Origin of the sequence: Pseudomonas sp. BN102, assembly GCF_029871245.1 — a bacterium.
In the GTDB taxonomy this organism is placed as follows: Bacteria; Pseudomonadota; Gammaproteobacteria; order Pseudomonadales; family Pseudomonadaceae; genus Metapseudomonas.
The window spans coordinates 1-111,727 of sequence record NZ_SSON01000039.1; the positions used below are offsets into that span (position 1 = coordinate 1).

106 protein-coding genes, 1 pseudogene and 4 riboswitches (1 of these 111 cut by a window edge) are annotated in these 111,727 nt (G+C 66.5%); of the genes and pseudogenes, 52 read left to right on the forward strand and 55 right to left on the reverse strand.

Annotation, left to right across the window (positions count from 1 at the left end):
- Positions 1–1,257 (forward strand): aldehyde dehydrogenase family protein (locus E8F12_RS06950; protein ID WP_280324543.1); only part of this gene is annotated, 1,257 nt, incomplete at its 5' end.
- 194 nt (positions 1,258–1,451) lie between these two features.
- Here the strand turns inward: E8F12_RS06950 and E8F12_RS06955 are convergent.
- Positions 1,452–2,501, reverse strand: coding sequence for an AraC family transcriptional regulator (locus tag E8F12_RS06955; protein WP_280324544.1), 1,050 nt, complete (start codon positions 2,499–2,501; stop codon positions 1,452–1,454).
- Between the two features lie 298 nt (positions 2,502–2,799).
- Between E8F12_RS06955 and eat the strand changes: the two genes are divergently transcribed.
- From eat to E8F12_RS06975, 4 genes are all read left to right on the forward strand, one after another.
- A complete protein-coding gene (eat, locus tag E8F12_RS06960) occupies positions 2,800–4,167 on the forward strand; it encodes an ethanolamine permease (protein WP_280324545.1) in 1,368 nt (455 codons plus the stop codon).
- Positions 4,168–4,222: 55 nt separating this feature from the next.
- A complete protein-coding gene (locus E8F12_RS06965; RefSeq protein ID WP_280324546.1) occupies positions 4,223–5,617 on the forward strand; it encodes an ethanolamine ammonia-lyase subunit EutB in 1,395 nt (464 codons plus the stop codon).
- 17 nt (positions 5,618–5,634) lie between these two features.
- Positions 5,635–6,468 carry an ethanolamine ammonia-lyase subunit EutC gene (gene eutC, locus E8F12_RS06970; protein ID WP_280324547.1) on the forward strand — a complete coding sequence of 278 codons (834 nt, stop codon included), beginning with the start codon at positions 5,635–5,637 and terminating at the stop codon, positions 6,466–6,468.
- 213 nt (positions 6,469–6,681) lie between these two features.
- Positions 6,682–7,938 (forward strand): OprD family porin, encoded by a 1,257-nt coding sequence (locus E8F12_RS06975; protein ID WP_280324548.1) that lies wholly within the window; start codon positions 6,682–6,684, stop codon positions 7,936–7,938.
- A 19-nt stretch (positions 7,939–7,957) separates the two neighbouring features.
- Here E8F12_RS06975 and E8F12_RS06980 read toward each other — a convergent pair whose 3' ends face one another.
- A complete protein-coding gene (locus tag E8F12_RS06980; RefSeq protein ID WP_280324549.1) occupies positions 7,958–10,081 on the reverse strand; it encodes an acetyl-CoA hydrolase/transferase C-terminal domain-containing protein in 2,124 nt (707 codons plus the stop codon).
- A 205-nt stretch (positions 10,082–10,286) separates the two neighbouring features.
- Between E8F12_RS06980 and E8F12_RS06985 the strand changes: the two genes are divergently transcribed.
- A complete protein-coding gene (locus tag E8F12_RS06985) occupies positions 10,287–10,742 on the forward strand; it encodes a GNAT family N-acetyltransferase (protein WP_280288343.1) in 456 nt (151 codons plus the stop codon).
- A gap of 43 nt (positions 10,743–10,785) precedes the next feature.
- Here the strand turns inward: E8F12_RS06985 and E8F12_RS06990 are convergent, their stop codons facing one another.
- Positions 10,786–12,372: a protein kinase gene (locus E8F12_RS06990; protein WP_280324550.1), complete on the reverse strand. Its 1,587-nt coding sequence runs from the start codon at positions 12,370–12,372 to the stop codon at positions 10,786–10,788.
- 152 nt (positions 12,373–12,524) lie between these two features.
- Here E8F12_RS06990 and E8F12_RS06995 point away from each other — a divergent pair, with 152 nt between their 5' ends.
- The 3 genes from E8F12_RS06995 to ppa all read left to right on the forward strand — a co-directional run bounded on the left by E8F12_RS06995 (position 12,525) and on the right by ppa (position 14,619).
- Positions 12,525–13,184 carry a DedA family protein gene (locus tag E8F12_RS06995; RefSeq protein WP_280324551.1) on the forward strand — a complete coding sequence of 220 codons (660 nt, stop codon included), beginning with the start codon at positions 12,525–12,527 and terminating at the stop codon, positions 13,182–13,184.
- 10 nt (positions 13,185–13,194) lie between these two features.
- Positions 13,195–14,013, forward strand: a complete 819-nt coding sequence (locus E8F12_RS07000; protein ID WP_280324552.1) for a zinc-dependent peptidase — start codon at positions 13,195–13,197, stop codon at positions 14,011–14,013.
- Positions 14,014–14,091: 78 nt separating this feature from the next.
- A complete protein-coding gene (gene ppa, locus E8F12_RS07005) occupies positions 14,092–14,619 on the forward strand; it encodes an inorganic diphosphatase (protein WP_280288339.1) in 528 nt (175 codons plus the stop codon).
- Between the two features lie 467 nt (positions 14,620–15,086).
- Here ppa and E8F12_RS07010 read toward each other — a convergent pair whose 3' ends face one another.
- From E8F12_RS07010 to E8F12_RS07030, 5 genes are all read right to left on the reverse strand, one after another.
- Positions 15,087–15,299: a GDCCVxC domain-containing (seleno)protein gene (locus E8F12_RS07010; RefSeq protein WP_280324553.1), complete on the reverse strand. Its 213-nt coding sequence runs from the start codon at positions 15,297–15,299 to the stop codon at positions 15,087–15,089.
- Positions 15,300–15,306: 7 nt separating this feature from the next.
- Positions 15,307–15,492: a cation transporter gene (locus E8F12_RS07015; RefSeq protein ID WP_348532409.1), complete on the reverse strand. Its 186-nt coding sequence runs from the start codon at positions 15,490–15,492 to the stop codon at positions 15,307–15,309.
- Positions 15,493–15,674: 182 nt separating this feature from the next.
- Positions 15,675–16,418 carry a cytochrome c biogenesis protein CcdA gene (locus E8F12_RS07020; RefSeq protein WP_280324554.1) on the reverse strand — a complete coding sequence of 248 codons (744 nt, stop codon included), beginning with the start codon at positions 16,416–16,418 and terminating at the stop codon, positions 15,675–15,677.
- A gap of 6 nt (positions 16,419–16,424) precedes the next feature.
- On the reverse strand, positions 16,425–17,039 hold the full coding sequence (locus E8F12_RS07025; RefSeq protein WP_280324555.1) for a TlpA disulfide reductase family protein: 615 nt from the start codon (positions 17,037–17,039) through the stop codon (positions 16,425–16,427).
- A 143-nt stretch (positions 17,040–17,182) separates the two neighbouring features.
- The gene (locus E8F12_RS07030; protein WP_280288332.1) at positions 17,183–17,974 is read right to left on the reverse strand and encodes a helix-turn-helix transcriptional regulator; all 792 of its coding nucleotides are present in this window, start codon (positions 17,972–17,974) and stop codon (positions 17,183–17,185) included.
- Between the two features lie 83 nt (positions 17,975–18,057).
- Here E8F12_RS07030 and E8F12_RS07035 point away from each other — a divergent pair, with 83 nt between their 5' ends.
- From E8F12_RS07035 to E8F12_RS07135, 21 genes are all read left to right on the forward strand, one after another.
- The gene (locus E8F12_RS07035; protein WP_280324556.1) at positions 18,058–19,053 is read left to right on the forward strand and encodes a bile acid:sodium symporter family protein; all 996 of its coding nucleotides are present in this window, start codon (positions 18,058–18,060) and stop codon (positions 19,051–19,053) included.
- A gap of 429 nt (positions 19,054–19,482) precedes the next feature.
- Positions 19,483–20,421, forward strand: coding sequence for a class I SAM-dependent methyltransferase (locus E8F12_RS07040; protein ID WP_280324557.1), 939 nt, complete (start codon positions 19,483–19,485; stop codon positions 20,419–20,421).
- A gap of 212 nt (positions 20,422–20,633) precedes the next feature.
- Complete coding sequence (locus E8F12_RS07045) at positions 20,634–21,068, forward strand: 3-isopropylmalate dehydratase (RefSeq protein WP_280324558.1); 435 nt, start codon at positions 20,634–20,636, stop codon at positions 21,066–21,068.
- 309 nt (positions 21,069–21,377) lie between these two features.
- Entirely contained in the window at positions 21,378–22,136 is a 759-nt protein-coding gene (locus E8F12_RS07050; protein ID WP_280324559.1) for a sulfite exporter TauE/SafE family protein, read from the forward strand.
- 274 nt (positions 22,137–22,410) lie between these two features.
- Positions 22,411–22,653: an exodeoxyribonuclease VII small subunit gene (locus tag E8F12_RS07055; protein WP_280324560.1), complete on the forward strand. Its 243-nt coding sequence runs from the start codon at positions 22,411–22,413 to the stop codon at positions 22,651–22,653.
- A complete protein-coding gene (ispA, locus tag E8F12_RS07060; RefSeq protein WP_280324561.1) occupies positions 22,650–23,537 on the forward strand; it encodes a (2E,6E)-farnesyl diphosphate synthase in 888 nt (295 codons plus the stop codon). Before E8F12_RS07055 ends, ispA begins: the two co-directional genes overlap by 4 nt.
- 115 nt (positions 23,538–23,652) lie before the next feature.
- Positions 23,653–24,597, forward strand: a complete 945-nt coding sequence (locus tag E8F12_RS07065; protein ID WP_280324562.1) for a 4-hydroxyproline epimerase — start codon at positions 23,653–23,655, stop codon at positions 24,595–24,597.
- Positions 24,594–25,712 (forward strand): FAD-binding oxidoreductase, encoded by a 1,119-nt coding sequence (locus E8F12_RS07070; protein WP_280324563.1) that lies wholly within the window; start codon positions 24,594–24,596, stop codon positions 25,710–25,712. The genes E8F12_RS07065 and E8F12_RS07070 overlap by 4 nt, the downstream gene beginning before the upstream one ends.
- Positions 25,709–25,945 (forward strand): (2Fe-2S)-binding protein, encoded by a 237-nt coding sequence (locus E8F12_RS07075; protein ID WP_280324564.1) that lies wholly within the window; start codon positions 25,709–25,711, stop codon positions 25,943–25,945. Before E8F12_RS07070 ends, E8F12_RS07075 begins: the two co-directional genes overlap by 4 nt.
- On the forward strand, positions 25,942–27,180 hold the full coding sequence (locus E8F12_RS07080) for an FAD/NAD(P)-binding oxidoreductase (RefSeq protein WP_280324565.1): 1,239 nt from the start codon (positions 25,942–25,944) through the stop codon (positions 27,178–27,180). The genes E8F12_RS07075 and E8F12_RS07080 overlap by 4 nt, the downstream gene beginning before the upstream one ends.
- A 135-nt stretch (positions 27,181–27,315) precedes the next feature.
- A complete protein-coding gene (locus E8F12_RS07085) occupies positions 27,316–28,062 on the forward strand; it encodes an AraC family transcriptional regulator (RefSeq protein ID WP_280324566.1) in 747 nt (248 codons plus the stop codon).
- A gap of 360 nt (positions 28,063–28,422) precedes the next feature.
- Complete coding sequence (locus E8F12_RS07090; protein WP_280324567.1) at positions 28,423–29,238, forward strand: transporter substrate-binding domain-containing protein; 816 nt, start codon at positions 28,423–28,425, stop codon at positions 29,236–29,238.
- A gap of 21 nt (positions 29,239–29,259) precedes the next feature.
- Entirely contained in the window at positions 29,260–31,026 is a 1,767-nt protein-coding gene (locus E8F12_RS07095) for an aconitase family protein (protein ID WP_280324568.1), read from the forward strand.
- Between the two features lies 1 nt (position 31,027).
- Positions 31,028–31,693: an amino acid ABC transporter permease gene (locus E8F12_RS07100; RefSeq protein WP_280288837.1), complete on the forward strand. Its 666-nt coding sequence runs from the start codon at positions 31,028–31,030 to the stop codon at positions 31,691–31,693.
- A 12-nt stretch (positions 31,694–31,705) separates the two neighbouring features.
- Entirely contained in the window at positions 31,706–32,356 is a 651-nt protein-coding gene (locus E8F12_RS07105; protein WP_280288838.1) for an amino acid ABC transporter permease, read from the forward strand.
- Positions 32,349–33,071, forward strand: a complete 723-nt coding sequence (locus E8F12_RS07110; protein WP_280324569.1) for an amino acid ABC transporter ATP-binding protein — start codon at positions 32,349–32,351, stop codon at positions 33,069–33,071. Before E8F12_RS07105 ends, E8F12_RS07110 begins: the two co-directional genes overlap by 8 nt.
- Positions 33,072–33,152: 81 nt before the next feature.
- Positions 33,153–34,202: a proline racemase family protein gene (locus tag E8F12_RS07115; protein WP_280324570.1), complete on the forward strand. Its 1,050-nt coding sequence runs from the start codon at positions 33,153–33,155 to the stop codon at positions 34,200–34,202.
- Positions 34,203–34,335: 133 nt separating this feature from the next.
- Complete coding sequence (locus tag E8F12_RS07120) at positions 34,336–35,253, forward strand: dihydrodipicolinate synthase family protein (RefSeq protein ID WP_280324571.1); 918 nt, start codon at positions 34,336–34,338, stop codon at positions 35,251–35,253.
- 289 nt (positions 35,254–35,542) lie between these two features.
- Complete coding sequence (gene abaF / locus E8F12_RS07125; RefSeq protein WP_280324635.1) at positions 35,543–36,841, forward strand: fosfomycin efflux MFS transporter AbaF; 1,299 nt, start codon at positions 35,543–35,545, stop codon at positions 36,839–36,841.
- Complete coding sequence (locus tag E8F12_RS07130) at positions 36,838–38,424, forward strand: aldehyde dehydrogenase (NADP(+)) (RefSeq protein WP_280324572.1); 1,587 nt, start codon at positions 36,838–36,840, stop codon at positions 38,422–38,424. Before abaF ends, E8F12_RS07130 begins: the two co-directional genes overlap by 4 nt.
- 236 nt (positions 38,425–38,660) lie before the next feature.
- Positions 38,661–39,317: a DUF3313 domain-containing protein gene (locus E8F12_RS07135; protein ID WP_280324573.1), complete on the forward strand. Its 657-nt coding sequence runs from the start codon at positions 38,661–38,663 to the stop codon at positions 39,315–39,317.
- 62 nt (positions 39,318–39,379) lie between these two features.
- Here E8F12_RS07135 and E8F12_RS07140 read toward each other — a convergent pair whose 3' ends face one another.
- A complete protein-coding gene (locus E8F12_RS07140; protein ID WP_280324574.1) occupies positions 39,380–40,387 on the reverse strand; it encodes an Ldh family oxidoreductase in 1,008 nt (335 codons plus the stop codon).
- A gap of 103 nt (positions 40,388–40,490) precedes the next feature.
- Positions 40,491–41,390: a phosphatase PAP2 family protein gene (locus E8F12_RS07145; RefSeq protein ID WP_280324575.1), complete on the reverse strand. Its 900-nt coding sequence runs from the start codon at positions 41,388–41,390 to the stop codon at positions 40,491–40,493.
- A 192-nt stretch (positions 41,391–41,582) separates the two neighbouring features.
- On the opposite strand from E8F12_RS07145, the gene E8F12_RS07150 reads away from it, so the two are divergent.
- Complete coding sequence (locus E8F12_RS07150; protein WP_280324576.1) at positions 41,583–44,852, forward strand: carboxyl transferase domain-containing protein; 3,270 nt, start codon at positions 41,583–41,585, stop codon at positions 44,850–44,852.
- Positions 44,853–44,950: 98 nt separating this feature from the next.
- Positions 44,951–46,846, forward strand: a complete 1,896-nt coding sequence (dxs, locus tag E8F12_RS07155) for a 1-deoxy-D-xylulose-5-phosphate synthase (RefSeq protein ID WP_280324577.1) — start codon at positions 44,951–44,953, stop codon at positions 46,844–46,846.
- A gap of 98 nt (positions 46,847–46,944) precedes the next feature.
- Here the strand turns inward: dxs and E8F12_RS07160 are convergent, their stop codons facing one another.
- The 12 genes from E8F12_RS07160 to nrdR all read right to left on the reverse strand — a co-directional run bounded on the left by E8F12_RS07160 (position 46,945) and on the right by nrdR (position 55,900).
- Positions 46,945–47,742 (reverse strand): cobalamin-binding protein, encoded by a 798-nt coding sequence (locus tag E8F12_RS07160; RefSeq protein WP_280324578.1) that lies wholly within the window; start codon positions 47,740–47,742, stop codon positions 46,945–46,947.
- Entirely contained in the window at positions 47,742–48,161 is a 420-nt protein-coding gene (locus tag E8F12_RS07165; RefSeq protein ID WP_280324579.1) for an MFS transporter, read from the reverse strand. The genes E8F12_RS07160 and E8F12_RS07165 overlap by 1 nt, the downstream gene beginning before the upstream one ends.
- On the reverse strand, positions 48,158–48,772 hold the full coding sequence (ribA, locus tag E8F12_RS07170; protein ID WP_280324580.1) for a GTP cyclohydrolase II: 615 nt from the start codon (positions 48,770–48,772) through the stop codon (positions 48,158–48,160). The genes E8F12_RS07165 and ribA overlap by 4 nt, the downstream gene beginning before the upstream one ends.
- Positions 48,773–48,879: 107 nt before the next feature.
- Positions 48,880–49,533, reverse strand: coding sequence for a TIGR02281 family clan AA aspartic protease (locus E8F12_RS07175; protein WP_280324581.1), 654 nt, complete (start codon positions 49,531–49,533; stop codon positions 48,880–48,882).
- 84 nt (positions 49,534–49,617) lie between these two features.
- A complete protein-coding gene (locus E8F12_RS07180) occupies positions 49,618–50,118 on the reverse strand; it encodes a phosphatidylglycerophosphatase A (RefSeq protein ID WP_280324582.1) in 501 nt (166 codons plus the stop codon).
- Complete coding sequence (gene thiL, locus E8F12_RS07185; RefSeq protein ID WP_280324636.1) at positions 50,111–51,079, reverse strand: thiamine-phosphate kinase; 969 nt, start codon at positions 51,077–51,079, stop codon at positions 50,111–50,113. The genes E8F12_RS07180 and thiL overlap by 8 nt, the downstream gene beginning before the upstream one ends.
- 13 nt (positions 51,080–51,092) lie before the next feature.
- Positions 51,093–51,566: a transcription antitermination factor NusB gene (gene nusB / locus E8F12_RS07190; protein WP_280324583.1), complete on the reverse strand. Its 474-nt coding sequence runs from the start codon at positions 51,564–51,566 to the stop codon at positions 51,093–51,095.
- A complete protein-coding gene (ribE, locus tag E8F12_RS07195; protein ID WP_016490611.1) occupies positions 51,563–52,039 on the reverse strand; it encodes a 6,7-dimethyl-8-ribityllumazine synthase in 477 nt (158 codons plus the stop codon). Before ribE ends, nusB begins: the two co-directional genes overlap by 4 nt.
- 61 nt (positions 52,040–52,100) lie before the next feature.
- Positions 52,101–53,195, reverse strand: coding sequence for a bifunctional 3,4-dihydroxy-2-butanone-4-phosphate synthase/GTP cyclohydrolase II (gene ribBA / locus E8F12_RS07200; RefSeq protein ID WP_280324584.1), 1,095 nt, complete (start codon positions 53,193–53,195; stop codon positions 52,101–52,103).
- A 17-nt stretch (positions 53,196–53,212) separates the two neighbouring features.
- Positions 53,213–53,875, reverse strand: coding sequence for a riboflavin synthase (locus tag E8F12_RS07205; protein WP_280324585.1), 663 nt, complete (start codon positions 53,873–53,875; stop codon positions 53,213–53,215).
- Between the two features lie 219 nt (positions 53,876–54,094).
- Positions 54,095–54,241, reverse strand: a riboswitch (FMN riboswitch).
- A gap of 91 nt (positions 54,242–54,332) precedes the next feature.
- On the reverse strand, positions 54,333–55,436 hold the full coding sequence (ribD, locus tag E8F12_RS07210; RefSeq protein ID WP_280324586.1) for a bifunctional diaminohydroxyphosphoribosylaminopyrimidine deaminase/5-amino-6-(5-phosphoribosylamino)uracil reductase RibD: 1,104 nt from the start codon (positions 55,434–55,436) through the stop codon (positions 54,333–54,335).
- Entirely contained in the window at positions 55,436–55,900 is a 465-nt protein-coding gene (gene nrdR, locus E8F12_RS07215) for a transcriptional regulator NrdR (RefSeq protein ID WP_280291946.1), read from the reverse strand. Before nrdR ends, ribD begins: the two co-directional genes overlap by 1 nt.
- Before the next feature lie 113 nt (positions 55,901–56,013).
- Here nrdR and E8F12_RS07220 point away from each other — a divergent pair, with 113 nt between their 5' ends.
- The 3 genes from E8F12_RS07220 (at position 56,014) to trxA (ending at position 58,196) form a co-directional block, all read left to right on the forward strand.
- The gene (locus E8F12_RS07220; RefSeq protein WP_280324587.1) at positions 56,014–56,439 is read left to right on the forward strand and encodes a YbaY family lipoprotein; all 426 of its coding nucleotides are present in this window, start codon (positions 56,014–56,016) and stop codon (positions 56,437–56,439) included.
- Positions 56,436–57,089: a 50S ribosomal protein L11 methyltransferase gene (locus tag E8F12_RS07225; protein WP_280324588.1), complete on the forward strand. Its 654-nt coding sequence runs from the start codon at positions 56,436–56,438 to the stop codon at positions 57,087–57,089. Before E8F12_RS07220 ends, E8F12_RS07225 begins: the two co-directional genes overlap by 4 nt.
- 237 nt (positions 57,090–57,326) lie before the next feature.
- A complete protein-coding gene (gene trxA, locus E8F12_RS07230) occupies positions 57,327–58,196 on the forward strand; it encodes a thioredoxin (RefSeq protein ID WP_280324589.1) in 870 nt (289 codons plus the stop codon).
- Between the two features lie 107 nt (positions 58,197–58,303).
- Here the strand turns inward: trxA and E8F12_RS07235 are convergent, their stop codons facing one another.
- Positions 58,304–58,651 carry a hypothetical protein gene (locus E8F12_RS07235; protein WP_280324590.1) on the reverse strand — a complete coding sequence of 116 codons (348 nt, stop codon included), beginning with the start codon at positions 58,649–58,651 and terminating at the stop codon, positions 58,304–58,306.
- A 104-nt stretch (positions 58,652–58,755) separates the two neighbouring features.
- Here E8F12_RS07235 and E8F12_RS07240 point away from each other — a divergent pair, with 104 nt between their 5' ends.
- The 5 genes from E8F12_RS07240 (at position 58,756) to E8F12_RS07260 (ending at position 62,698) form a co-directional block, all read left to right on the forward strand.
- Entirely contained in the window at positions 58,756–59,322 is a 567-nt protein-coding gene (locus E8F12_RS07240; protein ID WP_280324591.1) for a DUF2796 domain-containing protein, read from the forward strand.
- A gap of 40 nt (positions 59,323–59,362) precedes the next feature.
- Complete coding sequence (locus E8F12_RS07245) at positions 59,363–60,070, forward strand: ABC transporter ATP-binding protein (protein ID WP_280324592.1); 708 nt, start codon at positions 59,363–59,365, stop codon at positions 60,068–60,070.
- 1 nt (position 60,071) lies between these two features.
- Positions 60,072–61,334, forward strand: a complete 1,263-nt coding sequence (locus E8F12_RS07250) for an ABC transporter permease (protein WP_280324593.1) — start codon at positions 60,072–60,074, stop codon at positions 61,332–61,334.
- Positions 61,335–61,341: 7 nt separating this feature from the next.
- Positions 61,342–61,860 carry a DUF3299 domain-containing protein gene (locus tag E8F12_RS07255; RefSeq protein WP_280324594.1) on the forward strand — a complete coding sequence of 173 codons (519 nt, stop codon included), beginning with the start codon at positions 61,342–61,344 and terminating at the stop codon, positions 61,858–61,860.
- A gap of 166 nt (positions 61,861–62,026) precedes the next feature.
- Positions 62,027–62,698 (forward strand): OmpW family outer membrane protein, encoded by a 672-nt coding sequence (locus tag E8F12_RS07260; RefSeq protein WP_280324595.1) that lies wholly within the window; start codon positions 62,027–62,029, stop codon positions 62,696–62,698.
- 194 nt (positions 62,699–62,892) lie between these two features.
- On the opposite strand, the gene E8F12_RS07265 is transcribed toward E8F12_RS07260, so the two are convergent.
- From E8F12_RS07265 to E8F12_RS07290, 6 genes are all read right to left on the reverse strand, one after another.
- Positions 62,893–63,822, reverse strand: a complete 930-nt coding sequence (locus E8F12_RS07265) for an NAD-dependent epimerase/dehydratase family protein (RefSeq protein ID WP_280324596.1) — start codon at positions 63,820–63,822, stop codon at positions 62,893–62,895.
- Positions 63,815–64,699 (reverse strand): sugar nucleotide-binding protein, encoded by an 885-nt coding sequence (locus E8F12_RS07270; RefSeq protein WP_280324597.1) that lies wholly within the window; start codon positions 64,697–64,699, stop codon positions 63,815–63,817. Before E8F12_RS07270 ends, E8F12_RS07265 begins: the two co-directional genes overlap by 8 nt.
- Positions 64,700–64,796: 97 nt before the next feature.
- Positions 64,797–65,567: a precorrin-4 C(11)-methyltransferase gene (gene cobM, locus E8F12_RS07275; protein WP_280324598.1), complete on the reverse strand. Its 771-nt coding sequence runs from the start codon at positions 65,565–65,567 to the stop codon at positions 64,797–64,799.
- Positions 65,564–65,980 (reverse strand): cobalamin biosynthesis protein, encoded by a 417-nt coding sequence (locus E8F12_RS07280; protein WP_348532408.1) that lies wholly within the window; start codon positions 65,978–65,980, stop codon positions 65,564–65,566. The genes cobM and E8F12_RS07280 overlap by 4 nt, the downstream gene beginning before the upstream one ends.
- Entirely contained in the window at positions 65,977–66,687 is a 711-nt protein-coding gene (locus E8F12_RS07285) for a CbtA family protein (protein WP_280324599.1), read from the reverse strand. The genes E8F12_RS07280 and E8F12_RS07285 overlap by 4 nt, the downstream gene beginning before the upstream one ends.
- Before the next feature lie 10 nt (positions 66,688–66,697).
- A complete protein-coding gene (locus tag E8F12_RS07290; RefSeq protein WP_271410474.1) occupies positions 66,698–66,883 on the reverse strand; it encodes a CbtB domain-containing protein in 186 nt (61 codons plus the stop codon).
- Positions 66,884–66,985: 102 nt separating this feature from the next.
- Positions 66,986–67,201, reverse strand: a riboswitch (cobalamin riboswitch).
- 58 nt (positions 67,202–67,259) lie between these two features.
- Positions 67,260–67,453: riboswitch (cobalamin riboswitch) on the forward strand.
- A 103-nt stretch (positions 67,454–67,556) separates the two neighbouring features.
- Between E8F12_RS07290 and cobW the strand changes: the two genes are divergently transcribed.
- On the forward strand, positions 67,557–68,609 hold the full coding sequence (gene cobW / locus E8F12_RS07295; protein ID WP_280324600.1) for a cobalamin biosynthesis protein CobW: 1,053 nt from the start codon (positions 67,557–67,559) through the stop codon (positions 68,607–68,609).
- A 164-nt stretch (positions 68,610–68,773) separates the two neighbouring features.
- Positions 68,774–72,508 (forward strand): cobaltochelatase subunit CobN, encoded by a 3,735-nt coding sequence (cobN, locus tag E8F12_RS07300; protein ID WP_280324601.1) that lies wholly within the window; start codon positions 68,774–68,776, stop codon positions 72,506–72,508.
- 124 nt (positions 72,509–72,632) lie between these two features.
- On the opposite strand, the gene E8F12_RS07305 is transcribed toward cobN, so the two are convergent.
- Positions 72,633–73,724 carry a 3-deoxy-7-phosphoheptulonate synthase gene (locus E8F12_RS07305; protein ID WP_280324602.1) on the reverse strand — a complete coding sequence of 364 codons (1,092 nt, stop codon included), beginning with the start codon at positions 73,722–73,724 and terminating at the stop codon, positions 72,633–72,635.
- 522 nt (positions 73,725–74,246) lie between these two features.
- Here E8F12_RS07305 and E8F12_RS07310 point away from each other — a divergent pair.
- Positions 74,247–75,248: an AAA family ATPase gene (locus E8F12_RS07310; RefSeq protein WP_280324603.1), complete on the forward strand. Its 1,002-nt coding sequence runs from the start codon at positions 74,247–74,249 to the stop codon at positions 75,246–75,248.
- Entirely contained in the window at positions 75,173–75,937 is a 765-nt protein-coding gene (locus E8F12_RS07315) for a VWA domain-containing protein (protein ID WP_280324604.1), read from the forward strand. Before E8F12_RS07310 ends, E8F12_RS07315 begins: the two co-directional genes overlap by 76 nt.
- 127 nt (positions 75,938–76,064) lie before the next feature.
- Here the strand turns inward: E8F12_RS07315 and E8F12_RS07320 are convergent, their stop codons facing one another.
- The 4 genes from E8F12_RS07320 to cbiE all read right to left on the reverse strand — a co-directional run bounded on the left by E8F12_RS07320 (position 76,065) and on the right by cbiE (position 79,947).
- Complete coding sequence (locus tag E8F12_RS07320; protein ID WP_280324605.1) at positions 76,065–76,772, reverse strand: (2Fe-2S) ferredoxin domain-containing protein; 708 nt, start codon at positions 76,770–76,772, stop codon at positions 76,065–76,067.
- The gene (locus E8F12_RS07325; protein ID WP_280324606.1) at positions 76,769–77,500 is read right to left on the reverse strand and encodes a cobalt-precorrin-6A reductase; all 732 of its coding nucleotides are present in this window, start codon (positions 77,498–77,500) and stop codon (positions 76,769–76,771) included. The genes E8F12_RS07320 and E8F12_RS07325 overlap by 4 nt, the downstream gene beginning before the upstream one ends.
- Complete coding sequence (locus tag E8F12_RS07330; protein WP_280324607.1) at positions 77,497–78,594, reverse strand: cobalt-precorrin-5B (C(1))-methyltransferase; 1,098 nt, start codon at positions 78,592–78,594, stop codon at positions 77,497–77,499. The genes E8F12_RS07325 and E8F12_RS07330 overlap by 4 nt, the downstream gene beginning before the upstream one ends.
- A gap of 150 nt (positions 78,595–78,744) precedes the next feature.
- Positions 78,745–79,947: a precorrin-6y C5,15-methyltransferase (decarboxylating) subunit CbiE gene (gene cbiE / locus E8F12_RS07335; protein ID WP_280324608.1), complete on the reverse strand. Its 1,203-nt coding sequence runs from the start codon at positions 79,945–79,947 to the stop codon at positions 78,745–78,747.
- 81 nt (positions 79,948–80,028) lie between these two features.
- Positions 80,029–80,220, forward strand: a riboswitch (cobalamin riboswitch).
- A gap of 86 nt (positions 80,221–80,306) precedes the next feature.
- On the opposite strand from cbiE, the gene cobG reads away from it, so the two are divergent.
- The 7 genes from cobG to E8F12_RS07370 all read left to right on the forward strand — a co-directional run bounded on the left by cobG (position 80,307) and on the right by E8F12_RS07370 (position 89,071).
- Positions 80,307–81,623 carry a precorrin-3B synthase gene (gene cobG, locus E8F12_RS07340; RefSeq protein ID WP_280324609.1) on the forward strand — a complete coding sequence of 439 codons (1,317 nt, stop codon included), beginning with the start codon at positions 80,307–80,309 and terminating at the stop codon, positions 81,621–81,623.
- Positions 81,620–82,246, forward strand: a complete 627-nt coding sequence (locus tag E8F12_RS07345; protein WP_280324610.1) for a precorrin-8X methylmutase — start codon at positions 81,620–81,622, stop codon at positions 82,244–82,246. Before cobG ends, E8F12_RS07345 begins: the two co-directional genes overlap by 4 nt.
- Positions 82,243–82,995 carry a precorrin-2 C(20)-methyltransferase gene (locus E8F12_RS07350; protein ID WP_280324612.1) on the forward strand — a complete coding sequence of 251 codons (753 nt, stop codon included), beginning with the start codon at positions 82,243–82,245 and terminating at the stop codon, positions 82,993–82,995. Before E8F12_RS07345 ends, E8F12_RS07350 begins: the two co-directional genes overlap by 4 nt.
- Positions 82,996–83,085: 90 nt before the next feature.
- On the forward strand, positions 83,086–84,735 hold the full coding sequence (cobJ, locus tag E8F12_RS07355) for a precorrin-3B C(17)-methyltransferase (RefSeq protein ID WP_280324613.1): 1,650 nt from the start codon (positions 83,086–83,088) through the stop codon (positions 84,733–84,735).
- A gap of 222 nt (positions 84,736–84,957) precedes the next feature.
- Complete coding sequence (locus E8F12_RS07360) at positions 84,958–85,458, forward strand: sigma-70 family RNA polymerase sigma factor (protein ID WP_280324614.1); 501 nt, start codon at positions 84,958–84,960, stop codon at positions 85,456–85,458.
- Complete coding sequence (locus E8F12_RS07365; RefSeq protein ID WP_280324615.1) at positions 85,455–86,420, forward strand: FecR family protein; 966 nt, start codon at positions 85,455–85,457, stop codon at positions 86,418–86,420. The genes E8F12_RS07360 and E8F12_RS07365 overlap by 4 nt, the downstream gene beginning before the upstream one ends.
- 236 nt (positions 86,421–86,656) lie before the next feature.
- Positions 86,657–89,071 (forward strand): TonB-dependent siderophore receptor, encoded by a 2,415-nt coding sequence (locus tag E8F12_RS07370; protein WP_280324616.1) that lies wholly within the window; start codon positions 86,657–86,659, stop codon positions 89,069–89,071.
- 234 nt (positions 89,072–89,305) lie between these two features.
- Here E8F12_RS07370 and E8F12_RS07375 read toward each other — a convergent pair whose 3' ends face one another.
- The 10 genes and pseudogenes from E8F12_RS07375 to E8F12_RS07420 all read right to left on the reverse strand — a co-directional run bounded on the left by E8F12_RS07375 (position 89,306) and on the right by E8F12_RS07420 (position 101,848).
- Positions 89,306–90,244 (reverse strand): 2-hydroxyacid dehydrogenase, encoded by a 939-nt coding sequence (locus E8F12_RS07375; RefSeq protein ID WP_280324617.1) that lies wholly within the window; start codon positions 90,242–90,244, stop codon positions 89,306–89,308.
- Between the two features lie 28 nt (positions 90,245–90,272).
- Complete coding sequence (gene garD, locus E8F12_RS07380) at positions 90,273–91,829, reverse strand: galactarate dehydratase (RefSeq protein ID WP_280324618.1); 1,557 nt, start codon at positions 91,827–91,829, stop codon at positions 90,273–90,275.
- Between the two features lie 157 nt (positions 91,830–91,986).
- Complete coding sequence (gudD, locus tag E8F12_RS07385) at positions 91,987–93,330, reverse strand: glucarate dehydratase (RefSeq protein ID WP_280324619.1); 1,344 nt, start codon at positions 93,328–93,330, stop codon at positions 91,987–91,989.
- 19 nt (positions 93,331–93,349) lie between these two features.
- Positions 93,350–94,726 (reverse strand): annotated as a pseudogene (locus E8F12_RS07390) (MFS transporter); the annotation flags it as partial.
- 86 nt (positions 94,727–94,812) lie between these two features.
- Positions 94,813–96,084, reverse strand: coding sequence for a glucarate dehydratase family protein (locus E8F12_RS07395; protein WP_280324621.1), 1,272 nt, complete (start codon positions 96,082–96,084; stop codon positions 94,813–94,815).
- A 78-nt stretch (positions 96,085–96,162) separates the two neighbouring features.
- Positions 96,163–97,608: an aldehyde dehydrogenase family protein gene (locus E8F12_RS07400; protein WP_280324622.1), complete on the reverse strand. Its 1,446-nt coding sequence runs from the start codon at positions 97,606–97,608 to the stop codon at positions 96,163–96,165.
- A gap of 20 nt (positions 97,609–97,628) precedes the next feature.
- Positions 97,629–98,540, reverse strand: a complete 912-nt coding sequence (gene kdgD, locus E8F12_RS07405; RefSeq protein ID WP_280324623.1) for a 5-dehydro-4-deoxyglucarate dehydratase — start codon at positions 98,538–98,540, stop codon at positions 97,629–97,631.
- Between the two features lie 475 nt (positions 98,541–99,015).
- Positions 99,016–99,765: a FadR/GntR family transcriptional regulator gene (locus E8F12_RS07410; protein ID WP_280324624.1), complete on the reverse strand. Its 750-nt coding sequence runs from the start codon at positions 99,763–99,765 to the stop codon at positions 99,016–99,018.
- Between the two features lie 190 nt (positions 99,766–99,955).
- A complete protein-coding gene (locus tag E8F12_RS07415) occupies positions 99,956–100,444 on the reverse strand; it encodes a single-stranded DNA-binding protein (RefSeq protein WP_280324625.1) in 489 nt (162 codons plus the stop codon).
- Between the two features lie 9 nt (positions 100,445–100,453).
- A complete protein-coding gene (locus E8F12_RS07420; RefSeq protein ID WP_280324626.1) occupies positions 100,454–101,848 on the reverse strand; it encodes an MFS transporter in 1,395 nt (464 codons plus the stop codon).
- Positions 101,849–102,056: 208 nt separating this feature from the next.
- Between E8F12_RS07420 and uvrA the strand changes: the two genes are divergently transcribed.
- Positions 102,057–104,891 carry an excinuclease ABC subunit UvrA gene (uvrA, locus tag E8F12_RS07425; protein WP_280324627.1) on the forward strand — a complete coding sequence of 945 codons (2,835 nt, stop codon included), beginning with the start codon at positions 102,057–102,059 and terminating at the stop codon, positions 104,889–104,891.
- A 119-nt stretch (positions 104,892–105,010) separates the two neighbouring features.
- Here uvrA and E8F12_RS07430 read toward each other — a convergent pair whose 3' ends face one another.
- The 11 genes from E8F12_RS07430 to rpsE all read right to left on the reverse strand — a co-directional run.
- A complete protein-coding gene (locus E8F12_RS07430; RefSeq protein ID WP_280324628.1) occupies positions 105,011–106,456 on the reverse strand; it encodes a catalase in 1,446 nt (481 codons plus the stop codon).
- Between the two features lie 168 nt (positions 106,457–106,624).
- Complete coding sequence (rplQ, locus tag E8F12_RS07435; RefSeq protein ID WP_016490551.1) at positions 106,625–107,014, reverse strand: 50S ribosomal protein L17; 390 nt, start codon at positions 107,012–107,014, stop codon at positions 106,625–106,627.
- A gap of 42 nt (positions 107,015–107,056) precedes the next feature.
- On the reverse strand, positions 107,057–108,058 hold the full coding sequence (rpoA, locus tag E8F12_RS07440) for a DNA-directed RNA polymerase subunit alpha (protein ID WP_280287718.1): 1,002 nt from the start codon (positions 108,056–108,058) through the stop codon (positions 107,057–107,059).
- A gap of 22 nt (positions 108,059–108,080) precedes the next feature.
- On the reverse strand, positions 108,081–108,701 hold the full coding sequence (gene rpsD / locus E8F12_RS07445) for a 30S ribosomal protein S4 (RefSeq protein ID WP_280287719.1): 621 nt from the start codon (positions 108,699–108,701) through the stop codon (positions 108,081–108,083).
- 16 nt (positions 108,702–108,717) lie between these two features.
- Positions 108,718–109,107, reverse strand: a complete 390-nt coding sequence (gene rpsK / locus E8F12_RS07450) for a 30S ribosomal protein S11 (RefSeq protein ID WP_003093689.1) — start codon at positions 109,105–109,107, stop codon at positions 108,718–108,720.
- Positions 109,108–109,137: 30 nt separating this feature from the next.
- Complete coding sequence (rpsM, locus tag E8F12_RS07455; protein ID WP_028629276.1) at positions 109,138–109,494, reverse strand: 30S ribosomal protein S13; 357 nt, start codon at positions 109,492–109,494, stop codon at positions 109,138–109,140.
- Positions 109,495–109,626: 132 nt separating this feature from the next.
- Positions 109,627–109,743, reverse strand: a complete 117-nt coding sequence (gene rpmJ / locus E8F12_RS07460) for a 50S ribosomal protein L36 (protein WP_002555468.1) — start codon at positions 109,741–109,743, stop codon at positions 109,627–109,629.
- A gap of 30 nt (positions 109,744–109,773) precedes the next feature.
- Complete coding sequence (secY, locus tag E8F12_RS07465) at positions 109,774–111,102, reverse strand: preprotein translocase subunit SecY (protein ID WP_280324629.1); 1,329 nt, start codon at positions 111,100–111,102, stop codon at positions 109,774–109,776.
- Complete coding sequence (rplO, locus tag E8F12_RS07470; protein WP_016490546.1) at positions 111,103–111,537, reverse strand: 50S ribosomal protein L15; 435 nt, start codon at positions 111,535–111,537, stop codon at positions 111,103–111,105.
- 3 nt (positions 111,538–111,540) lie between these two features.
- Positions 111,541–111,717 carry a 50S ribosomal protein L30 gene (rpmD, locus tag E8F12_RS07475; RefSeq protein WP_021219605.1) on the reverse strand — a complete coding sequence of 59 codons (177 nt, stop codon included), beginning with the start codon at positions 111,715–111,717 and terminating at the stop codon, positions 111,541–111,543.
- A gap of 2 nt (positions 111,718–111,719) precedes the next feature.
- Positions 111,720–111,727, reverse strand: partial view of a 30S ribosomal protein S5 gene (gene rpsE / locus E8F12_RS07480; RefSeq protein WP_003448746.1) — the 3' portion only. 493 nt of this gene lie beyond the right edge of the window; only the last 8 of its 501 coding nucleotides appear in the window; the start codon falls outside the window, past its right edge — the gene reads right to left on this strand; the stop codon is at positions 111,720–111,722.

The following is a 111,727-nucleotide window of genomic DNA, read 5'->3' on the forward strand; positions in this document are numbered from 1 at the left end:
GACCGCATCGAACAGAACCTGGAAGTCCTCGCCGTCACCGAGACCTGGGACAACGGCAAGGCCGTACGCGAGACCCTGAACGCCGACATCCCGCTGGCCGTCGACCACTTCCGCTACTTTGCTGGCTGCATCCGCGCCCAGGAAGGCGGCGCCGCCGAGATCAACGAGAACACCGTCGCCTACCACATCCACGAGCCGCTGGGCGTGGTCGGCCAGATCATCCCCTGGAACTTCCCGCTGCTGATGGCCGCCTGGAAGCTGGCCCCGGCGCTCGCCGCCGGCAACTGCGTGGTGCTCAAGCCGGCCGAGCAGACCCCGCTGTCGATCATGGTATTGGCGGAAATCATCGGCGACCTGCTGCCGCCGGGCGTGCTCAACATCGTCCAGGGCTTCGGCAAGGAAGCGGGCCAGGCCCTGGCCACCAGCAAGCGTATCGCCAAGATCGCCTTCACCGGCTCGACTCCGGTGGGCGCGCACATCATGCATTGCGCGGCGGAGAACATCATTCCCTCCACCGTCGAACTGGGCGGCAAGAGCCCGAACATCTTCTTCGAAGACATCATGCAGGCCGAGCCGGCTTTCATCGAGAAGGCCGCCGAGGGCCTGGTGCTGGCCTTCTTCAACCAGGGTGAGGTCTGCACCTGCCCGTCCCGCGCCCTGGTGCAGGAGTCGATCTTCGAACCCTTCATGGTCGAGGTGATGAAGAAGATCAAGGCGATCAAGCGCGGCGACCCGCTGGACACCGAGACCATGGTCGGCGCCCAGGCCTCCCAGCAGCAGTACGAGAAGATCCTCTCCTACCTCGACATCGCCCAGCAGGAGGGCGCCGAACTGCTCGCCGGCGGCAGCTCCGAGCGCCTGGGTGGCGACCTTTCCAGCGGCTACTACATCCAGCCGACCTTGCTCAAGGGCCACAACAAGATGCGCGTGTTTCAGGAAGAGATCTTCGGCCCGGTGGTGGGCGTGACCACCTTCAAGGATGAGGCCGAGGCCCTGGCGATTGCCAACGACACCGAGTTCGGCCTCGGCGCCGGCCTCTGGACCCGCGACATCAACCGCGCCTACCGCATGGGCCGTGGCATCAAGGCCGGCCGCGTGTGGACCAACTGCTACCACCTGTACCCGGCCCACGCTGCCTTCGGCGGCTACAAGAAGTCCGGCGTCGGCCGCGAAACCCACAAGATGATGCTCGACCACTACCAGCAGACCAAAAACCTGCTGGTGAGCTACGACGTCAATCCGCTGGGCTTCTTCTGATACCTGGCAGCTGAAAGAAAAAACGCGGCTTCGGCCGCGTTTTTTATTGTCCGGGTGAGTACTGCTTGTAGGGGCGAATTCATTCGCCAAGCAGGCCAAAGGTCTGCCTCTGGGCCTTGCAGGGGGCTGCTGCGCAGCCCTTGGCGATTGAAATCGCCCTTACAGGAAACGCAGCTCCGTCGTTTGGGTCTGCCTCAGCGCTCGTCGCCCCGCCACTGCCGCGGACTCACCCCGAACCAGCGGCGGAAGGCACGGGAGAAGGCGCTGGTCTCGGAGTAGCCGAGCAGCGCCGCCAGCTCGGAAATCGGCCGGCGTTGACGCAAGTAGTGCAGCGCCAGCTCGCGGCGGGTCTGCTCGACCAATTGGCTGAAACTGAGGCCCTCCTCGCGCAGGCGCCGCTGCAATCCGGCCGCCGTCAGTTCCAGGCGCTCGGCGATCAGCTCCAGCGATGGTTCGCCCTCGGCCAGGGCCAGACGGATCTGAGTGCCGGCCTCCTCCACCAGGCTCGGCCGGACGCTTTGTTCACCCAGGCGGCGGATCACGTCCTGGACCAGGAACAGCAGCGTCGGGTCGCGCTCGGGCATCAATTGCCCCTGCAGGTCGCGCTTGGGCACCAGCAGCGAGTTGCAGGTCCTCTCGAATTGCACCTGGGCACCGAACGCCTTGACGTGTTCCTGCCAGCCCTCCGGACGCGCATGCTCGAAGGTTACCGCGCGCGGCGCCCAGTCGCGGCCGAGTACGTGCCGCAACAGGTTGAGCGCCATGCCCATGGTCAGCTCGGCATCCTGGCGGCGATCGAGGATCGCGCCGTGGCGCACCAGATAGTCGAAGCGATAGCACTCACCGCAATCCACCAGGCGGATCAAGGTGCTGTGCTGGTGATAGGGGAAGGCCGCGGCGAAATTCTTCAGGGCCTCTTCCAGGGTCTCGGAACACAGCCCGACATAGCCCAGCAGGCCGAGGGCCTGCGGTTGGAATTGCTGGCCATAGCGCAGGCCGAAATTGTCGCAGCCCGATTGCCGGGCCGCCTCTTCGAGTACCTGGCAGTAGTTGGTCAGGGCCAGGCTGAGCGCGGGGTGGCGCAGCTGTTCGGGGTCGATCCCGGCGCGGCCGAAGATGCGGTCGAGATCGCCACCCTGGCCAGTGATGAAACTGTCCAGGCCGCTGGCGGCAGCCGACAGCACGCCGACATTACTCATCAGCGGAGCGGTGAGGCTGGCACTCGGGAACAGGAGCTGGCTCATTGCAGGCTACCGGATCTTTTTTTGAACGAGCATTCAAGCAAAACCCGTGCCTCGCCCGGACACGGCGGAATGCGGCCGCGCCGGGCGCTCTACGCAGGGCCGCGAGCCATTGCCGGGCATTCTCGTCGGCCATGCCCCGGATCGGGGCAACCGGCATATTGGGGCGATGGGTAACAGGTGAGGCACGACTTGACCGCAGGTGCGCGGATGCGAGCCCGACGGTCAAGTCCTGGGGGTCGGTTGGCCGATAAGCTCGGAGCCAGGTAACCCGTCCACGCCTGCGGGCAGAGGAGTCGCAATGAGCGCATCACAACTAAAACCAACACTGGGCACCTTGCATCTCTGGGGCATCGCCGTGGGCCTGGTGATCTCCGGCGAATACTTCGGCTGGAGCTATGGCTGGGGCGCCGCCGGCACCCTCGGCTTCCTGGTCACCGCGCTGCTGGTGGCGACCATGTACACCTGCTTCATCTTCAGCTTCACCGAACTGACCACCGCCATTCCCCATGCCGGCGGCCCCTTCGCTTACAGCCGCCGCGCCTTCGGCGAGAAGGGCGGGCTGATCGCCGGGATCGCCACCCTGATCGAGTTCGTCTTCGCCCCGCCGGCCATCGCCATGGCCATCGGCGCCTACCTCAACGTGCAGTATCCGGAGCTGGACCCGAGGCACGCCGCCGTGGGTGCCTACTTCGTGTTCATGACCCTGAACATCCTCGGCGTCAGCATCGCCGCCGCCTTCGAGCTGGTGGTGACCATCCTGGCAGTTGCCGAGCTGCTGGTGTTCATGGGCGTGGTCGCGCCGGGCTTCAGCTTCAGCAACTTCGTGGTCAATGGCTGGGCCGGCTCCAATGAGTTCGGCGGTCATGCCATTTCCGGCATCTTCGCCGCCATCCCCTTCGCCATCTGGTTCTTCCTCGCCATCGAGGGCGCGGCCATGGCGGCGGAAGAAGCCAAGGACCCGAAACGCACCATCCCGCGCGCCTACATCGCCGGCATCCTGACCCTGGTGTTCCTCGCCATCGGCGTGATGATCATGGCCGGCGGCGTGGGCGACTGGCGCCAGCTTTCGGGAATCAACGACCCGCTGCCCCAGGCGATGAAAGCCGTGGTCGGCAACGACTCCACCTGGATGCACATGCTGGTGTGGATCGGCCTGTTCGGCCTGGTGGCCAGCTTCCACGGCATCATCCTCGGCTACTCGCGGCAGTTCTTCGCCCTGGCCCGCGCCGGCTACCTGCCGCGCGGCCTGGCCAAGCTGTCGCGCTTCCAGACCCCGCACCGCGCCATCATCGCCGGCGGCGTGATCGGCATCGCCGCCATCTACAGCGACGGCCTGGTGAACCTGCAGGGCATGAGCCTGACCGCGGCGATGATCACCATGAGCGTGTTCGGCGCCATCGTCATGTACATCATCAGCATGCTCAGCCTGTTCAAGCTGCGCGTCAGCGAGCCGAACCTGGAGCGCAGTTTCCGCGCGCCGGGCTACCCGGTGGTGCCGGCCATTGCGCTGATCCTCGCGGTGGTCTGCCTGCTGGCCATGGCCTGGTTCAACACCTTGATCGGCATGATTTTCCTTGGCTTCATGGTTGCCGGTTACATCTACTTCCAGTTCACGGCCCACCATCGCGCCAGCGCACCGGCCGATGCCCTGCTGAACCGCGCCTGACGCAAACCGCGCCCCGCCACGGCAAGGCGGGGCGGCTTATCTAGGAGAGCTTCGAGTGAGCAGTTTTTCCCACATGGTCGGCGGCGAGACCTGGCGCTTCGACAGCCTCAAGGAAGTCATGGCCAAGGCCAGTCCGGCGCGCTCCGGCGACTACCTGGCCGGCGTCGCCGCGGCCAGCGATGGCGAGCGCGTCGCCGCGCAGATGGCCCTGGCGGACATCCCCCTCAAGCACTTCCTCGACGAGGCGCTGATCCCCTACGAAGAAGATGAAGTCACCCGCCTGATCATCGACAGCCACGACCGCGCCGCCTTCGCCCCGGTCAGCCACCTGACGGTGGGTGGACTGCGCGACTGGCTGCTCAGCGAGCACGCCGACGAAGCCAGCCTGCGTGCCCTCGCCCCCGGCCTGACGCCGGAAATGGCCGCAGCCGTGTCGAAGATCATGCGCGTGCAGGACTTGGTGCTGGTGGCGCAGAAGATCCGCGTGGTCACGCGCTTTCGCAACACCATGGGGCTGCGCGGCCGGCTCTCCACCCGGCTACAGCCCAACCACCCCACGGACGACCCCGCCGGCATCGCCGCGAGCATCCTCGACGGCCTGCTCTACGGTAATGGCGACGCCATGCTCGGGATCAACCCGGCCACCGACAGCATCTCCTCCATCTGCGCCATGCTGGAGATGCTCGACGCCATCATCCAGCGCTACGAAATCCCCACCCAGGCCTGCGTGCTGACCCACGTCACCACCTCCATCGCCGCCATCGAGCGCGGCGTGCCGCTGGACCTGGTGTTCCAGTCCATCGCCGGCACCGAGGCGGCCAACGCCAGCTTTGGTATCAGCCTCAAGATTCTCCAGGAAGGTTACGAGGCCGGCCTGTCGCAGAAGCGCGGCACTCTGGGCAACAACCTGATGTACTTCGAGACCGGCCAGGGCAGCGCGCTGTCCGCCAACGCCCACCACGGCGTAGACCAGCAAACCTGCGAAACCCGCGCCTATGCCGTGGCCCGGCACTTCAACCCCTTCCTGGTCAACACGGTGGTGGGTTTCATCGGCCCCGAATACCTCTACAACGGCAAGCAGATCATCCGCGCCGGGCTGGAGGACCACTTCTGCGCCAAGCTGCTGGGCGTGCCCATGGGCTGCGACATCTGCTACACCAACCACGCCGAGGCCGACCAGGACGACATGGACATGCTGCTGACCCTACTCGGGGTGGCCGGCATCAACTTCATCATGGGCATTCCCGGTTCCGACGACGTGATGCTCAACTACCAGACCACCTCCTTCCACGATGCCCTCTACGCCCGCCAGAGCCTGGGCCTGAAGCCCGCACCCGAATTCGCAGCCTGGCTGGAGCGCATGGGCATCCTGGTGCAAGCAGACGGTCGGGTGCTGCTCGGCGATCGACTGCCGCCGGCCTTCCGCCAGGCCATTGCACGACTCGCCTGAATTCCGAGGAGAGACGGATGAAGACCCCACGCCAGTTCACCGGCCACACCGCCAATCCCTGGGAAGAGCTGCGTCGCCTGACGCCCGCACGCATCGCCCTGGGCCGTGCCGGAACCAGCCTGCCCACTGCCGCGCAGCTGAACTTCCAGTACGCCCATGCCCAAGCGCGGGATGCGGTGCACTTGCCTTTCGACCATGCCGGCCTGACCGCGAAGCTGACCGAACGCGGCCGCGATACCCTGCTGCTGCACAGCGCCGCCGCGGACCGCGACACCTACCTGCAGCGCCCGGACCTGGGCCGACGCCTGGATGCCGCATCCAGGGAAAAGCTGCTCCAGCATGCCCAGGCCAACCCCGCTGGTTACGACCTGGCGGTAGTGGTGGCCGACGGCCTCTCCGCCCTCGCGGTGCAGCGCCACAGCCTGCCCTTCCTCGAGCGCATGGAAGAGCAGGCCCTGGCCGAGGGCTGGTCGCTCTCGCCCGTGGTTCTGGTGCAGCAGGGCCGCGTCGCGGTGGCGGATGAAGTGGCGGAACTGCTGGGCGCGAAGATGGTGGTGATCCTGATCGGCGAGCGCCCGGGCCTCAGCTCGCCCGACAGCCTCGGCCTCTACTTCACCTATGCACCACGCGTGGGCCTGACCGACGCCTACCGCAACTGCATCTCCAACGTGCGTCTCGAAGGCCTGAGCTACGGCATGGCTGCCCATCGCCTGCTTTACCTGATGCGCGAGGCCTGCCGGCGCCAACTGTCCGGGGTCAACCTGAAGGACGAGGCCGAGGTGCCCTCGCTGTCCGGTGAACCCGACCGCGCCTTGGCGGGCAATTTCCTGCTGGCCAGCGACCATCATTGAGGCGCCAATGGCGCATTTTCGGAGGATCGAGCAAGGACTTCGGAGTTCTGGGCTGGAACAGTGCGGCCGGATCGGGGGAAAATCGCTCGCGCCATGCGCGCGACCGCTCTAGACCGACTGTCATACGGCGCGCGCGACAACGGAACGTTGGCTGGAAAAAGTCAATTCCGCCCAGGAAGGCGAATGCCTCGAACACCATCAGGAGCACCCGTGATGCAACTCAACCCTCTTAGCGCACTGGCGCTGGCGGTTTCCGCCGCCGTCAGCCTTCCCGTCATGGCCAGCGAGCAGTCCGAATCCAAGGGCCTGATCGAGGACGCCAACGCCACCCTGCTGCTGCGCAACGCCTACTTCAACCGCGACTTCAAGGACCACACCAACGACGCCAAGGTCTGGGGCCAGGGCTTCATCGGCACCTTCGAGTCGGGCTTCACCCAGGGCACCCTCGGCTTCGGCTTCGACGCCTATGGCCTGCTGGGCGTGAAGCTGGACAGCGGCCGCGGCCGCAACTACACCGCCTTCTTCGACACCGACAGCGACGGCCATCCGGTGGATGACCTCTCCGAAGCCGGCGGCGTGCTCAAGCTGCGCGTTTCCAATACCGTGCTCAAGTACGGCAACCAGTTCCCTTCCCTGCCCGTGCTGGCCCATGACGACAGCCGTCTGCTGCCCCAGGCCTTTACCGGCACCCTGGTGACCAGCAAGGAAATCGAAGGCCTGGAACTGAACGCTGGCCACTTCACCGGCGACAGCCCGATGGGCGACCCGGCACGCGACCCCAACCATCTGAAAAGCATCGACGTGGTGGGCGGCAGTTACACCGTCACCGACGACTTCAGCGTGGCGCTCTACCACTCGGACGTGGAGGACATGTACAAGAAGTACTACGCCAACCTGAACTACAACATTCCGTTCAACGACGAGCAGGCGCTGAACTTCGACTTCAACATCTACCGCACCAAGTACGACGACGGCTCGGCCGCGGCCCTGGCCTTCGGTGGCGACGGCCAGGACGACAAGAACACCCTGTGGAGCCTCGCGGCCAAGTACAGCATCGGCGCCCACGCGTTCATCATTGCCCACCAGCGCAACACCGGCGATGCCGGCTACGCCTACGACTTCGGCGATGGCGGCAGCACCATCTACGTGGCCAACTCCTACTACTCGGACTTCAACCTGGAAGACGAGCGCTCCTGGCAGGCCAGCTACGAGCTGGACTTCAGCACCTACGGCGTGCCGGGCCTGAGCTACAAGTTCGCCTACGTGCGCGGCACCGACATAGTCGCCGGCGGCGAGACCGATGGCACCGAGCGGGAGATCTTCAACCAGTTCAAGTACGTGGTTCAGGACGGCCCGGCCAAGGACCTGTCGTTCAAGCTGCGCAACTCCATCTACCGCGCCGACAACCAGGTGGGCCCGGACCTCAACGAAGTCCGCGCCTTCATCGAGTACCCCCTCAGCATCCTCTGATGCCCTTCCCGCCTCAGGGTCACCTGCTCGCCGCGGTGGCCTTGAGGCCGGCCAATACCAGTTTCTGGTAAAGCTGCTCGCGCAGGCCTGCCGGCGCGAGCAGCCCCATCCGCTCCAGGTGCTCGGCGTAGGCCGCCGGGTCCGGCAGGTCGAACAGCGCCGCCATGCCCAGGTCGAGGATCTCGCCGAGCTTCAGCTTGCTTTTCAGCCAGCGCAGGGCCCGCAACAGATCCTGCTCCACCGGGGTGAAGTCGCAGCCCAGCGGGTACTCGACGAACAGCTGCGGATACTCGCCGCGCAATGCCACCAGCCGCCACGGCGTGTTCTGCCGCCAGACCGGGTCCAGCACGAAGTCCTCGGGCAACTTGCCGGCCAACTGCGCCTCGGCGATCAGCCCATCCTGGAAGCGCGAATCGGCGATGCGCAGCATGGCCTCGATCACCTCGGCGTCATTCTTGCCGCGCAGGTCGGCGATGCCGTACTCGGTCACCACAATGTCGCGCAGGTGCCGGGGAATGGTGGTGTGGCCGTAGTCCCAGACAATATTGGAACTGGCCTCGCCGCCCGACTCGCGCCAGCTGCGCAGCATCAGGATCGAACGTGCGCCTTCCAGCTCGTGGGCCTGGGCGACGAAGTCGTATTGGCCGCCGACGCCGCTGAGCACACGGCCATCCTCCAACTGGTCGGCGACGCCGGCACCCAGCAGGGTGACCGTGAAGCAACTGTTGACGAAACGGGCGTCGCGCCGTTGCAGACGCTTGAGTGCTTCGTTGCCGTGGAGGCGGTTGACGAAGCTGATGGCGGTCATCGAAATGCGCCGGCGCTGCTCCTCGCGCAGGGTGCGCAAGCGCTCGTAGAAGGCTTGCGGCCCGAGGAAAAAACCGCTGTGCACCAACACGCCCGCCTCGGCCCTGCCCCAGTACGGCTGCAGTGCCGGGTGGCGGATATCGCAGGCGATGCTGTGGCAATCCGGCAGGCGCAGCCGCCCTTCCTCGAAACGAATGCACTCGTCCAACAGGCCCCGGCGCTGCAGCCAGGCCAGGCCTTCGGCATCCAGGCCCCGCGGCAGCTGCTCGGCCAGGGCGTCCAGGCTGGCGACGGCGCCGTCGCCATCCAGCACCCCGGCATCGGCCAGGCGCTGCAGATCGATGTCGTCATGCACCGGGCGCCGCACGATTCCCACCTCCAGCAGCACCAGCAGGCCGAGCATGAACATCTCGCTGTTGGCATAGAGCCCCCTGGCGAAGGGTGCCATGCCGCCTTCCCGGTCGATCAGCCCACCCCAGCGCTGCGGCACCCCCATGGCCTCCAGCAGCGCCCGGTAGCTGGCGTTGTCGGCCTGGCGGGCGAGTAGCGCGGCGGTCAGGCCATCGGCCATGGCACCTATGCCCACCTGCAGGGTGCCGTCGTCGCGTACCAGGGTGCTGACGTGCAGGCCTATGGCGTGATCCTGCAGGCTCACCGGCATATTCGGGGTAGAGAACAGGCGGCTGCGCTCCACCTTCTCCAGCACCAGGTCGAAGGTGTCGGCCTCCACCTCGGCTGGCCCCGGCATGTAGGGCAGGTCGGCATGTACCTGGGCCACCAGCAGGATGCTCTCCCCTGCGGCCCGCCGCTGGCGCAGGCCCGGCAGCAGGTCGAGGGTGATGTCCGGATTGCAGCTCAGGCTGAACAGCCCCGGGCTTTCCGCGCGGCTGGCTACCAGCTGGGCCACCAGGTTAATACCCTTGCGCTGCAGGTCGCGGGCCACCTGGCTGTAGTTGAGGCTGACGTAGTGCTGCTGGGCCAGCGGGTTGTCCAGCTGGCTGGCCGGCTGCAGGTAGAACTCCTCCACCTGCACGTTCGCCGGCAGCTCGCCGCAGCGCAGGTCGCTCAGGTAGTCCAGCTCCAGGTAGTCGCCATAGATCCGCCGCAGGAAGGGGCCGCTGAAGCGCTGTTCAAGTTCGCTGCCGGGCTGGGGTTTGGCCAGGGACAGGCCGGTGTAGATCGTCAGCTGCCGCTCGGGCAACGCCTTGATGCGCCGGTAGAGCGCGTTGACGAAGCGGTTCGGCTTGCCGAGGCCGAGCGGGATGCCGAGGCGAATGGGCCCGTCGATGCGCTCCAGCACCTGGTCGACGGCCTGTTCAAGCGGGCAGCGAATCACGGTGCATCCCTCCGTGGCGGGCGTTGATGAAGGTTGGACCGGTCCGACCGGCGTTTTGCTCAGCACCTGCGGTTCTTCAGCATCAACCATTCAAACGCTTGCTTGGATTGCGCTTTCCATAAATTGTGGTGCAGGATCGACCCCGTTGGCTGGCACACCATCTGCATTGCCAATCAAGCCCCATCCACAGATACCGAGGCCCATCATGCGCATCGTCCAAGCCACCCTGGAGCACCTGGACCTGCTTACGCCGCTGTTCGTGAAGTACCGTGAGTTCTATGGTGAACTGCCGTTTCCGGAGTCCTCGAGAAAGTTCCTGGAGAAGCGTCTGAGCCGCCAGGAATCGGTGATCTACCTCGCCCTAGCGGATGAGGACGACCGTCTGCTGGGCTTCTGCCAGCTCTACCCGAGCTTCTCGTCCCTGGCCCTGAAGCGCGTCTGGATCCTCAACGACATCTACGTCGCCGAGGACGCCCGCCGCCAGCTGGTGGCCGACCGCCTGCTACAGACGGCGAAGAAGATGGCCCGGGAAACCAATGCCGTGCGCATGCGCGTGTCCACCAGCGTGAGCAACGAGGTGGCGCACAAAGTGTACGAGTCCATCGGCTTCCACGAAGACACCGAATTCAAGAACTACATCCTGCCGATCAACAGCGACTGAAGCCTGTCCCCAAGCCCGGACCTAGGGGTCCGGGCTCTCCCTCCTAGCCCAACCCCAGCCAGAGCCCCAACAGCAGTGGCAAGCCCAGCAACACCAGCAGGGCGACGTGCAACGACCTGCCGCGCCTGACCGCCGGTTTTTGCCTGCGCGCCTGTTCCAGGAGCCGCTCCAGCGCCAGCTGGAATTCCGACAGGGCCTCGAAGCGCGCCCGAGGTTGCGGCGCCAGGGCCTTGGCCAGCACCCCGTCCCAACCTTCCGGCATCCCTGGGACGATACCCGCCAGGGGTACGTAGCGACTGGCCTGGCCGCCCTCCGGGCGCGCCACTTCCGGCCACTGGCCGCTGAGCAGCCAGTAGGCCAGCGCGGCCAGGGCGAACTGGTCGGCGCCACCGTCCAGCGCGCGGCCATGTCGCAGTTCCGGCGCCAGCGGCACCGCCTGGGAAGGCGCGACCTGACGGGCCACGCCTGGCAGGATCGCGGCGAACTCCGGCAACAGCAGCAGGCGGCCGCGCTCGTCCAGCACTATCTGCCGGGGGTTCAACCAAAGCCCCTGCATCCCGCGCCGTTGCAGTGACCGAATGGCCTCGATCAGTTGCACCAGCAAGCCCATGGTGTCTTCGGCGGATAGCGGCCTGCGGCCCTCCATCCTCCTCGCCAGGCTCTCTACCCCGGCAGGCGGCAGGGCGAACAACAGAAAGGCATGCCGGCGGCATTGGCGCGGCGAAAGCACCTGGGGCAATGTCGTCACCGGGCTGCGCCGCAGCACCCACTCGCGCTGCCAGAAGGCTTCGTCGGCATCGCCCTCGGCCAACCAGAGCAAGGCCTCGCGGCCATCCTCCCGGGCCCGGAACAGCCGGCCGGGAGGTCCGTAGTCACAGGCTTCGAGCAGGGTCCAGCCATCGACCTGGGTACCCGGCGCGGCGCCTTCCAGCCTCGGCCAATGGCCAGCGGGAGCGGAAGGTGGCAGGAAATGGGGCTCCCCCGGCAACACCAGGGCGGCGGCGCCGGGCGCGCTCAGTAGAGGCTCCAGAAGGCCTCCCAACTGGCCAGGCTGCAGGTTGGCGCAGGCTTCACGCAGGCCCAACAGGTCGGCCACTTCCAGCAATGGCTGGGGCGCCAGCAGCAGGGGCTGGTTGGGTGTCAGCGGCAGGCTGTGCTGGATCAGCGCCAGCTCAGCCTGGCCGCCCAGGGGATTGTCGCGACCCACCAAGGCGTGCGACGCCTCGCCCTGGAAGCGCACCAGGCCGACCGCACCGGCCTGGAAGAACTGCGCCTCGCCGTCCTGCACCAGCAGCAGGCCGGCGCTCAGGTCGGGAACGCTCTCACCGGCCTGGCGGCGGCGAAACAGCTGCAGGTTGAGCGCCGCCAGCACCTGCCGCGCTGCCTGGGCCTCGCTCCAACCCTCGGGGGTGCAGGCATAGTCGGCGAAGAGCGCGTCCAAATAATGCCCCAGCATTGGCACCACGTTGGTGCAAGAGCGCCCCCAGAGCAGGGCCACCAGCAGCAACGGCGGGCGGCCCTGGCGTCCCGCCACCCAGGTCGCACGAGCCCGGGCCGCCTGGCTGGGCAGGTCCAGGCCGTGCCCCTGGGCCAGGCTCAGGGCGGGGTGTTCCAGTAGCTGCAAGGGCATGGGCGAGCATCCAGATCAGGGAAATCAATGGAAACAGTTGCAGCCTTCATGCCGTTCACCATTCGCCCAACTACTCGCCGTGGCCCTGGGACTTGCCCCTATAATGCGTCCATCACGGCCTCCGCCCGCCTCCGCACTTCACAAGGCGTCTCATGGATTTCAACCCGATCGACCTCATTCTCCACCTGGACCAATACCTCAACCTGCTGGTCTCCAACTACGGAACCTGGATCTACGCCATCCTTTTCCTGGTCATCTTCTGCGAGACCGGCCTGGTGGTGACGCCCTTCCTCCCTGGCGACTCCCTGCTGTTCATCGCCGGTGCGGTCTCCGCCGGCGGCGCCATGGACCCCTGGCTGCTCGGCGGCCTGCTGATGGTCGCGGCCATCAGCGGCGACAGCCTCAACTACGTGATCGGGCGGACGGCGGGCGAACGCCTGTTCAGCAATCCCCAGTCGAAGATCTTCCGCCGCGACTACCTGCAGCGCACCCACGAGTTCTACGACCGCCACGGCGGCAAGACCGTGACATTGGCCCGCTTCCTGCCCATCGTGCGGACCTTCGCCCCCTTCGTAGCGGGCGTGGGGCGGATGCCCTACCCGCGCTTCCTCGCCTTCAGCGTGCTGGGCACCATCCTCTGGGTGGGCGGCCTGGTGACCCTGGGCTACTTCTTCGGCAACGTGCCCTTCATCAAGCAGAACCTGTCATTGATGGTGATCGCCATCATCGGCCTGTCCCTGCTGCCGATGATGATCAGTGTGGTGCGCCGCCACTTTCGGCAAGCCGGCAAAGGCGCCGAACAATCGAGCTGACCGTCGGCCCATGTGGTCCTATCGCAGCTGGCGCCGCCGGCGCATCCTCGCCCGCAACCCGGTCGACCCGCAGCAGTGGGAGGCCGTGCGCCGGCGCCTGCCGATACTCGACGGCCTGGACGAGGCCGAGGACCAGCGCCTGCGCGAGCGCAGCGTGCTCTTCCTGAACGATAAGCACCTCACCGCCCTGCGCGGCGTCCAGCTCTCCGGCGAAGACCGCCTGCTGCTCGCCGCCCAGGCGCAGCTCCCTCTGCTGCACCTGCCGGACCTCAACTGGTACCAGGGCTTCCACGAGCTGATCCTCTACCCGGACGACTTCGTCAGCCCTCAGCGCCACCGCGACGCCAGCGGCGTGGAGCACGAATTCGACGACGAGCGCAGCGGCGAGTCCTGGCAGTTCGGCCCGGTCATCCTCGCCTGGCCCGGCGTGCAGTCCAGCGGCGGCTGGGACGGCTACAACCTGGTGATCCACGAGCTGGCGCACAAGCTCGACATGCTCAGCGGCAGCCCCAACGGCCTGCCGCCCTTGCACCGCGACATGCGCCAGTCCGACTGGGCCCTGGCCATGCAGACTGCCTTCGATGAGCTGAATGCCCAGCTCGACCGCGACCCCGACGCCGAAACGCCCATCGACCCCTACGCCGCCGAAGACCCGGCGGAGTTCTTCGCCGTCACCAGCGAATACTTCTTCACCGCCCCGGACCTGCTGGACCAGGCCTTCCCCGCCGTCTACCGCCAGCTCCAGGCCTTCTATCGCCAGGATCCGCTGAGCCGGCTGAAGCGCCTGCAGGAAATCCATCCGGCCTATCGGGACGCGACTAATGGATGAACAGAACGGCGTGGCATCGGTGCGGGAATGTGCCTATAATCGCGCCCACTTTTTTGGCCCAACCCTTGGGAGTCGACCATGAGCTACAGCAAGATCCCGGCTGGCAAAGACCTGCCGAACGACATCTACGTCGCGATCGAGATTCCGGCCAACCATGCGCCGATCAAGTACGAAATCGACAAGGACAGCGACTGCCTGTTCGTCGACCGCTTCATGGCCACCCCGATGTTCTACCCGGCCAACTACGGTTACATCCCCAACACCCTGGCTGACGACGGCGATCCCCTGGACGTGCTGGTCGTCACCCCCTACCCGGTCGCTCCGGGTGCCGTGATCCGCGCCCGTCCGGTCGGCGTTCTGCACATGACCGACGAAGCCGGCGGCGACGCCAAGCTGGTGGCCGTGCCCCACGACAAGCTGTCCGTCCTCTACAAGGATGTGAAGGAATACACCGACCTGCCGGCCCTGCTCCTGGAGCAGATCAAGCACTTCTTCGAGAACTACAAGGACCTCGAAAAAGGCAAGTGGGTAAAAGTAGAAGGCTGGGGCAACGCTGACGAAGCCCGCGCTGAAATCACTAAGGCGGTTGCGGCTTACCAAAAATAAGCCCTGACCTCTCAAGGAAAGCCGGCCACAAGCCGGCTTTTTTATTGCCAAACTTCTTGAAGATACTGGCTTCCCCGCTGCCAGCAACCTCCAGCGCATACACCAGCCCATACATTCCCGGTTGATTGGAGAAGCAAGCTGACAGCGCGCGCTTCAGATCGTCTCGTTCGTCACGTCCTTGGCGACGGGATTTGGTAACGAGATAGGAGTTGGGGCGCGCTGAGGGAAGTGCGTGAGAGGCGCCCCCCTAAGTCGTGGAGTATTTCCGCTGATTACAAATGTCGCTTCATCGACCAAAGTTGCAATTGCGGCGCACTGTGCATGGTATGCGCCTGCTTTGTGAAAGGCCCGTTCGTGAAGGTAAGTCTGATAGGGGCGCTTAGCGAATTTCCCGGCGAGGCTTCGGTGCTGCTGGTTTTGACCATCGCTGCCCGGTGGGCCGCTCGGAAGCTCTTCTTGTCACAAGGCTAATTGCAGCGCCCACGCTGCTGTTGGACTGGCGGGCACTTCACCGATCCGAACGAGCAGAACACGCAGCAATCACCTGGATTAGGACGCAATAGCGCCTTGCAATTGGTGCACTCATAGTAGTACTGGCAGGTTTCCGTGGGCATGATTTCCTGCTTAGAGAAACCGCATTGCGGGCAGGTCAGCACTGACTCAAGAATGATGGAATTCATTGCCGCCTCATTTCTTTACGGTGGAAGGGTAACCGGCGGCTGTGGTCGCCTTGGTCAGGGTATCCGGTTGTGCCATGTCAGGGTCATAAGTGACGGTGGCCGTTTTCGTTTCGAAGTCGACTTCGACAACACTCACGCCAGACACCTGTTCCAGCGACTTTTTGACCGTGATCGGACATAACCCTCAGGTCATGTTTCGCACATCGAGCGTGGCGGATTTCGGTTCAGCAGCCAGTGCCACAAGGGGCAGCACGGCGAGCACGGCAGTCAGCAGTTTGCGCATGAGACTTCCTTTCAATAGAACCATGGGGCGAGCCACGGCACGGCCAGCAGGCCGAGCAACAGGACGACATTGAAGGGGACATCCGTGGATGACTAACCGATCCTGCCCAGAACCGGAAACACCTCCAGCAGCCACCAGGCAAAGTCGGTCAGTTGCCCGCTTACCATGGCCACCCCCATGAGAATCAGGATCACGCCCGCCCCGATATGGATGGTCCGGCTCCAGCGACGAAGACGCTTCATGTGCGCTAGAAACAGGTTTGTGAACCAGGCTGTCAGCAGAAACGGCAAGCCCAAACCGAGCGAGTAGATGGACAGCAGCACAACACCATTGGCGCCGGTACTGCCGGTGGAGGCGCTCAGCGTGAGGATACTGCCCAAGATCGGACCGATACAGGGTGTCCAGCCGAAAGCGAACGCCACACCCAATACATACGCAGCCAGCGGTCCTCCACTGGACTTGAGCTGGTGGACGAAACGCACGTCCATATTCAGCCAGCGTGGGTGGATCAGACCGGTGATGAACAGGCCAAAGGCAATCACGATCACGCCGCCCACCAGATTGGCTTCCTGCCGGTAAGCCAGCAGCAACCGGCTAATGGCGGTGGCGCTGGCTCCCAGCGCGATGAAGACCGTGGCGAAGCCGAGCACGAAAGTCAGGCTCATGCCAAGCACGGCCAGCCGCTCGCGCCGGCCCTCCAGCTGCTGCAGCTCGTCGACTGAGCGACCGGCGACATAGGACAGGTAACCAGGTACCAGCGGCAATACACAGGGGGACAGGAAGGAGATCATGCCCGCCGCGAACGCGCTGAGGATACCGATGCCACCCAGGCTCATGGCCGCCTATTGCCTCCCGCTCAACGCAATCACTCCCCGCAGGTACGCGACGGCCTCCGGGCTGTCCCAGGTGGCTTCGCCGAGCTTGCGCCCCAGTTCCCGGCCCTCGCGGTCCAGCAGCAGGGTAGCCGGTAGGCCGAACGCGCCGAGTTGTGAAATCGCCGATGCATTCTCATCGATAAAAATGCCCAGGTGCCGGATGCCGACCTCGCGATAGAAGTCGCGCACGACCCGCACCCCATCCAGGTCGATGGACAGCGCCAGGACCTGAAAATCGGAACCGCCAAGCTGCGCCTGCAGGCGATCCAGGGTCGGCATTTCCTGGCGGCAGGGGGCGCACCAGGTAGCCCAGAGGTTGAGCAGCACGACCTTGCCCTTGAAGTCGGCCAAGGTATGCGGTTTGCCCGCGCCGTCGACGAACTGGACCTCTGCCACTGGCCTCGGTTCGGGCCAGATCGTCAAGCCGGCGCGGGGTTCGCTCTCGGCGGCCTGGCTGATGGCCGGCGGCGCTACGGAGAGGAACCCCGCGAGCATCAATCCCCAAGTCCAGACCAAGGCAGTGCCCTTCGACCCGCCAATGGGCGTTGTCCGCCGGGATGGACTGATGCCGTTTGGTTCCATGGAGTTAACCTCCGTCAAACCCAGGTCCCAAGGCAGATCGGGCCCCTCGGGGCCTTGTAGTAATCGTAGTCCACGGTATTCAAGGACCACCGCAGCATCGGCAGGCACCAGTATGGGACAGCAGACGCCTGGAGCGCCTCAGGCTACGGCTGAAAGAAGTCCCCCGGCGTCACGCCGAAGTGCTGCCGGAACGCGGCGATGAAGGCCGAAGTGGAGTCGTAGCCACAACCGAGGGCGACGTCCGTCACGCGTTGACCCCGCTCCAGAGCGTCCAGCGATCCGAGCAGACGCAGGCGTTGGCGCCAGGCGCGGAAGGTCAGGCCGGTTTCGCGCAGGAACAGCCGCCTCAGGGTTTTCTCCGAGGCGCCGAGGTCCTCGCTCCACTGCAGGAGGGTACGGGAATCATCGGGGGCTTCCTGCAGGCCCCGGCACAACCGGAGGAGTCGCGGGTCACTGGGAAGGGGCAAAGACAGGCTGACCTCACGGGCCACCAGCAACTGATCGAGCAGCACCTGGGCCAGGCGACCGTCCGGGCCCTTCTCGTCATATTCCACCGGCAGCTCGCAGAAGCGCCGGATCAGCTCCCGCGTGAGGGTGTCGATCTCGATGACCCGGCAACCGCTCAGCCCGCTGCCCGTGGCAACGTCATCCAGGTAAAGACTGCGCATCTCGGTATGGGGGGAACTGAACACCTCGTGTTCCGTCCCCGCCGGTATCCAGACCGCGCGCTGCGGGGGCGCCACGAAACTGCCTTCTGCGGTGTGCACATGCAGCACGCCGCGAATGGCGTAGGAAAGCTGCACCCAGGCATGGGTGTGGCGCGGCGTTCCCACAGCATTCACCAGCGATTCATTGCGGGCAAACAGCGGACGGGGCAGTTGTTGCAGTTGGGGTACCTGACGCTCGCGCCACCGGCCCTGTCCGTTTGCAGGCATTTCTTGCCCCTATCGCGTTAGTCGGCATGTTTGGCCAAGGCTAGAGTAGCCCGTGCCTCAATGACAACAACTGGATTCACGCCATGGCCCGCTCGCGCTTGCTGCCAGACAACTTCACGCTGACGCTGATCACCGTTGTCGCTACCGCCACCCTGCTGCCCGCGCAGGGCCAGGTGGCCGTCGCCTTCAGCTGGATCACCAACATTGCCATCGGCCTGCTCTTCTTTCTGCATGGCGCCAAACTGTCCCGCGACGCCGTGATCGCCGGCGCCGGCCATTGGCGCCTGCACCTGCTGGTATTCATCTGCACCTTCGGCCTGTTCCCGCTGCTCGGGCTCGCCCTGAAACCGGTGCTGATGCCGATGGTAGGGCCTGATCTCTATGCCGGCTTCCTCTACGTCTGCGCCCTGCCCGCCACCGTGCAATCGGCCATCGCCTTCACCTCACTGGCCCGGGGCAATATCCCGGCGGCGATCTGCAGTGCCGCGGCGTCCAGCCTGCTGGGCATCTTCATCACGCCGGTGCTGGTCGCCCTGCTGATGGGCGTTCACGGCGACGGCGGTTCGACGGTCGAGGCCATCCGCAAGATCAGCGTCCAACTGCTGCTGCCCTTCATCGCCGGCCAGATCGCCCGCCGCTGGATCGGTGACTGGGTGAACCGTAACAAGGGTTGGCTGAAGAACGTCGACCAGGGAAGTATCCTGCTGGTGGTCTACACCGCGTTCAGCGCCGCCGTGATCGGCGGACTCTGGCAGCAGGTCCCAACCCTGAAACTGCTGGGCGTCGTGGCCGGCTGCTGTCTGCTGCTGGCCCTGGCGCTGCTGGCCGCCCATCTGCTGGGCAAATGGCTGGGCTTCGACCTGGAAGACCGCATCACCATCCTTTTCTGCGGCTCGAAGAAAAGCCTGGCCACCGGCGTCCCCATGGCGCAGGTGCTGTTTGCCGGCAGCAGCATCGGCCTGCTCATTCTTCCGCTGATGCTGTTTCATCAGATCCAGCTCATGGTCTGCGCCGTCCTGGCACAGCGCTATGCAGAAAGACCGGAGTTAACACCCCTCATTTCCCCGAGTGAAGCATGAGCCAGGCCTCGAGTATGGTCTGAGCCAGCCCTGATTCCTTGCCCCGGCCGAGTCAAGAATCGCATCTCGACACGCGGCCGGGTTCATTGCACATCCTGGCCGTTGCACTCGCCCAACCTGGCGACCAGCTCCAGTACCTCGCGGCGCTCCTCGGCAGAATGCACTGCAGGCCAGAAACCCTGACCCCTCTGCCGAGTCCGGCTCCCTAACCTTTGAACCCCACGTTCCTGAAGGGAATGGCCCGGCCATTCAAAGGGTGAACAAGATGCGCTCCGTCCTGCTCTGGCTCATTGGCGTACCCGTCCCGATCATCATCCTCATCGCGCTCTTCTGGTAAGGCGAAAATGCGAAAGGCCCAGGCATCCGGTCCGGGCTTTTCGCAGCGGCGAACGGCGGTAGAATGCGCGCCCCGCAGACATGACCGCCGCCATGAACCTTGACGCCATCGCCACCCTCGAACAGCAACTGACTGCCGCCCTGCACGACCTGCCGAACGAGACCCGCCGCCTGTTCCACGGCCGTGGGCAGCGCTGGCCGGGGCTTGAGCAGGTCACCGCCGACTGGTTGCAGGGCGTGTTGCTGGTGTCCTTGTTCCGCGAACCGGGTGAAGCCGAGCTGGCCGCGCTGAAGGCCATGCTCGCGGCCCTGGCGGATTCGCCGGCCTGGCGCAGCAGCAAGGCACAAACCCTGCTGCTGCAGCACCGCTTTCTGCTGGAAAGCACCGTCGAGCTGGTTTGGGGCGAGCCGGTGGACGAGTGGCTGATCAGCGAGGGCGGACTGCGCTTCAAGCTGGACCTGGGCAAGAAGCAGAACAACGGCCTGTTCCTCGATATGCGCTACGGCCGCGACTGGGTCCGCGAGAATGCGCAGGGTAAGCGGGTACTCAATCTCTTCGCCTACACCTGCGGCTTCTCGGTGGCCGCCGTCGAAGGTGGCGCAGAGCATGTGGTGAACCTGGATATGGCCAGCTCGGCCCTCAGCCGCGGCCGCGACAACCACCGGCTCAACGGCCATGACCTCGGCCGGGTGAGCTTTCTCGGCCACGAGCTGTTCAAGTCCTGGGGCAAGGTGAAGAAGCTCGGCCCCTATGACCTGGTGATCATCGACCCGCCCTCCTTCCAGAAAGGCAGCTTCGCCCTGACCCGCGACTACCAGAAGATCCTCCGCCGCCTGCCCGAACTGCTCACCGGACGGGGCGTGGTGCTGGCCTGCGTGAACGATCCGGGCATTGGGCCGGACTTCCTGATTCAGGGGATGGCGGAGGAAGCTCCGGAGCTGAAGTTCGAGCAACGCCTGGAGAACCCGCCGGAGTTCGCCGATATCGACCCGGATGCAGGCCTGAAGGCCATGGTATTCACGCGGAGCTAGCCCGTCTGGTGCAGCACGCTTCACCGGTCCACCAGGCGGGAGCTGGCCGGGCCGGAATGAAGGATAGAAACAGCGCTATCCACCCGACTGCTTCGCAAACTAATTCACTCCCGCAGAGACAGCCATTCCCCGCCCATCCCCATGGCAATCCCCACCCCATCCACTAGAGTTGCAGCAGCACCTTTCGCTCATCCCGCCCAAGGAGGGCCTCCATGCGTCTGATCTGTGCCGCTGTTTCCCTGCTCCTGCTCGCCGGCTGCTCGTCCTACCGCTCGGACCCGGGGCAAGTCACCCAGGTGCCCGCCGACCGCCTGCTGGCGTTCCAGGACCCGGTGGACGGAGGCGGCCGGATAGTGGTGAATCGCGACATGGGCGGCCTCGGTAGCGGCTGCTACATCGCCGTGCATGTGGACCGCCAGCTGGCCGCACGCATCGGGATAGGTGAGGAGGCCAGCTTTCAGGTGCCGTCGGGCGATCGCATCATCGGTATCGGCATCGACGAAACGGACGACACCCTCTGCTCCAAAGGCCGCTTGCGGCGCGAGAAGGCTGCCCATGTGGAGCCTGGCCAGAGCGAACATTTCCGCATCGTCAGCGACAACCGCGAAGGCTTCGCCCTGCTCGCCGACAGTCCGGATGGGAAATAAAAGAAGCCGGAAACGAGTACGGCTGAACTCATTTCCGGCCTGACGCTAACGTTGAAACCTTGCTGGATCGACCCTTGCCGCCTTCCGCTGATACTGCCCGGGAAGGCATGTGGAGTGGGCTTCCGTGCGGTTTACTGCCCCCGCCCCATACGAGTTGATGAAAGCATACTGTCACTGGCGAAAAGGCGTGCTCCCGCCCATCAGCGATTCGGCTCACTGGTCGGCGTGCAGCCGGGCGGCCTACCGTTCGGCGAGCCTTTGCCACCGCTTGCCCCCAGCGTTAACCTTCGGGCTTTTGCGCGCCCGACCATGAGCCTCCACGACGTCCTCCTCCTGCTGCTCGCCGGCTTCGCCGCCGGCGGCATGAACGCCCTCGCCGGCGGCGGCACCTTCTTCTCCTTCCCTGCCCTGCTCGCCAGCGGCCTGCCGCCGGTGACCGCCAACGCCACCAATGCCGTGGCCCTGTGGCCGGCCAGCCTGGCCGCCAGTTGGGCGGCGCGCGACCAGTTGCGCCCTCTGGGGCGCTACGTGATCCCACTGGTGCTGGTGTCCCTGCTGGGCGGTCTGGGCGGCGGGCTGTTGCTGCTCGCCGGCGGCGACGAGACCTTCCGCCGGTTGATCCCCTGGCTGCTGCTGGTCGCTACCCTGCTGTTCGCCGCCAGCCCTTGGCTGAGCAAGCTGATCAACCGCCAGCACGAGGCAGGCGCGCTGCCGCCCCACGGCCCCGGCAGCCACCTGGCTCATAGCCTGGTGGCCATCTACGGCGGCTACTTCGGCGCCGGCATGGGCATCCTGCAGCTGGCGGCCTTCTCCATCGAAGGGCACACGCTGCTGCGCGCCAATGCGCTGAAGAACCTGCTGTCGAGCACCATCTACAGTGTTGCGGTGGTGACCTTCGTCGCCGCCGGCCGGGTCAGCTGGGGCGAGCTCGTCGTCCTGCTCGGCGCAGCCAGTTGCGGCGGCTATGCCGGCGGCGCCCTGGCCCGGCGCCTGCCCAGCCGTTGGTTGCGCGGGTTGGTGATCGCGGTGGGTGCGGGGATGACGATCTACTACTTCGTCACCACATGAGCCCGGCCCCGATCCGCAGGATGGGTCGGGCGGCGTTTCGCGAGCGGAGCGATACCCATCAACGCCGATCGATGGGTATCGCAGGCTCCACCCATCCTACGGACTGGTTCGTTGGGCTTCGTGGAACTCAGCCCAACCTACGAGGGTGTTTGCGGGCGATTTTGCTCTTGTAGGGGAAAGCCCCCGCGGACCGCGACCATCCGCCCCCTTCATTTGCCCACAGAGTGCGGCTCTGCTAGTGTCGCGCCCGATTCGACCTCCGCGAGACAGCAGTATGGCCCGCAAGAAAGCCACCCCCGATTTCGAACAGTCCCTCGCCGAACTGCAGACCCTGGTGGAACGCCTGGAAAGCGGTGAACTGTCGCTGGAGGATTCCCTCAGCGCGTTCGAGCAGGGCATCCGCCTGACCCGCGAATGCCAGGCCTCGCTGAGCCAGGCCGAGCAGAAGGTGCAGATCCTGCTGGAGCGCGACGGCCAGCTGGAGGAAGCGCCCTTCGACGCGGACGAGCAAGCATGATCGCCAGCTACCAGGCCAGCTGCCAGCAGCGGGTGGATGCCGCCCTCAGCGAGCTGTTCAATGCCCCGCTCGCGCCACTGGAGCCTCTTTACCAGGCCATGCGCTACAGCGTGGTTAACGGTGGCAAGCGGGTGCGCCCACTGCTGGTCTATGCCGCCTGCGAGGCCCTCGGTGGCGACCTGGCCCGAGCCGACGGCGCGGCCTGCGCGGTGGAGCTGATCCACGCCTACTCCCTGGTCCATGACGACCTGCCGGCCATGGACGATGACGACCTGCGTCGCGGCCAGCCCACCACCCACATCGCCTTCGATGAAGCCAGCGCCATACTCGCCGGCGACGGCCTGCAGGCGCTGGCCTTCGAAGTGCTCGCCGACGCCCAGCGCAACCCGCACGATGCCGAGACCCGCCTGGCGATGATCGCCAGCCTCAGCCAAGCCGCCGGCCCCGCTGGCATGGTCGGCGGCCAGGCCATCGACCTCGGTTCGGTGGGCATAAAGCTCGACCAGGCCGCCCTGGAAACCATGCACCGGCACAAGACCGGCGCCCTGATCGAAGCCAGTGTTCGCCTCGGCGCCCTGGCCAGCGGCCGCGCCGACGCCGCCGCCCTGGCCGCGCTGCGGATCTACGCCCGTGCCATCGGCCTGGCCTTCCAGGTGCAGGACGACATCCTCGACGTGGAAAGCGATACCGCCACCCTGGGCAAGACCCAGGGCAAGGACGAGGCCCACGACAAGCCCACCTACCCCGCCCTGCTCGGCCTCGACAATGCCAAGGCCTACGCCCTGGAACTGCGCGACCAGGCGCTGCGGGCCGTCGCCAACCTGGGCGAAAGCGCCGAGCCGCTGCGCGCCCTGGCCCGCTACATCGTCGAACGACGCAGCTGACCCATTCTCCGGGCCTGTGCCGATTTCGTCACAGGCCCGGCAGAAATCCCTCAAGCCGCCAGCGCCCCGGCGGCGCCACCCTTGCAGCAGATATCCACAGCAAGGGCAGGCTTCCATGAAGACAATCCGCGTCATCGACTCGCACACCGGCGGCGAGCCGACCCGCCTGGTAATCGAGGGTTTCCCGAGCCTTGGCCAGGGAAGCATGGCCGAGCGCCGGCGACTGCTCGCCGAGCGGTTCGACGACTGGCGCGCCGCCACCGTGCTCGAGCCCCGTGGCAGCGACGTGCTGGTGGGCGCCTTGCTCTGCGAACCGGTGGACCCGCAGGCCTGTGCCGGAGTCATCTTTTTCAACAACAGCGGCTACCTCGGCATGTGCGGCCACGGCACCATCGGGCTGGTGGCCTCGCTGGCGTACCTGGGCAGCATCCAGCCGGGCGTGCACTGCATCGAAACCCCGGTGGGCACGGTGGAAGCCACCCTGCACGAAGACCGTTCGGTGAGCGTGCGCAACGTGCCGGCCTACCGCTACCGCCAGAACGTGCGCCTGGACGTGCCGGAACTCGGCAGCGTCACCGGCGATATCGCCTGGGGCGGCAACTGGTTCTTCCTCATCGCCGACCACGGCCAGCGCGTCGCCAGCGATAACCTCGACGCCCTCACTGCCTACACCAGTGCGGTGATGAAGGCCCTGGAGGACCAGGGCATACGCGGCGAGGACGGCGGCGAGATCGACCATATCGAACTGTTCGCCGATGACGACCAGGCCGACAGCCGTAACTTCGTGCTCTGCCCCGGCAAGGCCTACGACCGCTCGCCCTGCGGCACCGGCACCAGCGCCAAGCTGGCTTGCCTCGCCGCCGACGGCAAACTGCGCGCCGGTGAGCCCTGGCGCCAGGCCAGCGTCATCGGCAGCTGCTTCGAAGGCCGATTCGACTGGCAGGACGACGCTCGTGAAGGTCGCATCATCCCTACCATTCGCGGCCGCGCCCATGTCAGTGCGGAGGCCACCCTGCTGCTGGAAGACGACGATCCCTTCGCCTGGGGCATCCGCCTGTGACGGCCGATGTCATCGTCATTGGCGCCGGCATAGTCGGGAGCGCTTGCGCCCACGAGCTGGCCCGGCGCGGCCTCGATGTGCGGGTGCTGGACAGCGACCAGGGCGGCGCCACGGCCGCCGGCATGGGCCATCTGGTGACGATCGACGACAACCCTGCCGAACTGGCGCTCTGCAACTACTCCCAGGAACTCTGGCGGCAGTGGGCGACGCAGCTCGATGAGGCCAGCGCCTACCGCAATTGCGGCACCCTCTGGCTGGCCGCCAATGAAGCGGAAATGGCCGAGGCGCAGCGCAAGGCCGCCAGGCTGCGTGACCAGGGCGTCGCTTGCGAACTGCTCGGCCCGGGGCAGCTCCAGGCAGCCGAGCCGGCACTGCACGCCGGCCTGGCCGGCGCCCTGAAAGTGAATGGCGACGGCATCCTCTATGCCCCCAACGCCGCGCACTGGCTACTACGCCAGGGCGGCTCCGGCATCACCCGCGAACGCGCGCGCGTGGTGGCGGTGGAGGGCAACCGCGTGCGCCTGGAAGACGGCCGGCAGCTCCAGGCCGATGCCGTGGTGCTGGCCAATGGCATCCAGGCCACCGAGCTTTGCCCTGGACTGCCGATCGAGCCGAAGAAGGGCCATCTGCTGATCACCGACCGCTACCCCGACCAGATCCGTCACCAACTGGTGGAACTCGGCTACATCAGCAGCGCCCACGCCAGCACTGGCACCTCGGTGGCGTTCAACGCCCAGCCGCGCCCCACGGGGCAGATACTGCTGGGCTCGTCGCGGCAGTTCGACAGTCTCGATCGCCGCGTCGAAGGCCTCGTGCTTGGCCGCATGCTCGCCAGGGCGCGGGAGTACCTGCCGGGGATCGGAACACTCAACGCCATCCGCTGCTGGACCGGCTTTCGCGCCGCGACGCCGGATGGCCTGCCCATCATCGGCCAGCACCCCGACCAGCCTGGCCTCTGGCTCGCCGTCGGGCATGAGGGCCTGGGCGTGACCACCGCACCGGGAACTGCCCGGCTGCTGGCCGCCGAACTGTTCGGCGAGAGCCTGCCGTTGCCTGGCAGCGCCTATCGCCCAGGACGCTTCGCCACTCCCCATGCCGTTGGAGCGCAAGGATGATCGAACTCAGCCTGGACGGGTGCAGCCTCTGGGTTGCGCCAGGAACCACAGTGGCCGCCGCCCTGGCGCAGGGTGGCGACGGCAGCAGTCGCACCTCGGTCAGCGGCCAGCGTCGCGCGCCCCTATGCGGCATGGGCATCTGCCAGGAATGCCGGGTGACCATCGACGGGCAGCGCCGCCTGGCCTGCCAGACGCTGTGCCGCGAGGGCATGCAGGTGGAGACGCAAGGATGAAGGTAGACCTGCTGATCATCGGCGCCGGCCCCGCCGGCATGGCCGCGGCCCTGGCTGCCGCCCCCAGCGGCGCACGCATCGCCGTGCTCGACGACAACCCGTCCCCCGGCGGGCAGATCTGGCGCGACGGGCCGCAAGTGAAGCTGCCCGACAAGGCCAGGCAACTGCGCCAGGCCCTCGCGGAAGCAGGCAATATCCAGGTGTTCAGCGGCACCCGCGTGGTCGCCGTTGCCGGCCGCAAACGGCTCCTGCTGGAGAATGCCGAGCGCGGCTGGCAGCTGGGGTATGACGCCCTGATCCTCTGCACCGGCGCCCGCGAACTGCTGCTGCCCTTCCCCGGCTGGACGCTTCCCGGCGTTACCGGGGCCGGCGGCTTGCAGGCGCTGATCAAGGGCGGCCTGTCGGTGGCGGGCGAACGCGTCGTAGTGGCCGGAAGCGGGCCCTTGCTGCTGGCCAGCGCGGCCACGGCCCGCGCCGCCGGCGCCACGCTGCTGCGCATCGCCGAACAGGCGCCGTGGACCGCCCTGGCCGGCTTTGCCGCGCGCCTGCCGCGCTGGCCCGGCAAGGTCGCGCAGGCGATCGGCCTGTTCGATACCCGCTACCGCCCATCCAGCCACGTGCTCGCCGCACTGGGCCGGGATCGCCTGGAAGCGGTGCGCCTTCGGCAGGGCGATCAGGTGCTGGAAGTCCCCTGCGACCGTCTCGCCTGTGGCTTCGGCCTGATCCCCAACATCCAGCTCGGTCAGGCCCTGGGTTGCCGCATCGAGCAACAAGCCATCGCCGTCGACGACTGGCAGGCCTGCAGCCTCGACGACCACTTCGCCGCCGGCGAATGCACCGGCTTCGGCGGCAGCGAGTTGGCCCTGGTCGAAGGTGCGATCGCCGGCCATGCGGCAGTCGGCCGGCGCGACCTGGCCCGCAAGCTCTGGCCCAGGCGGCGCCGCTGGCAGGCCTTCGCCAACACCCTGGCGCGCAGCTTCAGGCTCGACGCGAAACTCAAGGATCTGGCGCAGCCGGATACGCTGGTCTGCCGTTGCGAGGACGTGCCCTGGTCGGCCCTGGCGAATCGCCACGGCTGGACCGACGCCAAACTGCACAGCCGCTGCGGTATGGGCGCCTGCCAGGGCCGCGTGTGCGGCGCCGCCAGCCAGTTCCTGTTCGGCTGGGAACCGCCCGCACCACGACCGCCGCTGTCACCGGCGCGGATCGAAACGCTGCTGCAACTAGAGGAATGAACACCCCGTAGGAGCGAGCATGCTCGCGAAAGATTCGCGCCGCTCCAATCGCGAGCAAGCTCGCTCCTACAAAAGCCATTGAATTACGCCCCATCCGATCATTTACTGGCTGGGCATCCCATCGGGAAAGACGCCATGCACCTCGAACGCCTCCCCCTATCCCGCGACCTCCCCACCCTGCTCGCCAGCATCGAGCAGGTGGCGCCCTTGCTGGACGCCATGCCCGGCGTGGTGTTCTTCATCAAGGACCCGCAGGCGCGCTATGTGCTGGTGAACCAGACCCTGGCGCAACGATGCGGGGTGAAGAGCAAGGACGCGCTGCTGGGACGCACTGCCGAGGACGTTTTCCCGACACGTTTCGGCCCCCACTACACCGAGCAGGACCGCCGCGTACTGGAAGGTGGCGACCCGCTGAACGACCAGTTGGAACTGCACCTCTATCCGGGGCGCCAGGCCGGCTGGTGCCTGACCCACAAACTGGCGCTGCGTGACGAGCACCAGCGGGTAATCGGCATGGCGGGCATTTCCTATGACCTGCAGGCACCGCAGTCCAGCCACCCGGCCTACCAAAAGCTCGCCGCGGTGGACGCCCATATCCGCGAGCACTATGCCCAGCCCATCAGCCTCGGCGAACTGACCGCCATCGCCGGGCTATCGGTGGCGCAGCTGGAGCGCCACTGCAAGCGTATCTTCCAGCTCACCCCGAGGCAGATGATCCACAAGGCGCGCCTGGGCGCCGCCTCGCAACTGCTGGCGGGCGACCTGCCGATCACCGACATCGCCCTGTCCTGCGGCTACACCGACCACAGCGCCTTCAGCCGCCAGTTCAAGGCCCTCACCGGCCTCTCCCCCAGCCAGTACCGCGACAGCTGCCGCGCCTGACCCACCCACCCGGTGTGAACGCATTCTTGTAGGAGCGAGCTTGCTCGCGAACGGGCGACCTTCGCGAGCAAGCTCGCTCCTACGAGTCCGTAGCCCGCCTTTCTCCTGTGGCAGCGAATTCATTCGCGAAAGGCCGTCCGGCCTCGCCCTGACGATACGCACCGCACTGTGGCCCTCAACCTGACTATGCCGATTTCGTCATGACCCCGGAGGAAATCCATCAAGCCTCCCCGGGCCCTGCGGCGCGAATCTTGACCTGTCGATTCCACAGCAGGAACAGCGCCGAAAACCCAACTCCGCAGCTACGCAACGTCCCGGCCCGGCCGCGTCGCCAGGCCCCAAACCAGCATCGAGGCCCATATGAACAACAAGAAAGCCATCACCCTAGCCCTCTCCGCTGTACTGAGCGCCGCCCTGGCCCACAACGCCCAGGCCGACAAGCTCGACGACATCATCGAGTCGGGCAAACTCCGCTGTGCCGTCACCCTCGACTTCCCGCCCATGGGTTCGCGCGATGCGCAGAACAACCCGGTCGGTTTCGACGTCGACTACTGCAACGACCTGGCTAAGGTCCTCGGCGTCAGCGCCGAAGTGGTGGAGACCCCCTTCCCGGACCGCATCCCGGCACTGGTTTCCGGCCGCGCAGACGTCATAGTCGCCTCCACCTCCGATACCCTCGAGCGCGCCAAGACAGTGGGCATGACTGTGCCCTACTTCGCCTTCCAGATGGTCGTGCTGACCCGCGACGACACTGGCATCAACCAGTACCAGGACATCAAGGGCCGGCCGGTGGGCAATACCAGCGGCACCTATGAAGCGATCGCCCTGGAGAAGGATGTGAAGTCCTGGGGGACCGGCAGCTTCCGCGCCTACCAGACCCAGAACGACACCATCCTCGCCGTCTCCCAGGGCCACATCGATGCCACGGTGGTGACCAACACCGTCGCCGCCTCGACCCTCAAGTCCGGCAAGTACAAGGGCCTGAAAGTGGCGGGCGACGCGCCCTACGTCATCGACTACGTATCGCTCGCAGCCAGGCGCGACGAGTTCGGCCTGATCAACTACCTCAACCTCTTCGTCAACCAGCAGGTGCGCACTGGCCGCTATGCAGAGCTGTACTCGAAATGGGTCGGCGGCAAGCCGGTGGAACTGACCGTACCCCACGTGTACTACTGACGGCCGACGCAGATGTCTTCCATGCAACCCACACTGCAAGTCGCCGCCCCGCTGTGCGGACGCGGCCTGGTCGGAGGCAGGGCGCAAGGCGCCCTGCTGAAGGCCGATATCGGGCTGAGTTTCTGGGGCGGGGTGGACCCCTTCAGCGGCGAGGTGATCGACCGCCATCATCCCTTGAGCGGCCGGATGCTCGCCGGGCAGGTGCTGGCGATCCCCAGCGGACGAGGCTCCTGCACCGGCAGCAGTGTGCTGCTGGAGCTGATCCTCAACGGTCATGCCCCTGCGGCGCTGCTCCTGGCCGAGCCTGACGAAATCCTCACGCTCGGCGTACTGGTGGCCGAGATCATGTTCGGCCGCTCACTGCCGGTGGTTTGCCTGGGTCAGGATGGCTTCGCCCGGCTTGCCGGTGCCAAGGCCGCGCGCATCGAGGACGGCCGCATCGAGTTGTTCGACAGCCTGCCCACCGACGCCTGGACGGCCGAGAGCGAGGTTCGCAGCCTCGCCACCGGTAGCGATCTGAAGCTGGATGAGCGTGACCGGGAGATGCTCGAAGGACGCCATGGCAAGGCCACGGAAGTGGCGATGCGCATTCTCCTGCGCATCGCCGAACTGCAGGGTGCGCGCGAGCTGGTGGACGTCACCCAGGCGCACATCGACGGCTGCATCTACACCGGCCCTGCGAGCCTGCGCTTCGCCCGCCGCCTGGTGGAATGGGGCGCGCGGGTGCACGTGCCGACCACCCTCAATTCGATTTCGGTGGACAAGCGCCGCTGGCGCGAACAGGGCATCGACGCCGAACTCGGCGAGCCGGCGAGCGCGCTCGGCGACGCCTACCTGGAGATGGGTGCGCAAACCAGCTTCACCTGTGCGCCCTACCTGCTCGACAGCGCTCCGCGGCGTGGCGAGCAGGTGGTCTGGGCCGAGTCCAATGCCGTGGTGTACGCCAACAGCGTGCTCGGCGCGCGGACCCTGAAGTACCCCGACTACCTCGATATCTGCATCGCCATCACCGGCCGCGCGCCGCGGGTGGGCAGCCACAGCGACGAGGGTCGCCGCGCCACGCTGTGCATCGAGGTGACGCCACCGGAAGGCTTCGACGATGCCTTCTACCCGTTGCTCGGCTACCACGTGGGCCTGCTGTGTGGCAGCGAGATTCCGGTGGTCTGCGGACTCGAACGCGCAGCACCCGACCTCGACGACCTCAAGGCGTTCGGCGCCGCCTTCGCGACGACATCGGCCGCCCCGATGTTTCACATCGCCGGCGTCACACCCGAAGCCCCCGACGCCGCACAGGCACTCGGCAACTTGCCCGCGCGGCGCAGCCTGCGCGTGGTGCCGGCCGACCTGGCGCGCACCTGGCGCGAACTGGACCGCGCGCCGGAAGCCGAGGTGCAGCTGGTCTCGCTGGGCAACCCGCACTTCTCCTTCAGCGAATGCGCACGCCTGGCCGAACTCTGCGTCGGCCGCCGCAAGCATCCAGGTACCGCGCTGGTGATCACCCTCGGCCGCGCCATCCACGAGCGCGCCCTTGATGCGGGGTACGTGGCGACGCTGGAAGCCTTCGGCGCGCAGTTCGTCACCGACACCTGCTGGTGCATGCTCGGCGAACCGGTGCTGCCGCCGGCGACCCGCACGCTGATGACCAACTCCGGCAAGTACGCGCACTACGCGCCCGGGCTGGTGGGTCGCCAGGTACATTTCGGCAGTCTTGCCGCCTGCGTCGACACCGCCTGCAGCGGCCGCAGCGCAGGGCTCCTGCCGGCCTGGCTGAACGAAGGGGGGCACTGACATGTTCGACTACAGCTTCCACTGGCGCGCGGCCTTCAAGGCGCTGCCGGACATGCTCGCCGGCGCCTGGGTGACCCTGGAAACCGCCGCGCTGTCGATGGTCCTCGGCGTCATCATCGCGCTGCTGCTGACCGTCATGCGGCAGATGCAGAACCCACTGCTGCGCGGCTTCGCCACCACCTGGGTGTCCATCGCACGGAACACGCCGTCGCTTTTCCAGGTGTACATCCTCTACTTCGGCCTTGGCTCCTTCGGTCTGCACGTCAGCTCCTGGGTCGCATTGCTCGCCGGGATCACTTTCAACAACGCCGGCTATCTCGCGGAGAACTTCCGCGGCGGCCTCAAGGCCGTTCCGGACACTCAGATGCGCGCCGCCCGCTCGCTGGGCATGAGCGCCTTCCAGGCGTACCGCCTGATCGTCATCCCGCAGCTGCTGCGCATCGTCTTCTATCCGCTGAGCAACCAGATGGTCTGGGCGGTGCTGATGACCTCGCTGGGGGTGATCGTCGGGCTCAACAACGACCTCACCGGAGTCACTCAGGACTTCAACGTCAGGACCTTCCGCACCTTCGAGTTCTTCGCACTGGCGGCGGTGCTCTACTACCTGATCGCCAAGGTCATCGTCCTCGCCGCCCGCATCCTGGGCTGGCGGCTGTTCCGCTACTAAGGAGGACCGGTCATGTTTTCCACCAGTTTCACCGCCAACGACCTGCAGTTCCTCATGCAGGGCGCCTGGGTCACCCTCAAGCTGACCGCCTGGGCGATGCTCATCGGCACTTTCGCCGGCATCCTCTTCGGCCTGCTGCGCGCCGCCCTGCCGCGTGCCACACACCCTCTGGCCTGGTTGCTGGACATCTTCCGCAGCGTGCCGCTGCTGATCCAGTTCGTGCTGTTCAACGCCATGAAGAGCATCGCCGGACTCGACTGGAGCGCCTTCACCGTCGGCTGCATCGTGCTCGGCATCTACGCCGCGGCGTTCTGCACCGAGATCGTCCGCAGCGGCGTCCTCGCCGTGTCGCCGAGCCTGCGCCGCGCCAGCCGCTCGCTGGGCATGAGCTACTGGCAGGACCTGCGCTACGTGGCCCTGCCACTGGCCGCCCGCGTGGCCTTCCCCGGTTGGCTGAACCTGGTGCTGTCGGTGATGAAGGACACCGCGCTGGTGATGTGGATCGGCATCGTCGAACTGTTGCGCGCCTCGCAGACCATCGTCACGCGCATCCAGGAGCCGCTGCTGGTGCTGTGCATCGCAGGCCTCATCTATTACCTCATGAGCTGGGTCGTGGCGCGTCTGGGCGTGCGGCTGGAAAAAAGGTGGCAGGAAAATGATTGAAATCGACAACGTGCACAAATCCTACGGCGACCTCGAAGTGGTCAAGGGCGTGAGCCTGAGCGTGAACAAGGGCGAGGTCGTGTCGATCATCGGCGGTTCGGGTTCGGGCAAGTCGACCCTGCTGATGTGCATCAATGGTCTGGAGGCGATCCAGAAAGGCAACATCCGCGTCGACGGCACCGAGGTGCATGGCAAGGACACCGACCTCAACCGCCTGCGGCAGAAGATCGGCATCGTCTTCCAGCAGTGGAACGCCTTCCCGCACCTGACCGTGCTGGAGAACGTGATGCTCGCCCCGCGCAAGGTCCTCGGCAGGAACAAGCAGGACGCCGAGGAGATGGCGGTCCGGCAACTCACCCACGTGGGCCTGGGCGACAAGCTCAAGGTGTTTCCGAACAAGCTTTCCGGCGGCCAGCAGCAGCGCATGGCGATCGCCCGCGCCCTGGCCATGTCACCCGACTACATGCTGTTCGACGAAGCCACCTCCGCACTGGACCCACAGCTGGTGGGCGAGGTGCTGGACACCATGCGCATGCTCGCCGAAGACGGCATGACCATGGTGCTGGTGACTCACGAGATCCGCTTCGCCCGCGACGTCTCCGACCGAGTGGCCTTTTTCCGCGACGGCAAGGTCCACGAGATAGGCCCGCCGGATCAGGTGATCGGCCAGCCGCAGAAGGCGGAAACCGCCGACTTCCTCAAGTCGGTGCTTTAGCGCGACCTCCACCCTCTCCCTTCAGGGAGAGGGGCCGGGAGAGCGAACGGGCCCACGCAAGATCATCAGGAGAGATCATCCATGCGCTCGAGCAAGATCATCCACATCGTCAGCTGCCACGCCGAGGGCGAGGTGGGCGACGTGATAGTCGGCGGCGTCGCCCCGCCACCCGGCGCGACCCTCTGGGAACAATCACGCTGGATCGCCCGCGACGAGACGCTGCGCAACTTCGTCCTCAACGAACCGCGCGGCGGCCTGTTCCGCCACGTCAACCTGCTGGTGCCGGCCAGGGACCCGCGGGCGCAGATGGCCTGGATCATCATGGAGCCGGCCGATACCCCGCCCATGTCCGGCTCCAATTCGCTGTGCGTCGCCACCGTGCTGCTGGACAGCGGCATCCTGCCGATGACCGAACCGCAGACCCGCCTGGCGCTGGAAGCTCCCGGCGGGCTGATCGAAGTCATTGCCGATTGCCGCGACGGCAAGGCCGAGCGCGTGACGGTGCACAACGTGCCCTCCTTCGCCGACCGGCTGGACGCCTGGATCGAAGTGGAAGGCCTCGGCGCGCTGCAGGTGGATACCGCCTATGGCGGCGACAGCTTCGTGATCGCCGATGCCAAGAAACTGGGCTTCGCCCTGACCGCCGATGAAGCCGCCGACCTGGTGGCCACCGGGCTGAAGATCACCCGAGCAGCCAACGAGCAGCTGGGCTTCGTCCACCCGACCAATCCGGATTGGGACCACATTTCCTTCTGCCAGATCGCCGCGCCGGTGAGCCGCGAGGGTGGTATCGCCAGCGCCGCCAACGCCGTGGTCATCCGCCCGGGCAAGATCGACCGCTCTCCCTGCGGCACCGGTTGCTCGGCGCGCATGGCGGTGCTCCACGCCAAGGGCCAGCTGCAACCGGGCGAAGCCTTCGTCGGCCGGTCCATCATCGGCTCGCAATTCCACTGCCGGATCGAAGCGCTGACCGAGGTCGCCGGGCGCCCGGCGATCATCCCCAGCATCAGCGGGCGCGCCTGGATCACCGGCACTCACCAGCACCTGCTCGACCCCGGCGATCCCTGGCCAGGCGGCTATCGGCTCTCCGACACCTGGCCACTGGGTCCGGAGGGTAGTGCCATGCAGTAGCGGCCCCTCCCCCAACAGCCACTGAGTCACCCCGAATCCACCACGGTGCCCGCCCCGGCGAGCGCGAACGGCCCCGGCTTGCCCGCGATTCTTTCCGGCGAGCCGGGGGCCACCCATCGAAATGGAGTTACCCATGAGCAAGAGCGTCAACTGGAGCGGCGTATTCCCCGCAGTCACCACCCAATTCAATGCCGATTTCTCGGTGAACCTGGACGAAACCCACAAGGTCATTTCCAACCTGGTGCGCGACGGCGTGTCCGGCCTGGTGGTGTGCGGCAGCGTCGGCGAGAACACCTCGCTGACCATTGAAGAGAAGATAGCCGTCACCGAAGTCGCCAAGGACGCCTCGGGCGGTCGTGTGCCGGTGATCTGCGGCATCGCCGAATTCACCAGCGCCGGCGCCGCCAAGGTGGCCAAGGCGGTGGAGCGCGTTGGCGTCGACGGCATCATGGTGATGCCGGCGCTGGTGTACTCCTCCAAGCCCCATGAAACCGCCGAGCATTTCCGCAGCGTGGCCCGCAGCACCGACCTGCCGGTGATGGTCTACAACAACCCGCCCATCTACAAGAACGACGTCACTCCGGAGATCCTCATCTCCCTGGCCGACTGCGAGAACATCGTCTGCTTCAAGGACAGCTCCGGCGACACCCGCCGCTTCATCGACGTGCGCAACGAGGTGGGCGACCGCTTCATCCTCTTCGCCGGCCTGGATGACGTGGTCCTGGAAAGCATCGCCGTCGGCGCCCAGGGCTGGATCTCCGGCATGTCCAACGTGTTCCCCAAGGAAGGCGAGACCATCTTCCGCCTGGCCAGCGCCGGGCGCTTCGCCGAGGCCATGCCGATCTACGAATGGCTGATGCCGATCCTCCACCTCGACGCCCGTCCGGACCTGGTGCAGTGCATCAAGCTCTGCGAAGAGATCGCCGGCCGCGGCAGCGCCCTCACCCGCCCGCCGCGCCTGGCCCTGCAGGGCGAGGACCGCGCACACGTCGAACGCATCATGGCCAAGGCCCTGGCCAGCCGTCCGGCGTTGCCGGATGTGGGGCTGTAAAGGCTGACGTCCCTCACCCTAACCCTCTCCCGGAGGGAGAGGGGACCGCTGGTGCCGGCTGATGCATCGCCTTCAGCCGCCACTGACAGCCCCCTCGCCCCTCTGGGGAGAGGGCTGGGGTGAGGGGATCGGTCTCACCGGCGAGCAATGGCACCACCGCGCTCGCCCATCCCTCCCTGGACCACCGGAATCCGCCATGACCACAACAACTACAGCGCCCGCCCAGGATCTACCCTCCCACGACACCCGCACCGCCACCGCCGGCCTGAAACGCGTGGTCGCCGCCGCCATGGCCGGCACCGTGGCCGAGTGGTACGAGTTCTTCCTCTACGGCACCGCCTCCGCGCTGGTGTTCGGCAAGCTGTTCTTCCAGCAGACCGGCAACGCCATCGACGGCATCATCGCCGCCTTCGCCCTCTACGCCGTGGGCTTCCTCGCCCGGCCCCTGGGCGGCCTGGTGTTCGGCCATTTCGGCGACAAGCTGGGGCGCAAGCACCTGTTGCAGATCAGCCTGGTGATAGTCGGTGTCACCACCTTCCTCATGGGCTGCCTACCCGGGTTCGACAGCATCGGCTACGCCGCGCCCATCCTCCTGGTGCTGCTGCGGCTGATCCAGGGCTTCGCCTTCGGCGGCGAATGGGGCGGCGCCATCCTGCTGGTCTCCGAGCACAGCCCGGACGACCGTCGCGGCTTCTGGGCCAGTTGGCCCCAGGCCGGCGTGCCGCTGGGCAACCTGCTGGCGACCCTGGCCCTGCTGGCGCTTTCGGCCACCCTCAGCGACGAGGAATTCCTCGCCTGGGGCTGGCGCGTGGCCTTCTGGCTCTCGGTGGTGGTGGTCGCCATCGGCTACTGGGTGCGCACCCGGGTGGACGACGCGCCGATCTTCAAGCAGGCCCAGGCACGCCACCAGCAGCGCGCGGGCCAGCAACTGGGCGTGGTCGAGGTGCTCAAGCACCACCGGCGCGCCGTACTGGTGGGCCTCGGCGCGCGCTTCGCGGAGAACATCCTCTACTACACGGTGGTGACCTTCTCCATCACCTACCTGGGCCTGGTGGTGCACAAGGACACCTCGCAGATCCTGCTGCTGATGTTCGGCGCGCACTTCCTGCACTTCTTCCTGATCCCGCTGATGGGCCATCTCTCCGACCTGGTCGGGCGCAAGCCGGTGTACCTGACCGGCGCGGTGCTCACCGGCTTCTGGGGCTTCGTCGGCTTCCCGCTGATGGATACCGGCAACGACTGGCTGATCATGGCCGCCATCACCCTGGGCCTGGCCATCCAGTCCATGACCTATGCGCCCTACTCGGCACTGATGGCGGAAATGTTCCCCACCCATGTGCGCTACACCGCGCTCTCGCTCTGCTACCAGGTGGCACCGATCTTCGCCGGCTCCCTGGCGCCGCTGATCGCGGTCAGCCTGCTCAAGCACTACAACTCCTCCACCCCAATCGCCTGGTACCTGGTGGCCGCCTCCGCGCTCTCGGTGCTTGCCGTCGGCCTCGCCCGGGAAACCCGCGGCAAGTCGCTGCATGCCGTGGACGCCGAAGCGGCCGCCAGGACCGGCCAGCAAGGAACCCGAAACCCATGAACCAGCCCCTTGGCCACAACTACATAGGCGGCGCCCGCAGCGGCGCGGGCGATGTCCTCCTGCGCAGCCTGGATGCGACCACCGGTGAGGCGCTGCTCGGCGTCTTCCACCAGGCCACTGCCAACGAAGTGGACGCCGCCGCCCGCGCCGCGGAGGCAGCCTACCCGGTCTTCCGCAGCCTGCCCGCCAGCCGGCGCGCCGAATTCCTCGACGCCATAGCCGACGAACTGGACAACCTGGGCGAGGACTTCCTCGCCACCGTCTGCCGCGAAACCGCCTTGCCGCAACCGCGCATCCTTGGCGAGCGCAGCCGCACCAGCGGTCAGCTGCGGCTATTCGCCCAGGTTCTGCGGCTTGGCGACTTCCATGGCGCGCGCATCGACCGCGCCCAGCCCCAGCGCCAGCCGCTGCCACGTCCCGACCTGCGCCAGTGCCAACTGGGCATCGGCCCGGTGGCGGTGTTCGGCGCCAGCAACTTCCCGCTGGCGTTCTCCACCGCCGGTGGCGACACCGCCGCCGCCCTGGCCGCCGGCTGCCCGGTGGTGTTCAAGGCCCACAGCGGCCATATGGCCACCTCCGAATGGGTGGCCGACGCCATCCTCCGCGCGGCGGAGCGGACCGGCATGCCCGCCGGCGTGTTCAACATGATCTACGGCAGCGGCGTGGGCGAATGGCTGGTCAGGCACCCGTCCATCCAGGCGGTGGGCTTCACCGGCTCGCTCAAGGGTGGACGGGCACTGTGCGACCTGGCGGCGGCACGGCCGCAGCCGATCCCGGTCTTCGCCGAGATGAGCAGCATCAACCCGGTGATACTGCTGCCGGAAGCCCTGACGGTGCGCGGCGAGCACGTGGCCGGCGAACTGGCGGCCTCGGTAGTGCTGGGCTGCGGGCAGTTCTGCACCAACCCGGGCCTGGTCATCGGCATCCGCTCGCCGGAGCTCAGCGCCTTCATCGAGCGGTTCGCCGCACGCATGGCCGACCAGGCGGCGCAGACCATGCTCAATACCGGCACCCTGGCAAGCTACGAAGCGGGGCTGGCGCGCCTGCACGCCCACCCCGGTATCCGCCATCTGGCAGGCGGGACGCAGCAAGGCAATCAGGCCTGGCCACAGCTGTTCCAGGCTGACGTAAGCCTCCTGCTGGAGGGCGATGAGCTGCTACAGGAGGAAGTCTTCGGCCCGGCGACCGTGCTGGTGGAGGTGGCCGATCTGGCCGAACTGCAACGGGCCCTGGCCAACCTGCAGGGCCAGCTCACTGCGACGCTGATCGCCGAGCCGGGGGATCTGGCGATGGCCGCGCAACTGGTGCCGCTGCTGGAGCGCAAAGCCGGGCGCCTGCTGCTCAACGGCTACCCCACGGGCGTCGAGGTGTGCGACGCCATGGTCCACGGCGGCCCCTACCCGGCCACCTCGGATGCGCGCGGCACCTCGGTGGGCAGCCTGGCCATCGCCCGCTTCCTACGCCCGGTGTGCTACCAGAACTATCCTGATGCGCTGTTGCCTGACTGTCTGAAGAACGCCAATCCGCTGGGCATCGCCCGCCTGGTGGGCGGCATGACCACGCGGGAGGCCCTGGGCGAATAGCTGTGTCGGCAAGCCCCGGGGATTCCCGATTAGCCCTGGCCCTGGCCGGGGCTTTTTTTTCCACAGGGGCTGCGACGGTGCCCGGTGTCATGCTCCGTGCAGGCATGCCCGGCATAGCGCAATGCGCATTTCTTCGCCCCATGAGAACCGTCAGGCGACTAAAGAATCGCCCGGAGACCGGCATGAAGCGACAGCCTGGTCTAGCGTTACTACTCCTCACTCAGGAGAACAGCGACATGATCGCAAGCAAGTGGCTATGTGGTGGAGCCTTGGCAGCTGCCATGATGATGGCTGGCTGCACCTCGCAGACGGCCAGCACGGAGCAGTACTCTGGCTTCCTGTCCAGTTACGCCGATCTTAAGGAGGTCAAGACGAGCACCGGCCATACCGTGTTGCGCTGGACCGCGCCGAACTTCAACCCGAAGAATTACTCCGCCCTGCTCTATCAACCGGTCAAGTTCTACCCGCAGCCCAAACCGACCGAGCAGATCAACGATCAGACGCTGACAGCGCTCCTGCAATACACCAATGAACAGTTGAGCCAGGCCATGGCGAGTCGACTGCCGCCGACCACCACTGCCGGGCCCGGCACGCTGATCTTCCGCGGCGCAATCACCGGCGTGGACACCTCCACCGAGGGCCTCAAGCCCTATGAGGTCATCCCGATCGCGCTGGTGGTGGCGGGGGCCATGACCGCCACCGGACACCGCGACCAGAACACGGAGCTGTTCCTCGAGGGTGAGTTCATCGATGGTGCCACCAACCAACCGGTCGCCCGCGTGGTGCGCAAAGGCTTCGGCAAGTCGCTCGACAATGACCAGGAGCACGTCACGCTCGATGACCTGAAATCCATCGTCAACGACATGGCAAAGGACATTCGCCTGTACCCCTGAGCTGACCGGCGTCAGGGCAGCAGTGATGCGCGCTGCCCTGCGCCTGCTGACGGATGCTCCGTTCAGGCTCGCAACAGTGCCTGGATTTCCTCGTACAACGCCCCGGGCACCTTCACCCCCTCAGCCGCACTGCGCGCCCGCGCCTCGTAGCGGCGTTGCGACGGCAGGCGCGCGCCCTGCTCCAGCATCCCCTCGAACAGCGCTTCGGCCCTTTGCAGGTGCTGCGCGGCATCGCTGCCGAGGATGCGCTGCGGGTCGATGGCGATGATCAGCTCGCCGCCATAGGGCGAGGACCTGGTGCCCTCGTCGAAGGCCAGGGATTCGGCGCTGGTCAGATCGCCGATCATGGGGCCGGCGATCAGCTCGACCATGGCCGCCAGCGCCGAGCCCTTGTGGCCGCCGAAGGTGAGCATGGCGCCATTGAGGGCGGTCAGCGGGTCAGTGGTGGGCTGGCCATCCTGGTCGATGCCCCAGCCCAGTGGAATCTGCTTGCCGGCGCGGCGATGCAGGTCGATCTCGCCGCGCGCAGCGGCGCTGGTGGCGAAGTCGAAGATGAACGGCGGCTTGCCCGGACGCGGCCAGCCGAAGGCGATGGGGTTGGTGCCGAACAGCGGCTTGATCCCGCCGGCCGGTGCTACCCAGGCGTGGCTGGGGGTGAAGGCCAGGGCTACCAGGCCCTGTTCGGTGAGGGGTTCGATTTCCGGCCAGAGGGCGGAGAAGTGCACGCAACGGTTGATCGCCAGGATAGCGATGCCCTGGTTACGGGCCTTTTCCACCAGCAACGGCAGGCCGGCCTGGAAGGCGCACTGGGCGAAGGCGCCATGGGCATCGACCCGAACCACCGACGGCGCGCTGTCAAATACCTCGGGCTCGGCATCCGGCGAGACCTTGCCGGCACGCAGGGTGCCGATGCATCCGGGCAGGCGGTACACCCCGTGGGAAGCGCAGCCATCGCGCTCGCCGTCCACTATGGTGGCGGCCACCGCCTGTACATGGGGCTCGCTGAAGCCGTGGCGACGCAGCACCGACTCCACCAGCTCGCGGACTTCTTCCAGGGATATGTGGATCATGGGGCATCTCTCCTCTATAGCCAGCCGCTACAGTGGCCCGTATGCCCCGTTCCCGCTTGGTCCCATTCCCCGCCCCCGATGCCGAATTCGGCACAACCCCGCTTCAGGCAGCCGTCCCGGCCAGTGCCTCGGGTTCCGCCTTGCGCGCCATCGCCAGCAGTCCCAGCCGCACCAGCAGCCAGGGCATCGCCAGCGCCACGAACAGCCCCATGACCAGCCCGCGCAGGCCCTGCCAGAGTTGCGGGTCCAGCGGCCAGGCCGCGCCGGCCAGCTTCAGCGACTTCTGCAACAGGATGAACGCCACGGCGCCGATGGCCGCCGCCAGCAGGCGGCGCCAGGTGGCGACCTCGGCGGAGAATGGCAACTGCCGGAAGCCGAACAGCACTCCGGCCATCAGCCCCGCCAGCAGCGGCACATAGCTCGGCGCCGTCCCCGGCCAGGTCAACCAGGCGAGCAGGAACACCAGCAGGAGCAGCCCCTGGTGCCAGGCGCCGTGAGCGCCGGCCCACCAGCGCCAGTGGCGCACCTGGGAAAACGCCAGCAAGGTGGCGATGCCCAGCAGCGAGCCGCCCAGCACGTCTTCCACATCGTGGGCGCCGAGGTAAAGGCGGCTGAAGATGATACCCGCCACCACCACGCCACTGACTGCCCAGGCCCAGGCGCGGCGCAGCTCGAAGGCCAGCCAGAACCAGATGACCACGGCGATCTGCGCATGACCGCTGGGCAGGCCGAAGCTGTCGCCCACTTCATGGTCCATGCGCAGGGCGATGTCCGGCCGCGGGTCCTGCCAGTAGTCCTTGAGCCAGGCATTGAGCAGCGCGGTGACGGCCACCAGCACCAGCAGGCGCAGGAATACGCTACGGTTCCAGGCCCAGTAGCCCAGGGGCAGGAAGAACAGGATGAACTTCTCGTAGCCCAGCAGGGTGAAGAAGCGCATCAGCGGGGTCAGCCCCTCGCTGCGCAGGGGCAGCACCCAGTCCAGGCTGTGCAGCAGTTCATTCATGGCAGATCCTTGTGATGGCAGAGGCGCCACAGATACTGCAGCGCGCAGGGGGCGACAAGGGCCGATTCGGACATTCCGTGTCACCGGATCATTAACCGCCCTGAGTGGTGGGTATTCGTCACGACACAGTTGGCTGCGGTGGCCAACCTGCACTGCCTAAGATCAGGGCATCCCACGCCAAGGACCCTCGTCGTGAACAAAGCCATCCAGACCCTGCTGATCGCCAACCGTGGCGAGATCGCCATCCGCATCGCCCGCGCCGCCGCAGAACTGGGCATCGTGAGCGTCGCGGTGTACGCCGAGGACGACGGCGATTCCCTGCACGTGCGCAAGGCCGACCTCGCGGTGGCGCTGAAAGGCCGTGGTGCGACGGCCTACCTGGACGCCGCGCAATTGGTGGAAATCGCCCGCCAGCATGGCTGCGACGCGGTGCACCCCGGCTATGGCTTCCTCAGCGAGAACGCCGACTTCGCGCGGCGATGCGAGACGGCCGGCATCCGTTTCGTTGGTCCTTCCGCCGAGGCCCTGGAACTGTTCGGCGACAAGGCCCGCGCCCGCGAACTGGCGGCTCGTTGCGGCCTCCCCCTGGCCGACGGCAGCAACAACTCCAGCAGCCTGGACCAGGCACGAGCCCTGCTGGAGGGCGGCCCCATCATGCTCAAGGCGCTGGCCGGCGGCGGCGGGCGCGGCATGCGCGCGGTGCGCGAGGCGGCGGAGCTGGAACAGGCCTTCGAGCGCTGCCAGTCCGAGGCGCGCGCGGCCTTCGGCAGCGGCGAGCTCTATGTCGAACGCCTGATCGAGAATGCCCGGCATATCGAAGTCCAGGTGCTGGGCGACGGCGAGGCCGTGACCCACCTCTGGGAGCGCGACTGCAGCCTGCAGCGGCGGCACCAGAAGGTGATCGAGATCGCCCCGGCGCCCGACCTGGACGCCGGCCTGCGCCGGCGCATCCTCGACGCCGCGCTGGCCCTGGCGGCCGCCGTCGGCTATCGCGGCCTCGGCACCTTCGAGTTCCTGGTGGACGTCGCCCGTGGCGATTTCGTGTTCATGGAGGCCAACCCGCGCATCCAGGTCGAGCACTGCATCACCGAAGCCGTCACCGGCATCGACCTGGTGCAAGCACAGTTGCGCCTGGCCATGGGCGCCAGCCTGGCCGACCTGGGTCTGCTGGAACCCGTCGCCCCGCGCGGCTTCGCCGTGCAGCTGCGGATCAACCTGGAAAGCATGCAGGCAGACGGCAGCGCCCGCCCCGCTGGCGGCCTGATCAGCGCCTACGAGCCGCCCAGCGGACCGGGCATTCGTGTCGATGGCTATGGCTATGCCGGTTATGCCACCAGCCCCAGCTACGACTCGCTGCTGGCCAAGCTGATCGTCCAGGGCGAGGACTTGCCCACAGCCCTGCGCCGTGCCTACCGCGCGCTCTGCGAATTCCGCCTGGAAGGGGTGGCAAGCAATATCCACTTCCTGCAGAACCTGCTGCGCCAGCCGGAGCTGGCGGCCGGCGTGGACACCCGCTTTATCGAGAGGCAGATAGGCAAACTGCTGGCGCCGCAGCAGGCGGCCCATCCGCACCTGTTCTTCGCCGGTATGGCCAACGTCAATGCGGCCCAGGCCGGCCAGGCCGAGTCGCCGGCCGGCTGCGTGCCGCTGAACGCCCCCAGCCAGGGCGTGCTGGTGAGCCTGGACGTGCAGGTCGGCGATGCCGTGGCGACCGGCCAGCCGGTGGCGGTGCTGGAGGCGATGAAGATGGAGTTCGTGGTCAAGGCCAGCCAGGGCGGCATCGTCCGTGCGCTGGCCGTGGCCCCGGGTGGCAGCCTGTTCGAAGGCGCGCCCTTGCTGTTCCTGGAGCCGGCCGAGGTGGCCGGCGATGTCGTGCAGACCGAAGAAAGCCTCGATCTCGCGCATATCCGCGCCGATCTCGCCGAAGTGCTGGAACGCCACGCCATCACCACGGATGCGCGCCGCCCACAGGCGGTGGCCAGGCGGCGCAAGACCGGCCAACGCACCACCCGCGAGAACCTCGACGACCTGCTGGATGCCGGCAGCTTCATCGAATACGGCGCCCTTGCCCTGGCGGCCCAGCGCCGGCGCCGCTCGCTGGAAGAGCTGATCGAGCAGAGCCCGGCGGATGGCCTGGTGGCCGGAATCGGCACGGTGAACGCCGCGCAGTTCGGCAACGAGGCCGCGCGCTGCATGGCCATCGCCTACGACTACACGGTGTTCGCCGGCACCCAGGGGGTGATGAACCACAAGAAGACCGACCGCATGCTCGGCCTCGCCGAGCAATGGCGCCTGCCCCTGGTGCTGTTCGCCGAGGGCGGCGGCGGCCGGCCGGGTGATTCGGATTTCGTCGGCGTCGCCGGGCTGGACTGCCACACCTTCGTCGGCATGGCCCGGCTGTCCGGCCTGGTACCGCTGGTAGGAGTGGTGTCGGGCCGCTGCTTCGCCGGCAATGCCGCGCTGCTTGGTTGCTGCGACGTGATCATCGCCACCCGCAACGCCAGCATCGGCATGGCCGGGCCAGCGATGATCGAGGGAGGTGGCCTGGGCAGCTTCACCCCCGAGGAGGTGGGGCCCGCCAGCGTCCAGGGCCCCAATGGGGTGATCGACGTGCTGGTGGAGGACGAAGCCGAAGCCGTGCGGGTGGCCAGGCAGTACCTGTCCTATTTCCAGGGTGCCCGGAGTGACTGGCAATGCGCCGACCAGCGCGAACTGCGCCATTCCATCCCGGAAAACCGCCTGCGGGTCTACGACATCCGCGCGCTGATCGAAACCCTCGCCGACCAGGGCTCGGTACTGGAGCTGAGGCGGCAATTCGCCCCGGGCCTGGTCACCGCCTTCATCCGCATCGAGGGCAGGCCCTTCGGCCTGCTGGCCAACAACCCCATGCACCTGGGCGGCGCCATAGACGCCCAGGCCGGCGACAAGGCGGCGCGCTTCATGCAGCTGTGCGACGCCTTCGATATCCCCATGCTCTCGCTCTGTGACACCCCCGGCTTCATGGTCGGTCCCGAGTCGGAGAAGCAGGCCACTGTGCGCCATGTCTCGCGCATGTTCGTCGCCGCCGCCAGCCTCTCGGTGCCCTTCTTCACCGTGGTGCTGCGCAAAGGCTACGGCCTGGGCGCCCAGGCCATGGCGGCGGGCAGCTTCCATTCGCCGCTGTTCACCATCGCCTGGCCCAGCGGCGAGTTCGGCGCCATGGGCCTGGAGGGCGCGGTGCGCCTGGGTTACGGCAAGGAGCTGGCCGCTGTGGAAGACCCGGCAGAGCGCGAGCAGCTGTTCCAGAAGATGGTCGCCAAGGCCTACCAGAACGGCAAGGCGATCAATATGGCCAGCTTCCTGGAGATAGATGCCGTGATCGACCCGCAGGAAACCCGCGCCTGGCTGCTGCGTGGACTGAACGCGGCGCCCACGGCCGCTGCGAGGGAGGGCAAGAAGCGGGGATTCGTGGATACCTGGTAAAAGCGAGCTGCCAAGCGCTTGGCGCTTATGGCTTGAAGCTTGCGGCTGTTTTTTTAGGTAAACTGCGCCATCTTTTTTTACCTATAACGATTCGCCTGATGCCCACGACGTTCCACGAGATTCCCCGCGAACGCCCTGTCACGCCCCTGCTCGACCGCGCGGCGACGCCGGATGAGCTGCGCCGGCTCGGCGAGGCGGAGCTGGAAACCCTGGCCGACGAACTGCGCCAGTACCTCCTCTACACGGTCGGCCAGACCGGCGGGCACTTTGGTGCCGGCCTCGGCGTGGTCGAACTCACCATCGCCCTGCACTACGTCTATGACACACCTGACGACCGGCTGGTCTGGGACGTGGGTCACCAGGCGTACCCGCACAAGATCCTCACTGGCCGCCGCGAGCAGATGGGCACCCTGCGCCAGAAGGACGGCATCGCCGCCTTCCCGCGCCGAGTGGAAAGCGCGTATGACACCTTCGGCGTCGGCCACTCCAGCACCTCCATCAGCGCCGCCTTGGGGATGGCCATCGCCGCGCGCATGCAGGGCTCGAATCGCAAGTCCATCGCCGTGATCGGCGACGGCGCGCTGACCGCCGGCATGGCCTTCGAGGCGCTCAACCATGCTTCGGACGTGCAGGCCGACATGCTGGTGATCCTCAACGACAACGACATGTCGATCTCGCACAATGTCGGCGGCCTGTCCAACTACCTGGCGAAGATCCTCTCCAGCCGCACCTACGCCAGCATGCGCGAAGGCAGCAAGAAGGTGCTCTCGCGCCTGCCCGGCGCCTGGGAAATCGCCCGTCGCACCGAAGAATACGCCAAGGGCATGCTGGTTCCCGGCACGCTGTTCGAGGAGCTCGGCTGGAACTATATCGGCCCCATCGACGGCCACGACCTGCCCACTCTGGTCGCCACCCTGCGCAACATGCGCGACCTCAAGGGCCCGCAGTTCCTCCATGTGGTGACCAAGAAAGGCAAGGGCTTCGCCCCGGCGGAAGTCGATCCCATCGGCTACCACGCCATCACCAAACTGGAACCGATCAACGCCCCGGCTGCACCGAAGAAGGCCTCCGGCCCGCGCTATTCGAACGTCTTCGGCCAGTGGCTGTGCGACATGGCCGGGCAGGACCCACGCCTGGTGGGCATTACCCCGGCGATGAAGGAAGGCTCCGACCTGGTGGCCTTCAGCGAACGCTTCCCGGATCGCTACTTCGACGTCGCCATCGCCGAGCAGCACGCGGTGACCCTGGCGGCCGGCATGGCCTGCGACGGCGCCAAGCCGGTGGTGGCCATCTACTCCACCTTCCTCCAGCGCGGCTACGACCAGTTGATCCATGACGTGGCGGTGCAGAACCTCGATGTGCTTTTCGCCATCGACCGCGCCGGCCTGGTGGGCGAAGACGGTCCGACCCACGCCGGCAGCTTCGACCTGTCCTTCCTGCGCTGCATCCCCGGCATGCTGGTAATGACCCCCAGCGACGAGAACGAGCTTCGCCTGCTGCTGACCACCGGCCACCACTTCGAAGGCCCGGCGGCGGTGCGCTACCCGCGCGGCAGCGGGCCCAATGCGGCCATCGACCCGACCCTGGCGCCGGTGGAAATCGGCAAGGGCGTGGTCCGCCGCAAGGGTTCCAGAGTGGCGATGCTGGTGTTCGGCGTGCAACTGGCCGAGGCCCTGCAAGTGGCCGAAAGCCTGGATGCCACCGTGGTCGACATGCGCTTCGTCAAACCCCTGGACGAAGCCCTGGTGCGTGAACTGGCCGGCAGCCACGAACTGCTGGTGACCATCGAGGAGAACAGCGTGATGGGCGGCGCCGGCGCCGCCGTCAGCGAATTCCTCGCCCGCGAGAACCTGGTCAAGCCCGTGCTGCACCTGGGCCTGCCGGACTACTACGTGGAACACGCCAAGCCGGCGGAAATGCTCGCCGAGTGCGGGCTGGACGCCAAGGGCATCGAGGCGTCGGTTCGTCAGCGGCTGGAGCTGCTCGGGAACTGACCCCGTAGGTTGGCGCAAAGCGGAGCGAAGCCCAACAAGCCCTGGCACGGAAAGTTGGGCTTCGCGGCACTCAGCCCAACCTACGTGCTCCAGCTATCCTACTTGGCCTGTTCCAGCAAGCGGCACAACTTCTCGGTAGCCCCCAGCATCTGGAAACTCGGCCGTTCAAGGCCTCGATCCGGCACCGGCCAGACCTGCCCCTTCCTCACCGCCGCCAGCTGCGGCCAGGCCTTCCAGGCGCCGGCCTGGGTCGGATCGCTCACCAGGATCACCGCCGGGTCGCGTTGCAGCACCGCCTCGATGCCCACCTGGGGCGCCGGCAGGGCGAGGTCGGCGAAGACGTTCTCCGCGCCGCAGAAACGCAGGGCATCGCTGACGATCTGCTTGCCGCCGAGCGTGTAAAGCGGCTTGTCCCACACCTGGTAGAAGACCTTCAGCGGCACCTCGCGCCGGTAGCGCTGACGCAGCTCGGAGAGCCCCGCCTCGAAACGCGCGGCCAGCCGGCGGCCCTGTTCGGCGCGGCCGACCCGCTCGCCTATCTGGATGAAGGAATGGGCCAGCTGCGCCAGGTCGCGCGGCTCTACCACCAGTTGCGGCACCGCGAGCTGCTTCAGCTGTTCGCGCCCGGTGGCGCCGACACTGTCGGGCCAGAGCAGCACCAGGTCGGGCTTGAGGGCGAGCAGGCTTTCCGGCTGCAGCTGGCCATAGCGCCCCACCGACGGCAGGCCGGCCAGCGCCGCCGGGCGTTCGCCGCCGTCGAGCACGCCCACCAGCAGGTCGCCGGCGCCGAGGTCGAGCATGGTTTCGCTGAGGGAAGGCGCCAGGCTGACCACCCGCAGCTGCGCCGCGGCAGGCAGCGCCACGCACAGCAGCAGGAAGGCGAGCAGCCGGCGCATCAGCCGAGCTGGCGAGGAATTCGGTAGAGGTAGAGCAGCACCAGGCTGCCCAAGGCAAGAAGGATCAGCGCCACGGTGTTCAGGCCGACGAATACCGCCAGGGCGGCAGTCCAGGCCGGCAGGCCCGCGGCGAGGAACGCGATGCGCCGGCGCCGGGCCAGTTCCAGCCAGGCGCCGGGTTCTTCGGCACGGCCCAGGGCGGCTTCGGTAGCCACCAGTGCGCGCTTGTAGGCGGAAAACAGCGGCAGGCTGAGGAACAGGGAGGCCATCGCGACGATGAACAGAGGCATCTGCAGCACAGGCAGCACCGGCTCGGTATCGCCTAGCAGGTAGGTCAGGACAACGAGCGGCGCCAGGGTGTAACCCACCTGGCGCCACCAGGCCAGGGCCAGCCGGCGGCGGACTTCCTTGCGGGTCACAGCTCGGCTTCCGCCTGGTGCATGTTGCCGAGCATGTGCCCGAGCTTGCCGGCCTTGGTCGCCAGGTACTTGCGGTTGTGCTTGTTCAGGCCGGTATGCAGCGGCACCCGCTCAACCACGTTGAGGCCATAGCTTTCCAGCGCCTTGACCTTGCGCGGGTTGTTGGTCATCAGCTTGATGGCGCGGACGCCCAGGTGTTCGAGCATCGGCTGGCACATGGCGTAGTCGCGCTGGTCGGCGCCGAAACCCAGGCGCTCGTTGGCTTCTACGGTATCGGCGCCGCCATCCTGCAGCTCGTAGGCGCGGATCTTGTTCAACAGGCCGATGCCGCGGCCTTCCTGGCGCAGGTAGAGCAGCACGCCGCAGCCAGCATCGGCGATGGCGCGCAGGGCAGCTTCGAGCTGGAAGCCGCAATCGCAACGCAGACTGAACAGCGCGTCGCCGGTGAGGCATTCGGAGTGCAGGCGGCCCAGGACAGGTTCGCCGTTGGCTACATCGCCCAGGGTCAGGGCGACATGCTCCTTGCCGCTGGCCTCATCGAGGAAACCGTGCATGGTGAACACGCCGAAGGGCGTGGGCAGCTGGGAGGCGGCGACGAAAACGACAGACACCGTAGGGCTCCTGAAATTTGCAAGGCCGGCATTGTAACAGCAGCTTTAACCGGCAGGTCAGACAGAATAGTTGGGGATAAATATCGAATGACTGGAACGACGCCCCACTAGAATTTCGATTCCAGCAACAGCACGCCCTGCTCCTCGCGCCAGCGCACCCGGTTGAGGAAGCTCATGCCCAGCAGCACCTCGACTGGCGCCTCGCCTTCGATCACCGCGCCTTCCACACCGAGCACCTCGATGCCGCCAACCTTGACCCGGTCGAAGGTCACTCGCCAGGCGTTGACCGTGCCGGCTGCGGTGCTGGCCTTCATGGGCAGGCCCTTGACCCGGTAGTCGATGCCCAGGCGGCGCGCCTGGCCCTCATTCATGGCGACACTGGTCGCGCCGGTATCCACCAGGAATTGCACCGGATGGCCGTCGATGGAGCCAGCCGCCTGGAAGTGCCCGTTGTTGCCACGGGCGATGCTCATCTGCGTCTTCTGCGGTGCGCCGGGGCTACCGGCCTGGTTGTACTCGCGGGACAAGCCGTAACTGCGTTCCACACCGTCGACGCGCAACACCGCGCCCTTGCTGTCAGCGCTGATCACCTGCACGCCGCCGGGGCCGGTCTGGCCCACTTTCACCAGCTTGCGCTGGCCATCGACATTGAGCACCGCGGCGCCGGGAAAGAGTCCCACCACCTGCACCTGGGTTGCGTTCGCGAACACCGGGCAGAGCGCCAGCAGGAAGGCGATGGTAGGCAGATCAGGGCGCAGCATGGGGTGTCTCCAGGTCCTAGTCGAAGAAAAGACTCGCTTGCAATGGACGAAGGCGGGCTCGACGTGCCCGGGCGGCATCACGGTCTAGGCCACGCCCCAGACGATCAGCTGCATCGCCAGCCAGGCGAAGACGCCAGCCAGCACATCGTCGAGCATGATTCCCACGCCGCCATGGACGTGGCGGTCGATCCAGCGGATCGGCCAGGGCTTGAGGATGTCCATCACGCGGAACACCAGGAAGCCCAGCAGCAGCCAGTGCCAGCCTTCCGGCACCAGCCAGAGGGTGATCCACATGCCGACCATCTCGTCCCAGACGATGCCTTCATGATCGTGCACGCGCAGGTCATCTGCCACCTTGCCGCACAGCCAGAAGCCGAACAGCATGGTCAGTCCCAGCATCAGCCAATAGCCCCAGTCCGGCAGCATCTGCCAGAGAGGTATGAAGGGCAGCGCTACCAGCGAACCCCAGGTACCCGGCGCCTTGGGCAGGGTGCCCGAGCCGAAGCCGAAGGCGATGAAGTGCCAGGGATTGCTCCACACCGAATGGGGGATAGGTTGCGGCGTGGCCGACTCGTGATCAGTCACCTTGACTCCCGAAATGTTGATAGCCCAGAGCCGGCGGTTGCAGTTCGGCGCCGGCCTTGTCCAGCAGGTGCACGCCCTGCCCCGCCTCGACCCGGCCGATCACCGCCACCTCCGGCCAGTCGGCCTGGATGGCTGCCAGCTCGCTGGCAGGCAGGGTAAAGGCCAGGCGGTAGTCATCGCCACCCGCCAGCGCACAATTGAGGGCGAAATCCCTGGGAAAGAGCCCTTGGAGGGCGGGCGACAACGGAAGGCGCGCGGCCTCGACCAGCAGCGCCACACCGGAGGCCCTGGCGATATGGCCGCAATCGGCCAGGAGGCCGTCGGAGATATCCAGCGCCGACGTGGCCCGGCCGCGCAAGGCTTCGCCCAAGGCCAGCTGCGGTTGCGGCGCCCAGTAGCGTTGCAGCAGGTAGTGCGCATCAGGGCCGTCGTCTTTCCGCTCGCCCAGTACCAGCGGCAGGGCGCCAGCGCCATCGCCCAGGCTGCCGCCGACGCAGAGCAGGTCGCCTGGGCGCGCGCCGGAGCGGGTCAGCGCCTGGCCAGCGGGCAGGCGGCCGAACACGGTCAGGGTCAGGCTCAGCGGGCCGCGGGTGGTATCACCGCCCACCAGCCCCAGCCGGCAGTCCCGCGCCATGGCGCAGAGGCCACGGGCGAAGCCGTCCAGCCAGTCGGCACGGGCGTCGGGCAGGGTCAGGGCAAGGGTGAAGGCCACGGGTGCAGCACCCATGGCCGCCAGGTCGCTGGCGGAAACCGCCAGCGCGCGCTGGCCGAGCAGGAAGGGGTCGGCATCCTGCGGGAAGTGCACGCCGGCCACCAGGGTGTCGGTGGACACGGCCAGTTGCTCGCCGGGCGGCAGTTGCAGCAGGGCGCAATCGTCACCTATGCCAAGGGCAATGCCTTCGCCGCCCGCCGCACAGGCGGCGGAGGCGAAGAAGCGGCGGATCAGCTCGAACTCACCCACTTCAGGGCTGCGATCAGCGCTTGCCGCCACGGACTTCGGCAGCACGCAGGCGCGGCGCCAGCTTGTCCAGTACGCCGTTGACGAACTTGTGTCCGTCGGTGGCGCCGAACACCTTGGCCAGCTCGATGCCTTCGTTGATTACCACGCGGTACGGCACGTCCTGACGGTTCATCAGCTCGTAGGTGGAAAGGCGCAGGATCGCCAGCTCCACCGGGTCCACTTCCTCGAGGGCGCGGTCCAGGCAGGGCAGGAAGGCCGCGTCGATCTCGGTCTTCTGGCGCGGCACGCCGTGGAGGATCTCGTGGAAGTAGGCGCCATCTACCGTGCTGAAGTCGTTGTCGACGCGGAACTGCGCCTCGATCTCGTTGAGCGGCTGGCCGGCGATGTGCCAGGAGTAGAGCGCCTGCATCGCCAGGCTGCGGGCCTGGCGACGGGCTGCGATCTTGCCTTTCGGTGCCTTGGGCGCCGAACCTTCTGTGTTGCTCACTTGGCCTCCAGGGCAGCCAGCAGGCTGACCATCTCCAGGGCGGACAGGGCGGCTTCGGCACCCTTGTTGCCGGCCTTGGTACCGGAACGCTCGATGGCCTGCTCGATGGAATCGACGGTCAGCACGCCGAAGGCGACCGGTACGCCGAACTCCATGGAAACCTGGGCCAGGCCCTTGGTGCACTCGCCGGCAACGTATTCGAAGTGCGGGGTGCCGCCGCGAATGACCGCGCCGAGGGCGATGATGGCGGAGTACTCGCCTTGCTGGGCGACCTTCTGGGCCACCAGCGGAATTTCAAAGGCGCCGGGCGCGCGGATGAGGGTGATGTCGCTTTCGCTGACACCGTGGCGGACCAGGGCGTCTACGGCGCCACTCACCAGGCTTTCCACGACGAAGCTGTTGAAACGGCCGACCACCAGGGCATAGCGGCCTTTGGGGGCGATGAAGGTACCTTCGATGGTCTTCAGGGACATGGGCGAGTTCTCGTCAATTAAAGAGCGAGGGCCCCGGCCTTGACGGTCGGAGCCCTGCGGGTCATTCAGCGGGCAGGTATTCTACAACTTCCAGGTCGAAACCGGATATCGCGTTGAACTTCATCGGCGAGCTCATCAGGCGCATCTTGCGCACCCCGAGGTCGCGGAGAATCTGCGATCCGGCACCGACGGTGCTGTAGGTGGTCGGGTTGGTGACCTTGGTTTCGGCTCCCAGCTGGCGCTCCAGGTGGGCCAGCAGCTGCGGGCCGGTGAGCGGGGTGCCGAGCAGCAGCACCACACCGCTGCCGGCGGCGGCCACTTCTTTCATGGCGGCGCGCAGGCTCCAGCGGCCGGCCTGATTGACCATGAACAGGTCGCGCAGCGGGTCCATGTTGTGCACCCGCACCAGGGTCGGCTCTTCCGGGCAGATCTTGCCCAGGGTCAGCGCCATGTGCACGTCGCCTTCCACGGCATCGCGGTAGGTCACCAGGTTGAAGTGGCCCAGTTCGCTGTCCAGCGGCTGCTCGGCGATGCGCTCGACGGTGCGTTCGTGGATCAGGCGGTAGTGGATGAGGTCGGCGATGGTGCCGATCTTGATCCCGTGCTCGGCGGCGAAGGCTTCCAGCTCCGGGCGACGGGACATGGTGCCGTCGTCGTTCATGATCTCGCAGATCACCCCTGAAGCCTCGAAGCCGGCCATGCGCGAGAGGTCGCAGGCCGCCTCGGTGTGGCCGGCGCGAGCCAGCACGCCGCCCGGCTGAGCCATCAGCGGGAAGATATGGCCGGGGCTGACGATGTCTTCGGCCTTGGCGTTCTTGGCCGCGGCCACCTGCACGGTGCGTGCGCGATCGGCGGCGGAGATGCCGGTGGTGACGCCCTCGGCCGCCTCGATGGAGACGGTGAACTTGGTGCCGAAGCCGGAGCCGTTGCGCGGCGCCATCAGCGGCAGCTTGAGCAGCTCGCAGCGCTCTCGGGTCATGGGCATGCAGATCAGGCCACGGGCGAACTTGGCCATGAAGTTGATGTGCTCGGCCTGCACGCACTCGGAGGCCATGATCAGGTCGCCTTCGTTCTCGCGATCCTCGTCATCCATGAGGATGACCATCTTGCCCTGGCGGATATCTTCGATCAGTTCGTCGATGCTGTTGAGAGCCATGGGCCCTCCTTATGAATTCAGTGTTTGAGGTAGCCGTGTTCGGCGAGGAAGCTTTCGGTCAGGCCGGACGCCTGGGGCTCGGCAGCCTTGTCGCCGAGCAGCAGGCGCTCCAGGTAGCGGGCCAGCAGGTCGACTTCCAGGTTGACCCGGCGTCCGGGTCGGTAGTCGGCCATGATGGTCTCGCCCAGGGTGTGCGGGACTATGGTCAGCTCGAACTCGGCGCCATTGACCGCGTTCACCGTAAGGCTGGTGCCGTCGACCGTGATCGACCCTTTCAGGGCAATGTATTTCGCCAGTTCGCGCGGTGCGCGGATCCTGAACTGCACGGCACGGGCATTGTCTTCCCGCATCACCACCTCGCCGATGCCGTCGACATGGCCACTGACCAGGTGGCCGCCCAGGCGGCTGGTGGGAGTCAGGGCTTTTTCCAGGTTGACCGGGCTGCCGGGCTTGAGGTCGTCGAAGGCGGTGCAGGCCAGGGTCTCGCGGCTCACATCGGCCCAGAAGCCGTTGCCCGGCAGCTCCACCGCGGTGAGGCAGACGCCGTTGACCGCGATGCTGTCGCCCAGCTTGACGTCGGCGAGGTCCAGCTTGCCGGTTTCCACCAGGACGCGGACGTCGCCGCCCTTGGGCGTCAGTGCGCGGATAGTGCCGATGGCTTCGATTATGCCGGTGAACATGGGACCTCCAGAACGTGCTGCGGACCGGCCGAGGCCGGCGAAAGACGCATTATAGGCGCCCGCCCTTCGTCCGCGCGCTGGCGGGCCGCCGGCGCCGGAAGGGTGTGGGCTGTTGCATGTGACATCGATGGAACTCCTGTTTCGTGAAAAACAGGGCGTATCGGATCGAAAGGGATCTGGCGGGTGCAGGCACGGACGTACCCTGGCCCAGGCAGGCAATCCCGTTCTCTCTTCATCCGGACTATTACCGTCGGCCCCGGGATCGCACCGGGTCTGCTGACCTCGTCATCAACGAGCGCTCGCGGGCTATGCGCTTACTGCGCAATTACCGCCGGTGGGGACTTGCACCCCGCCCTGAGAACGTTTCAGCCATGCATCGAATAATGGCTGGCAGGCGTTTTATCACAGTCGTGAAGAACTTGCATCGGCTGCTCGCGCCATGCGCGCGGACGGGCAGTCATGCAGCCGGGCGGGGAACGGCGATGACTCGCCAGTCGTCGCCCACGGCGCGCATCTCGACGATCTTCAGTTCCTGGGCCTCGGTCATCCGCTCAAGGGGCCAGTCCAACAGCGGACGGGCGCTGGAGCCGAGGAACTTGGCGGCGATGAAGATCTGGTACTCGTCCACCAGTCCGGCACGGGCGAAAGCGCCAGCCAGTCGCGGGCCGGCCTCGACCAACACCTCGTTGGCGCCGCGGGAGGCCAGTTCCAGCAGCAGCCGGCGCAGGTCGACTCGGCCGTCGGTGCCAGGCAGGGCCAGCAACTCATGGCCCGGATACGGAGCGCTGTCCGTCACGGTCACCACCAGCGCAGGGCCAGCCTGGAAGAAGGGCGCGGAAGCGGGCACCCGCCGGCGGCCGTCCACCAATACCCGCAGCGGCGGGCGGCTGACAGCCAGCGCGGAGAGTTCCGGGTCCAGGCCCAGCTCGTCCGGGCGCACGGTCAGGCGCGCGGCGTCGGTCAGCACGGTATCGGCGCCGGTCAGCACCACGCTGGCGCGGGCACGCAGGCGCTGCACCGCGGCGCGGGCCTCGGGGCCGGTGATCCACTGGCTTTCACCGCTAGCCATGGCGGTGCGGCCGTCCAGGCTCATGGCCAGCTTGACCCGCACGAAGGGCAGGCCCTGCTCCATGCGTTTGATGAAACCGGCGTTCAGCGCCCGCGCCTCGGCCTCCAAGACGCCGCTCTGCACGGCGATACCGGCGTCGGCCAGGCGCTTGAGACCGTTGCCGGCGACCTGGGGATTGGGGTCCTGCATCGCTGCCACCACGCGCCCCACCCCAGCGGCCACCAGGGCATCGGCGCAGGGCGGCGTGCGGCCATGATGACTGCAGGGTTCGAGGGTGACGTACGCGGTGGCGCCGCGAGCCAGCTCGCCGGCCTGGCGCAGGGCGTGGACCTCGGCATGGGGCTCGCCGGCGCGGACGTGCCAGCCTTCGCCCACTACCTGGCCGTCGCGGACGATGACGCAGCCCACGCGCGGGTTGGGATGGGTGGAGTAGATGCCTTTGCGCGCCAGCTCCAGGGCGCGGGCCATGTGGGCCTGATCGTTGCCGGCCATCAATCTTTCGACGGCTCGCGGGCCAGGCGCTCGATCTCCTCGCGGAACTCGTTGAGGTCCTGGAAGCGGCGGTAGACCGAGGCGAAGCGGATGTAGGCAACTTCGTCGAGTTTCTGCAGCTCGGCCATCACCAGTTCGCCCAGCACCCGCGACTTCACCTCGCGCTCACCGGTGGCGCGCAGCTTGTGCTTGATATGAGCGATAGCCGCTTCCAGGCGCTCGATGCTCACGGGGCGCTTTTCCAGCGCGCGCTGCATGCCGGCACGTAGCTTGTCCTCGTCGAAGGGTTGGCGGCTGCCGTCCTGCTTGATGAGGCGGGGCATCACCAGTTCGGCGGTCTCGAAGGTGGTGAAACGCTCTTCGCAGGCCAGGCACTCGCGACGCCGGCGCACCTGATCGCCCTCGGCGACCAGCCGCGAATCTATGACCTTGGTGTCGTGGGCGCCGCAGAAAGGACAGTGCATGGCGTTGGGGGGGCATCGGCAAAAAAGGGTGGCCCATGGTAGCGCATCCCCGGGGCAAGACAAGCCGGCGGCTTTGCGCTATAAGGCCCGCGCACAGAGATCAGGAAGCCCGCATGCGCCCACTCCTCCCACTTCTCCTGGCCACCCTGCTGGCGGCCTGCGCCAGCGAGCCGCCTGTCCCGGCCAAGCCGGCCAGCGCGCCGCCCAAAGTGGAAGCGGCCACGCCCGGCCATCTGCGCGAACTCAGCGGCTCGCTGCAGCTGCCGCCGGAAGGCAGCGAAGTGGAGCTGGCCCTGCTGCAGATCGACTCCCACGACCGCCCACAACGCCTGCTGGCCAGCCTGGTGCTGAACGGCAACGGCGGCCCGCTGCCGTTCCGCCTGCTGTTCAACCCCGAATCCTTTCCCCGTGGCGAGCGGGTGGAGCTGCGTGGCCGCGCCAGCCTGTCCGGGCGGCTGATCCTCAAGCTGCGGCCGATCCTCATCCTGCAGCCGGAAAGCCGCGCCCTGGGCCCACTGCAGATGGTGCCTGCGCCATGAAGCCCCCGCAGCAGCTGCAACAGGCCCTGAATCAGTTGCTGGGCGACGCCAGCCTCAGCGTCGAGACCCTGCCCGGCACCGATCTCAAGCTCTGGCTGATCGACGCCAGCAACATGGACCGCGCCTTCAGCCCCGAAGAAACCCGGCGCATCCTCGAAGAGCCGCCCTACTGGTGCTTCTGCTGGGCCAGCGGCCTGGCCCTGGCGCGCTGGCTGGCGGAGAAGCCCGACTGGGTGGCCGGCAAGCGCGTACTGGACTTCGGCGCCGGTTCGGGCGTCGCCGCCATCGCCGCAGCCAAGGCCGGCGCCGCCGAGGTGGTGGCCTGCGACCTCGACCCGCTGGCCCTGGAAGCCTGTCGCGCCAACGCCGAGCTGAACGGGGTGCAGCTGAATTACTCGGCGGACTTCTTCCAGGAGGAAGACCGCTTCGACCTGGTAATAGTGGCCGACGTGCTCTACGACCGCGCCAACCTGCCACTGCTCGACCACTTCCTCAGCCGCGGCCGCCAGGCCCTGGTGGCCGACTCACGGGTCCGCGACTTCCAGCACCCGCTCTACACCCGCCTCGCGGCGCTGGACGCCTGCACCTGGCCGGACCTGGCCGAGCCGGCGGAATTCCGCACTGTGAGCCTGTATCACGCGATTCGCTGAGGCACAGACGGCGCCTTGGTGAGGGAAACCTTGTGGGGGCGAATTCATTCGCGATGAAGCGCGCAGCGCTCCGAATCCGTTTCCGGGGCCGGACCTTCGGCCCGGTTGGCGAATGAATTCGCCCCCACAGGTGAAGCAGACCGGGTGGCGGGAAAGCTCCGCGCTCGTGCGGGGCATATTCATCCCCCGCCGGCAGCCGTATGATTCGCCCATCCTTTCGCGCTTTCGAGAACACAGATGAGCGACATTCCCTACATCTTCGATACCACCAGCGCCGACTTCGACCAGGCGGTGATCCAGAACTCCTTCCACAAGCCTGTGCTGGTGGACTTCTGGGCAGACTGGTGTGCGCCCTGCAAGGCCCTGATGCCACTGCTGGCACAGATCACCGAGTCCTACCAGGGCGAGCTGCTGCTGGCCAAGGTCAACTGCGACATCGAGCAGGACATCGTCATGCGCTTTGGCATCCGCAGCTTGCCCACCGTGGTGCTGTTCAAGGACGGCCAGCCAGTCGACGGTTTCGCCGGCGCCCAGCCGGAGTCGGCCATCCGCACCATGCTCGAACCCCATGTGCAGCTGCCGGCCACGCCCCAGGGCAACCTGCTGGACGCCGCCCAGGCCGCCTTCACCGAGGGTCGCATCAGCGAGGCCGAGAACCTGCTCAAGCAGCTGCTGACCGAGGACAACAGCAATGCCGCCGGGCTGATCCTCTATGCCCGTTGCCTGGCCGAACGCGGTGAACTGGGCGAAGCGGAAACCGTGCTCAACGCGGTGAAGAGCGACGAACACAAACAGGCCCTGGCCGGCGCCCGAGCCCAGTTGACCTTCCTCCGCCAGGCCGCCGACCTGCCCGAAGTGGCCGACCTGAAATCGCGCCTGGCACAGGATGCCGGCGACGACGAGGCGGTCTACCAGTTGGCCATCCAGCAGCTGTCCCGCCAGCAGTACGAACCCGCGCTGGACGGCCTGCTCAAGCTCTTCGTGCGCAACCGCAACTATGCCGACGGCGTGCCCCACAAGACCCTGCTGCAGGTGTTCGACCTGTTGGGCAACGACCACCCGCTGGTCACCACCTACCGCCGCAAGCTCTACCAGGCCATTTATTGACCAGCAGCCCTTCGGACTGCCTGGCGAATGAATTCGCCCCTACAGAGGCCCGAACCTTGTAGGGGCGAATTCATTCGCCAACCGGGGCGCGGCCCCGGCCAGCGACCTTAGCCCTTCCAGATGTAGAGCGGCGCGTCCTCCCCCGCCTCGACATGCACCTGCTCGCTATGACGCAAACGCACCAGCAGGCGCTTGCCCACCGCCATGCCGCCGGCCAGGGCCTCCAGTTCGGCCAAGAGGCGCGGGCCCTCCATCTGCCCGGCCTCGCGCAACAGCTGCTGGGCGGTCTCCCAGAGCGCATCGTTTCCCCCGCCAGCGCGGGTCGGCGTCACGGCCGGGGCCTTGGCCACCGCTTCGACCGTCAGTCGACTGGCCAACTGGTCCCAGTCCTCGGCGTCCATCTCGACCGTCAGGTCCACCGGCCAGTTGCCGATCTGTCCACGTATGCGCAGCATGTCCAACTCCTCCAGGAACGAATGGCAATGCTCCCACGGTGCTGGCGGGCTGGAAATATTTGTTATAACGTAACTCTAATTTTTGTCCTTGCCGGAGACCATCCATGCGCCGCCTGCTGCTCGCCCTGCCCTTCGCCCTGCTGCCCCTGGCCGCCGCCCAAGCCGAGGAGCACCACCACGATCACGACGAGCACGGCAGCCTCGGTGCCCACGAGCATGGCGTCGCGCGCCTGAACGTCGCGCTGGCCGACAAGACCCTGGAGCTGGAATTGGAAAGCCCGGCCATGAACCTGGTGGGCTTCGAACACGCGGCGAAGAGCGACGCCGACAAGGCCAGGGTCGCCGCCGCCCGCGCCGAACTGGAACAGCCCCTGGCACTCTTCGCCATCCCCACTGCCGCCGGCTGCAAGGTGGCCGACCAGGAGCTTGCAAGCCCGCTGTTCGGCGACGAGGACCATGAGGAGCACGCAAAAGAGCACGACCACAAGCACAGCGAGGTCCACGCCCACTACCAGCTGCAGTGCGACAGTCCCGATGCGCTGAAGGCCCTGGACCTCTCCGTCTTGTTCAAACGCTTCCCCTCCACCGAGAAAATTCAGGTACAACTGATCGGCCCGCAGGGCCAGCAAGGCGCGGAACTGTCCAAAGCCAACGCCAGCCTGAGCTTCTAACTTCTTGCAGACCCAGCCGGGGCAACCCGGCTGCCTCCCCATGAGCCAGACACTGATCGAACTCCAGGGACTGGGCTTCGCCTGGCCCGACCACCCGGAATTGCTGGATATTCCCGAATTCCGCCTGCAACGGGGCGAAAGCCTTTTCCTCAAGGGCCCCAGCGGCAGCGGCAAGACCACCCTGCTCGGCCTGCTCGGCGGCGTGCAGAAGCCCGGCCGTGGCAGCATCCGCCTGCTCGGCCAGGACCTGGCGACGCTTTCGGCCAGCGCACGCGACCACTTCCGCGTCGACCACACCGGCTACATCTTCCAGCAGTTCAACCTGCTGCCCTTCCTGTCGGTGCGCGAGAACGTCGAGCTGCCCTGCCGCTTCTCCCGCCTGCGCGCCGAACGCGCGCGCCAGCGCCACGGCAGCATCGACCAGGCCGCCGCCACCCTGCTGCGCCACCTGGACCTCAAGGAGGACCTACTGCACCGCCGTGCCGACGCCCTGTCCATCGGCCAGCAGCAGCGTGTGGCCGCCGCCCGGGCACTGATTGGCCAGCCGGAACTGGTGATCGCCGACGAACCCACCTCGGCGCTCGACGCAGACGCCCGCGAGGCCTTCCTCCAACTGCTCTTCACCGAATGCCGCGAGGCCGGCGCCAGCCTGCTGTTCGTCAGCCACGACCAGAGCCTGGCCGCGCTGTTCGACCGCAGCCTGTCCCTGGCCGACCTGAACCGCGCCGCGCGCCCCGAGGAAATCTGACATGCATCTGCTGCGCCTGGCCCTGGCCAGCCTCGCCAACCGCCGCTTCACGGCGCTGCTCACGGTCTTCGCCATCGCCCTCTCGGTGTGCCTGCTGCTGGCCGTGGAACGGGTGCGCAGCGAAGCCCGCGCCAGCTTCGCCAGCACCATCAGCGGCACCGACCTGATTGTCGGCGCCCGCTCCGGCTCGGTGAACCTGCTGCTCTACTCGGTGTTCCGCATCGGCAACGCCACCAACAACATCCGCTGGGACAGCTTCGAATCCATCGCCCAGGACCGCCGGGTGAAATGGGCCATCCCCCTCTCCCTCGGCGACTCGCACCGCGGCTATCGCGTCATGGGTACCAGCACCGCCTACTTCGAGCACTACCGCTACGGTCGCGGCCAACCACTGCGTCTGGCCGAAGGCAAGCCGTTCGCCGACATGTTCGAGGTCGTGCTCGGCGCCGAGGTGGCCGAGGCACTGCATTACAAGCTGGGCGACAAGCTGGTGCTGGCCCACGGCGTCAGCACGGTCAGCCTGGTGCAGCACGACGACAAGCCCTTCAGCGTGGTCGGCATCCTGGCCCGCACCGGCACCCCGGTGGACCGCACCCTGCACATTTCCCTGGCGGGCATGGAAGCCCTGCACGTCGACTGGCAGAACGGCGTACCCGCCCGCGGCGCCGGCAAGGTCAGCGCCGACCAGGCTCGGGCCATGGACCTGCAACCCAGGGCCATCACCGCCTTCCTCCTCGGCCTGAACAGCAAGATCGCCACCTTCGCCCTGCAACGGCAGATCAACGAGTACCGTGGCGAGCCGCTGCTGGCGATTCTCCCGGGCGTGGCGCTGCAGGAACTCTGGAGCCTGATGGGCACGGCGGAGAAGGCGCTCTTCGTGGTCTCGCTGTTCGTCGTACTCACCGGGCTGATCGGCATGCTCACCGCCATCCTCACCAGTCTCAACGAGCGCCGCCGGGAGATGGCCATCCTCCGCTCGGTGGGCGCGCGCCCCTGGCATATCGGCAGCCTGCTGGTGCTGGAAGCCTTCGCCCTGGCCCTGGCCGGCGCGGTACTGGGTGTCGGCCTGCTCTACCTCGGCATCGGCCTCAGCCAGGGCTATGTGCAGGCCAGCTACGGCCTCTACCTGCCGCTCGCCCTGCCCAGCCCCTATGAGTGGACGCTGCTCGGCGCTATTCTGGGCGCCGCCCTGCTGATGGGCGTGGTGCCAGCCTGGCGTGCCTACCGGCAGTCACTGGCCGACGGCCTGTCCATTCGCCTGTGAGATCCCCATGAAGTCCATTCTGCTGGCTCTGCTGCTGACCCTCTCCGCCCCGCTCTGGGCCGCCGAGGTGCGTGAACTCACCTGGGCCGAGATGATCCCGCCGGACGCCCCGCCGCCTGCGCCGCCGGCTCCCATCCATGACCTCTCGCAGCTGTCCGATGCGCTCAACGCCGAAGCCGGCCCGGCCGCCACCCAGCAGTCGCCGGCGGCGCCGGTGGTCAAGGCGCTGGACGGCCAGGAAGTGAAGCTGCCCGGCTACATAGTGCCGCTGGATGTGACCGAGGAAGGCCGCGTCACCGAGTTCCTCCTGGTGCCTTACTTCGGCGCCTGCATCCACGTGCCGCCGCCGCCGTCGAATCAGATCGTCCATGTGAAGAGCGAGCTGGGCGTGTTGATGGACGCCCTCTACCAGCCCTTCTGGATCGAGGGCCCACTGCAGGTGAAGGCCAGCAGCAGCGAGCTGGCCGAAGCCGGCTACCAGATGGAGGCGAGCAAGATCTACCCCTACGAATCGCCCAGCAACTGAGACCCTGGCCGAAAGAGCGAACGCTCGCGAATCCCCGTTTCGCGAGCAAGCTTGCTCCTACGGTAGGCGTATCCCGCCGACACATTGCTCTGGATCAAGATACAAAGCTTCCTAATTATCGAAACTGGCTCCAGCCAAACACATTTAGAACTGACTGGAGCCTCCCATGCGCAAGCATCTTCTCACCGCCTCCCTGCTCGCCCTCGCCATCGCGTCGCCCCTGGCCCAGGCCCACAAGGCCGGCGATGTGATCCTCCGCGCCGGCGCCGCCACCGTCGATCCGAATGAGGACAGCTCCAACCTGTCGATCGCCGGCGGCAAGGTGGGCGGCACCAAGGCCACACTGGACAGCGATACGCAGCTGGGCCTGACCGGCACCTACATGTTCACCGACCACCTCGGCGTCGGCCTGCTGGCCGCCACCCCGTTCAAGCACGAAGTCGGCGTCAAGGGCCTCGGTGCCCTGGACGGCAAGCTGGCCGACATCAAGCACCTGCCGCCGACCCTGACCTTGCAGTACTACCCGCTGGAGTCGAGCTCGGCATTCCAACCCTATGTCGGCGCCGGCATCAACTACACGCTGTTCTTCGATGAAAGCCTGACCAGCCAGCGCAAGAGCCAAGGCTTCAGCAACCTGGACCTGGATGACTCCATTGGCCTGGCCTTCGAAGCCGGCATGGACTACATGCTGACCGAGAACGTGCTGCTCAACGCCGCCGTCTGGTACATCGACATCGACACCCAGGCCACAACCGACCTGGCGGGCGTGGGCAAGGTGAAAGTGGACGTGGATGTCGACCCCTGGGTCTACATGGTCGGCGTCGGCTACAAGTTCTGACCGAGCACTCCCTTGCTGAAGGCGCCTGCGGGCGCCTTTCTTGTGTCTGGGAGAAATGCGGGAGGCGGAAACCTGTGGGGGCGAATTCATTCGCCAAGCAGACCGCAGGTCTGCCCTTCGGCCTTGCAGGGGGCTGCTGCGCAGCCCTTGGCGAATGAATTCGCCCCTACAGGGTAGAAGCGAACTGGAACCGATCAGCGCCCCAGCAGGCGCGAAACGCCCTCGCGCAGCGGCGTCGCCGGCGGGAAGTCGTAACGCAGCAACAGCCGTGTGTTACTCGCCCGTGAATGGCGGATATCGCCGGCGCGTGGCTCGGCGTGGGTCACCGGTGGCAGGCCACCGAGCACCTCGCCGATGGCGGCGAGCAGTTGCTTGAGGCTGGTGGCCTGGTTGAGGCCGACGTTCACCGGACCGGCTTCCAGCCACTCCATTTCCAGGGCCTGCACCAGCACTTCCACCAGATCGCCGACATAGACGAAGTCGCGAGTCTGCTCGCCGTCGCCGAAAACGGTGATCGGCAGGCCGGCCAGGGCGCGCTCGGTGAAGATGCTGATCACCCCGGAATAGGGTGAGGACGGATCCTGGCGCGGCCCGAAGATATTGAAGAAGCGGAATACCGCAGGCTCCAGTCCATACTGGCGGCGGTAGAAATCCAGGTATTGCTCGCTGGCCAGCTTGTCCACCGCGTAGGGCGTCAGCGGCGCTTTGGGGGTGTCTTCGTCGATCGCCTGGCCTTCGCCGTTCTGCCCATAGACCGCCGCGCTGGACGCGAAGAGCACCCGCTTCACTCCATTCTCGCGCATGGCCTCGCAGACGTTCAGGGTGCCGATGAAGTTGCTCTGGTGGGTCGCCACCGGGTCGTCCACCGAGGCCTGAACCGACGCCACCGCAGCCAGGTGCGCGACCGCCTTGCAGCCGGCCATGGCCCGCGTCACCAGCGCAGCATCGGCCACGTCACCCTCGACCAGTTCGAGGTGCGGGTTGTCCAGTGCCAGATTGGCGCGCTTGCCAGTCGAGAGGTTGTCCAGCACGCGAACGGCATGGCCCCTGGCAAGCAGTGCGTCGGCCAGGTGCGAGCCGATGAAGCCGGCGCCGCCAGTGATCAGGATGGGAGAGTCAGCCATGGCGGTAATAACGGTCCAGCAGCGTCGGCAGCGCGGCGCGCCAGGCACGCGGCTTGATGCCGAAGGTATGGAGGATCTTCTTGCAGGCCAGCACCGCGTTCTGCGGTTCGTCCTGCGCGTCGGGGCGCGCGGCGTGGGCCTGGGGCGTGATGTCCTGCACCTTCAGCGGGTGCAGGCTGCGGGCCTCGCTGAGCAGCGCCTGGCCCAGGGCCAGGGAGGTTGTCGCCTCGTGGCCGCCGTAGTGGTAAGTGCCCCAGAGCGGCGCCTGGCAGTCCAGTTGCTTGATCACCGCCAGCAGCACCCGTGCGGCGTCGTCCACCGGCGTCGGGTTGCCACGGCGGTCGTCCGCCAGGCAGATCTCTTCGTCGCGCTCGGCGCGGGTGAGGAAGCGTCCTAGCAGGCCTTCACGGCTATCGTCGAGCAACCAGCCGAAGCGCAGCAGAACATGCTTGGGGCAGGCCGCGCGAACGCTCTGCTCTATGCGCCAGAGGGCCTGCCCGCGCAGGCTCAGGGAGACCGTTTCGTCCTTCTCGCTGTAGGCGGTGGCCCGCGAGCCGTCGAAGACCCGGTAGCTGGAGGGTTGCAGCAGGATTATGCCGTGGTGCTGGCAGAGTTCGGCGAGGCGCTCCACGCCGCGCTCCTGGGCCGCCAGGCGGACGTCGCTGACTTCGTCGGCCTGGAACCAGTCGAAGTAGTAGGCGAGGTTGACCACGGCGTCGGGCCGGGTGTCATCGAGCAGCTGGGTCAGGCTGGCGGCGTCCCAGCCCTGTTCGGGCGGACGCGGAGCGAGAAAGCCGATGTCTTCCTCGGCGCCCAGGCGAATCAGCGCCTGTCCGAGTGAATTGCCGCCACCCAACAGCATCAAGCGCATTCGCATAGAGAAAAAGGTCGCTTAAAGCCGGTTAGAGGGAGTGCGCGGGCCATTCGCCCGCCGCATAAGAGCCGCATTCTGCGGGTTTCACCGCCGTACGTCACTAGCCGCGTGACGGCTGCGCCCCTGCCGGGCGGTAGAGATGCCCATGGTCGGCGCGATAAAGGGAGGAATCGGCGAAGCCTTCAGCGGCCAGCACCGCCCCCACCAGGATCAGCGCCGTGCGGCGGAAATCCCGTGCCGCCACCTTGGGCAGGATATCGCCGAGGGTGCCGGTGACCTGCTCCTGGTCGGGCCAGCTGGCACGATGGATCACGGCGATGGGGCAGTCGGCGCCGTAGTGCGGCAGCAGTTCGTCGACTATCTTCGCCAGCTGGCTCACGCCCAGGTGGATCGCCATGGTCGCGCGGTGCCGGGCCAGGTCGCCCAGGGCCTCGCCTTCGGGCATCCGCGTCTTGCTCGCGTAACGGGTGAGGATCAGGGTCTGCGACACCTCCGGCAGGGTCAGCTCGCAGCCCAGCAGCGCGGCGCAGGCGGACGTGGCAGTCACACCGGGCACCACCTCATAGGGGATGCCCAGCTCGCGCAGGTGGCGGATCTGCTCGCCGATGGCGCCGTAGAGCGACGGGTCACCGGAATGCACCCGCGCCACGTCCTGCCCCTTGGCATGGGCTTGGGCGAGCAGGGCGACTATCTCGTCGAGGTGCAGTTCGGCGGTGTTCACCACCTTTTCCGCGCTGTGCCCTGCCAGCACCGCCTCGGGCACCAGCGAGCCGGCATAGAGGATCACCGGGCAGCTGCGGATCAGCCGCTGGCCCTTCACCGTGATGAGTTCCGGATCGCCGGGGCCGGCGCCGATGAAAAAGACCGTCATGGCCGCTCAGCCTCGTGTCGGATGCAGGCCAGGGCACAGGTGGCGCTGGCGCTGCGGCGTTTGTCGATGAGCAGGATGGCATGGCCGCCGATCAGAATCTCGGCCTGGGCCAGGGCGGCGGCTTCGGCCACGCCCGGGCTGCCGCTTGCCTCGCGCACCCGTTCGGACGGCTGGCTCAGGCGGCCTTCGTGGGCCGCCAGGATATCCACAGGCAGGCCGTGGAGCGGAATCGCCAGTCGCTCGGCCAGGGCCATCAACCCCGGCTCCGCAGCCCTGGCCTCGGAGCTCGCCAGGGCGACCAGTGCGTCGAGGGGAGCGCCAGCCTCGGCAAGGCACTGCAGCAGCAGGCCTTGCAACTCGTCCGCAGGGCAACCGCGCCGGCAACCCAGCCCGGCCACCAATTTCAAGTTCAAGCCGCAGTGTGGCGCTGGTACAGCCAGGCCGCGGCCCAGCCCAGGGCGGCCCAGAACAGCGCGTTGGTGATCAGCGAGGCGGCGATGAACTCGTGCTCCAGGGCTTCCGGCGCCAGACTGGAATGCACCTCGGGCTGCGGCGCGCCGACCAGGTGGGGGATCACCAGCAGCGCCAGGCCAACGATGCGCAGGGCCCAGTGGCGAGCGAAGGCGATCAGTGCCAGACCGGTAGCGGTGGCGGCGGCGGTGCCGATCCACCAGGCCTGGCGTTGGGCCAGGTCGGCGGCAGCGGTGCCCGGAAGCTCCGGCGGCAAGCCGAGGGACGGAGCCAGGGCAAAGGTCGCGAAGCCGCCCAAGCCCCAGAGCAGCCCCTGCCAGGCGCGGGTCGGGCCGCGCAGGCTGAACAGTCCGGCGAGGATCAGGGCGAAGCCCACGGCCACCACCAGGTTGCTGCCGCCAGTGGACAGGGTGCGCTGCCAGCCATCTTCCGGGGCCCAGGCCTCGTCGCTGTGTTCATGGGTATGGGCCACGGCGGCGGCGCCGTGCTGATGGTCGTCGACATGTTCCACCGACGCGGCCGGCTCGGCGTTTTCATAGGTCTCCGCCTGGAGGATCAGCGGGGTGACCCACAGGCTCTGCAGCAGGGTCAGCACCAGGGCGGCGATCAGGCCGGAAAAACCGGCGGTCTGGGCAATGCGCTTGATCATCTGAGCTCACTCAGTGGCAGGGGAAGGCGGCGCTGTGACGGGTGTCGTGGGCGGCGTTGTGCACGGCCTCGATATGCGAGAAGCCGGCGAAGTACACCAGGGACAGGCCGATCAGGCCGGCGCCGATGGCCAGCACCAGGCGTTGGGCCAGGGTCGAGGAGGAAGCGGCGGAATGGGACAGGGTGCGGCTGGACATGGAGGTTCCCTCTGCGTTGCAAGTGATACCAGCAGGGGAACGCGCATGAGGGAAGCGGGCGCACAGGCACCCCGATTTCCGGCTTGCGCCCGCCCACCGCGGGTTGCCAAAACGTGATCAGGCCGGTCTCCGGGCTTGCGACGCCTGCCGATGGCAGGATGGGCTTGCCTTCCCATGCCCGAAAGCACAGTGGCCTACTAATCCCTACGTTCGCTTACCGTTGCGGGGGCAGCGTCGGACTAATCCCTGGGGGATGCACCGACTTCCCGTTTCACCCCGCGCACGACGACGCGGGGCACCTGAAAAAACCGTGCTAGGACATCACGAGTCCGACCAAGCGTCAACTGCCGCGATTGACCGTCGTTGGCGCCCTGCGTAGCCTTCGCCCCTTCGAGGTTCTCCGGGCGCGTCCCGGAGCTAAGAGGGAACGTGGTCAAGGCCACGGCTGCCCCCGCAACTGTGAACGCCCCCTGGGCCCTTCATACGCCACTGCGCAAGCGGGAAGGCGAAGGTGCCGCGCCAGGCGCAGGGTCGTGAGCCAGGAGACCTGCCTCGACGAGCTTTCAGACAACCGGGCGGGGTGATCCGGTGGCGAAACCAGGCACGGGCTTCTCCGCGCCTTCGTCCTGCACGCCCGCCGATCCGACCGATCCCCAGCAAAGGGCCGCCGTGCATGAAAACCCTGGCAAAACTCCCCGTCACCATAGTCACCGGCTTCCTCGGTGCCGGTAAGACCACCCTGCTCCGTCACATGCTGGACAATGCCGAAGGCCGCCGCATCGCGGTGATCGTCAACGAGTTCGGCGAGCTGGGCATCGACGGCGAGATCCTCAAGCAATGCTCCATCGGCTGCAGCGAGGAAGAGGCCGTGGGCCGCGTGTTCGAACTGGCCAACGGCTGCCTCTGCTGCACGGTGCAGGAGGAGTTCTTCCCGGTCATGCGCGAGCTGGTGGCGCGCCGCGGCGACCTCGACCAGATCCTCATCGAAACCTCCGGCCTGGCCCTGCCCAAGCCCCTGGTGCAGGCCTTCCAGTGGCCGGAAATCCGCAATGCCTGCACCGTGGACGCGGTGATCACGGTGGTGGACAGCCCGGCCGTGGCCGCCGGCACCTTCGCCGCCCACCCCGAGCAGGTGGACGAGCAGCGCAAGCAAGACCCGAACCTCGACCACGAGTCGCCGCTGCACGAACTGTTCGAGGACCAGTTGGCCAGCGCCGACCTGGTGATCCTCAACAAGGCCGACCTGCTCGACGCCGCAGCACTGGCGGCGGTGCGCGCCGAAGTCGCCGAAGAGCTGCCGCCGGCGGTGAAGATCGTCGAAGCCAGTGCCGGCAAGCTCCCGCTCGAAGTGCTGCTGGGCCTGAACGCCGAGGCCGAGCTGCACATCGACAACCGCCCCACCCACCACGACCACGAGGGCCATGAGGACCACGACCACGACGAGTTCGACTCCTTCCATGTCGACCTGCCGGAAGTGGAAGAACGCGCCCTTCTTGAAGCCCTGGCGCACCTGGTGGAGCGCCACGCCATCCTGCGCATCAAGGGCTTCGCCGCCATCCCCGGCAAGCCCATGCGCCTGCTGATCCAGGGCGTCGGCAAGCGCTTCGACAAGCACTTCGACCGCAAGTGGCTGAGCGACGAAACCCGCAACACCCGCCTGGTGGTGATCGGCCAGGAGCTGGACCAGGCGGCCATCGCCAATGAGCTGAAGACCGCGCTGGCGTGAGATCCACTGCCCTCTCCCCCAGCCCCTCTCCCGCAAGCGTGAGAGGGGAGCTTGTACGGCGCTCCGCCGACACTCCTCTGCACCGGCGCACTCCGAACCGGCTCCCTCTCCCTTCAGGGAGAGGGCTGGGGAGAGGGTGCTGCCCAAAGTGAGATAGGCCAGCCATGCACCTCCTGCGCACCCAACCCGGCGGTTTCGTCCCCGACGACGGCATCGCCCACCTGGCCCAGACGCCCGCCGAGCTGGTGATCCTGTGCAGCGGCGACTCCCACCTGGCGCTGCTTGCCGAGGCTGCACGCGAGCTGCCGGCGGACTACCCGAGCCTGCGCCTGGCCAACCCCATGCAGCTGCAGAATCACGCCTCGGTAGACCTCTATGTCGACGAGGTGCTGCAGCATGCCAAGGTCATCCTTATTTCGGTACACGGTGGCGTCGGCTACTGGCGCTACGGCATCGAGCAGCTGGTGGCCCTGGCCGAGCGCGGCGCCAGGCTGATCCTCGTGCCCGGCGACGATCGCCCCGACCCCGAGCTAGCCAGCCTCTGCAACGTGCCGGCCGCGGATGCCGACCGCCTCTGGCAGTACCTGCGCCAGGGCGGCCTGGACAATGCCCGGCAACTGTTCAATTACCTGGCCAGTCTGTGGCTCGCGCGCGACTATCCCTGGAGCGAGCCGCAGGCCCTGCCCCGCGTCGCCCTCTACCACCCAAGCCAGCGCCAGGCACGGCTGGACGACTGGCAAGCGGACTGGCAGGCGGGACGGCCGGTGGCCGCCCTGCTCTTCTACCGCACCCACCTGCAGGCGGCGAACACTGCCTTCATCGACGCCTTCTGCGAGCGCCTGGCCGCCCAGGGCCTGAATCCCCTGCCCATCGCCGTCGCCAGTCTCAAGGAAGCCGAGTGCCTGGCGGCGGTGGAAAACTGGCTGGACCAGGCCGGCGCCGGACTGATCATCAACACCACGGGTTTCGCCCAGTCCAATCCGGACGCCCCCAGCCTGCGCCCCTTCCGCCGCGATATCCCGGTGCTGCAGGCCATCTGCTCGCTGGATAACGAACCGCTCTGGCGCGACAACCCCCAGGGCCTGGGCCCGCGCGACCTGGCCATGCACATCGCCCTGCCGGAGCTGGACGGCCGCATCATTACCCGCGCCATCAGTTTCAAGGGCATGGCCTGGCGCAGCGAGCGCAGCCAGAGCGACGTGGTCTGCTACCTGCCGCATATCGAGCGCATGGACTTCGTCGCCGCGCTGGCGCGGCGCTGGTGCGAGCTGGCGCGCAAGGCCAACGCCGACAAGCGCATCGCCCTGGTGCTGGCCAACTACCCCACCCGCGACGGCCGCATCGGCAACGGCGTGGGCCTGGACACCCCGGCTGCCGCACTGAACATCCTCCGCGCCCTGGAGGCGGAGGGCTACCCGGTCGCCGGTCTGCCGGACAGCGGTACGGCACTTGTCCACAGCCTGCTGGGCGGCGTCAGCAACGACCTCGATAACCTTGACCTGCGCCCCTGCGCCCAGAGCCTGGCGCTGGATGACTACCTGGCCTGTTTTGCCCGCCTGCCCGAGGCCAACCAGCAGGCGGTACGCGAACGCTGGGGCGAGCCGCAGCAGGACCCGATGTTCCGCGCCGGCCGCATGATGGTCGCCGGCCTGCGCTTCGGCCTCGCCTTCGTCGGGATCCAGCCGGCGCGCGGCTACCAGCTGGACCCGGCGGCCATCTACCACGACGCCGCGCTGGTGCCGCCCCATGGCTACCTCGCTTTCTATTTCTGGCTACGCGAGGTATTCGCCACCGATGCGCTGATCCATGTGGGCAAGCACGGCAACCTGGAGTGGCTGCCGGGCAAGGGTGTCGGCCTGTCCGCCGAATGCTGGCCGGACGCCGTGCTCGGCCCGCTGCCGAACATCTACCCCTTCATCGTCAACGACCCCGGCGAAGGCGCCCAGGCCAAGCGCCGCGCCCAGGCGGTGATCATCGACCACCTGATGCCACCGCTGACCCGCGCCGAGAACTACGGCCCGCTGCGCGACCTCGAACGCCTGGCCGACGAGTACTACGACGCCTCCCTGCTGGACCCGCGCCGCGCCGTGCAGCTGCGTGGGGAGATCCTCGAGTTGGTGAAGGCCACCGCCCTGGACCGCGAGCTGAACCTCAGCCTCAGCGACGACCCGGAAAGCTGGCTGCCGCAGCTGGATGCCTACCTCTGCGACCTCAAGGAATCGCAGATCCGCGACGGCCTCCATGTGTTCGGCGAATCCCCCGCCGGGCGCCTGCGCGACGATACCCTGCTGTCCCTGGTGCGCATTCCGCGGGGTGACGGCAAGGGTGCCAATGCCAGCTTGCTGCGCGCTCTGGAGACAGACCTGGCGCTCGGCCGCGATCCGCTGGATTGCAACTGGGCCGAGGACTGGCAGGGCCCGCGTCCGGCCGTGCTGGCGGCCGTCAGCGATGACCCCTGGCGCAGCAACGGCGATACCCGCGAGCGCCTGGAGTTGCTGGCCCTGGGCCTGATCGAAACCACCGATTTCGGCTCCATCGGACCGGCCAGCGATGCGGTTATCCACAACCTGCGCGCCGTGATAGCCCCCACCCTGGACGCCTGTGGCGCGGCTGAGATCGGCGGCGTAGTGGCCGCCCTGGAAGGCCGCTTCGTCCCACCCGGACCCAGCGGCGCGCCCAGCCGCGGACGCCTCGACGTGCTGCCGACCGGGCGCAACTTCTTCACCGTCGACGTGCGCAATCTGCCTACACCCACAGCCTGGCGCCTGGGCTTCCAGTCCGCCAGCCTGCTGCTGGATCGCCACCTGCAGGACCACGGCGACCACCTGCGCCAGCTCGGCCTGTCCGTCTGGGGCACCGCCACCATGCGCACCGGCGGTGACGATATCGCCCAGGCCCTGGCCCTGATGGGCGTGCGCCCTGTCTGGCAGGCCGGCAGCCAGCGGGTGGAAGACTTCGAGATATTGCCGCTGTCATTGCTCGACCGCCCGCGAGTGGACGTGACCCTGCGAGTCTCCGGCTTCTTCCGCGACGCCTTCGCCAACCTCATCCGCCTGTTCGACGCCGCCGTGCAGGCCGTGGCCGAACTGGACGAGCCCGAAGACATGAACCCCCTGGCCGCACGCGTGAAACAGGAAAGCTCACGCCTCGCCGCCGCGGGCCTGGCCGCCGAGGAAGCCCGGCTGCAGGCCGGCTGGCGCATCTTCGGCGCCCAGCCTGGTGCCTACGGCGCCGGCGTGCAGGGCGCCATCGAGGAGCGCCAGTGGCAGGACCGCGCCGAACTGGCCGAGGTCTACCTCAACTGGGGCGGCTACGCCTACGGCGCCCAGGACGCCGGCACCCCGGCGCGGGAACGCTTCGTCCAGCGCCTGGAACGGCTGCAGGCCGTGCTGCACAACCAGGACAACCGCGAGCACGACATACTCGACTCCAACGACTACTACCAGTTCCAGGGCGGCATGCTTGCCGCCGTCGAGACCCTGCGCGGGGAAAAGGTCGCCAGCTACCACGGCGACCACAGCCAGCCGGACCTGCCGCGCATCCGCAGCCTCAAGGAAGAGCTTGGCAGGGTGGTGCGCGCCCGCGCCGCCAACCCCAAGTGGATCGCCGGCATGAAGCGCCACGGCTACAAGGGCGCCTTCGAACTGGCGGCGACCGTGGACTATCTGTTCGCCTTCGACGCCACCAGCGAACTGGTGGACGACCACCAGTACCAGTTGCTGGCCGATGCCTACCTACTGGACGAAGACACCCGTGAATTCATCCAGCAGCACAACCCCGAAGCCCTGCGCGATATCGCCGAGCGCCTGGTGGAGGCGCAGCAGCGAGGGCTGTGGGAGAACCCAGGGGCATACCGCGAGGCGATCGAGAATCTATTGCTGGATATCGAGGAGCAGTGAATTGCCTTTGCTCTTGTAGGGGGAATTCATTCGCCAGGGGCAACGACGTTGCCCTCTCGCTCCCTCAGGGCGGACCTGCGGTCCGCTTGGCGATTGAAATCGCCCCTGCACGACCGTACGAAACTCACCCGCGCAACCGCGCGGCTGCCTTCCGCAAAATCGCCTCGGTGCCTGCCCACCCCAGGCAACCATCGGTGATGGACACGCCATAGCGCAGGTCGCAGGACAGCGACTGGGCGCCATCGAACAGGTGGCTCTCGATCATCACGCCGCGCAGGGCGTCCTGGCCGGCCAGGCGCTGGGCGATCACGTCTTCCAGCACCGCCGGCTGGCGCAGCGGGTCCTTGCCGCTGTTGGCATGACTGCAATCGACCAGGATGCGCGGCGCGATACCGAGCTTCTCCAGGCCTGCCCGGGCTGCCTGCACACTGGCCGCGTCGTGGTTTGGGCCCTGGTGACCGCCGCGCAGCACCAGGTGGGTGTCCGCGTTGCCCGCGGTCTGCACCAGCGCCGGGCGGCCCTGGGCATCGATGCCGAAGTGCTGGTGCGGATGGGCCGCCGAGCGCATGGCGTCGGTGGCGATACCGAGGCTGCCGTCGGTGCCATTCTTGAAGCCCACCGGCAGGTCCAGGCCGCTCACCAGCTCGCGATGGATCTGCGACTCGCTGGTGCGCGCGCCGATGGCGGCCCAGCTCAGCAGGTCGTCCAGGTAGCCGGCGACCAGCGGCTGCAGCAGCTCGGTGGCGATCGGCAGGCCCAGCTCGGCCATGTCCAGCATCAACCGGCGGCTCAGGGCCAGGCCCTCGGCCATGTCGCCGCTGCCATCCAGATGCGGGTCGTAGACCAGGCCCTTCCAGCCCACCGTGGTGCGCGGCTTCTCTACGTAGGCGCGCATCACCAACAACAGCTGGTCGCTGACTTCCGGTGCCAGGGCTGAGAGGCGCCGGGCGTAGTCGAGGGCGGAATCAGGGTCGTGGATGGAACAGGGGCCGACCACCACCAGCAGGCGCGAATCCTCGCCATCCAGCACGGCGCGCACGGCCTCGCGCTGGGCGCGGATCTGGCGGGCGAGCTCATGGGACAGCGGCAGGCGCTGGCGCAGTTCGGCGGGGCTGGGTAACGGCTGGGTGGTGCGGGAAGACGGGATGGCCGCGTCCAGGGCAACGACGTGCAGGGACTGGGCAGCGGTAGGCAGAACGGAAACGGAAGAATTCATGACTGGCATCCTCGGCCGGCGCGGCTCGGTCCGCGCGCGGCGCTCTATCTGGGTGTTCGAAGCAAGGGAATCAGGGCGTTGGCAAAGCGGCTAAATCGCCAGTCGGAGTTGCGGTAATAAGTCTGATAGGGGCGGTAGCTGATCATGGTGCGATCCTCGATGTACGTACGGTTGGCCTTGTGGGCCGTAGAAAAAACAAAACCCCCGGTCGGGTTGCCGACCGGGGGTTTCGTGGAGCTTTGGCGGCGACCCTGCTGGAGTGGGCCGCCTGATGGGGTATCAGGCCAGCCCGTGGCTAAACCAATACCCATAGAAATAGCTGGCCGCAGCGGCCACACGCACCCGCGCCGGGGCTGAAGCCTGGCAAGCGATGAGCGAAGTGGTAGCGAGGTGCGGCATGACGATCTCCAAAGCGAATGCTGGCTAACCTACTTCATCGCAGCCGGCCGTTCAATCACTGATTTCTATCGGCGCCTTCGGGCTTTCGCTACCATGCCCGCCATGCATTTGCAGGAACCCGACATGTCCGACCTACCCCACTTTCCCCTGGCCGCCGTAGTCGGCGCCGATGAGCTGAAGCTGGCGCTCTACCTCGCCGCCATCGATCCGGCCATTGGCGGTGTGCTGATCGAAGGCCCGCGTGGCATGGCCAAGTCGACCCTGGCGCGGGGCATCGCCGAGCTACTGCCGGATGGCATCTTCGTCACCCTGCCGCTCGGCGCCAGCGAGGAACGCATAGTCGGCACCCTGGACCTGGATGCCGCGCTGGGCGAAGGCCGCGCGCAGTTCTCCCCCGGCGTGCTGGCCAAGGCCCACGGTGGTGTGCTCTACGTGGACGAGGTCAACCTGCTGCCCGACCACCTGGTGGATCTGCTGCTGGACGTGGCCGCCAGTGGCATCAATCTGGTGGAGCGCGATGGCATCTCCCACCGCCACCCGGCGCGCTTCGTGCTCATCGGCACCATGAATCCCGAGGAAGGCGAACTGCGCCCGCAGTTGCTCGATCGCTTCGGCCTCAAGGTGCTGCAGAACGGCCAGCCGCAACCGGCCGAGCGCGCTGAGATCGTGCGCCGCCGCCTGGCCTTCGATGCCGATCCACAAGCCTTCGTCGCCCAATGGAGCGGCGAGCAGCAGGCCTTGGCGCAACGCTGCCAGGAAGCCCGCGATCACCTTGCCGCCATCCCCCTGGAGGACGCTGCCCTGGATGAGATCGCCCGGCGCTGCTATGCCGCTGGTGTCGACGGCCTGCGCGCCGACCTGGTCTGGCTGCGCGCCGCCCGCGCCCACGCCGCCTGGCGCGGCGCCGAACGCATCGAAGTCGCAGACCTGGACGCCGTTGAACACTTCGCCCTCGCCCACCGCCGCCTGCATGCCCCGCCGCCGGTCGCGCAGCCCCCGCAAGCGCAGCCCACCGGCCAGCAAGCGCAAGCATCGCCAGGTGAAGGCCAATGGGGCGAACTGCCCGCGCAAGCCATGCCCATGGGCGAACGGCGCGAGCTGCCGCGCTGGCCAAAAAAGCCCTGAGCATCCGCCCGCGCAAGGTCACAGGCGCGGATGCCAGGCCCAGACCAGGCACCCTCGGTAAAGGCCGCAGCGGCGGCCGCCGTACCGGTCCGGAGGGCGTCATCCAGTGGCTGCCCACCCTGCTGCGCGGCCGCCCGCGCAAGGCCGCCGACCTGGTCCGCGCGCCACGCAGCCAACGCCCCGACGAACTCTGGCTGGTGCTGGTGGACGCCTCCGCCTCCACCCGCCGCCACGGTGCACTGTCCCAGGCCAAAGGCCTGCTGACTGGGATTTTCGACGGAGCCTATCGCCAACGCGCCCGCCTCGCCGTGCTCCACGCCACCGGCCGCCAGCCGCACTGGCTCTGGCAGGGCCGGAAAGCCTCCCCCGCCTTGCACCACTGGCTTGCCGATCTGGGCGCTGGCGGTGGCACTCCGCTGATCGAAGCGCTGCAGCAGGCAGCTCTCTGGCTGGCGAAACGGAAACGGCAAAAGCCGGCCGAGGAACAGCGGATGCTGATCCTTACCGATGGGCGATTGAAGGAGTGGCCGGCGCTAGGCGCACTGGGTTGTCCGACGCTTCTGGTAGATATCGAAGGTGGCCCGATTCGCCTGGGGCGGGCGAAGCAGCTGGCAGCGGAGCTGGGGGCGGATTACAGGAGCATCTCCGAGTTTCAGGCAACCGCCCTCTCCCCCAGCCCCTCTCCCTGAAGAGGAGAGAGGTGACTCGCGCCGGCGGCCACGGAGTCAGCCGGCGGGCTCGGGTAGCCGCGTAGGATGGGTTGAGCTCCGCGAAACCCATCAATGACGCCGGCGTCAGCGATTCGCCGCCTACCGGTCACGACTTCATCAACATCTCCGGCACCACCCGCTCTTCCACGATCCGTTCCTGCACCCAGCGCAGCACCTCTTCTTCATTGCGAATGCGGTACCACTCGCCGTCCGGTTGGAGGCTGGCGGTGGGGCCTTCGTCGCAGGGGTATTGGCAATGGGTGCGGGTGATCAGCACGCCGCCTTCGCATTCCAGCTTGCCGGCGTCCTTGAGGGCTTCGCGCAGTTTCTTCCACAGCGGCAGTGCACCACGGCGGGTGCAGCGGGGGCCGTTGCAAAGGAGCAGACGGCGGGAATGGGGCGGGATGCAGGACCAGGAGTGATGCTCGGGCAGGGCCGGCACATCCACGCAAGGGAGGTGCAGTTCGCGGCGGTCGGCCAGGGTGCAGGCGGCGCCCGCCGGATCGGTGTCGTACTGACCCAGCAGGCTAGCGGCGAAGAGTTGCTCGGGGGCGTTCAGTCTGCCCAGTTCGCTGCGTAGCCAGTCCAGGTGCTGGGGAGAAGACCGCGGATCGAGGTCGATCACCAGCAGTGGGCGCGGGCTGGACTGGACGAGCGGCCAAAGGGCGTCGTAACCAGCGGAGGTGTCGACGATATCGGCCAGGGCCGCCTCGCCGAGCAGTGTCACGAGTTGGCGGCGGAAGAGTTCGGCGAAGGAGCCTTTAGCGAGGTCCGGCCCGGCGAATAGCACGCGGGCGTAGGGTGTTGCGGTCATGGGGTTTCCAGGTAGGTCGCGATGGCCTGCCAAAGGTCATCGACTGAATCGAATTCACGTGTCACAGGCGGCAGTTCGGGGCGCTTGAGGATCAAGACCGGCAGCCCGAGTTCACGGGCCACCTGCAGCTTGGGCTCGGTGGACTGGCTGCCGCTGTTCTTGCTGATCAGCACATCGCTCTGCAGTCGGGAAAACAGCTCGCGCTCGCCGTCCAGGTTGAAGGGTCCACGGGCACCGATCACTTCGTAGCGTTCGCCTGCCGGCAGAGATTGCAGGCAACGCACCGTCCAGTGCCGCTGCGCGGGGATTTCGTGGAGGTGCTCCAGAGGCTCGCGGCCAAGGGTGAAGAAGGGCCGACGAAAGTCTTTCAGCGCTTCGATCAGCTCGGCCCAGTCGGCGACGTCGCGCCAGTCATCCTCGGGGCCGGCCTGCCAGCCGGAGCGGCGCAGGGCCCAGCAAGGGATGCGGGCCAGCTCGGCAGCCATGGCGGCATTGCGGCTGATCTGCGCGGCGTAGGGATGGGTGGCGTCGAGAAGCAGGCCAATGCCCTCCTCCACGATGAATCGGGCCAGGCCTTCGGCACCGCCAAAGCCGCCGACACGCACCTGACAAGCCAGGTCATCCGGTACCTTGCCGAGGCCAGCGAGGCTGTAGATGTGCTCGGGACCGAGACGCCGGGCAAGGGCCAGCGCCTCACTGACACCGCCCAGCAAAAGGATTCGCTTCATGGCTGCTCCACGGCCTCGCCGACGATATTGCCCTGGCGATCGATGGCGAAGACTTCCAGCGCCACGCTGGCTGGCACCATCTTGCGGGCGAAAGCCAGAGCGTGGGCGCAGACCGCATCGCCCAGGCAGATGCCGGCGGCATGGGCCAGCACCAGCGCCTGCTGGCTGGTGTTGGCGCCGCGCATGGCCTCCTGCAGTTCGGCGCCGGCGCCAAGCTCCGCGGCCCATTGCGCCAACAGCGGCAGGTCGATGCTGGAGCTGCGGCTGTGCAGGTCCATGTGGCCGGCGGCGAGCTTGCTGATCTTGCCGAAGCCGCCGCACAGGCTGAGCTTGGCCACGGGCGCCTTCCGCAGGTGCTTGAGCACCGCGCCGACGAAGTCGCCCATTTCGATCAGGGCGGTATCGTCCAGGTGGTAGCGCTTGCGCATGGCGTCTTCGCTGGCGTTGCCGGTGCAGGCGGCCAGGTGGGTGAAGCCATTGGCGCGGGCCACGTCTATGCCCTGTTGGATGGAGGCAATATAGGCCGAGCAGGAAAAGGGGCGGACTATGCCGGTGGTGCCGAGGATCGACAGTCCGCCAAGGATGCCCAGGCGCGGGTTCATGGTCTTCAGCGCCAGCTCCTCGCCGCCCTGCACGCAGATGGTCACCTCGAATCCGCCGCCGTAGCCGTGCTCGGCGGCGAGCTGGGCCAGGTGGCGGGTCATCATCTGCCGCGGCACCGGATTGATTGCCGGCTCCCCGACCGCCAGGGTCAGGCCCGGCTTGGTGACGGTGCCGACGCCGGGGCCGGCGTGGAAGCGCACGCCGGGTTCGGCGGCCAGGCGGACCCGGGCGTATATAAGCGCGCCGTGGGTCACGTCCGGGTCATCGCCGGCATCCTTCAGGGTGCCCGCCTCGGCGCCGCCCTCAATCAGCCGGCAGAACTCCAGGCGCATCAGCACCTGGCGGCCTTTGGGCAGGGTGATCTCCACCGCGTCCAGCACCGCCCCGCCCAGCAGCAGGCGCGCCGCCGCCAGGCTGGTGGCGGTGGCGCAGCTGCCGGTGGTGTAGCCGCTGCGCAGGGGCGCGGGTTGCTCGGGGGTTTCGTCACGCATGTTCGGGAGCGCTCGGACAAGTCCCCTCGCCCCCTTGGGGGAGAGGGTTAGGGTGAGGGGGATGGCCTTCGCGCCGGAGTGCAGCGATGCCCCTCTCCCCCGGCCCCTCTCCCGCAAGCGGGAGAGGGGAGACAAGCGGTAGCTCCGCGCTCAAGGCTTCACCACTTCCAGCAGGGTAATCGGCAGCGCCGAGCGCCAGGTGTCGAAGCCGCCCAGCGGCTGCGCCTGGGCGATGGCGATACGGGTGAGTTCACCACCGTGGCGTTCGCGAAAGGCCACCAGGGTGGCTTCGCTCTGCAGGGTCACGGCGTTGGCCACCAGCCGGCCGCCAGGCTTGAGCTGGCGCCAGCAACTGTCCAGCACGCCAGGCTCGGTGACGCCGCCGCCGATGAAGATGGCATCCGGCGCGGGTAGGCCTTCCAGCGCCACTGGGGCCTGGCCAGCCACCAGTTGCAGGCCGGGCACACCGAGGGCGTCGCGGTTGTGCTGGATATGTCCCTGGCGACCCTCATTGGTTTCGATGGCAATGGCGCGGCAGCTGGGATGCGTACGCATCCACTCGATGCCGATTGAGCCGCAGCCGGCGCCCACGTCCCAGAGCAGCTCGTCGGGCCGAGGTGCCAGCCGCGCCAGGGTGATGGCGCGCACGTCGCGCTTGGTCAGCTGGCCATCGTGGCGGAAGGCGTCGTCGGGCAGGCCGGTGGTCAGCGGCAGCGCCCGGGCGCCGTCGCCGGTCCGGCATTCGACGGCCACCAGGTTGAGGTCAGCGGCGGCGTTCAGGGTCCAGTCGCTGGCGATACCGTCGATGCGCCGCTCCCGTTCGCCGCCCAGGTGCTCCAGCACCGTCAGGCGACTGGGGCCGAAATCACGCTCGGCCAGCAATGCGGCGATAGCCGCCGGGCTGCCGCCGTCGTTGCTCAGCACCAGCAGGCGCGCGCCGGCATGCAGATGTGCATTGAGCGCGGCCAGGGGTCTGGCCACCACCGACAGCAGGGTCACCTCCTGCAGCGGCCAGCCCAGGCGGGCGGCGGCCAGGGAATATGACGATGGCGCGGGAATCACCCGCATCTCGTCGATCGGTACCTGGCGGGCCAGACTGGCGCCAACGCCGAACAGCATGGGGTCGCCGCTGGCCAGCACGCAGACCGGCGTGCCGCGTTTCTCCAGCACCGGTGCCAAGGAAAACGGGCTGGGCCAGGGCGTGCGGCGGGCACGGATGCAGTGGGGCAGCAGGTCGAGCTGGCGCGAGCCGCCGACCACTTCGACGGCGCCCAGCAAAGCGTGACGCGCGGCCTTGCCCAGGCCGGCGTAGCCGTCTTCGCCTATTCCCACCACGGTCAGCCAGGGCTGCATTGCACCGTCCTCATTTCCGAAAACGCCAGGGCCGTTCGGCTTCCGACAGGCAGCCTTTTCATAGGTCCGGGCAAAGCGGGCATAATAGCGCCCTTCATCGGTCGCTGGCGCTCACCTGACAAGCTCCAGCCTAAGAGGGAACACGGTCGAGCCGTGGCTGCCCCCGCAACTGTAAGCAGCGAGTCCATGCATTCGGGTCACTGGGAAACCGGGAAGGCCGCAGTGGATGATGACCTGCCAGCCAGGAGACCTGCCGGTGAGACCAGTCGCGTGTGTACGCATCGAGCGGGGTGTATCGGTGCAACGTTATCCCTGACATGGGGAAACCGGGTCGCCGCGACGCCAACCATGGTGACCAGGTGAAGCACACCCGCCCCACAGATTTGTCCGTTCGCCCCTCGGCCTGCCCCGGGCTGCTGCGCATCGTCCAGGCGAAGGATGGCGGCATCTGCCGCATCAAACTGCCCTGCGGCCGCTTGAGCGCCGTCCAGGCCCGCGCCGTGGCGGCCGCCGCGAGCGTCCATGCCAGTGGCCTGATCGAGGCCACCAACCGTTCCAACCTGCAGGTTCGCGGCGTCCGCGCCGGCGCCGAACTGGCGTTGATCGAGGCTCTGCTGGCTGCTGGCCTGGGTGCGGATACCCCCAGCGCCGACGATGTACGCAACCTGATGGTCAGCCCTCTCGCCGGCCTCGATCCGAGCGCCCTTGTGGATATCTCGCCGCTGGCCGAGCAACTGCTCGCCCTGCTGCAAGGCAAGCCGCACCTGCATGCCCTGTCGCCCAAGTTCGCCCTGCTGCTGGACGGCGGCGAAGCCATGGCGATGCTGGACCACCCCCACGACATCTGGCTGGCCGCCATGGGCCGGAGCGAAGACGCGCTGTTCGCCTTCGGCCTGGCCGGCTGCCCGCCCCAGGCGAAGGACGACGCGCCCGCCCTGGCCGCCGTGCGCCGCGCCCAGGTGCCGGCGCTGGTGGAAGCTTTGCTGGACCTCTTCCTCGAACTGGCGACCCCGGAGCAGACGCGCATGCGCCACCTGCTCGCCAATTATCCGGAAGGCGACCTGCTGCTGCGCCTGCAGCAACGACTTGCCCTGCCCCTGTTGCCAGCCGGCGAGTGGCGCCGCGCCGCCCCGCGGCCCTTCGCGCACCTGGGCATTTGCGACGGCCGCCATGTCGGCGGCGCGCCCGCCCTGGGCCGGCTGGACTCGACGCAGCTCTCGGCTCTCGCCGAACTGGCCGACACCTACGGCGACGGCAGCCTGCGCCTGACGCCATGGCAATCCGTGCTACTGCCGAATACCGGGGATGCCGCAGCCTGCCTGGGCGCCATGCAGGCGCTTGGCCTGAGCACCGACGCGCGCGAACCACTGGCACGACTGATCGCCTGTACCGGCTCGGCCGGCTGCGCCAAGGGCCTGGCCGATACCAAGGCCGATGCACTGGCGCTGGTTCCGCTGCTGCCAGCGGGAGCGGTGGCGCACCTCAGCGGCTGCCCGCGCTCCTGCGCCGCCGCCCATGTGGCGCCGCTGACCCTGCTGGCCGCGGGCCCCGGCCGCTACGACCTCTACCAGCGCGGTGGCGCCGGCTTCGGCCGGTTGCTGGCGCGCGACCTCAGCATCCAAGAGGCCGGCGAACGCCTGGCCGCCTCTCCTGACACCTGGAGTTCCACCCCATGATCGAGTACATCCGCGATGGTCAGGAGATCTATCGCAACTCCTTTTCCATCATCCGCGCCGAAGCCAACCTCGCCGGCATTCCCGCCGACCTGGAGAAACTCGCGGTGCGGGTGATCCACGCCTGCGGCATGGTCGATGTGGTCGACGAGCTGCGCTTCTCCCCCGGCGCCGGTGACGCCGGTCGCGCCGCCCTGGCCGCCGGCGCGCCGATCCTCTGCGATGCGCGAATGGTGGCCGAAGGCATCACCCGCGCACGCCTGCCGGCGGACAACCCGGTCATCTGCACCCTGAATGACCCCGGCGTGCCGGAGCTGGCCCGCGAACTGGGCAACACCCGCTCGGCGGTCGCCCTGGAGCATTGGCGCGAACACCTGGACGGCAGCGTCGTGGTGATCGGCAACGCCCCCACCGCGCTCTTCTACCTGCTGGAAATGCTCGATGCGGGCGCGCCGAAGCCGGCGCTGATCCTCGGCTTCCCGGTGGGCTTCGTCGGCGCGGCGGAATCCAAGGAAATGCTCGCCGCCGACAGCCGCGGCGTGCCCTACGTGATAGTGCGCGGCCGTCGCGGCGGCAGCGCCATGGCGGCGGCGGCGGTCAATGCCCTCGCCACGGAGGAGGAATGATGAGTTCCGGCAAAGGACGGCTGATCGGCCTGGGCGTCGGCCCCGGCGACCCGGAACTGATCACGGTCAAGGCCCTGCGCCTGCTGCAAGCCTCGCCCGTGGTCGGCTACTTCGTGGCCAAGGCGAAGGCCAGCCAGGGCCAGGGCGGCAACGCCTTCGGCATCATCGAACAGCACCTGACGGAGTCCCAGCAGCGCATGCCGCTGGTCTATCCGGTAACCACCGAGAAACTGGAGCCGCCGCTGTCCTACGAGACCGTGATCAGCGACTTCTACGACACTGCCGCCGAACAGGTGGCCCGGCACCTGGAAGCCGGCCGCGACGTGGCGGTGATCTGCGAAGGCGACCCTTTCTTCTACGGCTCCTACATGTATCTGCACGACCGCCTTTCCAGCCGCTACGAGGTGGAAGTGGTGCCGGGCGTCTGCTCCATGCTGGGCAGCGCGGCAGTGCTCGGCGTGCCGCTGGTGTACCGCAACCAGAGCCTCTCGGTGCTCTCCGGCGTGCTGCCCGAGGATGAACTGAAGGACCGCCTGCGCGACGCCGAAGCCGCTGTGGTGATGAAGCTCGGCCGCAATTTCGACAAGGTGCGCCGGGTGCTCCAGGAGCTCGGCATCGCCGGTCGCGCCCACTATGTGGAGCGCGCCACCATGGCCAACCAACGCATCGTGCCGCTGGACGAGGTGGACCCCATGGCCTCGCCCTATTTCTCGATGATCGTCATCCCCGGCGAGAAGTGGAGGGGTTGATGCTGCGTGAGATGTCCCTGTTCGTAGGGTGCGCCGTGCGCACCAATGGCTCCCGGTGCGCACGGCGCACCCTACCTGTGGAACTCGACCATGCATAACCCACCGGCCATCGTCCTGCTCGGCAATGGCGGCCTGGCCACGGCCCGGCGCATCCAGGCGCTTTATCCACAGGCGCGTATCCTGGGCCTGGAGCAACGGGTGGAAGGCGCCGACCAGAGCTACGCCGAATTCGGCGAGACCTTGCGCAGCCTCTACCGCAGCGATACCCCGATCATCGCCCTGTGCGCCGCCGGCATCGTCATCCGCACCCTGGCGCCGCTACTGGCGAGCAAGGGCGCGGAGCCGCCCGTACTGGCGCTGGCCGAAGACGGCAGCGCCGTGGTGCCGCTGCTCGGCGGCCTCGGTGGGGTGAACCGCATGGCGCGGGAAATCGCTTCCGCGCTGGAGGTGGCGCCGGCCATCACTACCAGCGGCGAACTGCGCTTCGGTACCTGCCTGCTGGACCCGCCAGCGGGCTACGCCCTCGCCGATATCGAACAGGGCAAGCGCTTCGTCTCCGACCTGCTGGGCGGTGAGGCGGTGCGGGTACAGGGCGAAGCGCCCTGGCTGGACGAGGTCCCCCTGCCCTTGGCAAACGAGGCGCAACGGGTTATCCGCATCACCGCCGAGGCTCGTCCGGCGGGGCGTCACGAATTGCTGATCCATCCGCGCGTCGCCGTGGCACGAATCGATGGAGCAGCGAATGCTGAGGCTGTACGTCAGGCCTTGGTCGACGCCGGGCTGGCGCCTTTGTCCCTAGCCTGCCTGCTGGCGGATCGCGACCGGATGATCGACGGCGACCTGGCAGCGACCGCCGCCGAGCTTGGCGTGCCTCTGCGATTCGTCACCGACGAAGCTGAGCTGCCGCCGCTGCACCAGCACGGCGACGGTATTCGTCTTTACCTGGCGAACGCACCGCTGGACCCGGCCCTGATCGGCCAGCCGCGCGGCCGCCTGACCGTGGTCGGCCTCGGCCCCGGCGCCGCCGAGTTCATGGTGCCGGCCGCGCGCCAGGCCCTTGACGAGGCCGAGGACCTGCTCGGCTACGAAACCTATATCCGCATGGCCGGCCCGCTGCGCCCCGATCAGGTAGCGCACTGCACCGACAACCGCGAGGAGCTGCAACGGGCCCGCCATGCCTTCGAACTGGCGGCCAGCGGGCGCCGCGTCGTGGTGGTGTCCTCCGGCGACCCGGGTGTGTTCGCCATGGCCGCCGCCGTACTGGAAGCCCTGGACGAATCCCGCGACGCGGACTGGCTGCGCGTCGAACTGCAGGTTTTCCCCGGCGTCTCCGCCGCCCTCGCCACCGCTGCCAAGGCCGGCGCACCGCTGGGCCATGACTTTTGCCTGCTGTCGCTGTCGGACAACCTCAAGCCCTGGGAAGTGATCGAGCAGCGCCTCGACCACGCCGCCGCCGCCGACCTGGCCATGGCCTTCTACAACCCCATTTCCCGGGCACGCCCCTGGCAACTGGGTCGCGCCCTGGAAATCGTCGCCCGCCATCGCGCGCCGGAAACAGTGGTGGTGCTGGGCCGCGATATCGGCCGCCCGGCGGAGAAGCTGACCCTCACCAGCCTCGGCGAACTGCGCCCGAAGCAGGTGGACATGCGCACCCTGGTGATCATCGGCTCGTCCCTGACCCGCCGCGTGCCAAGGGCCGATGGCGAGGACTGGGTGTACACACCGCGCTGGTATCGCTAGCGATGGTGCTTGCGTAGGGTGGACCACGCTTCACCGGTCCACCGTTCGAGGTTCCGCCAGGCTCCGTTGGTGGATGTGGAAGGCGACATCCACCTTACGGGTCCCGCAAGAGAATTCCGACGACTGTATCGGACCTGGCACACAACCAAGGTTGCAAAAGCCTTGTCGCGCCATGAAAATGCGACTAATTTTCATTTGTTATCGCATCTTGCGGTGGCCCTCATGTCTTTTCCCCACCTCACCGTCCAGGCGCTGTACAGCGAGCATCACGGCTGGCTGAAGAACTGGCTGCGCAGCAAGCTGGGCAATGCGGCCGATGCCGCCGACCTGGCCCAGGACACCTTCCTGCGCCTGCTCGGCAGAAGCGACAGCCTCGACCTGCGCGCCCCGCGCGCCTTCCTGCGTACCGTGGCCCGTGGCCTGGTGATCGACCACTGGCGCCGCGAGGAGCTGGAGCGTGCCTACCTGGAAGCCCTGGCCCAGCTGCCCGAGGCCGAGGCGCCCTCGCCCGAGTCGCGCGAGCTGATCCTCGAAGTGCTGGAGCGCATCGCGCTGATGCTCGACCGCCTCAAGCCCAAGGCCCGTACCGCCTTCCTGCTGGCCCAGTGCGAAGGCCTGACCCACAAGGAAGTCGCCGCGCAGATGGGCATTTCCCTGCGCTCGGTGGAGCGCTACGTAGCCGACGCCCTCTACCAGTGCTACCTGCTGCGGTTCGCCGAATGAGCGCCCAGGGCAAAACCGCAGCTCCCGACGAGCAGGTGGTGCGCCAGGCCATTCACTGGATGTTGCGCCTGCGCGGTAACGGCGATGCCGAGCTGTATGGAGCCTGCGAGCACTGGCGCGGACTCAGCGCCGACCACGAACTGGCCTGGCAACGGGTGCAGCAACTCGACCGCGAACTGGGCCAGGGCCTCAAGGCCCTACCCGGCTCCGGCCTGGTACTCGACAACGCCAGCCAGCGGCTGCGCCGGCGCCAGGCGCTCAAGCTCCTGTCCGGCATTGCCGTGGGCGGCACCGCGCTCTGGCTGACCCGCGACATCGCCCCCTGGGAGCGCCTGACCGCTGACCTGACCACCGCCACCGGCGAGCGCCGCAGCCTGGACCTGGCCGATGGCACTCGCCTGCAACTGAACACCGACTCGGCGGTGGATATCCGCTTCGGTGCGCAGCAGCGGCTGCTCGACCTGCGGAGGGGGGAAATCCTGGTCAGCGGCCCGGCCCAGGGCCTGCCCCTGCGTGTGCGCACCGACCACGGCCTGCTGGAGGCCCGGGGCTCGCGCTTCGTGCTGCGCCAGGGCAAGGCAGCCTCGCGCGTCAGCGTGCTGCAAGGCAGCGTGGCGCTGAAGCCGGCAATCGGCCTTTCTCGACAGGTAGCGGAGGCCGGGCAGAGCTTCGACATCACCCGCGAGGGCATCCTGCCGGTACCGCGCCTGGACATGGAAGCCGGCGCCTGGACCGAGGGCCTGATCGTCACCCGCGACATGCGCCTGACGGACTTCCTCGCCGAAGTCTCGCGCTATCGCAACGGCCGCCTGGCCTGCGCCGAAAGCATCCGGGACCTGCGCCTGTCCGGGGTGTTCCGCCTCGACGATACCGACAAGCTGCTGGTCCTGCTGCCGCGCACCCTGCCCGTGCAACTGGACTACCGCACGCGGTGGTGGGTGACGGTGGAGGCGCGGGCTTGAGCAAACACTCGTCGCTTTTCTGTGGGGGCGAATTCATTCGCTATGCAGGCCGCAGGCCTGCTGTTGGGCACTTCCAAGGGGGCAGCTGCGCTGCCCATTGCGATTGAAATCGCCCCCACAGGTTTCGAGCCGCTACACCGGTTCGAATGGCATCCAAAATTTTTTGGCGGGTTTTCCGGGGAAGGCCGGCAATGGGAATAACTCCCATTAACCACTGCAACTTTCTCGGACACCCCATGACCGCACCACGCGCTTCCCGCCTCGCCCTTGCCATTCGTGGCGCCCTGCTGTCCGCAGTGCTGGCCGCCCCACTGCTGCCCGCCGGCGCCATCGCCGAAGAAGCGGCGGCTGTCGCCAGCCGCAGCTACGCCATCCCCGCCGGGGCCCTGGACGTGGCGCTGAACCGCTTCGCTCGCGAGGCCGGCATCAACCTCTCCGCCACTCCGGCGCAGACCCGCGGCCTGAGCACCCAGGGCCTGAACGGCAGCTACTCGGTGGAAGCCGGCCTGGCCCTGCTCCTCGGCGGCACCCCGCTGCAAGCGGAGAACCTCGGCGACGGCAGCTTCGTGCTGCGCGAAGTGCCCGCCGGCAGCACGCTGGAAGTACCCAGCACCCAGGTCTTCGCCCTGGGCAACGCGCTGGGCAGCGAGGACGGCTACCTGGCCACCCACAGCCAAATCGCCACCAAGACCAGCAAGTCGCTGATGGAAACCTCCCAGAGCGTCTCGGTGATCACCCGCGAGCAGATCGACGACCAGGGTTCGAAGACCGTGCAGCAGTCCATGCGCTACACCCCCGGCATCTTCACCGGCCAAGTGGGCGCCTCGAACCGCTACGACTATGTGGTGATGCGCGGCTTCGCCGACAACAGCGTGGACAACATCTACCTCGACGGCCTGAAGACCATGGGTGATAGCGGCACCTTCAGCTCGATGCAGGTCGATCCCTACTTCCTCGAGCGCATCGACGTGCTCAAGGGACCGTCCTCGGTGCTCTACGGCCGCAGCTTGCCCGGCGGCCTGGTGGCGCTGACCAGCAAGAAGCCGCTCTACGAGGACTACCACCAGGTCCAGGCCATGCTGGGCAACATGAACCAGAAGGGCGTGGGCTTCGACTTCAGCGGTCCGCTGGATGACGAGAAGCGCATCGCCTACCGCCTGGTCGGCCTCGGCAAGGGCGGCGACACCCAGTTCGATCACACCAAGGACGAGCGCTACGCCATCGCCCCGACCCTGGCCATCGATTTCAGCGAAGACACCACCCTGACCCTGCAGGGCTACCTGCAGCACGACCCCAACGGCGGCTACCACAGCGGCGTGCCGGCCGACGGCAGCCTGTTCCAGCACAACGGCCGACGCATCGACCGCGAGTTCTTCGACGGCGAACCCGGCCTGGATGATTTCGACCGCACCCAGCGCATGTTCGGCTACCAGCTGGAACACCGTTTCAACGAGGTCTGGAGCGCGCGGCAGAACTTCCGCTACCTGAGTTCCGACGTCGACCTGTCCCAGGTCTATGGCTACGGCTGGACCGCGCCGGACAGCAATGAGCTGAACCGCTACTTCACCGGCGCCAGCGAGGAGCTGGAGGCCTACATCATCGACAACATGGTGCAGGCCGAATTCGACTGGGGCAGTGCCCGCCACACCTTGCTCACCGGCCTCGACTACCAGCGCCGCAAGACCCACGTGGACTGGACCTCGGGCGTCTCCACGCCGCTCAACGCCTTCGACCCGGTGTACGGCAACGAAACCCTGACCTTCCTCTCCGAGGACAACCACACCCGTCGCCTGGAGCAGACCGGCCTGTACATGCAGGACCTGATCGACCTCGACCAGTGGCGCTTCTCCCTTGGCGTGCGCCAGGACTGGGTGGACGTCTCGGACGAGAACCGCACCACGGGCGGCAAAAGCGACGAGCAATGGAGCAAGTTCACCGGCCGCGCCGGCGTCCTCTACCTGTTCGACAACGGCATTGCGCCCTACATCAGCTACTCCGAGTCGTTCAACCCGAACGCCTATTCGGATGCCGCCGGCAAGGCGCTGGAGCCCACCGAGGGCAAGCAGTGGGAAGCGGGCCTGAAATTCCAGCCACAAGACAGCAACAGCATGTACACCGCCTCGGTGTTCCACATCACCCAGCAGAACGTCGCCTCCAAGCTGCCCCAGGACAACTTCTTCACCTCGGTCGGCGAAGTGCGCTCCCAGGGCATCGAGCTGGAAGCCCACACCCAGGTCAGCGAGAACTTCAAGGTCCTGGCCAGCTACACCTACACCGACATCACCTACGCCAAGTCGCTGGACGGCAACCAGGGCAACACCCCGAACCAGGCGCCCGAGCACATGGCCTCCATCTGGGGTGACTACGAGTTCAACGCCGGCGCCCTCGACGGCCTGCGCACCGGGCTCGGTGTGCGTTATGTCGGCAAGACCTGGGCAGACAAGGAGAACACCCTGCACGTGCCCTCCTACACCCTGGTCGACGCCCTCATCGGCTACGACCTCGGCAAGCTGGGCATGCCAGGCCTGGACCTCAGCCTGAACGCCAACAACCTGCTGGACGAGGACTATGTGGCGTCCTGCTACAGCCTGGACTTCTGCTACTTCGGCGAGAAGCGCAATGTGACGGCCACGCTGAGCTATCAGTTCTGACGGCCAATCCCGCGCAATACCCGGTGCGCACAGCGCACCCTACCGGGCACGATCTCCGCGTAGGGGGCACCGTGCGCACCAGATTTCCCGCCCACAAAAAAACGGCGCGCTCGTGGTGCGCCGTCACTGCCAATCCGCAGCTCAAATTCGTGGGGAGGAAACGAGGCGCCGCTTGTGGCGGCGCCTCGCATAGTGGGGTCGGCCGACGCGACCACCGCTATCGGATCGGGCGGGTCAGACCACCGGGGTCAGCACCTCGCCCTTGTCGAGGAAAGCCCGCAGGTTGGCGAACACCAGTTCCTCCATCTGCAGGCGGGTCTCTTCGGTGCCGCTGCCGATATGCGGCGCCAGCACCACGTTGTCCAGTGAAAGCAGGGCTTCGGGCACGCGTGGCTCGGCCTGGAACACGTCCAGTCCGGCACCGCCCAGGCGCCCTTCCATCAGTGCCGCCACCAGCGCCTGTTCGTCCACCACCGAACCACGGGCGACGTTAATCAGGATGCCCTCCGGCCCCAAGGCGTCGAGCACCGGTGCCGAAATCAGGTGATGAGTGGCCGCGCCGCCCGGGCAGGTCAGCACCAGGAAATCGGCCCAGCGCGCCAGCGCCAGCAGGCCCGGCTCGAAGCGGTATGAGCTGTCCGCATCCGGACGGCGGTTGTGGTAGCGCACCTGCATGTCAAAACCACTGGCTCGGCGCGCCACGTCCTTGCCGATACGGCCGAGACCGACGATGCCCAGGCGCTTGCCGCTGACCTTGCGCGCCAGCGGGAAGTGACCGGCCGGCCAGAGGCTGGCGCGGACGAAGCGGTCCGCCGCACTAATGCGCCGCGCACTGTCGATCAACAGGCCCATGGCCAGGTCGGCGACGCAGTCGTTGAGCACATCCGGGGTGTAGCTGACCTGGATGCCACGCTGGCGCGCTTCGTCCACGGGGATGGCGTCGTAACCGACGCCGAAGCTGCAGATGGCGCGGACAATGGGCATCCGCTGGAGCATCGCGGCGGAGCAGCCGAAGCGCGCCGAGGTGACTACCACCTCGAACGCTGCGCCATGCTCATCGAGGAAGGCCAGGGCATCGCTCTGCTTCCATAGTTGCTGCACGTCGTACTCGCTGGCCAGGCGCTGGTTGAAGCGCTCAGTCAACGGGCCGACATGAAGAATCCTGGGTTCCATCCGGCGTCTCCAGTTCGCTACGGGTGATTCAAGTTACCGGAGCGGGGTTAAACAGGGTCAGGTCGTTGTGCAGCCGGTGCACTTCGGCCCAGGTGCGTTTCCTGCCGCTTGCCACGTCCAGGTAGTACTGGAACAGCTCCCAGCCCAGTTCCTCCAGCGAGATGCGCCCCGAGGTGATGCGCCCGGCATCGACATCGATCAGGTCAGGCCAGCGCTCGGCCAGCTGGGTGCGGGTGGAGACCTTGACCACCGGCACCATGGCCAGGCCGTAGGGCGTGCCGCGGCCGGTGGTGAAGACATGGAGGTTCATGCCCGCCGCCAGTTGCAGGGTGCCGCAGATGAAATCGCTGGCCGGGGTGGCGCAAAACTGCAGGCCCTTGCCGCGCACGCGCTCACCGGGGGCGACCACACCGTTGATGGCGCTGTTGCCCGACTTGGCGATGGAGCCCATGGCCTTTTCGACGATGTTGTTCAGCCCGCCCTTCTTGTTGCCGGGGGTGGTGTTGGCGCTGCGGTCGGCCATGCCACGGGCCAGGTAGCGGTCGTACCAGTCCATCTCCCGCACCAGCGCGTGGGCCACCTCTGGCATCGCCGCGCGCGGGGTGAGCAGGTGGATGCCGTCGCGCACCTCGGTGTTCTCCGAGAACATCACGGTGGCACCGGTGCGCACCAACAGGTCGGCGGCCACGCCCAGGGCCGGGTTGGCGGTGACACCGGAGAAGGCATCGCTGCCGCCGCACTGCATGCCCAGCACCAGCTCTGAGGCCGGGCAGGTTTCCCGGCGGCGCTGGTCGAGCACCTTCAGGCGGTCCTCGATCATGCCCATGATCTGCTCGACCATGCCGGCAAAGCCGCTGGCCGAGTCCTGTAGGCGGAACAGCCAGGCTTCCTCGTCCTGGCCTGCGGTGAGTTCGTCACCCGGCATCAGTTGCTCGGCCTGGAGCTTCTCGCAACCGAGGCCGATCACCAGCGCCTGGCCGCCGAGGTTAGGGTTGCGTGCGATGTTGTGCAGGGTGCGGATCGGGATCACCGCGTCCGGCGCGTTGATGGCCACGCCGCAGCCGTAGCTGTGAGTCAGGGCGATCACATCGTCGACGTTGGGGTACTTGGGCAGGAGCTCCTTGCGTACCCGCTCCACGCAGTGGTCCAGCACACCGGTGACACACTGCACAGTGGTGGTCACGCCGAGGATATTGCGGGTGGCGACACTGCCGTCCGGATTGCGGAAGCCTTCGAAGGTGTAGCCCTCCAATGGCGCCATAGGCGACGGCACGGCGGTGGCCATGGGCAGTTGGTCCAGCCCCGGCGCCTCGGGAATGCTCAGCAGCTCTTCCCGCACCCAGCTGCCACGGGGAATGGCTCGCAGGGCATGGCCGATGACAGTGCCATAGCGCAGCACCGCGCCGCCGGCGGGAATGTCCACCAGGGTGACCTTGTGGCTCTGGGGAATGGCTTCACGGGTGACCAGGCCATCGGGGAACCGACCGCCTTCGGCCACGCCCTGTTCGTTGACGACGATCGCGACGTTGTCGTCCGGGTGCAGGCGTACGTGGCGCGGGGAGTCCTGGTGTTGGATCAACTGCATGGCTGACTCCGTTGTTGTTCTGTGGTTCGAACATCCACCATCGGGTTTGGTGGACATGAAGAGCGATGTCCACCCTACGGTTGGAATCAAGGCGCTGCGTAGGGTGGATCACGCTTCACCGATCCACCATCAGCGGTGGATCGGCACGTTTGTCGAGTCAACGCACCAGACAGGGCCGCTTGTTGTTGAAGGTCCAGTTCGGCACCAGGAACTGCATGGCGATGGCGTCGTCGCGCGCGCCCAGGCCCTTGGCCTTGTACAGTGCGTGGGCACGGGCCAGTTCATCCATGTCCAGCTCCACACCCAGCCCTGGCTTCTCCGGCACCTTGACCTTACCGCCATTGATGCGCAGCGGCTCCTTCGTCAGACGCTGGCCGTCCTGCCAGATCCAGTGGGTGTCGATGGCGGTGATCTTGCCCGGCGCCGCCGCGGCGACGTGGGTGAACATGGCCAGGGAAATGTCGAAGTGGTTGTTGGAGTGCGAGCCCCAGGTCAGGCCCCAGTCGTTGCACATCTGCGCGACGCGCACCGAACCCTGCATGGTCCAGAAATGCGGGTCGGCCAGGGGGATGTCCACCGACTGCAGGGAGATGGCGTGCCCCATCTGGCGCCAGTCGGTGGCGATCATGTTGGTGGCGGTGGGCAGGCCGGTGGCGCGGCGGAACTCGGCCATCACCTCGCGGCCGGAGTAACCGTTCTCGGCGCCGCAGGGGTCCTCCGCGTAGGCCAGCACCTGGTGCTGGTCACGGCACAGGGCGATGGCTTCCTTGAGGGACCAGGCGCCGTTGGGGTCGAGGGTGATGCGCGCCTCGGGGAAACGCTCGGCCAGCGCGGTTACCGCTTCGATTTCCGCTTCGCCCTGCAGCACGCCACCCTTGAGCTTGAAGTCGTTGAAGCCGTAGCGGGCATGGGCGGCCTCGGCCAGGCGCACCACCGCCTCGGGGGTCAGCGCCTCTTCGTTGCGCAGGCGGAACCAGGCATCATCGGCCTCGGCTTCGCTGCGGTAGTCCAGGTCGGTGCGGTTACGGTCACCGACATAGAACAGGTAGCCGAGCATCTCCACTTCGTCGCGCTGCTGGCCTTCGCCGAGCAGGGCCGCCACCGGCACGCCGAGGTGCTGGCCGAGCAGGTCGAGCAGGGCCGCTTCCAGGGCGGTAACGGCATGGATGGCGATGCGCAGGTCGAAGGTCTGCAGGCCGCGGCCGCCGGAATCGCGGTCGGCAAAGGCCTGTCGCACCTGGTTGAGCAGGCGCTGGTAGTGGCCGATGGACTGTCCCACCAGCAGGGTGCGGGCGTCTTCCAGGGTCTGGCGGATGGCTTCGCCGCCGGGCACTTCGCCCACGCCGACATGGCCGGCGTTGTCCTTCAGGATCACCACGTTACGGGTGAAGTACGGGCCGTGGGCGCCGCTGAGGTTGAGCAGCATGCTGTCCTGGCCCGCCACCGGCACCACGGTGAGCTCGGTGATGCGCGGGGTGCCGTTGTGTTGTTGCTGGGTCATTTCTCTGTCCTTCTGCGGATTAACGGGCTGGGCTGGCGGCGGGCTCTTCGCCGGCTGCCTTGGTTTCAGCCTCGGGCTTTACGCCCTTGAGCTCGATGCGCTTGATCTCGCCGACGATGAACAGGTAGCTGAAGGCGGCGAGGAAGGCGTTGATGCCGACGAACACCAGGGCCCATTTGAAGGAACCGGTGGCGGCGATGATGTAGCCGATGACGATGGGGGTGGTGATGGACGACAGGTTGCCGCAGGTGTTGAAGATGCCACCGGCCAGGCCGGCGATCTGCCGGGGCGCGGTATCCGACATCACCGCCCAGCCGAGGGCGCCGATGCCCTTGCCGAAGAAGGCCAGGGCCATGAAGCCCACCACCATCCAGTCGGCATCCACGTAGTTGCACAGGATCATGGTCATGGACAGCAGCATGCCGCAGACGATCGGGGTCTTGCGCGCCACGCTGAGGGAATGACCGCGACGCAGCAGCCAGTCGGACAGCACCCCGCCCAGCACACCGCCGATGAAGCCGCAGATGGCCGGCAGGGAGGCGATGATGCCCGCCTTGAGGATGGTCATGCCGCGCTCCTGCACCAGGTACACCGGGAACCAGGTGAGGAAGAAGTAGGTGAGCGCGTTGATGCAGAACTGGCCCAGGTAGATGCCGGCCATCATGCGGTTGCTCACCAATTGCCTGATGTGCTCCCACTTCGGCCCGTTGCCCGGCTGGCGACGGTTCTGGTCCATGTCCACCAGGGCGCCGTTGCTGGCGATGTGGTCGATTTCGGCCTGGTTGATCAGCGGGTGTTCCTTGGGGTTGTAGATGAACTTCAGCCAGACCCCGGAGAACAGGATGCCGATGGTGCCCATGACGATGAACACGTGCTCCCAGCCCAGGCTGTGGACGATCCAGCCCATCAGCGGGGCGAAGATCACCGTGGCGAAGTACTGCGCGGAGTTGAAAATGGCGGACGCGGTGCCGCGCTCGGCGGTGGGGAACCAGGCGGCGACGATGCGCGCGTTGCCCGGGAAGGACGGCGCCTCGGCGAAGCCCACCAGGAAGCGCAGCATGAACAGGGTCACCACCGACCAGGCGATCGGCACCACGTCGACGAAGCCCTGCAACAGGGTGAACACCGACCAGGTGAAGATACTGAGGGCGTAGACGCGCTTGGAGCCGAAGCGGTCGAGCAACCAGCCGCCCGGAATCTGGCCGAGCACGTAGGCCCAGCCGAAGGCGGAAAAGATGTAGCCGAGCATGACGGCGTCGATACCGAGCTCCTTCTGGATGGCGGAGCCGGCGATGGAAATGGTGGCGCGGTCGGCGTAGTTGATCGTGGTCACCAGGAACAGCATGAGCAGGATCAGGTAACGCACACGGGTTTGTTTCAGGACTTCGCCCATGGTTCTTCTCTCTGAATTGTTCTTGTCGAAGAGCTCGCGCGGGTTGCCGCGCGAGGGTTACATGTCATTCCGCAGGCAGCGGACAGTCTTCAGAACCTCGGCTTCCTGATCTTCCAGTCCGGGTCGTATTTGCGCATCTGCCGCGCGTCGTCGCGACTTCGGATGTCGATGGACAGGTACTGCTCATGAAGTTTGGCCAGCTGATCCTGGTCCAGTTCCACGCCCAGGCCCGGCGCGCGGGTGATGCTGACGCAGCCATTGCGGATCGGCAGCTTGCCGCCCTTGATGACCTCCTCGTCTTCCTCCTGCCAGGGGTAGTGGGTATCGCAGGCGTAAGAGAGGTTGGGCACGGCGGCGGCCACGTGGGTCATGGCCATCAGGCTGATGCCGAGGTGGGAATTGGAGTGCATGGAGACGCCCAGGCCGAAGGTGTCGCACATCCGCGCCAGCACTTGGGTGTCGCGCAGGCCACCCCAGTAGTGGTGGTCGGCGAGGACGATCTGCACGCTGTTCAGCGCGACGCTGCGGCGGAATTCGTCGAAATCGGTGACCACCATGTTGGTGGCCAGCGGCATCCCGGTGCGCTTGTGCAGTTCGGCCATGCCGTCCAGGCCGGGGGTGGGGTCTTCGTAGTACTGCAGGTCGTCGCCCAGCAGTTCGGCCATGCGCAAGGCGGTGTCCAGCGACCAGTTGCCGTTGGGGTCGATGCGCAGCGGATGGTTCGGGAAGGCCTTCTTCAACGCCTTGATGCAGGCGACTTCGTGTTCCGGCTCGAGGGCGCCGGCTTTCAGCTTGATGCTCTGGAATCCGTAGGCTTCGATCATCCGCGCGGCCTGGGCGACGATCTGCGCCTCGGAGAGGGCCTCGCCCCAGGAGTCCGGCGCGTAGGGCGCGTCGATGTGTTCGGCGTACTTGAAGAACAGGTAGGCGCTGAAGGGCACTTCGGTGCGCACGGCACCGCCCAGCAGGTCCACCAGGGGCATGTTCAGCGAGCGCGCCTGCAGGTCGAGGAAGGCGACCTCGAAGGCCGAATAGGCGTTGGTCACCTGCTTGCTGGGATGGGAGCCGGGGGCCAGTTCCGCACCCGTTTCTGCCGGGCCGAGGGCGGCAACCGTCTTGATGACACGGGTGCGCAGGCCATTGAGGTCGAAGGGGTCCAGACCGACCAGGCTGTCCTGCATGGCCTGCAGTACCGCCAGGACCGGGGCGTCGCCGTAGCTCTCGCCGAGGCCGATGAAACCGTTGTCGCTCTCGACTTCGATGATCGAGCGCAGCGCGAAGGGCTCGTGGATGCCGCTGGCATTGAGCAGCGGCGCATCGCGGAACGCGATGGGGGTGACTCTGACTCGTTTGATCTTCACGACCAACTCCTACCTGTGCTTGTTGTTGTACCGGTAGTCCCTGATGGAGTACGGGGGCATGCCTTGCCCCCGCCTGGATCAGCCCGCGATGTAGGTGGTTTTCACCGTGGTGTAGAACTCCTGGGCGTAGCGGCCCTGCTCGCGCGGCCCATAGGACGAGCCTTTGCGGCCACCGAAGGGCACGTGGTAATCCACCCCGGCGGTGGGCAGGTTGACCATGACCATCCCGGCCTGAGCGTGGCGTTTGAAGTGGTTGGCGTACTTGAGCGAGGTGGTGGCGATGCCGGCGGAGAGGCCGAACTCGGTGTCGTTGGCCAGCGCCAGCGCCGCCTCGTAGTCGGCCACGCGGATGACGTTGGCCACCGGGCCGAAGATTTCCTCGCGGTTGATGCGCATCCCGGCTTCACTGTCGGCGAACAGCGCGGGGGCCATGAAGTAGCCCTCGGTATCGCAGCTCACCCGCTCACCACCGGCCACCAGGCGCGCGCCTTCGTCGCGGCCGATGTCGATGTAGCGCAGGTTCTGCTCCAGCTGGGCCTGGGACACCACTGGGCCGATATCGATGCCGCTACGCAGCGCATGCCCGACGCGGATGCCGCGCATGCGCTCGGCCATGGCCTCGACGAAGCGGTCGTGGATGCCGGCGGTGACGATCAGGCGGCTGCTGGCGGTGCAGCGCTGGCCGGTGGAGTAGAAGGCACTCTGCACGGCGAGCTCGACGGCAGTCTTGAGGTCTGCGTCGTCGAGGATCAACTGCGGATTCTTGCCGCCCATCTCCAGCTGCACCTTGGCGCCACGGGCGACGCAGACGGCGGCGATGCTTCGACCAACACCCACCGAGCCGGTGAAGCTGATGCCGTCGACGCGGGCGTCGTTGACCATGGCCTCGCCGACGACACGGCCACTGCCCATCACCAGGTTGAATACCCCGGCGGGGAAGCCGGCGCGGGAGATGATTTCGCCCAGGGCCCAGGCACTGCCCGGCACCAGGTCGGCGGGCTTGAACACCACGCAGTTGCCGTGGGCGAGCGCCGGGGCGATCTTCCAGGCAGGAATGGCGATGGGGAAGTTCCAGGGGGTGATCAGGCCGATCACGCCCAGGGGTTCACGGGTAACTTCCACCGATACGCCGGGGCGAACCGACGGCAGCACTTCACCGGCCAGGCGCAGGCATTCGCCGGCGAAGAACCTGAAGATGTTGCCGGCCCGGCTCACTTCGCCGATGGCTTCGGGCAGGGTCTTGCCCTCCTCCCGCGCCAGCAGCGTACCCAGCTCCTCACGGCGGGCGAGGATCTCGCTGCCCACCTTGTCCAGGGCGTCGGCGCGGGCCTGGATACCGGAAACGGACCAGGCCGGGAAGGCCGCGCGGGCCGCCGCGATGGCCTGGGCTACCTGGACGGCGTCGGCCTGGGCGTACTCGCCCAGGCAGTCACTCAGGTCGGAGGGGTTGATGTTGCGCGAGTAGCCGCTGCCGGCTACCCATTCCCCGCCTATGTAGTTGTCGAAGTTTTTCTGCTCGGCCACGGCCTTCTCCTTCGTTCTGCTTACTGCGCGCCCTGGGCATCGATCAGCGCGGCGAGGCGCTCGTACTCGTCGGGCAGCAGGTCGGTGAGCGGTGCGCGAACCGGGCCGGCGTCGTGGCCGACGATACGCGCACCAGCTTTCACGATGCTGACGGCGTAACCGGCGCGGCGATTGCGAATTTCCAGATAGGGCAGGAAGAAGTCGTCGATCAGCTTACCGGCGGTGGCGTGGTCGTCGGCGGCGACGGCCTTGTAGAAGTCCATGGCGGTCTTCGGGATGAAGTTGAAGACGGCCGACGAATACACGGGTACTCCCAGGGCCTTGTAGGCGGCGGCGTAGACCTCGGCGGTAGGCAGGCCGCCCAGGTAGCTGAAGCGATCGCCGAGGCGGCGGCGGATGGCGACCATCAGTTCGATATCGCCCAGGCCGTCCTTGTAGCCGATCAGGTTCGGGCAGCGCTCGGCCAGTTGTTCCAGCAGCGCCGGGGTCAGGCGGCAGACGTTGCGGTTGTAGACCACCACGCCGATGCTCACCGACTTGCACACCTGCTCCACGTGAGCGGCGACGCCTTCCTGGCTGGCTTCGGTGAGGTAGTGCGGCAGCAGCAGCAGGCCCTTGGCACCGAGGCGCTCGGCTTCCTGCGCGTACTGGATGGCCTGGCGGGTCGGGCCGCCGACGCCGGCGAGGATCGGCACGCTGCCGGCGCAGGTGTCGACGGCAGTCTTGATGACGGAGGAGTACTCGTCCGGCGCCAGGGAGAAGAATTCACCGGTACCGCCCGCGGCGAAGAGCGCTGAGGCACCGTAGGGAGCCAGCCATTCCAGGCGACGGGCGTAGGTGTCGGCGCGGAAGTTGCCGGCAGCGTCGAAGTCGGTGACGGGGAAGGACAGCAGCCCGGAGGAGAGGATGGACTTGAGTTCTTGTGGATTCATTATTCGAGCACCCTGCGAAGCGGTTTGAGTGGAGCCGGGGCGAACCGGCTTTAGAGATACGTTATCGTACAACTTAAAAGACTGCCAACCCCCGTTCATCCTCCTGTACGCTCATCGCCCGCTATCGAAGCATGACGCGCCCTACCCGCTTCCATGCCCTGGATACACCCGTTATCTGGGCCTCATGCCCCGGCTTAGCTGGGTGCTGGATGAGTCGGCGGCTGCGCGGACGACTGCAGCGCAGCCAGGTCTTTTGACCAGGACGACACCACAGGTGTTCGCGACGACCCGAATCAGTTGTACGACAACATATAACAACAAATCTTGTAGGACAACCGCCCCGAGGGAAAAAGTTTCGCCTTGCCCTCCTCCCGCCGCGCGAGCCCGGGATCGCCACAAGCCTCGGTACATTGCGCTTTGCCCGAAAACGAAAAAAGGCCGCTGGATGCGGCCTTTTTTCAGCGGGGATCGGTCCTCAGGCCTGACGGGCCTTCTCGGCTTCTTCGTGAGCCTGGCGCAGGCGTTCGCGGCTGTTGGTGAGGTGCAGGCGCATGGCCGCGCGGGCCCCGTCACTGTCCTGGCGGGCGATGGCCTCATAGATATCCTCGTGCTCACGGCTCAGGCGAGCGAGGTAATGCTCCCGATCGTCATGGGCGATGCGCGCCGAGTTGAGCCGCGTGCGCGGAATGATGCTGGTGCCCAGGTGGGTCATGATGTCGGTGAAGTAGCGGTTGCCGGTGGCCAGGGCGATCTGCAGGTGGAACTGGAAATCCGAGGCCACCGCGTCGGTGCCATGGGCGGCACTGAGGAAATTGTCCAGCGCCTCGCGCATGGCAGCCAGTTGCTCTGGGCTGCGGCGTTGGGCGGCGAGACCGGCGGATTCGACTTCCAGGCTGATGCGCAGTTCGAGGATGGCCATCACATCGCGCAGGGTGACGATGGTCGCCGGATCGATGCGGAAGCCGCTGGGGCTCGGGGTATCCAGCACGAAGGTGCCAATGCCGTGGCGGGTTTCCACCAGGCCCGCCGCCTGCAGCCGCGAAATTGCTTCGCGTACCACGGTGCGGCTCACCCCCTGAGCTTCCATGATGGCCGACTCGGTGGGCAGCTTTTCACCCCGCTTGATCACACCATCCTGGATCTGCTGGGAGAGCTCGGTCACCAGCTCCTGCGCCAGGCTCCGATGCTTGCGGCGCGGGCGTTGCTGGGTGCTTGGATTGTCCATGTCGAAGTTGGATCTCGGCGAAAACTGAGCGTCCATCATAGCCCAGCGAGTTGTACGATGACACTCATCTCAACGGCGCGGCGGCCCTTCCCTGCATCCCTTTCCGACGGGAATCAGCCGCGTATTCCGACCCTGAAACGAAAAAGGCGCAGCCGGATGGCTGCGCCTTTGTCTACTTGCGCGGTTCGACTTAGAACGGGATGTCGTCGTCGAAGCTGTCGTAGTCCGGCGCCGGCTGGGCGGCGGGCTGCGGAGCCGGGCGCTGTTCGCGCGGGGCGGACTGCTGCGGCTCGCGCTGCGGGCGCGGGGCACGCGGGGCGTCGCCTTCGCTGCCGGGACGGCCGCCGAGCAGCTGCATCTGGCCGTTGATGTCGACCACGATCTCGGTGGTGTAGCGCTTCACGCCGTCCTTCTCCCACTCGCGAGTGCGCAGGGAGCCTTCGACGTAGACCTGCGAGCCCTTGCGCAGGTACTCGCCGGCGATCTCGGCGAGACGGCCAAAGAACACCACGCGGTGCCATTCGGTACGCTCCTGCTGCTGGCCGGTCTGCTTGTCCTTCCAGCTTTCGCTGGTGGCCAGGGTGACGTTGGTCACCGCGTTGCCGTTGGGCAGGTAGCGGGTTTCCGGATCACCACCGACGTTACCAACCAGAATGACTTTGTTAACCCCACGGGCCATGACGTTCTCCTAGGCTTCAGCACGTTCGGGAGCCGGATCGACCAGGCGCTCCAGGGACGTGCGGTCCAATTGTTCGGTATCCACTTTGATATAGATGGCCGCCTCTTCGGCCACCACGACGGCATCTGCCACTCCGGGCAATGCCAGCAAACGCGCAACCAGCCCATTATCGGCCACAGCCGCTGCGCTGAGCGGAAGGCGCAGACTGGTTACGTACGGAGGTTCACGCATAGTAACAGCAATGGCCAGCCAAATCGCACAGACCACCGCACACCCGACGAACACCGTCGACAGGCCACCGTGCTGGAACAGCCAGCCGCCGAGGATGCCGCCAACAGCCGCGCCGAGGAACTGGCTGGTGGAATAGACCCCCATGGCCGTGCCCTTGCCGCCCGCGGGGGCGACCTTGCTGATCAGCGACGGCAACGAGGCTTCCAGCAAATTGAAGGCGGTGAAGAAGACGATGGCGCCGAACACCAGCGCGCGCAGGCTGTCGCCGAATTGCCAAAAGAACAGTTCGCAGGCGCAGAGCACGGCGACCGCGCCCACCAGAACGCGCTTCATCTGGCGCTTTTTCTCGCCATAGATGATGAAGGGCACCATGCCGAAAAAGCCTACCAGCAGCGCGGTGAGGTAGACCCACCAATGCTCTTCCTTGGGCAGGCCGGCTTTCTCCACCAGTGCCAGCGGCAGGGCAACGAAGCTGGCCATGAGAATGGCGTGCAGGGCGAGGATGCCGAAGTCCAGGCGCAGCAGGTCCGGGTGCTTGAGGGTGGGAAGCAGCGCCTCGCGCGCCACCCCGGATTCACGGTGGTGCAGCGGATGGGCCGCACGCGGCACCATGAAGGCGATGATCAGCATCCCCACCAGGGCCATGATGGCAGTAGCCCAGAACAACCCTGAGAGGCCGAAGGCGCGGGTCAGCAGCGGGCCGACCACCATGGCCACGGCGAAGGACACGCCGATGCTCATGCCGATCATGGCCATGGCCTTGGTGCGGTGCTGTTCGCGGGTGAGGTCCGAGAGCAGTGCCATGACCGCCGCGGAAATGGCGCCGGCGCCCTGCAGAACGCGGCCGGCGATCACGCCCCAGATGGAGTCGGCGTTGGCCGCCAGGGCCGCGCCCGCAGCGAAGATCAGCAGGCCGATATAGATCACCGGCAATCGGCCGACACGGTCGGAGATGACACCGAAGGGAATCTGCAGTACGGCCTGGGTCAGGCCGTAGGCGCCGATGGCCAGGCCGATCAAGGCGGGGGTCGCGCCAGCCAGGTCCTGCCCGTAGGTGGCCAGCACCGGCAATACCATGAACATGCCGAGCATGCGGAAGGCGAACACCAGGGCCAAGCCGCTGGCAGCGCGCGTTTCGCTACCGCTCATGCGTTCCGAATGGAGGTCGTGCATAGGTGCCTCAAGGGAAAACGATCGGGGCCTGCGTCATGCGCCCCTGTCCGGCTGGTCACCCGGTCCTGGGTGCCCGGCTGTCGCCGGTGCCCGAAAAATGACGCGCATTCTAGCAGTACCGGCTGTTTGCGGCACATCCGTGACGCTTTGCCGCGTCCGCCCGGCGAGCCGTATAATCGCGGGTTTCCGACCGCCAAGTGAGGCCGTTGTGGACAAGATCCTGATACGTGGGGCCCGCACCCACAACCTGAAGAACGTCGACCTCACCCTACCCCGCGACAAGCTGATCGTCATCACCGGCTTGTCCGGCTCCGGCAAGTCGTCGCTGGCCTTCGACACCCTCTATGCCGAGGGCCAGCGCCGTTATGTGGAATCGCTGTCGGCCTACGCCCGGCAATTCCTGTCGATGATGGAAAAGCCCGATGTGGACACCATCGAAGGCCTGTCGCCGGCGATTTCCATCGAGCAGAAATCCACGTCCCACAACCCCCGCTCCACGGTCGGCACAATCACCGAGATCTACGACTACCTTCGCCTGCTCTACGCCCGCGTCGGTACGCCACGCTGCCCGGACCACGATGTGCCGCTGGAGGCCCAGACCGTCAGCCAGATGGTCGACCAGGTGCTGGCCCTGCCCGAAGGCCGCAAGCTGATGCTGCTGGCGCCGGTGATCCGCGAACGCAAGGGAGAACACCTGGCGGTGTTCGACGAGCTGCGCGCCCAGGGCTTCGTTCGCGCCCGAGTGAACGGCAGGCTCTACGAGCTGGACGAGCTGCCCAAGCTGGACAAACAGAAGAAGCACTCCATTGACGTGGTGGTGGACCGCTTCAAGGTGCGCGAGGACCTGCAGCAGCGCCTGGCGGAATCCTTTGAGACGGCAATCAACCTGGCCGACGGCATCGCCCTGGTGGCGCCCATGGATGACGAGCCCGGCGATGAGATCATCTTCTCCGCACGCTTCGCCTGCCCCCATTGCGGCCACTCCATCAGCGAGCTGGAGCCCAAGCTGTTCTCCTTCAACAACCCGGCCGGCGCCTGCCCCACCTGCGACGGCCTGGGGGTGAAGCAGTTCTTCGACGCCAAGCGCCTGGTCAACGGCGAGTTGACCCTGGCCGAGGGCGCCATTCGCGGCTGGGACAGGCGCAACGTCTACTACTTCCAAATGCTCGGCTCACTCGCCGCACATTACGGCTTCAGCCTGGAAATACCCTTCGATGACCTGTCCGCCGAGCATCAGAAGGCGATCCTCTTCGGCAGCGGCCGCGAGGACGTGGACTTCCGCTACCTCAATGACCGTGGCGATATCGTCAAACGCTCGCACCCCTTCGAGGGCATCATCCCGAACCTTGAGCGGCGCTACCGCGAGACCGAATCGGCCACCGTGCGCGAAGAACTGGCCAAGTTCCTCAGCACCCAGCCCTGCCCCGATTGCCGCGGCACCCGCCTGCGCCGCGAGGCACGCCACGTCTGGGTGGGCGACAAGACCCTGCCGGCGGTCACCAGCCTGCCGGTCGGCGATGCGTCCGAATACTTCGGCGGCCTGAGCCTGACCGGGCGGCGCGGCGAGATCGCCGAGAAGATCCTCAAGGAAATCCGCGAGCGCCTGCAGTTCCTGGTCAACGTCGGCCTCGACTACCTGACTCTGGATCGCAGCGCCGACACTCTGTCCGGCGGCGAGGCCCAGCGAATTCGCCTGGCCAGCCAGATCGGCGCCGGCCTGGTAGGCGTGATGTACATCCTCGACGAGCCCTCCATCGGCCTGCACCAGCGGGACAACGAGCGCCTGCTGGCCACCCTCACCCACCTGCGCAACCTGGGCAACACGGTGATAGTGGTGGAGCACGACGAAGATGCCATCCGCCTCGCCGACTATGTGGTGGACATCGGCCCCGGCGCCGGCGTGCATGGCGGCCGGATCGTCGCCGAAGGCACCCCGGACGAGGTCATGGCGCACCCCGACTCGCTGACCGGCAAGTACCTCTCCGGCCGGGTGAAGATCGAAGTACCGCCCCAGCGCACGCCACGCGACAAGAAAAAGTCGCTGAAGCTCAAGGGCGCCAGCGGCAACAACCTGCAGCAGGTGAACCTGGAAATCCCGGTAGGCCTGTTGACCTGCGTGACCGGGGTCTCCGGTTCGGGCAAGTCGACCCTGATCAACAACACGCTGTTCCCGATCACCGCCACTGCGCTAAATGGCGCCACCTCGCTGGAAGCCGCGTCCCACGACAGCTTTGACGGGCTACAGCATCTGGACAAGGTGGTGGACATCGACCAGAGCCCCATCGGCCGCACGCCGCGCTCCAACCCGGCCACCTACACCGGGCTGTTCACCCCTATCCGCGAGTTGTTCTCCGGCGTGCCGGAATCCCGTTCGCGCGGCTACGGCCCCGGGCGCTTCTCGTTCAACGTGAAGGGCGGCCGCTGCGAGGCCTGCCAGGGCGATGGCGTGATCAAGGTGGAAATGCACTTCCTGCCGGACATCTACGTCCCCTGCGACGTCTGCAAGGGCAAGCGCTACAACCGCGAAACCCTGGAGATCCGCTACAAAGGCAAGAGCATCCACGAGGTGCTGGAGATGACCATCGAAGAAGCCCGTGGATTCTTCGACGCGGTACCGGCCATCGCCCGCAAACTACAGACCCTGATGGACGTGGGCCTGTCCTATATCCGCCTGGGGCAATCGGCCACCACCCTGTCGGGCGGCGAAGCGCAGCGGGTGAAGCTGTCCCGCGAGCTGTCCAAGCGCGATACCGGCAAAACTCTGTACATCCTCGACGAACCCACCACTGGCCTGCACTTCGCGGATATCCAGCAACTGCTGGACGTGCTGCACCGCCTGCGCGACCACGGCAATACCGTGGTGGTGATCGAGCACAACCTGGATGTGATCAAGACGGCGGACTGGCTGGTGGACCTGGGCCCTGAAGGCGGCTCCAAGGGCGGCCAGATCATCGCCACCGGCACCCCCGAGGAAGTGGCCGAGATGCCGCAGTCTCATACTGGGCACTTCCTCAAGCCATTGCTGGAGCGCGGCCGGGCCTGATCTGGCACAAAGGAAAAGGCCGGGCAGTGATGCCCGGCCTTTCCTTTTGGGGTTCCAGCGGTCCCGTCGGATGGGTATCGCATTGCTCCACGGAGCGCCGCCCCATCCTGCGAGAAGCTTTACTTCGCCGCCTTCAGCGCAGCACGAACGCCGTTGCCGTAATCTGGGTGCACCTTATCGAAGTGCCCCAGCTGGCGCTCGACGATGAACTCCGGCACCCCAGCCATGGACGCAGCAATATTGCCGAACAGGCGCCGCTTCTGGCCTGCATTGAACAACTCGAACAGGGCCCGCGGCTGACTGTAGTCGTCGTTGCCGTCACGGTGATCGTAGCGGTCGCCAGCCCCCTCGATGGGCAGCGGCGGCTCGGCGTACTCAGCCGACTGCGCCGGACCATTGAAGGAATTCGGCTCGTAGTAGGCATCCGGGTTCGGGTTATTGGCGAAAAAGCGCATCGCCCCGTCCTTGTGGTAGTGGTGTACCGGACTCTTCGGCGCGTTCACCGGCAGCGCCTCGTAGTGGGTACCCAGGCGGTAGCGGTGCGCGTCGGCGTAGCTGAACACCCGCGCCTGGAGCATCTTGTCCGGCGAATGGCCGATGCCGGGAATGATATTAGAAGGCGAGAAAGCAGCCTGCTCGATCTCGGCGAAGTAGTTCTCCGGGTTGCGGTTCAGCTCCAGGATGCCCACTTCGATTAGCGGGAACTCGCCATGGGGCCAGACCTTGGTCAGATCGAACGGGTTGAAGCTGGTTTGCCGCGCCTGCTCTTCGGTCATCACCTGGATGCAGAAACGCCATTTCGGGAAGTCGCCATTCTCAATGCTGTAGAACAGGTCTTCCTGGGTGGATTCGCGGCTGCGGCCCACCACGTCGGCCGCCTCGGCGTTGGTCCAGTGCTTGTGACCCTGCAGGGTCTTGAAGTGGAACTTCACCCAGATGCGCTCGTTGGCCGCGTTAATCAGGCTGTAAGTGTGCGAACCGTAGCCGTTGATGTGGCGCACGTCGGTCGGCAGCCCGCGGTCGGACATCAGGATGGTGACCTGGTGCACGCTCTCCGGCGACAGCGACCAGAAGTCCCAGGCGGCGGTGTTGGAGCGCAGGTTGGTCTTCGGGTGGCGCTTCTGGGTGTGGATGAAGTCCGGGAACTTCAATGGGTCACGGATGAAGAATACGGGGGTGTTGTTGCCCACGAGATCCCAGTTGCCCTGCTCGGTATAGAACTTCAAGGCGAAACCACGCACATCGCGCTCGGCATCGGCGGCACCCAGTTCGCCGGCCACGGTGGAGAATCGCGCAAGCACTTCGGTCTGCTTGCCGACTGCACCGAACAACGGAGCCTTGCTGTATCGGGAAATGTCGTTGGTGATGGTCAGGGTGCCGAAGGCGCCCCAGCCCTTGGCATGCACGACGCGCTCGGGAATGCGCTCGCGGTTCTGGTGGGCCAGCTTCTCGATCAGCTGGTAGTCCTGCATCAACAGCGGACCACGCGGGCCGGCACTAAGAGAATTCTGGTTGTCCGCAACCGGGTTGCCAGCACTGGTGGTGAGGGTTGGTTTCTGGCTCATGCTCGATCTCCATCTAGGCGTTTTAGACCCGAATTACCGGGTAGCAAGAAGTATCGAGCCGACGCCAAAAGACATCCAATTTATTAAAGGAAGAAGATCAATAGAACTTTTCTAATATTTCAGCCATAAAAAAACCGGGCACAAGGCCCGGTTTTTCATGCGACCGACTTACTCGGCAGCAGCTTCGACTTCACCAGCGACCGGACGGTCAACCAGTTCGACGTAAGCCATGGGAGCGTTGTCGCCAGCGCGGAAACCGCACTTCAGGATGCGCAGGTAGCCGCCCTGACGGTTGGCGTAGCGCTTGCCCAGGTCGTTGAACAGCTTGCCAACGATGGCTTTCGAACGGGTACGGTCGAAGGCCAGACGGCGGTTGGCTACGCTGTCTTCCTTGGCCAGGGTGATCAGCGGCTCGGCAACGCGACGCAGTTCCTTGGCCTTGGGCAGGGTGGTTTTGATCAGTTCGTGCTCGAACAGCGACACCGCCATGTTCTGGAACATGGCCTTGCGGTGTGCGCTGGTGCGGCTGAGGTGACGGCCACTTTTACGATGACGCATGGTTCAATTCCTTACCAAACTCACGTTCGGTGATTACGACGATCAGGCAGTCGCCTTGTCGTCCTTCTTAAGACTTGCCGGCGGCCAGTTGTCGAGGCGCATGCCGAGGGACAGACCACGGGAGGCCAGGACGTCCTTGATCTCGGTCAGGGACTTCTTGCCCAGGTTCGGAGTCTTCAACAGCTCTACTTCGGTGCGCTGGATCAGGTCACCGATGTAGTAGATGTTCTCCGCCTTCAGGCAGTTGGCCGAACGTACGGTCAGCTCAAGATCATCAACCGGGCGCAGCAGGATCGGATCGATCTCGTCTTCCTGCTCGACTACTACCGGCTCGCTGTCGCCCTTGAGGTCGACGAACGCTGCCAGCTGCTGTTGCAGGATGGTAGCAGCACGACGGATGGCCTCTTCAGGGTCCAGGGTACCGTTGGTTTCCAGATCGATGACCAGCTTGTCCAGGTTGGTGCGCTGCTCGACACGGGCGTTTTCAACCACGTAAGCAACACGGCGGACGGGGCTGAACGAGGAGTCGAGCTGCAGGCGACCAATGCTGCGGCTCTCGTCTTCGTCGCTCTGGCGCGCGTCGGCGGGCTCATAGCCACGACCACGGGACACCTTGAGCTTCATGTTCAGCGCGCCGTTATCCGCCAGGTTGGCGATCACGTGGTCGCCGTTGACGATTTCGACATCATGATCCAGCTGAATATCGGCAGCAGTGACCACGCCCGAACCTTTCTTGGAAAGGTTCAGCGTTACTTCGTCACGGCCGTGCAGCTTCACAGCCAGGCCTTTGAGGTTCAGGAGGATCTCGATGACATCTTCCTGAACACCCTCGATGGCGCTGTACTCATGGAGTACGCCGTCGATTTCGGCCTCGACTACTGCACAGCCAGGCATTGAGGACAACAGGATGCGACGCAGCGCGTTGCCCAGGGTATGGCCGAAACCACGCTCGAGGGGCTCGAGCGTGATCTTGGCGCGGGTCGGACTGACCACCTGCACATCAATGTGGCGGGGGGTCAGGAACTCATTTACCGAACTCTGCATGGATGCACCTATTTTCTAGCCCTTACTTGGAGTAGAGCTCGACAATCAGGTTTTCGTTGATGTCGGCGGACAGATCGCTGCGAGCCGGCACGCTCTTGAACACGCCGGACTTCTTCTCTGCGTCCACCTCAACCCACTCCACACGGCCACGCTGACCGCACAGTTCGAGGGCTTGGGAGATACGCAGTTGGTTCTTCGACTTCTCGCGAACGGCAACCACATCACCAGCTTTGACCTGGTAGGACGGAACGTTCACGGTCTGACCGTTCACGCTGATGGCCTTGTGGGAAACCAGCTGACGGGACTCGGAACGAGTAGCGCCGAAGCCCATACGGTACACGACGTTGTCCAGGCGGCACTCGAGGAGTTGCAGCAGGTTTTCGCCGGTAGCGCCTTTGCGGCTGGCAGCTTCTTTGTAGTAGTTACCGAACTGGCGCTCCAGGACACCGTAGATACGGCGCACTTTCTGCTTTTCACGCAGCTGGGTGCCGTAGTCGGACAGACGGCCACGACGGGCACCGTGCTGGCCAGGAGCGGATTCGATGTTGCACTTGGATTCGAGCGCGCGAGCACCACTCTTCAGGAAGAGGTCGGTACCTTCACGACGGGACAGTTTGCACTTGGGACCAATGTAACGAGCCATTTCTCACTGTCTCCTATTACACGCGACGCTTCTTCGGCGGACGGCACCCGTTATGCGGGATGGGCGTCACGTCGGTGATGCTGGCGATCTTGTAGCCGCAGGCGTTCAGTGCACGCACAGCGGATTCGCGACCCGGACCCGGGCCCTTGACGTTCACGTCGAGGTTCTTCAGGCCGTATTCCAGAGCTGCCTGGCCGGCACGCTCGGCTGCGACCTGGGCAGCGAACGGAGTGCTCTTACGGGAGCCGCGGAAACCGGAACCACCGGAGGTAGCCCAGGACAGGGCGTTACCTTGACGGTCGGTAATGGTCACGATGGTGTTGTTGAAAGAAGCGTGGATATGGGCGATCCCATCCACCACTGTCTTTTTGACTTTCTTACGAGGACGAGCAGCAGGCTTAGCCATGACTTAATTCCTGTCGATTCGCGGGCGCAATTACTTGCGGATCGGCTTACGCGGGCCCTTACGGGTACGCGCGTTGGTCTTGGTGCGCTGGCCATGAACCGGCAGACCGCGACGGTGACGCAGACCGCGGTAGCAGCCCAGGTCCATCAGACGCTTGATGTTCATGTTGATTTCGCGACGCAGGTCACCTTCAGTGGTGAGCTTCGCGACTTCGCCACGCAGCTGTTCGATCTGCTCGTCAGAGAGATCCTTGATCTTTGCCGCCGGGTTTACGCCGGTGACAGCGCAGATATTCTGCGCAGTGGTGCGACCAACACCGTAGATGTAGGTCAGCGAGATAACAGTGTGCTTGTTATCTGGAATGTTGACGCCTGCAATACGGGCCATTCAGTGAAACTCCAGTTGACAGCTACCTACGCCCCGGAAGCCAAGAAAAGGGCGCGAGATATTAACGCTGTAGAAACGAATAATCAACCCGGCAGCGCACTAGCTGCCGGGCTCATAACGCGTGAATCACACTCAGCCTTGGCGCTGTTTGTGACGCGGTTCCGCGCTGCAGATCACGCGAACGACACCTTCGCGGCGGATGATCTTGCAGTTGCGGCACAGCTTTTTCACCGATGCACGAACTTTCATCAGTAACTCCTAGAACCTTACGGAACCGGGTCAGCGGAGCATTCCGCTGCCGTAGCCCTTCAGGTTGGCTTTCTTCATCAGGGATTCGTACTGGTGCGAAACGAGGTGGGATTGTACTTGGGCCATAAAGTCCATCACAACCACAACAACGATCAGCAACGAGGTCCCGCCAAGGTAGAACGGTACGTTGGCTGCTACCACAAGGAACTGGGGCAGCAGGCAAACAGCCGTCATGTACAGAGCACCGAACATGGTCAAGCGGGTCAGTACGCCATCGATATAGCGTGCGGACTGCTCGCCCGGACGGATGCCCGGAATAAAGGCACCGGACTTCTTCAGGTTCTCCGCCACGTCTTTCGGGTTGAACATCAGCGCTGTGTAGAAGAAGCAGAAGAAAATGATCCCTGCACTAAACAGCAGAATATTCAACGGCTGACCAGGAGCGATAGCCTGTGCGACGTCCTGCAGCCAGCCCATGCTTTCAGACTGGCCGAACCAGGCGCCGAGAGAGGCCGGGAACAGCAAAATGCTGCTGGCGAAAATAGCCGGGATAACGCCGGCCATGTTCACCTTCAACGGCAGGTGGCTAGTCTGCGCAGCGAAGACCTTGCGGCCCTGCTGACGCTTGGCGTAGTGCACCGCAATGCGACGCTGACCACGCTCGATGAACACCACGAAACCGATGATCGCTACTGCCAGCAGACCGATTGCGACCAGGGCGAAGATGTTGATATCGCCCTGACGAGCAGACTCGAAGGACTGCCCGACCGCACTCGGCAGACCGGCCACGATGCCAGCAAAAATCAGCATCGAGATACCGTTGCCGACACCGCGCTCAGTGATCTGTTCGCCCAGCCACATCATGAACATCGCACCAGCCACGAAGGTGGTGACGGCCACGAAGTAGAAGCCGAAATCAGTCGAGAAAGCGACGCCCTGACTGGCCAGACCAACGGACATGCCGATGGCCTGGACCAATGCCAGGGCTACAGTGCCGTAGCGGGTGTACTGGCTGATCTTGCGACGGCCAGCTTCACCTTCCTTCTTCAACTGCTCCAGCTGCGGGCTGATCGCGGTCATGAGCTGCATGATGATCGATGCCGAGATGTACGGCATGATCCCCAGTGCAAAGATGCTCATGCGCTCCAGCGCGCCGCCGGAAAACATGTTGAATAGGCTAAGAATGGTCCCCTCGTTCTGCCGGAACAGCTCGGCCAGCCGGTCAGGGTTGATGCCGGGCACTGGGATGTGCGCGCCGATCCGGTAGACGATGATCGCCAGGAACAGGAAACGCAGTCGAGCCCAGAGCTCGGACAACCCGCCATTGCTGAGCGCGGAGAGAGCACCTTGCTTAGCCATTTAGTCCTCGAACTTGCCGCCAGCTGCTTCGATGGCCGCACGCGCACCTTTGGTGGCGGCGATACCTTTCAGGGTGACCGCGCGAGTAACGTCGCCGGACAGCATGATTTTCACACGCTGTACGTTCTGGTTAATCACGTTGGCATCCTTCAGCGCCTGCAGAGTGACGACATCGCCTTCCACCTTGGCCAGTTCGGAAGTGCGCACTTCAGCGCGATCCATGGCTTTCAGGGAAACGAAGCCGAACTTCGGCAGACGGCGGTGCAGCGGCTGCTGGCCGCCTTCGAAGCCCGGAGCAATGGTGCCACCGGAGCGGGAGGTCTGACCTTTGTGACCACGGCCACCAGTCTTACCCAAACCGCTACCGATGCCACGGCCCGGACGGTGCTTTTCGCGACGGGCACCCGGCGCGGAACGCAGATCGTTCAGTTTCATGGATTAACCCTCGACACGCAGAAGGTAGTAAGCCTTGTTGATCATGCCGCGGTTCTCAGGGGTGTCCTGGACCTCTACGGTGTGACCAATGCGACGCAGGCCGAGACCCTTGACGCAAGCCTTGTGGTTGGCCAGACGGCCGCTAACGCTCTTGATCAGCGTCACTTTGACAGTTGCCATGATTAGAGAA

Bases quoted from the DNA above. Each gene is read 5' to 3' on its own strand.
- E8F12_RS06955 (WP_280324544.1), bottom strand. From the start codon at position 2,501: ATGAGCCAGCTCCTGTTCCCGAGTGCCAGCCTCACCGCTCCGCTGATG.
- eat (WP_280324545.1), top strand. From the start codon at position 2,800: ATGAGCGCATCACAACTAAAACCAACACTGGGCACCTTGCATCTCTGG.
- eutC (WP_280324547.1), top strand. From the start codon at position 5,635: ATGAAGACCCCACGCCAGTTCACCGGCCACACCGCCAATCCCTGGGAA.
- E8F12_RS06975 (WP_280324548.1), top strand. From the start codon at position 6,682: ATGCAACTCAACCCTCTTAGCGCACTGGCGCTGGCGGTTTCCGCCGCC.
- E8F12_RS06985 (WP_280288343.1), top strand. From the start codon at position 10,287: ATGCGCATCGTCCAAGCCACCCTGGAGCACCTGGACCTGCTTACGCCG.
- E8F12_RS06990 (WP_280324550.1), bottom strand. From the start codon at position 12,372: ATGCCCTTGCAGCTACTGGAACACCCCGCCCTGAGCCTGGCCCAGGGG.
- E8F12_RS06995 (WP_280324551.1), top strand. From the start codon at position 12,525: ATGGATTTCAACCCGATCGACCTCATTCTCCACCTGGACCAATACCTC.
- E8F12_RS07000 (WP_280324552.1), top strand. From the start codon at position 13,195: ATGTGGTCCTATCGCAGCTGGCGCCGCCGGCGCATCCTCGCCCGCAAC.
- ppa (WP_280288339.1), top strand. From the start codon at position 14,092: ATGAGCTACAGCAAGATCCCGGCTGGCAAAGACCTGCCGAACGACATC.
- E8F12_RS07010 (WP_280324553.1), bottom strand. From the start codon at position 15,299: ATGAATTCCATCATTCTTGAGTCAGTGCTGACCTGCCCGCAATGCGGT.
- E8F12_RS07020 (WP_280324554.1), bottom strand. From the start codon at position 16,418: ATGAGCCTGGGTGGCATCGGTATCCTCAGCGCGTTCGCGGCGGGCATG.
- E8F12_RS07025 (WP_280324555.1), bottom strand. From the start codon at position 17,039: ATGGAACCAAACGGCATCAGTCCATCCCGGCGGACAACGCCCATTGGC.
- E8F12_RS07030 (WP_280288332.1), bottom strand. From the start codon at position 17,974: ATGCCTGCAAACGGACAGGGCCGGTGGCGCGAGCGTCAGGTACCCCAA.
- E8F12_RS07035 (WP_280324556.1), top strand. From the start codon at position 18,058: ATGGCCCGCTCGCGCTTGCTGCCAGACAACTTCACGCTGACGCTGATC.
- E8F12_RS07040 (WP_280324557.1), top strand. From the start codon at position 19,483: ATGAACCTTGACGCCATCGCCACCCTCGAACAGCAACTGACTGCCGCC.
- E8F12_RS07045 (WP_280324558.1), top strand. From the start codon at position 20,634: ATGCGTCTGATCTGTGCCGCTGTTTCCCTGCTCCTGCTCGCCGGCTGC.
- E8F12_RS07050 (WP_280324559.1), top strand. From the start codon at position 21,378: ATGAGCCTCCACGACGTCCTCCTCCTGCTGCTCGCCGGCTTCGCCGCC.
- E8F12_RS07055 (WP_280324560.1), top strand. From the start codon at position 22,411: ATGGCCCGCAAGAAAGCCACCCCCGATTTCGAACAGTCCCTCGCCGAA.
- ispA (WP_280324561.1), top strand. From the start codon at position 22,650: ATGATCGCCAGCTACCAGGCCAGCTGCCAGCAGCGGGTGGATGCCGCC.
- E8F12_RS07065 (WP_280324562.1), top strand. From the start codon at position 23,653: ATGAAGACAATCCGCGTCATCGACTCGCACACCGGCGGCGAGCCGACC.
- E8F12_RS07075 (WP_280324564.1), top strand. From the start codon at position 25,709: ATGATCGAACTCAGCCTGGACGGGTGCAGCCTCTGGGTTGCGCCAGGA.
- E8F12_RS07080 (WP_280324565.1), top strand. From the start codon at position 25,942: ATGAAGGTAGACCTGCTGATCATCGGCGCCGGCCCCGCCGGCATGGCC.
- E8F12_RS07085 (WP_280324566.1), top strand. From the start codon at position 27,316: ATGCACCTCGAACGCCTCCCCCTATCCCGCGACCTCCCCACCCTGCTC.
- E8F12_RS07090 (WP_280324567.1), top strand. From the start codon at position 28,423: ATGAACAACAAGAAAGCCATCACCCTAGCCCTCTCCGCTGTACTGAGC.
- E8F12_RS07095 (WP_280324568.1), top strand. From the start codon at position 29,260: ATGCAACCCACACTGCAAGTCGCCGCCCCGCTGTGCGGACGCGGCCTG.
- E8F12_RS07100 (WP_280288837.1), top strand. From the start codon at position 31,028: ATGTTCGACTACAGCTTCCACTGGCGCGCGGCCTTCAAGGCGCTGCCG.
- E8F12_RS07105 (WP_280288838.1), top strand. From the start codon at position 31,706: ATGTTTTCCACCAGTTTCACCGCCAACGACCTGCAGTTCCTCATGCAG.
- E8F12_RS07110 (WP_280324569.1), top strand. From the start codon at position 32,349: ATGATTGAAATCGACAACGTGCACAAATCCTACGGCGACCTCGAAGTG.
- E8F12_RS07115 (WP_280324570.1), top strand. From the start codon at position 33,153: ATGCGCTCGAGCAAGATCATCCACATCGTCAGCTGCCACGCCGAGGGC.
- E8F12_RS07120 (WP_280324571.1), top strand. From the start codon at position 34,336: ATGAGCAAGAGCGTCAACTGGAGCGGCGTATTCCCCGCAGTCACCACC.
- abaF (WP_280324635.1), top strand. From the start codon at position 35,543: ATGGCCGGCACCGTGGCCGAGTGGTACGAGTTCTTCCTCTACGGCACC.
- E8F12_RS07130 (WP_280324572.1), top strand. From the start codon at position 36,838: ATGAACCAGCCCCTTGGCCACAACTACATAGGCGGCGCCCGCAGCGGC.
- E8F12_RS07135 (WP_280324573.1), top strand. From the start codon at position 38,661: ATGATCGCAAGCAAGTGGCTATGTGGTGGAGCCTTGGCAGCTGCCATG.
- E8F12_RS07140 (WP_280324574.1), bottom strand. From the start codon at position 40,387: ATGATCCACATATCCCTGGAAGAAGTCCGCGAGCTGGTGGAGTCGGTG.
- E8F12_RS07145 (WP_280324575.1), bottom strand. From the start codon at position 41,390: ATGAATGAACTGCTGCACAGCCTGGACTGGGTGCTGCCCCTGCGCAGC.
- dxs (WP_280324577.1), top strand. From the start codon at position 44,951: ATGCCCACGACGTTCCACGAGATTCCCCGCGAACGCCCTGTCACGCCC.
- E8F12_RS07160 (WP_280324578.1), bottom strand. From the start codon at position 47,742: ATGCGCCGGCTGCTCGCCTTCCTGCTGCTGTGCGTGGCGCTGCCTGCC.
- E8F12_RS07175 (WP_280324581.1), bottom strand. From the start codon at position 49,533: ATGCTGCGCCCTGATCTGCCTACCATCGCCTTCCTGCTGGCGCTCTGC.
- ribE (WP_016490611.1), bottom strand. From the start codon at position 52,039: ATGTCCCTGAAGACCATCGAAGGTACCTTCATCGCCCCCAAAGGCCGC.
- ribBA (WP_280324584.1), bottom strand. From the start codon at position 53,195: ATGGCTCTCAACAGCATCGACGAACTGATCGAAGATATCCGCCAGGGC.
- E8F12_RS07205 (WP_280324585.1), bottom strand. From the start codon at position 53,875: ATGTTCACCGGCATAATCGAAGCCATCGGCACTATCCGCGCACTGACG.
- ribD (WP_280324586.1), bottom strand. From the start codon at position 55,436: ATGGCCGGCAACGATCAGGCCCACATGGCCCGCGCCCTGGAGCTGGCG.
- nrdR (WP_280291946.1), bottom strand. From the start codon at position 55,900: ATGCACTGTCCTTTCTGCGGCGCCCACGACACCAAGGTCATAGATTCG.
- E8F12_RS07220 (WP_280324587.1), top strand. From the start codon at position 56,014: ATGCGCCCACTCCTCCCACTTCTCCTGGCCACCCTGCTGGCGGCCTGC.
- E8F12_RS07225 (WP_280324588.1), top strand. From the start codon at position 56,436: ATGAAGCCCCCGCAGCAGCTGCAACAGGCCCTGAATCAGTTGCTGGGC.
- trxA (WP_280324589.1), top strand. From the start codon at position 57,327: ATGAGCGACATTCCCTACATCTTCGATACCACCAGCGCCGACTTCGAC.
- E8F12_RS07235 (WP_280324590.1), bottom strand. From the start codon at position 58,651: ATGCTGCGCATACGTGGACAGATCGGCAACTGGCCGGTGGACCTGACG.
- E8F12_RS07240 (WP_280324591.1), top strand. From the start codon at position 58,756: ATGCGCCGCCTGCTGCTCGCCCTGCCCTTCGCCCTGCTGCCCCTGGCC.
- E8F12_RS07245 (WP_280324592.1), top strand. From the start codon at position 59,363: ATGAGCCAGACACTGATCGAACTCCAGGGACTGGGCTTCGCCTGGCCC.
- E8F12_RS07250 (WP_280324593.1), top strand. From the start codon at position 60,072: ATGCATCTGCTGCGCCTGGCCCTGGCCAGCCTCGCCAACCGCCGCTTC.
- E8F12_RS07255 (WP_280324594.1), top strand. From the start codon at position 61,342: ATGAAGTCCATTCTGCTGGCTCTGCTGCTGACCCTCTCCGCCCCGCTC.
- E8F12_RS07260 (WP_280324595.1), top strand. From the start codon at position 62,027: ATGCGCAAGCATCTTCTCACCGCCTCCCTGCTCGCCCTCGCCATCGCG.
- E8F12_RS07265 (WP_280324596.1), bottom strand. From the start codon at position 63,822: ATGGCTGACTCTCCCATCCTGATCACTGGCGGCGCCGGCTTCATCGGC.
- E8F12_RS07270 (WP_280324597.1), bottom strand. From the start codon at position 64,699: ATGCGAATGCGCTTGATGCTGTTGGGTGGCGGCAATTCACTCGGACAG.
- cobM (WP_280324598.1), bottom strand. From the start codon at position 65,567: ATGACGGTCTTTTTCATCGGCGCCGGCCCCGGCGATCCGGAACTCATC.
- E8F12_RS07285 (WP_280324599.1), bottom strand. From the start codon at position 66,687: ATGATCAAGCGCATTGCCCAGACCGCCGGTTTTTCCGGCCTGATCGCC.
- E8F12_RS07290 (WP_271410474.1), bottom strand. From the start codon at position 66,883: ATGTCCAGCCGCACCCTGTCCCATTCCGCCGCTTCCTCCTCGACCCTG.
- cobW (WP_280324600.1), top strand. From the start codon at position 67,557: ATGAAAACCCTGGCAAAACTCCCCGTCACCATAGTCACCGGCTTCCTC.
- cobN (WP_280324601.1), top strand. From the start codon at position 68,774: ATGCACCTCCTGCGCACCCAACCCGGCGGTTTCGTCCCCGACGACGGC.
- E8F12_RS07305 (WP_280324602.1), bottom strand. From the start codon at position 73,724: ATGAATTCTTCCGTTTCCGTTCTGCCTACCGCTGCCCAGTCCCTGCAC.
- E8F12_RS07310 (WP_280324603.1), top strand. From the start codon at position 74,247: ATGTCCGACCTACCCCACTTTCCCCTGGCCGCCGTAGTCGGCGCCGAT.
- E8F12_RS07315 (WP_280324604.1), top strand. From the start codon at position 75,173: ATGGGGCGAACTGCCCGCGCAAGCCATGCCCATGGGCGAACGGCGCGA.
- E8F12_RS07320 (WP_280324605.1), bottom strand. From the start codon at position 76,772: ATGACCGCAACACCCTACGCCCGCGTGCTATTCGCCGGGCCGGACCTC.
- E8F12_RS07325 (WP_280324606.1), bottom strand. From the start codon at position 77,500: ATGAAGCGAATCCTTTTGCTGGGCGGTGTCAGTGAGGCGCTGGCCCTT.
- E8F12_RS07330 (WP_280324607.1), bottom strand. From the start codon at position 78,594: ATGCGTGACGAAACCCCCGAGCAACCCGCGCCCCTGCGCAGCGGCTAC.
- cbiE (WP_280324608.1), bottom strand. From the start codon at position 79,947: ATGCAGCCCTGGCTGACCGTGGTGGGAATAGGCGAAGACGGCTACGCC.
- E8F12_RS07345 (WP_280324610.1), top strand. From the start codon at position 81,620: ATGATCGAGTACATCCGCGATGGTCAGGAGATCTATCGCAACTCCTTT.
- E8F12_RS07350 (WP_280324612.1), top strand. From the start codon at position 82,243: ATGATGAGTTCCGGCAAAGGACGGCTGATCGGCCTGGGCGTCGGCCCC.
- cobJ (WP_280324613.1), top strand. From the start codon at position 83,086: ATGCATAACCCACCGGCCATCGTCCTGCTCGGCAATGGCGGCCTGGCC.
- E8F12_RS07360 (WP_280324614.1), top strand. From the start codon at position 84,958: ATGTCTTTTCCCCACCTCACCGTCCAGGCGCTGTACAGCGAGCATCAC.
- E8F12_RS07365 (WP_280324615.1), top strand. From the start codon at position 85,455: ATGAGCGCCCAGGGCAAAACCGCAGCTCCCGACGAGCAGGTGGTGCGC.
- E8F12_RS07370 (WP_280324616.1), top strand. From the start codon at position 86,657: ATGACCGCACCACGCGCTTCCCGCCTCGCCCTTGCCATTCGTGGCGCC.
- E8F12_RS07375 (WP_280324617.1), bottom strand. From the start codon at position 90,244: ATGGAACCCAGGATTCTTCATGTCGGCCCGTTGACTGAGCGCTTCAAC.
- garD (WP_280324618.1), bottom strand. From the start codon at position 91,829: ATGCAGTTGATCCAACACCAGGACTCCCCGCGCCACGTACGCCTGCAC.
- gudD (WP_280324619.1), bottom strand. From the start codon at position 93,330: ATGACCCAGCAACAACACAACGGCACCCCGCGCATCACCGAGCTCACC.
- kdgD (WP_280324623.1), bottom strand. From the start codon at position 98,540: ATGAATCCACAAGAACTCAAGTCCATCCTCTCCTCCGGGCTGCTGTCC.
- E8F12_RS07410 (WP_280324624.1), bottom strand. From the start codon at position 99,765: ATGGACAATCCAAGCACCCAGCAACGCCCGCGCCGCAAGCATCGGAGC.
- E8F12_RS07415 (WP_280324625.1), bottom strand. From the start codon at position 100,444: ATGGCCCGTGGGGTTAACAAAGTCATTCTGGTTGGTAACGTCGGTGGT.
- E8F12_RS07420 (WP_280324626.1), bottom strand. From the start codon at position 101,848: ATGCACGACCTCCATTCGGAACGCATGAGCGGTAGCGAAACGCGCGCT.
- E8F12_RS07430 (WP_280324628.1), bottom strand. From the start codon at position 106,456: ATGAGCCAGAAACCAACCCTCACCACCAGTGCTGGCAACCCGGTTGCG.
- rplQ (WP_016490551.1), bottom strand. From the start codon at position 107,014: ATGCGTCATCGTAAAAGTGGCCGTCACCTCAGCCGCACCAGCGCACAC.
- rpoA (WP_280287718.1), bottom strand. From the start codon at position 108,058: ATGCAGAGTTCGGTAAATGAGTTCCTGACCCCCCGCCACATTGATGTG.
- rpsD (WP_280287719.1), bottom strand. From the start codon at position 108,701: ATGGCTCGTTACATTGGTCCCAAGTGCAAACTGTCCCGTCGTGAAGGT.
- rpsK (WP_003093689.1), bottom strand. From the start codon at position 109,107: ATGGCTAAGCCTGCTGCTCGTCCTCGTAAGAAAGTCAAAAAGACAGTG.
- rpsM (WP_028629276.1), bottom strand. From the start codon at position 109,494: ATGGCCCGTATTGCAGGCGTCAACATTCCAGATAACAAGCACACTGTT.
- rpmJ (WP_002555468.1), bottom strand. From the start codon at position 109,743: ATGAAAGTTCGTGCATCGGTGAAAAAGCTGTGCCGCAACTGCAAGATC.
- secY (WP_280324629.1), bottom strand. From the start codon at position 111,102: ATGGCTAAGCAAGGTGCTCTCTCCGCGCTCAGCAATGGCGGGTTGTCC.
- rplO (WP_016490546.1), bottom strand. From the start codon at position 111,537: ATGAAACTGAACGATCTGCGTTCCGCGCCGGGTGCCCGTCGCGAAAAG.
- rpmD (WP_021219605.1), bottom strand. From the start codon at position 111,717: ATGGCAACTGTCAAAGTGACGCTGATCAAGAGCGTTAGCGGCCGTCTG.